This is a genomic window from Halopseudomonas aestusnigri (assembly GCF_002197985.1).
GTDB classification, from domain to species: Bacteria; Pseudomonadota; Gammaproteobacteria; order Pseudomonadales; family Pseudomonadaceae; genus Halopseudomonas; species Halopseudomonas aestusnigri.
The window spans coordinates 308,365-423,285 of record NZ_NBYK01000001.1 but is presented as its reverse complement, the minus strand read 5'-3'; the positions used below and the strand labels follow the sequence as shown (position 1 = coordinate 423,285).

The 114,921-nt window shown below is 61.5% G+C and carries 108 protein-coding genes, 2 tRNA genes and 1 riboswitch (2 of these 111 cut by a window edge); of the genes, 56 read left to right on the top strand and 54 right to left on the bottom strand.

The genetic code is table 11. The features are described 5' to 3' along the window. A protein-coding gene (locus tag B7O88_RS02025; protein WP_200818400.1) for an ArsA family ATPase crosses the window boundary here: on the top strand, positions 1-373 show its 3' portion. 719 nt of this gene lie to the left of the window's left edge; 373 of the gene's 1,092 nt are visible here — the last part of the coding sequence; its start codon lies beyond the left edge, outside the window; the stop codon is at positions 371-373. A 7-nt stretch (positions 374-380) separates the two neighbouring features. Here the strand turns inward: B7O88_RS02025 and B7O88_RS02020 are convergent, their stop codons facing one another. Further along, a complete protein-coding gene (locus B7O88_RS02020; protein ID WP_412779049.1) occupies positions 381-1,643 on the bottom strand; it encodes an ABC transporter substrate-binding protein in 1,263 nt (420 codons plus the stop codon). Positions 1,644-1,813: 170 nt separating this feature from the next. Between B7O88_RS02020 and B7O88_RS02015 the strand changes: the two genes are divergently transcribed. Together B7O88_RS02015 and B7O88_RS02010 are read left to right on the top strand one after the other, a co-directional pair. Next, complete coding sequence (locus B7O88_RS02015) at positions 1,814-3,157, top strand: beta/alpha barrel domain-containing protein (protein ID WP_088273514.1); 1,344 nt, start codon at positions 1,814-1,816, stop codon at positions 3,155-3,157. Positions 3,158-3,207: 50 nt separating this feature from the next. Next, positions 3,208-4,149 (top strand): GGDEF domain-containing protein, encoded by a 942-nt coding sequence (locus tag B7O88_RS02010; RefSeq protein ID WP_088273513.1) that lies wholly within the window; start codon positions 3,208-3,210, stop codon positions 4,147-4,149. Position 4,150: 1 nt separating this feature from the next. Here B7O88_RS02010 and B7O88_RS02005 read toward each other — a convergent pair whose 3' ends face one another. From B7O88_RS02005 to hrpB, 3 genes are all read right to left on the bottom strand, one after another. Then, entirely contained in the window at positions 4,151-4,738 is a 588-nt protein-coding gene (locus tag B7O88_RS02005) for a TMEM165/GDT1 family protein (RefSeq protein ID WP_088273512.1), read from the bottom strand. A gap of 25 nt (positions 4,739-4,763) precedes the next feature. Next, a riboswitch (yybP-ykoY riboswitch) is annotated at positions 4,764-4,948 on the bottom strand. A 26-nt stretch (positions 4,949-4,974) separates the two neighbouring features. Next, a complete protein-coding gene (locus tag B7O88_RS02000) occupies positions 4,975-5,994 on the bottom strand; it encodes a class I SAM-dependent methyltransferase (protein WP_160003123.1) in 1,020 nt (339 codons plus the stop codon). A 64-nt stretch (positions 5,995-6,058) separates the two neighbouring features. Further along, on the bottom strand, positions 6,059-8,596 hold the full coding sequence (hrpB, locus tag B7O88_RS01995) for an ATP-dependent helicase HrpB (RefSeq protein WP_088273510.1): 2,538 nt from the start codon (positions 8,594-8,596) through the stop codon (positions 6,059-6,061). A gap of 115 nt (positions 8,597-8,711) precedes the next feature. On the opposite strand from hrpB, the gene B7O88_RS01990 reads away from it, so the two are divergent. The 9 genes from B7O88_RS01990 to B7O88_RS01950 all read left to right on the top strand — a co-directional run bounded on the left by B7O88_RS01990 (position 8,712) and on the right by B7O88_RS01950 (position 16,182). Further along, positions 8,712-9,128 carry a polyribonucleotide nucleotidyltransferase gene (locus B7O88_RS01990; RefSeq protein ID WP_088273919.1) on the top strand — a complete coding sequence of 139 codons (417 nt, stop codon included), beginning with the start codon at positions 8,712-8,714 and terminating at the stop codon, positions 9,126-9,128. Continuing rightward, positions 9,128-10,009, top strand: coding sequence for a cation diffusion facilitator family transporter (locus B7O88_RS01985; RefSeq protein ID WP_235005703.1), 882 nt, complete (start codon positions 9,128-9,130; stop codon positions 10,007-10,009). The genes B7O88_RS01990 and B7O88_RS01985 overlap by 1 nt, the downstream gene beginning before the upstream one ends. A 403-nt stretch (positions 10,010-10,412) precedes the next feature. Further along, positions 10,413-10,901 (top strand): Lrp/AsnC family transcriptional regulator, encoded by a 489-nt coding sequence (locus tag B7O88_RS01980; RefSeq protein WP_088273509.1) that lies wholly within the window; start codon positions 10,413-10,415, stop codon positions 10,899-10,901. 103 nt (positions 10,902-11,004) lie between these two features. Next, entirely contained in the window at positions 11,005-11,175 is a 171-nt protein-coding gene (locus tag B7O88_RS01975; protein WP_088273917.1) for a DUF2788 domain-containing protein, read from the top strand. A gap of 94 nt (positions 11,176-11,269) precedes the next feature. Next, positions 11,270-11,908: a TetR/AcrR family transcriptional regulator gene (locus B7O88_RS01970; protein ID WP_088273508.1), complete on the top strand. Its 639-nt coding sequence runs from the start codon at positions 11,270-11,272 to the stop codon at positions 11,906-11,908. Then, positions 11,905-13,557 (top strand): acyl-CoA dehydrogenase family protein, encoded by a 1,653-nt coding sequence (locus B7O88_RS01965; protein WP_088273507.1) that lies wholly within the window; start codon positions 11,905-11,907, stop codon positions 13,555-13,557. Before B7O88_RS01970 ends, B7O88_RS01965 begins: the two co-directional genes overlap by 4 nt. Before the next feature lie 10 nt (positions 13,558-13,567). Next, the gene (locus B7O88_RS01960) at positions 13,568-14,014 is read left to right on the top strand and encodes a PaaI family thioesterase (RefSeq protein WP_088273506.1); all 447 of its coding nucleotides are present in this window, start codon (positions 13,568-13,570) and stop codon (positions 14,012-14,014) included. 21 nt (positions 14,015-14,035) lie between these two features. Next, positions 14,036-14,659, top strand: a complete 624-nt coding sequence (locus B7O88_RS01955; protein ID WP_088273505.1) for a pseudouridine synthase — start codon at positions 14,036-14,038, stop codon at positions 14,657-14,659. A 53-nt stretch (positions 14,660-14,712) separates the two neighbouring features. Further along, positions 14,713-16,182, top strand: a complete 1,470-nt coding sequence (locus B7O88_RS01950) for a class I adenylate-forming enzyme family protein (protein WP_088273504.1) — start codon at positions 14,713-14,715, stop codon at positions 16,180-16,182. 345 nt (positions 16,183-16,527) lie between these two features. Here the strand turns inward: B7O88_RS01950 and B7O88_RS01945 are convergent, their stop codons facing one another. Next, complete coding sequence (locus B7O88_RS01945) at positions 16,528-16,950, bottom strand: Mpo1 family 2-hydroxy fatty acid dioxygenase (protein WP_088273503.1); 423 nt, start codon at positions 16,948-16,950, stop codon at positions 16,528-16,530. 296 nt (positions 16,951-17,246) lie between these two features. On the opposite strand from B7O88_RS01945, the gene B7O88_RS01940 reads away from it, so the two are divergent. The 5 genes from B7O88_RS01940 to B7O88_RS01920 are packed head-to-tail and all read left to right on the top strand — an operon-like array spanning position 17,247 to position 21,228. Continuing rightward, a complete protein-coding gene (locus B7O88_RS01940; RefSeq protein ID WP_088273502.1) occupies positions 17,247-18,047 on the top strand; it encodes a hydroxymethylpyrimidine/phosphomethylpyrimidine kinase in 801 nt (266 codons plus the stop codon). Further along, positions 18,044-18,673, top strand: coding sequence for a thiamine phosphate synthase (thiE, locus tag B7O88_RS01935; protein WP_088273501.1), 630 nt, complete (start codon positions 18,044-18,046; stop codon positions 18,671-18,673). Before B7O88_RS01940 ends, thiE begins: the two co-directional genes overlap by 4 nt. An 11-nt stretch (positions 18,674-18,684) precedes the next feature. Further along, the gene (gene hemL / locus B7O88_RS01930; protein WP_088273500.1) at positions 18,685-19,965 is read left to right on the top strand and encodes a glutamate-1-semialdehyde 2,1-aminomutase; all 1,281 of its coding nucleotides are present in this window, start codon (positions 18,685-18,687) and stop codon (positions 19,963-19,965) included. Beyond that, entirely contained in the window at positions 19,962-20,612 is a 651-nt protein-coding gene (locus B7O88_RS01925; protein WP_088273499.1) for a hypothetical protein, read from the top strand. The genes hemL and B7O88_RS01925 overlap by 4 nt, the downstream gene beginning before the upstream one ends. 7 nt (positions 20,613-20,619) lie before the next feature. After that, positions 20,620-21,228, top strand: a complete 609-nt coding sequence (locus B7O88_RS01920) for a tetratricopeptide repeat protein (protein ID WP_088273498.1) — start codon at positions 20,620-20,622, stop codon at positions 21,226-21,228. An 18-nt stretch (positions 21,229-21,246) separates the two neighbouring features. Here B7O88_RS01920 and B7O88_RS01915 read toward each other — a convergent pair whose 3' ends face one another. Beyond that, entirely contained in the window at positions 21,247-21,576 is a 330-nt protein-coding gene (locus B7O88_RS01915; protein WP_088273497.1) for a DUF1820 family protein, read from the bottom strand. Positions 21,577-21,719: 143 nt separating this feature from the next. Here B7O88_RS01915 and miaB point away from each other — a divergent pair, with 143 nt between their 5' ends. The 5 genes from miaB to lnt all read left to right on the top strand — a co-directional run bounded on the left by miaB (position 21,720) and on the right by lnt (position 27,042). After that, complete coding sequence (gene miaB / locus B7O88_RS01910; protein WP_088273496.1) at positions 21,720-23,045, top strand: tRNA (N6-isopentenyl adenosine(37)-C2)-methylthiotransferase MiaB; 1,326 nt, start codon at positions 21,720-21,722, stop codon at positions 23,043-23,045. A gap of 145 nt (positions 23,046-23,190) precedes the next feature. Then, positions 23,191-24,204, top strand: coding sequence for a PhoH family protein (locus B7O88_RS01905; protein WP_088273495.1), 1,014 nt, complete (start codon positions 23,191-23,193; stop codon positions 24,202-24,204). Then, the gene (gene ybeY, locus B7O88_RS01900) at positions 24,194-24,652 is read left to right on the top strand and encodes an rRNA maturation RNase YbeY (RefSeq protein WP_088273494.1); all 459 of its coding nucleotides are present in this window, start codon (positions 24,194-24,196) and stop codon (positions 24,650-24,652) included. The genes B7O88_RS01905 and ybeY overlap by 11 nt, the downstream gene beginning before the upstream one ends. A gap of 6 nt (positions 24,653-24,658) precedes the next feature. Beyond that, a complete protein-coding gene (locus B7O88_RS01895) occupies positions 24,659-25,498 on the top strand; it encodes an HlyC/CorC family transporter (protein WP_088273493.1) in 840 nt (279 codons plus the stop codon). A 23-nt stretch (positions 25,499-25,521) separates the two neighbouring features. Then, the gene (gene lnt, locus B7O88_RS01890) at positions 25,522-27,042 is read left to right on the top strand and encodes an apolipoprotein N-acyltransferase (protein WP_088273492.1); all 1,521 of its coding nucleotides are present in this window, start codon (positions 25,522-25,524) and stop codon (positions 27,040-27,042) included. Here lnt and B7O88_RS01885 read toward each other — a convergent pair. Further along, on the bottom strand, positions 26,995-27,261 hold the full coding sequence (locus tag B7O88_RS01885) for a hypothetical protein (protein ID WP_088273491.1): 267 nt from the start codon (positions 27,259-27,261) through the stop codon (positions 26,995-26,997). The two genes, lnt and B7O88_RS01885, sit on opposite strands and share 48 nt — an antisense overlap. A 186-nt stretch (positions 27,262-27,447) precedes the next feature. Between B7O88_RS01885 and leuS the strand changes: the two genes are divergently transcribed. The 3 genes from leuS to holA are packed head-to-tail and all read left to right on the top strand — an operon-like array spanning position 27,448 to position 31,656. Next, a complete protein-coding gene (leuS, locus tag B7O88_RS01880; protein WP_088273490.1) occupies positions 27,448-30,054 on the top strand; it encodes a leucine--tRNA ligase in 2,607 nt (868 codons plus the stop codon). Positions 30,055-30,074: 20 nt separating this feature from the next. After that, positions 30,075-30,620: an LPS-assembly lipoprotein LptE gene (locus tag B7O88_RS01875; RefSeq protein ID WP_088273489.1), complete on the top strand. Its 546-nt coding sequence runs from the start codon at positions 30,075-30,077 to the stop codon at positions 30,618-30,620. A gap of 7 nt (positions 30,621-30,627) precedes the next feature. After that, entirely contained in the window at positions 30,628-31,656 is a 1,029-nt protein-coding gene (gene holA / locus B7O88_RS01870) for a DNA polymerase III subunit delta (RefSeq protein ID WP_088273488.1), read from the top strand. A gap of 11 nt (positions 31,657-31,667) precedes the next feature. Here holA and B7O88_RS01865 read toward each other — a convergent pair whose 3' ends face one another. Together B7O88_RS01865 and B7O88_RS01860 are read right to left on the bottom strand one after the other, a co-directional pair. Beyond that, a complete protein-coding gene (locus B7O88_RS01865; RefSeq protein ID WP_088273487.1) occupies positions 31,668-32,528 on the bottom strand; it encodes a universal stress protein in 861 nt (286 codons plus the stop codon). Positions 32,529-32,545: 17 nt separating this feature from the next. Next, a complete protein-coding gene (locus B7O88_RS01860; RefSeq protein WP_088273486.1) occupies positions 32,546-34,039 on the bottom strand; it encodes a SulP family inorganic anion transporter in 1,494 nt (497 codons plus the stop codon). 360 nt (positions 34,040-34,399) lie between these two features. Between B7O88_RS01860 and B7O88_RS01855 the strand changes: the two genes are divergently transcribed. Further along, entirely contained in the window at positions 34,400-35,701 is a 1,302-nt protein-coding gene (locus B7O88_RS01855; protein WP_088273485.1) for a lytic murein transglycosylase, read from the top strand. 123 nt (positions 35,702-35,824) lie between these two features. After that, entirely contained in the window at positions 35,825-36,874 is a 1,050-nt protein-coding gene (gene lipA / locus B7O88_RS01850) for a lipoyl synthase (RefSeq protein WP_088273484.1), read from the top strand. Positions 36,875-36,907: 33 nt separating this feature from the next. Here lipA and lipB read toward each other — a convergent pair whose 3' ends face one another. Genes lipB through B7O88_RS01795 form a run of 11 tightly spaced genes read right to left on the bottom strand, consistent with a single transcriptional unit; the run spans position 36,908 to position 46,799 of the window. Further along, positions 36,908-37,540: a lipoyl(octanoyl) transferase LipB gene (lipB, locus tag B7O88_RS01845; RefSeq protein ID WP_088273483.1), complete on the bottom strand. Its 633-nt coding sequence runs from the start codon at positions 37,538-37,540 to the stop codon at positions 36,908-36,910. Beyond that, complete coding sequence (locus B7O88_RS01840) at positions 37,540-37,818, bottom strand: HP0495 family protein (protein WP_088273482.1); 279 nt, start codon at positions 37,816-37,818, stop codon at positions 37,540-37,542. Before B7O88_RS01840 ends, lipB begins: the two co-directional genes overlap by 1 nt. Before the next feature lie 11 nt (positions 37,819-37,829). Further along, positions 37,830-39,029: a D-alanyl-D-alanine carboxypeptidase family protein gene (locus tag B7O88_RS01835; RefSeq protein ID WP_088273916.1), complete on the bottom strand. Its 1,200-nt coding sequence runs from the start codon at positions 39,027-39,029 to the stop codon at positions 37,830-37,832. A gap of 45 nt (positions 39,030-39,074) precedes the next feature. Further along, positions 39,075-39,995 (bottom strand): septal ring lytic transglycosylase RlpA family protein, encoded by a 921-nt coding sequence (locus B7O88_RS01830; RefSeq protein ID WP_088273481.1) that lies wholly within the window; start codon positions 39,993-39,995, stop codon positions 39,075-39,077. After that, the gene (mltB, locus tag B7O88_RS01825; protein ID WP_200818399.1) at positions 39,992-40,999 is read right to left on the bottom strand and encodes a lytic murein transglycosylase B; all 1,008 of its coding nucleotides are present in this window, start codon (positions 40,997-40,999) and stop codon (positions 39,992-39,994) included. Before mltB ends, B7O88_RS01830 begins: the two co-directional genes overlap by 4 nt. A gap of 29 nt (positions 41,000-41,028) precedes the next feature. Next, the gene (rodA, locus tag B7O88_RS01820) at positions 41,029-42,162 is read right to left on the bottom strand and encodes a rod shape-determining protein RodA (protein ID WP_088273479.1); all 1,134 of its coding nucleotides are present in this window, start codon (positions 42,160-42,162) and stop codon (positions 41,029-41,031) included. After that, complete coding sequence (gene mrdA / locus B7O88_RS01815) at positions 42,159-44,042, bottom strand: penicillin-binding protein 2 (protein ID WP_088273478.1); 1,884 nt, start codon at positions 44,040-44,042, stop codon at positions 42,159-42,161. Before mrdA ends, rodA begins: the two co-directional genes overlap by 4 nt. A gap of 3 nt (positions 44,043-44,045) precedes the next feature. After that, positions 44,046-44,513, bottom strand: a complete 468-nt coding sequence (rlmH, locus tag B7O88_RS01810; protein ID WP_088273477.1) for a 23S rRNA (pseudouridine(1915)-N(3))-methyltransferase RlmH — start codon at positions 44,511-44,513, stop codon at positions 44,046-44,048. A 6-nt stretch (positions 44,514-44,519) separates the two neighbouring features. Next, positions 44,520-44,876 carry a ribosome silencing factor gene (gene rsfS / locus B7O88_RS01805; protein WP_088273476.1) on the bottom strand — a complete coding sequence of 119 codons (357 nt, stop codon included), beginning with the start codon at positions 44,874-44,876 and terminating at the stop codon, positions 44,520-44,522. Positions 44,877-44,884: 8 nt separating this feature from the next. Next, complete coding sequence (gene nadD / locus B7O88_RS01800; RefSeq protein WP_088273475.1) at positions 44,885-45,523, bottom strand: nicotinate-nucleotide adenylyltransferase; 639 nt, start codon at positions 45,521-45,523, stop codon at positions 44,885-44,887. Positions 45,524-45,533: 10 nt separating this feature from the next. After that, entirely contained in the window at positions 45,534-46,799 is a 1,266-nt protein-coding gene (locus B7O88_RS01795; RefSeq protein ID WP_228245241.1) for a glutamate-5-semialdehyde dehydrogenase, read from the bottom strand. A gap of 92 nt (positions 46,800-46,891) precedes the next feature. On the opposite strand from B7O88_RS01795, the gene B7O88_RS01790 reads away from it, so the two are divergent. Both B7O88_RS01790 and B7O88_RS01785 read left to right on the top strand, forming a co-directional pair. Then, complete coding sequence (locus tag B7O88_RS01790; RefSeq protein ID WP_412779048.1) at positions 46,892-47,656, top strand: DNA-3-methyladenine glycosylase; 765 nt, start codon at positions 46,892-46,894, stop codon at positions 47,654-47,656. After that, entirely contained in the window at positions 47,650-48,861 is a 1,212-nt protein-coding gene (locus tag B7O88_RS01785) for a DedA family protein (RefSeq protein ID WP_088273473.1), read from the top strand. Before B7O88_RS01790 ends, B7O88_RS01785 begins: the two co-directional genes overlap by 7 nt. Positions 48,862-48,864: 3 nt before the next feature. Here B7O88_RS01785 and B7O88_RS01780 read toward each other — a convergent pair whose 3' ends face one another. Next, positions 48,865-49,449 carry an LON peptidase substrate-binding domain-containing protein gene (locus B7O88_RS01780; RefSeq protein ID WP_268806943.1) on the bottom strand — a complete coding sequence of 195 codons (585 nt, stop codon included), beginning with the start codon at positions 49,447-49,449 and terminating at the stop codon, positions 48,865-48,867. A 204-nt stretch (positions 49,450-49,653) separates the two neighbouring features. Here B7O88_RS01780 and B7O88_RS01775 point away from each other — a divergent pair, with 204 nt between their 5' ends. Then, entirely contained in the window at positions 49,654-50,109 is a 456-nt protein-coding gene (locus B7O88_RS01775) for a MaoC family dehydratase (protein WP_088273471.1), read from the top strand. 54 nt (positions 50,110-50,163) lie between these two features. Here B7O88_RS01775 and B7O88_RS01770 read toward each other — a convergent pair whose 3' ends face one another. After that, positions 50,164-50,766, bottom strand: a complete 603-nt coding sequence (locus B7O88_RS01770; protein ID WP_088273470.1) for a flavin prenyltransferase UbiX — start codon at positions 50,764-50,766, stop codon at positions 50,164-50,166. Next, positions 50,759-52,120, bottom strand: coding sequence for a UDP-N-acetylmuramate:L-alanyl-gamma-D-glutamyl-meso-diaminopimelate ligase (gene mpl / locus B7O88_RS01765; protein WP_088273469.1), 1,362 nt, complete (start codon positions 52,118-52,120; stop codon positions 50,759-50,761). The genes B7O88_RS01770 and mpl overlap by 8 nt, the downstream gene beginning before the upstream one ends. Positions 52,121-52,457: 337 nt before the next feature. Between mpl and B7O88_RS01760 the strand changes: the two genes are divergently transcribed. The 3 genes from B7O88_RS01760 (at position 52,458) to B7O88_RS01750 (ending at position 54,470) form a co-directional block, all read left to right on the top strand. After that, the gene (locus B7O88_RS01760; protein ID WP_088273468.1) at positions 52,458-52,904 is read left to right on the top strand and encodes a GNAT family N-acetyltransferase; all 447 of its coding nucleotides are present in this window, start codon (positions 52,458-52,460) and stop codon (positions 52,902-52,904) included. 184 nt (positions 52,905-53,088) lie between these two features. After that, positions 53,089-53,616 (top strand): inorganic diphosphatase, encoded by a 528-nt coding sequence (ppa, locus tag B7O88_RS01755; protein ID WP_088273467.1) that lies wholly within the window; start codon positions 53,089-53,091, stop codon positions 53,614-53,616. A 68-nt stretch (positions 53,617-53,684) separates the two neighbouring features. Beyond that, a complete protein-coding gene (locus B7O88_RS01750) occupies positions 53,685-54,470 on the top strand; it encodes a methyltransferase domain-containing protein (protein ID WP_088273466.1) in 786 nt (261 codons plus the stop codon). Here B7O88_RS01750 and B7O88_RS01745 read toward each other — a convergent pair. The 5 genes from B7O88_RS01745 to B7O88_RS01725 are packed head-to-tail and all read right to left on the bottom strand — an operon-like array spanning position 54,467 to position 58,770. Then, positions 54,467-55,501, bottom strand: coding sequence for a GGDEF domain-containing protein (locus tag B7O88_RS01745; protein ID WP_160003122.1), 1,035 nt, complete (start codon positions 55,499-55,501; stop codon positions 54,467-54,469). The genes B7O88_RS01750 and B7O88_RS01745 overlap by 4 nt on opposite strands. Positions 55,502-55,542: 41 nt before the next feature. Then, positions 55,543-56,895 (bottom strand): MATE family efflux transporter, encoded by a 1,353-nt coding sequence (locus B7O88_RS01740; protein ID WP_235005702.1) that lies wholly within the window; start codon positions 56,893-56,895, stop codon positions 55,543-55,545. Between the two features lie 4 nt (positions 56,896-56,899). Continuing rightward, positions 56,900-57,265, bottom strand: a complete 366-nt coding sequence (locus tag B7O88_RS01735) for a translation initiation factor Sui1 (protein ID WP_088273464.1) — start codon at positions 57,263-57,265, stop codon at positions 56,900-56,902. Beyond that, positions 57,262-57,807, bottom strand: coding sequence for an NUDIX hydrolase (locus B7O88_RS01730; protein ID WP_088273463.1), 546 nt, complete (start codon positions 57,805-57,807; stop codon positions 57,262-57,264). Before B7O88_RS01730 ends, B7O88_RS01735 begins: the two co-directional genes overlap by 4 nt. A gap of 3 nt (positions 57,808-57,810) precedes the next feature. Next, on the bottom strand, positions 57,811-58,770 hold the full coding sequence (locus B7O88_RS01725; RefSeq protein ID WP_088273913.1) for a DUF2333 family protein: 960 nt from the start codon (positions 58,768-58,770) through the stop codon (positions 57,811-57,813). Between the two features lie 174 nt (positions 58,771-58,944). On the opposite strand from B7O88_RS01725, the gene B7O88_RS01720 reads away from it, so the two are divergent. The 12 genes from B7O88_RS01720 to B7O88_RS01665 all read left to right on the top strand — a co-directional run bounded on the left by B7O88_RS01720 (position 58,945) and on the right by B7O88_RS01665 (position 75,060). Next, positions 58,945-60,912 carry a methyl-accepting chemotaxis protein gene (locus tag B7O88_RS01720; RefSeq protein WP_160003121.1) on the top strand — a complete coding sequence of 656 codons (1,968 nt, stop codon included), beginning with the start codon at positions 58,945-58,947 and terminating at the stop codon, positions 60,910-60,912. Positions 60,913-61,021: 109 nt separating this feature from the next. Beyond that, on the top strand, positions 61,022-62,827 hold the full coding sequence (dsbD, locus tag B7O88_RS01715) for a protein-disulfide reductase DsbD (RefSeq protein WP_088273912.1): 1,806 nt from the start codon (positions 61,022-61,024) through the stop codon (positions 62,825-62,827). Between the two features lie 137 nt (positions 62,828-62,964). Continuing rightward, on the top strand, positions 62,965-63,408 hold the full coding sequence (gene aroQ / locus B7O88_RS01710; RefSeq protein WP_088273461.1) for a type II 3-dehydroquinate dehydratase: 444 nt from the start codon (positions 62,965-62,967) through the stop codon (positions 63,406-63,408). 31 nt (positions 63,409-63,439) lie between these two features. After that, positions 63,440-63,895 carry an acetyl-CoA carboxylase biotin carboxyl carrier protein gene (accB, locus tag B7O88_RS01705; protein WP_088273460.1) on the top strand — a complete coding sequence of 152 codons (456 nt, stop codon included), beginning with the start codon at positions 63,440-63,442 and terminating at the stop codon, positions 63,893-63,895. 19 nt (positions 63,896-63,914) lie between these two features. Beyond that, positions 63,915-65,255, top strand: coding sequence for an acetyl-CoA carboxylase biotin carboxylase subunit (gene accC / locus B7O88_RS01700; protein ID WP_088273459.1), 1,341 nt, complete (start codon positions 63,915-63,917; stop codon positions 65,253-65,255). A 126-nt stretch (positions 65,256-65,381) separates the two neighbouring features. Next, positions 65,382-66,260, top strand: a complete 879-nt coding sequence (prmA, locus tag B7O88_RS01695) for a 50S ribosomal protein L11 methyltransferase (protein ID WP_088273458.1) — start codon at positions 65,382-65,384, stop codon at positions 66,258-66,260. A 71-nt stretch (positions 66,261-66,331) separates the two neighbouring features. After that, complete coding sequence (locus tag B7O88_RS01690) at positions 66,332-67,543, top strand: DUF3426 domain-containing protein (RefSeq protein WP_088273457.1); 1,212 nt, start codon at positions 66,332-66,334, stop codon at positions 67,541-67,543. A 221-nt stretch (positions 67,544-67,764) separates the two neighbouring features. After that, positions 67,765-68,751 (top strand): tRNA dihydrouridine synthase DusB, encoded by a 987-nt coding sequence (gene dusB, locus B7O88_RS01685; protein ID WP_160003120.1) that lies wholly within the window; start codon positions 67,765-67,767, stop codon positions 68,749-68,751. After that, on the top strand, positions 68,748-69,071 hold the full coding sequence (gene fis / locus B7O88_RS01680; RefSeq protein ID WP_088273456.1) for a DNA-binding transcriptional regulator Fis: 324 nt from the start codon (positions 68,748-68,750) through the stop codon (positions 69,069-69,071). Before dusB ends, fis begins: the two co-directional genes overlap by 4 nt. Positions 69,072-69,153: 82 nt before the next feature. Then, complete coding sequence (gene purH / locus B7O88_RS01675; RefSeq protein WP_088273455.1) at positions 69,154-70,761, top strand: bifunctional phosphoribosylaminoimidazolecarboxamide formyltransferase/IMP cyclohydrolase; 1,608 nt, start codon at positions 69,154-69,156, stop codon at positions 70,759-70,761. A 157-nt stretch (positions 70,762-70,918) separates the two neighbouring features. Further along, positions 70,919-72,199 (top strand): phosphoribosylamine--glycine ligase, encoded by a 1,281-nt coding sequence (gene purD, locus B7O88_RS01670; protein WP_088273454.1) that lies wholly within the window; start codon positions 70,919-70,921, stop codon positions 72,197-72,199. A gap of 119 nt (positions 72,200-72,318) precedes the next feature. Beyond that, positions 72,319-75,060, top strand: coding sequence for a response regulator (locus tag B7O88_RS01665; protein WP_160003119.1), 2,742 nt, complete (start codon positions 72,319-72,321; stop codon positions 75,058-75,060). Between the two features lie 189 nt (positions 75,061-75,249). On the opposite strand, the gene B7O88_RS01660 is transcribed toward B7O88_RS01665, so the two are convergent. The 8 genes from B7O88_RS01660 to rnr all read right to left on the bottom strand — a co-directional run bounded on the left by B7O88_RS01660 (position 75,250) and on the right by rnr (position 84,693). After that, on the bottom strand, positions 75,250-77,490 hold the full coding sequence (locus B7O88_RS01660) for a YgiQ family radical SAM protein (RefSeq protein ID WP_088273452.1): 2,241 nt from the start codon (positions 77,488-77,490) through the stop codon (positions 75,250-75,252). A 2-nt stretch (positions 77,491-77,492) separates the two neighbouring features. Beyond that, a complete protein-coding gene (gene dnaB / locus B7O88_RS01655) occupies positions 77,493-78,896 on the bottom strand; it encodes a replicative DNA helicase (RefSeq protein ID WP_088273910.1) in 1,404 nt (467 codons plus the stop codon). A 135-nt stretch (positions 78,897-79,031) separates the two neighbouring features. Then, the gene (rplI, locus tag B7O88_RS01650) at positions 79,032-79,478 is read right to left on the bottom strand and encodes a 50S ribosomal protein L9 (RefSeq protein ID WP_088273451.1); all 447 of its coding nucleotides are present in this window, start codon (positions 79,476-79,478) and stop codon (positions 79,032-79,034) included. 18 nt (positions 79,479-79,496) lie between these two features. Then, the gene (locus B7O88_RS01645) at positions 79,497-80,396 is read right to left on the bottom strand and encodes a YybS family protein (RefSeq protein ID WP_088273450.1); all 900 of its coding nucleotides are present in this window, start codon (positions 80,394-80,396) and stop codon (positions 79,497-79,499) included. A 39-nt stretch (positions 80,397-80,435) separates the two neighbouring features. After that, on the bottom strand, positions 80,436-80,666 hold the full coding sequence (gene rpsR / locus B7O88_RS01640) for a 30S ribosomal protein S18 (RefSeq protein WP_083723771.1): 231 nt from the start codon (positions 80,664-80,666) through the stop codon (positions 80,436-80,438). A gap of 40 nt (positions 80,667-80,706) precedes the next feature. After that, complete coding sequence (gene rpsF, locus B7O88_RS01635) at positions 80,707-81,132, bottom strand: 30S ribosomal protein S6 (RefSeq protein ID WP_088273449.1); 426 nt, start codon at positions 81,130-81,132, stop codon at positions 80,707-80,709. Between the two features lie 276 nt (positions 81,133-81,408). Continuing rightward, the gene (gene rlmB / locus B7O88_RS01630; protein ID WP_088273448.1) at positions 81,409-82,155 is read right to left on the bottom strand and encodes a 23S rRNA (guanosine(2251)-2'-O)-methyltransferase RlmB; all 747 of its coding nucleotides are present in this window, start codon (positions 82,153-82,155) and stop codon (positions 81,409-81,411) included. Positions 82,156-82,170: 15 nt separating this feature from the next. After that, positions 82,171-84,693: a ribonuclease R gene (gene rnr, locus B7O88_RS01625; protein WP_235005701.1), complete on the bottom strand. Its 2,523-nt coding sequence runs from the start codon at positions 84,691-84,693 to the stop codon at positions 82,171-82,173. A gap of 238 nt (positions 84,694-84,931) precedes the next feature. Between rnr and B7O88_RS01620 the strand changes: the two genes are divergently transcribed. Together B7O88_RS01620 and B7O88_RS01615 are read left to right on the top strand one after the other, a co-directional pair. Further along, positions 84,932-85,018 (top strand) — tRNA-Leu (locus tag B7O88_RS01620). Between the two features lie 48 nt (positions 85,019-85,066). Next, positions 85,067-85,153 (top strand) — tRNA-Leu (locus B7O88_RS01615). A 166-nt stretch (positions 85,154-85,319) separates the two neighbouring features. Here the strand turns inward: B7O88_RS01615 and B7O88_RS01610 are convergent. From B7O88_RS01610 to B7O88_RS01555, 12 genes are all read right to left on the bottom strand, one after another. After that, a complete protein-coding gene (locus B7O88_RS01610) occupies positions 85,320-86,609 on the bottom strand; it encodes an adenylosuccinate synthase (protein ID WP_088273446.1) in 1,290 nt (429 codons plus the stop codon). Between the two features lie 48 nt (positions 86,610-86,657). Then, entirely contained in the window at positions 86,658-87,848 is a 1,191-nt protein-coding gene (locus B7O88_RS01605) for an ATP phosphoribosyltransferase regulatory subunit (protein ID WP_088273445.1), read from the bottom strand. A 54-nt stretch (positions 87,849-87,902) separates the two neighbouring features. Continuing rightward, on the bottom strand, positions 87,903-88,097 hold the full coding sequence (locus B7O88_RS01600) for a DUF2065 domain-containing protein (protein WP_088273909.1): 195 nt from the start codon (positions 88,095-88,097) through the stop codon (positions 87,903-87,905). Positions 88,098-88,288: 191 nt separating this feature from the next. Next, positions 88,289-89,164 (bottom strand): protease modulator HflC, encoded by an 876-nt coding sequence (gene hflC / locus B7O88_RS01595; protein WP_088273444.1) that lies wholly within the window; start codon positions 89,162-89,164, stop codon positions 88,289-88,291. After that, positions 89,164-90,363, bottom strand: coding sequence for an FtsH protease activity modulator HflK (hflK, locus tag B7O88_RS01590; RefSeq protein WP_088273443.1), 1,200 nt, complete (start codon positions 90,361-90,363; stop codon positions 89,164-89,166). Before hflK ends, hflC begins: the two co-directional genes overlap by 1 nt. Positions 90,364-90,468: 105 nt before the next feature. After that, positions 90,469-91,770, bottom strand: coding sequence for a ribosome rescue GTPase HflX (gene hflX, locus B7O88_RS01585; RefSeq protein WP_088273442.1), 1,302 nt, complete (start codon positions 91,768-91,770; stop codon positions 90,469-90,471). A 17-nt stretch (positions 91,771-91,787) separates the two neighbouring features. After that, positions 91,788-92,042, bottom strand: coding sequence for an RNA chaperone Hfq (gene hfq, locus B7O88_RS01580; RefSeq protein WP_088273441.1), 255 nt, complete (start codon positions 92,040-92,042; stop codon positions 91,788-91,790). Between the two features lie 133 nt (positions 92,043-92,175). Beyond that, entirely contained in the window at positions 92,176-93,168 is a 993-nt protein-coding gene (miaA, locus tag B7O88_RS01575) for a tRNA (adenosine(37)-N6)-dimethylallyltransferase MiaA (protein ID WP_088273440.1), read from the bottom strand. A gap of 2 nt (positions 93,169-93,170) precedes the next feature. Then, positions 93,171-95,042 carry a DNA mismatch repair endonuclease MutL gene (mutL, locus tag B7O88_RS01570; RefSeq protein WP_088273439.1) on the bottom strand — a complete coding sequence of 624 codons (1,872 nt, stop codon included), beginning with the start codon at positions 95,040-95,042 and terminating at the stop codon, positions 93,171-93,173. A 1-nt stretch (position 95,043) separates the two neighbouring features. Continuing rightward, positions 95,044-96,456: an N-acetylmuramoyl-L-alanine amidase gene (locus tag B7O88_RS01565; RefSeq protein WP_088273908.1), complete on the bottom strand. Its 1,413-nt coding sequence runs from the start codon at positions 96,454-96,456 to the stop codon at positions 95,044-95,046. Between the two features lie 10 nt (positions 96,457-96,466). Further along, a complete protein-coding gene (gene tsaE / locus B7O88_RS01560; RefSeq protein ID WP_088273438.1) occupies positions 96,467-96,940 on the bottom strand; it encodes a tRNA (adenosine(37)-N6)-threonylcarbamoyltransferase complex ATPase subunit type 1 TsaE in 474 nt (157 codons plus the stop codon). Further along, entirely contained in the window at positions 96,937-98,439 is a 1,503-nt protein-coding gene (locus B7O88_RS01555) for an NAD(P)H-hydrate dehydratase (protein WP_088273437.1), read from the bottom strand. The genes tsaE and B7O88_RS01555 overlap by 4 nt, the downstream gene beginning before the upstream one ends. A 69-nt stretch (positions 98,440-98,508) precedes the next feature. Here B7O88_RS01555 and queG point away from each other — a divergent pair, with 69 nt between their 5' ends. Beyond that, on the top strand, positions 98,509-99,570 hold the full coding sequence (gene queG, locus B7O88_RS01550; protein ID WP_088273436.1) for a tRNA epoxyqueuosine(34) reductase QueG: 1,062 nt from the start codon (positions 98,509-98,511) through the stop codon (positions 99,568-99,570). A gap of 3 nt (positions 99,571-99,573) precedes the next feature. On the opposite strand, the gene orn is transcribed toward queG, so the two are convergent. Continuing rightward, complete coding sequence (gene orn / locus B7O88_RS01545) at positions 99,574-100,116, bottom strand: oligoribonuclease (protein WP_088273435.1); 543 nt, start codon at positions 100,114-100,116, stop codon at positions 99,574-99,576. 99 nt (positions 100,117-100,215) lie between these two features. On the opposite strand from orn, the gene rsgA reads away from it, so the two are divergent. Beyond that, on the top strand, positions 100,216-101,238 hold the full coding sequence (rsgA, locus tag B7O88_RS01540; RefSeq protein ID WP_088273434.1) for a small ribosomal subunit biogenesis GTPase RsgA: 1,023 nt from the start codon (positions 100,216-100,218) through the stop codon (positions 101,236-101,238). Positions 101,239-101,244: 6 nt separating this feature from the next. Here the strand turns inward: rsgA and motB are convergent, their stop codons facing one another. Next, positions 101,245-102,297: a flagellar motor protein MotB gene (gene motB, locus B7O88_RS01535; protein ID WP_088273433.1), complete on the bottom strand. Its 1,053-nt coding sequence runs from the start codon at positions 102,295-102,297 to the stop codon at positions 101,245-101,247. Positions 102,298-102,300: 3 nt separating this feature from the next. Further along, a complete protein-coding gene (motA, locus tag B7O88_RS01530) occupies positions 102,301-103,155 on the bottom strand; it encodes a flagellar motor stator protein MotA (protein WP_088273432.1) in 855 nt (284 codons plus the stop codon). Positions 103,156-103,263: 108 nt separating this feature from the next. Between motA and B7O88_RS01525 the strand changes: the two genes are divergently transcribed. The 3 genes from B7O88_RS01525 to asd are packed head-to-tail and all read left to right on the top strand — an operon-like array spanning position 103,264 to position 106,562. Next, entirely contained in the window at positions 103,264-104,838 is a 1,575-nt protein-coding gene (locus tag B7O88_RS01525; RefSeq protein ID WP_088273431.1) for an ACT domain-containing protein, read from the top strand. A gap of 56 nt (positions 104,839-104,894) precedes the next feature. After that, positions 104,895-105,704, top strand: coding sequence for a rhodanese-like domain-containing protein (locus B7O88_RS18035; RefSeq protein WP_200818392.1), 810 nt, complete (start codon positions 104,895-104,897; stop codon positions 105,702-105,704). A gap of 9 nt (positions 105,705-105,713) precedes the next feature. Beyond that, positions 105,714-106,562, top strand: a complete 849-nt coding sequence (gene asd, locus B7O88_RS18030; protein WP_200818391.1) for an archaetidylserine decarboxylase — start codon at positions 105,714-105,716, stop codon at positions 106,560-106,562. A gap of 3 nt (positions 106,563-106,565) precedes the next feature. Here asd and epmA read toward each other — a convergent pair whose 3' ends face one another. Both epmA and efp read right to left on the bottom strand, forming a co-directional pair. Further along, positions 106,566-107,528, bottom strand: a complete 963-nt coding sequence (gene epmA / locus B7O88_RS01515) for an EF-P lysine aminoacylase EpmA (protein WP_088273430.1) — start codon at positions 107,526-107,528, stop codon at positions 106,566-106,568. Positions 107,529-107,597: 69 nt separating this feature from the next. Continuing rightward, entirely contained in the window at positions 107,598-108,164 is a 567-nt protein-coding gene (efp, locus tag B7O88_RS01510; RefSeq protein ID WP_088273429.1) for an elongation factor P, read from the bottom strand. Positions 108,165-108,270: 106 nt separating this feature from the next. Between efp and epmB the strand changes: the two genes are divergently transcribed. From epmB to B7O88_RS01495, 3 genes are all read left to right on the top strand, one after another. Further along, positions 108,271-109,320, top strand: coding sequence for an EF-P beta-lysylation protein EpmB (gene epmB / locus B7O88_RS01505; protein ID WP_088273428.1), 1,050 nt, complete (start codon positions 108,271-108,273; stop codon positions 109,318-109,320). A gap of 164 nt (positions 109,321-109,484) precedes the next feature. Beyond that, positions 109,485-111,269: a molecular chaperone gene (locus B7O88_RS01500; RefSeq protein WP_088273427.1), complete on the top strand. Its 1,785-nt coding sequence runs from the start codon at positions 109,485-109,487 to the stop codon at positions 111,267-111,269. A gap of 60 nt (positions 111,270-111,329) precedes the next feature. Further along, positions 111,330-113,399: a GGDEF/EAL domain-containing response regulator gene (locus B7O88_RS01495; RefSeq protein WP_088273426.1), complete on the top strand. Its 2,070-nt coding sequence runs from the start codon at positions 111,330-111,332 to the stop codon at positions 113,397-113,399. A 42-nt stretch (positions 113,400-113,441) separates the two neighbouring features. On the opposite strand, the gene serB is transcribed toward B7O88_RS01495, so the two are convergent. After that, complete coding sequence (gene serB, locus B7O88_RS01490; RefSeq protein ID WP_088273425.1) at positions 113,442-114,653, bottom strand: phosphoserine phosphatase SerB; 1,212 nt, start codon at positions 114,651-114,653, stop codon at positions 113,442-113,444. A gap of 162 nt (positions 114,654-114,815) precedes the next feature. Between serB and B7O88_RS17905 the strand changes: the two genes are divergently transcribed. Beyond that, positions 114,816-114,921, top strand: partial view of an AhpA/YtjB family protein gene (locus B7O88_RS17905; RefSeq protein WP_088273424.1) — the start only. The gene runs 1,442 nt beyond the window's last position; only the first 106 of its 1,548 coding nucleotides appear in the window; the start codon lies at positions 114,816-114,818; the stop codon falls past the right edge of the window.

The following is a 114,921-nucleotide window of genomic DNA, read 5'->3' as shown; positions in this document are numbered from 1 at the left end:
TGCCGAAGCCCTGCGCAACCGCAGGCGGCTGTTTCACCAGGCCCGCCGCCAGTTGGAGGATCCAGCAACCAGCGGTTTTCTGTTTGTGCTGACAGCCGAGCGGCTACCGATTCTGGAGACGGTACGGGCAGTAGAGAGTCTGCAGCAGGCGCAGATTCCGGTCGCTGCGGCGCTGGTCAACCGGGTCATACCCGACAACGCCGACGGCCACTTCCTGCAACAACGTCGGCTGCAGGAAGCCAGCTACCTGCAGCGCATTGATGGCGAGCTTGGCCACCTGCCGCGTCCGCAACTGCCCTGGCTTGAAACCGACGTGCAGGGCATCGGGATTCTCCAGCAGCTGGCGACACTGCTGGAGCAACAGGGGTTTTGAGCGTCGCTTAGCGCAAGCGCAGGGGCTGACCGGCCGCCTTGCGCTCGGCCTGCCACTGCTCCAGCGTCTGCGCCGCCTCTTCAGCGGAGAGTTGCCCGATGATCTGGAAGTAATCCTGGCGCAGCGGATCAGCCATCACCTCGGAACGGGGCTTGATACGGACCGCGTAGACGGTCTGCAGGTTCTGATGGTCGAATGCACGCCAGGTCTGGGTATCCTTCAGCAGTTGATAGCTGTGCCCTTCCAGCGCACGAATCAGCCCTTCGCTATCAAGCGACCCGCTGCGCGCAACCGCATCAGCCCACTGGTAGACAATGCTGTAAGCCGATGCGGCCGAGCTGGAAGGATAAGTCTGATAGCGCTCGGCAAAGGTACTGACAAATTGCTCACCCCGTTCAAAGCCGAACTCGCGCGGTACATTCCAGGTCCATGGCACCGCACCCAGCACGCCGGCCATGACTGACGGCCCGGCCTGCTCGACCATGCTCAGGGTCAGATTGGGTACCACCACCTGCACGTTCTCGAAGCCGAGCTGACGAACCAGGCCCATCGCCTTGACCATCTGATCACCAAAGAGCACCAGCACCAGCACCTCGGGCTCGGCAGCACGGGCCTGCTGCAGCGCCTCGCGCAGTTCACGCAGCGACGCATTCGGGAACGGTATCCGCACAGCTCCGTGCACCGCCAAATCATCCGTGCCGGTAAAGTGGCGCATCGACTCCTCGGTACTGTGGCCCCAGGTGTAGTCCGCGGTCACGTAGTAGTAGCGCTTGCCGGCGTACTGATCCTGCAATTGTGCCGCCAGTACCCGCGCTGCCATCCAGGCGTTGTAGCTCTCGCGGAACATGTATCGCTGGCCATCGCGCCCAGTGGTGTCGTTGGAATAGGTCAGTGTGCCGAAATACAGCAGGCCACGATCGCGGGCGCGCTTGCCTGCGGCAATGGCCACGGCGCTGCTGGCACCGCCAAACAGCATGCGCGCACCGGCATCGGCCAGTTCGTCAACATTGCGCACAGCCCGCTCGGGATTGGACGCACTGTCGCGCTCCAGCAGCTCCAGTGGACGTCCCAGTACCCCGCCGGCCTGATTAATCTCGTCCAGCGCGAGCATTGCGCCGCGCATCTGCATCAAGCCCTCCTGGGCATACTGGCCGGTGCGTGGCAGATTAAGGCCAATGGCAATCGGCTCGGCCGCGCCGGCAAGGCCGACCCAGAGCATGGCAAGACCAGCCAGGCAGCAACGTACGGGTGAAATAAGATAAGTGGTCATGAGAGGCGTCCTTGAATCAGCGAGAAACTCCGCAAAACGCCGCATCATTCCACAGCAAGATGACATCCCGGCAGTGTCCTTTGGTCGCACCTGTATACATCTGAACACTGGCTGACCAGGCAGCACAATGCTATACAGAGTGTTTTTTGACCAGCATGGAAGGTCACACCATGATGTCAGACAATCAGCTGCTTGCCGACGCCCGCGCCATTTTGGCTGGTGCGCAGAACAAGATTGACCGCTTGTGCTCTATTGATCCGTTCTTTATCGACCTGTCGCTGCGCGAGAATCCGGTTGGCGCCCGGGTTGGTCAGACGCTGCAGGACAAGCTGGCGATCCTGCCAAAGCTGCGCGAATTCGGTTTTCGCAACATTCTGCTGGGCACCCTCGACTACGCCATGCCCGACGAGCTGGAAGTCGACGACGACTTTATGATCTACCTGCGCGACCATCAGGTCGACATGACCGGCTGCTACGCCTTTACCGATCTCGGGCTGGTAAACGACATCGGTGAATTCATGCCCTCGCCGTCGATGCTCAAGTTGCGCGACTACCGCGTGCCCAATACGCTGCACGAGATCTACCTGAGCCGGGACGGCATGGCCGGCCAATACGACTTTGCTACCCTGCGCCGCAGCATTCCCGCCAGCATCGCCTGGCTGCGGCAGAACATCAGTGGCGATGACGGCGGCGCCCCCAGGATCATGATCAACGTCGTCGATGGCTGCGATGCCTTCATCCAGAATCCGGAGGAAACCATCGAGATACTGCAGTTGCTGGCACAGCAGCCGATCTTCGGGCTGAGCATGGAAGATGATCGAGGCACCTACCTGCCGTTCCAGGTTGGCGCCTTTGTCGCCGTCGCTCGCCGCTGTCTGCCTGCGCCACTCAAGTTGCTGGTGCATATTCATGCCGGCGCAGGCGTCGAGAACGCCTCCGTCATCGAGGCCCTGCTCAACGGGGCAGACGGCGCCTGGGGCGGGCTACCCAAACGTGCAGCCATTATCGGCCATGCGTCTCTGGGGGAACTGATTGCGAATCTGGTTCGGGTCGGCAATCGGCACATGGCATCTACCTACCGGCTCGACCGGCTGCTGCCGCTGGCGACCCGCCTGCAGGTACTGGACGAAGAGGAAGCGATACCTGACGACCTGCCAATTCTCGGCAATAACGCCTACCGGCTGCCGCTTAGCTTCTTCCGCCAACGTCCAGACCGCTTCATGGATCTGGTTCCCCAGGCCATCGGTGGCAGCTATGGTTACCGCATCTGCCCGGTTGTCAGCGATGCACCCGTGATTGCCGGGCGCCTGGCAGAGGTCACCGGACAGCCTGCCGACAGCTTCGCCCAGCCTGTTCTGGAGCAAATGATCCGGCTGATGCGCCGCGACTTGCGCTCCGGCCAGCGCATCGTATATGACCAGCCGGCCAAGCTGCTGACGCTGTATCAGCGCGCACGGCAGACTGCAGGCAATACGTCATCAGGGGTAACGCCAAGTGATGGCCAACTGGCATGAAGCATGCTTACATTCAGCACTGAACAAAAAAACGTCAACAGGATACGGGTATGAGCGACATCGCCACCGAGATAGCCCACGACAGCGCGGTCTATAAGACGCTGCTCGAATCAACCAAGGCCATTCCCTGGAAGATCGACTGGAAGACCATGACCTTCGCCTACATCGGCCCGCAGATAGAACACCTGCTGGGCTGGACACAGGACAGCTGGATCAGCGCCGACGACTGGGCCAACCGCATGCATCCGGAGGACCGCGAGTGGGTAGTGAACTTCTGCATCTCCCAGTCCCAGGCCGGAACCGATCACGAAGCCGACTACCGTGCACTCACTGCCGACGGTGAGTACGTGTGGATTCGCGACGTGGTTCATGTAGTACGTGACGAGGATGGCGAGGTTGAGGCCCTCATCGGCTTCATGTTCGACATCAGCGAGCGCAAGAAAACCGAAGAACGCCTGAAAACCCTGCAAAAGGAACTGGAGGAGCTGTCTTTCAAGGATGGCCTGACCGGCGCCGCCAATCGTCGCATGTTCGACTCCATTCTGCAGCTGGAATGGACCAATGCCCGGCGCAACGGCCAGCCGCTGTCGGTCATTCTGCTCGATATCGACTACTTCAAGCAGTACAACGACCACTACGGTCATATCAGCGGCGACGACTGCCTTAAACGGGTTGCCCAGGCATTGAGTGGCGCCGCAGCACGTTCGCGCGATTTCTTTGCCCGCTACGGCGGTGAAGAGTTCGTACTGGTACTGCCGGAGACCGACGCCAAGGCTGCCGAGCGCGTGGCAGAGCGTTGCCGCTCGCTGATTTTCAAGGAGCAGATTCCCCACGCCAACTCGGAGGCGGGCCAGATTCTGACTGTCAGTATGGGCATTGGCACCATTCTGCCTGGTCAGCATGACGACCCACGGGCCTTCCTCGACGCCGTGGATCGCAGCCTGTATCAGGCCAAGCAGCAGGGCCGCAACCGTATCGTCAACGGCGCCTGACTCAGCCCGCCGTTGTCAGCATCGGCTGCACCAGCAGCCACGCCGAGTACAACCCCAGCAGCAGGAAGGCCAGGGCGGTAATGCGGCGGATCAGGGTCAGCGGCAGGCGCTCTGCCGCGACATTACCCAAAATCACCACCGGTACGTTGGCCAGCAGCATGCCAACGGTCGTGCCCAGAACTACCCAGACGTAGGCATCGAATTGCGCAGCCAGCACCACCGTTGCGATCTGGGTCTTGTCACCCATCTCCGCGAGGAAGAAAGCAATGACGGTCGCAACAAACGCGCCATAACGCCCAACCGGTGGCGCGTCGTCTTCATCCAGTTTGTCGGGAATCAACGTCCAGGCGGCAACCGCCAGAAACGACACAGCAAGAATCGCGTGCTGCCAGGTGTCGTTCAGGTAGTCGGCAACCAGTTGGCCGATGGCACCGGCCATCGCGTGATTGGCCACAGTCGCCACCAGAATGCCCCAGATGATTGGCCACGGCCGGCGAAAACGCGCCGCCAGCAGCAGTGCCAGCAGTTGGGTCTTGTCGCCGATCTCAGCCAGCGTGACGATCCCGCTCGATACGAAAAAAGCTTCCACGGAGTTTCCAAAGGAGGGCGGGATTACGGTTCCATTGACACACGACTACCCCCGCCCTCGGCTGGTGGTCGCGTGTCAAAGGTCTCGTCAAACCCGATACCGCATTGAGCGGTGGAGGGTCGCAAACGCCATGATCTGCGGATCAATTATGTTGACGTTTGCCGGTGCAAGCAGGCGCTTGCGCAGAGGCTACTCCCCTAAGACGGGCGCAAATATAACGGCAAAGGCCGGCTGAATCAACCCGGCGCGACCGCCGAGTAGACCTTGAACCGGTTGTTCTCACGCAACACCTGACAGGGCCCAATGTGCTCCTCGATCAGCGGCGGGTAACGCAAAAAGCCGTTGGCAACGATGCGCAACTCTCCTCCCGGCTGCAGGTTACGGGTCACCTGCTCGAAGAAGCGTTCGGCGATGCTGGTGTCCTGACGGATACCGGTATGAAACGGCGGGTTGCTGATAACCGCGGAAAAGCGGCCGTGCACGTCACTCAGCCCGTCAGAGGCATGCACCTCGGCCTCGACACCGTTGAGCGCCAGCGACTGCCGCGCGCAGTAAATGGCTAGCGCATCGATATCGACCAGTTCAAACCGGCAACCCGGGTTACGCCGCGCCATGACCAGCGACAGCACGCCGGAGCCACAGCCAAAATCCAGCACCCGGCCGGCCGGCAGCGGCCGCTGCTCGGCCAGCAACAGCTCGCTGCCCTCGTCCAGCCGGCCATGACTGAACACACCCGGCAGGCTGACCAGTTGCAGCGGCTGATCGTCAAACCTCAACTCGTACTGCTGCCGCCAGTCTTCCAGCAGGAATGGCGCAACCGGCTGATCGACGATCACCCGCCAGAGCTGACAATGCCGCGCCGAATCAAGTTTCTCCGGATGCGCTCCATAGCGGCCCAGCAGTTTTTCCGCCCGGGTAATGCCGCCCTTCTTTTCGCCAACCAGATAGACCGGCTTGCCCTGCGCCAGCAACGGCACCATCTGCGCCAGCGCATACTCGGCGCGCTCGATCGCCTTGGGCATGACCAGAATCGCAGCATCCAGATCATCGACCTGCGGACACAGGTGAGAGAACACCAGCCGCTCTTCCGGCAGCGCGCCAGCCAATCCGCGGCTGCTGGCGTAGTCCCAGCACCAGAGTGTCCAGTCGGCCGACAGGCTGCGGGTCAGGCCGTCCGCCGGCGGATTGACCAGCAGCAGGCGCTGACCGCTGAACAGCTCGGCGCTGCGCTCAAGTATCTGGCTGGTATTGTCCATCGGGCTCTCCGCTGACTGGTGCAAAGGGGCGCATTGTAAGGGATGTGCTGATTTAGTGCGCGGCTCAAGTACCGCGCGGCTTGGCCCGGCGGGTTGGCTCGGCCTGTAACGGGTCATCCGGCCAGTAGTGCTTGGGGTAGCGGCCCTTCATGTCTTTCTTCACCTCGGCATAACTGCCCTGCCAGAAGCCGGCCAGATCCTGGGTCACCTGCACCGGGCGTTGGGCCGGCGACAGCAGATGCAATTTGAGCGCCTGCCGACCGCCGGCGATACGCGGAGTATCGGCACTGCCGAACATCTCCTGCAGACGCACCGCAAGCACCGGCGGCGTCTCGCTGTAGTCGATACGCATCCGTGAGCCGGTCGGCACCGTCCAGTGGGTCGGCGCCTGCTCGTCCAGTTCCTTTGGCAATGGCCAGGGCAGCAGCCCGGCGAGAATATTGCCCAGCTCCAGGTTGGCGAAATGCGCGAGCCGGTTGACCTTGTCCAGATAAGGCGCCAGCCAGTCTTCCAGGGTAGCGAGCAAGGCCTCATCCGACAGGTCCGGCCAGCGGCTATCATTGCCCTTCGCCAGATCCAGCTCACGCAGCAACTGCACCCGCGCCTGCCATTGCCGCTGCTCCGGCTTCCACGGCAGCAGATTGATACCCTGGCGCCGTACCACATCACAGAGTGCGCGCTGGCGTAGTTCCGGTGCCACCTGCGGCAGCGCCTTGCGCTGCCAGATCAGCTCGCCAATGCGCTGCTGCCGCTCGGCCAGCAGGGTTTCACTGCGGCTATCCCACTCCAGGGTGTCGCGCTCACTCAGCAGCGCCGGTTCAACCGCCAGCAGGCGCTCCATATTAAGCTCGGCAGCCACAAAAATCCGCGCCTGACGCTGACCGCCCTGCCCGCCCAAAGCCGCCACCGCCAACCACGCCGATTGCTGCAGTCGGTCGACCTCGGCAAACCCGGCTGAACGGCCATTGGCCAGACGATAGTCGGAGCCGGCCGCGCCACGTCGCTGAGCGATGCGATCCGGGTAGGCCAGCGCCAGCAGCACGCCGTGCCAGTCATCATGCTGCGGGTCGCTGACCCGGTCGCTGGCCGGCAGCCGATTCGACAGTCGCGTCCATTGGTCAACCAGCCGCTTGGCGCGTTGCAGCGCCGCGCGATCAACATCGGCACCCCGCGGATCATCGAACAGTGCCAGCCGCGCACTGAGATCGGCGTTGTCGGCGCGGCGCAGCAGGTCGCGCTCATCAATCACCGCAGCAATACGCGCTGCCAGCTCAGCCAGGCCAAGCCGCCGCCCTTCAACCAGCATATGCGCTAGCCGTGGATGCATCGGCAAGCCAGCCAGCACCCGCCCGTGGTCAGTCAACTGCCAGTTGGCACCGTCGCGCTGCAAGGCACCGAGCCGTTCCAGCAGCTCACGCCCCTGCTCCAGTGCAGCAGCCGGGGGCGGATCCAGCCAGACCAGTTCATCAGGCTGTTGTACGCCCCACTGCGCCAGCTGCAGCGCCAGTGGGGCGAGATCCGCCTGCAGCATCTCGGCATCACGCTGCGCCGCCAGCTGCTCGTGCTGCTGGGCAGACCACAGCCGGTAGCAGACACCGGGTTCCAGACGGCCGGCACGGCCGGCGCGCTGCTCGGCAGCGGCGCGCGATACTCGACGGGTCTGCAATGCGCTCATGCCCGACAGCGGATCAAACGCCGCCTCACGGGACAGGCCGGCATCCACCACCACGCTAATGCCCTCGATGGTCAGACTGGTCTCGGCGATGGCGGTCGCCAGCACGATTTTGCGCTTGCCCGCAGGAGCCGGCGCAATCGCGCGGCGCTGGGCCGCCAGATCCAGATCGCCAAACAGCGGAGTAAGCAGCACGTTCGTCTGGCCGCCCAGCACCTCCTCCAGCCGCGCCAGCACCCGGCGGATCTCGGCCATGCCCGGCAGAAACACCAGCACGCTGCCGCGCTCGTCGTCCAGCGCGCGCAGCACGGTCTGTACCACCTCGGCATCATTCGAGCGTCCCAGGGTTGCCGGTGCGCCGTAACGAATGTCCACCGGATACTGACGGCCCTGACTGGTGATGATCGGCGCGTCGTCCAACAGGCGGCTGACGCCCTCGGCGTCGAGCGTCGCCGACATGACCAGCAGGCGCAGCGGCGGATCGTCGCGCAGGTATTGCTGGGTCTGCACACAGAGAGCCAACCCCAGATCGGCATCCAGGCTGCGCTCGTGGAACTCGTCGAAGATCACCACGCCAACGCCTGGCAGCTCCGGATCGTCCTGCAACATCCGCTGCAGAATCCCTTCGGTGACCACCTCTAAGCGTGTCGCCGCGCTGACCTTGCTTTCCAGCCGGATGCGATAGCCTACCGTCTGCCCCACCGGCTCACCCAGCAGCTCGGCCAGTCGCTCGGCAGCCGCTCTGGCCGCCAGCCGACGCGGCTCCAGCATGATGATCTTCTGCCCGGCCAGCCAGCCGCACTCAAGCAGCGCCAGCGGCACCAGTGAGGTCTTACCGGCACCGGGCGGCGCCTGCAGGACGACCGAATGCTGGCCGGCAAGGGCCTGTTTGAGTTCGGGCAAAATCCGGGAGACGGGCAGATCGTTCATGGCGCCTGAGCTGATTGAGATGAGCCGGCATTATAGCGAGCTCGGGCTTTCCGTCACTCCGGGCGACCGCTATGCTAGTGCGGCTGGTTCAACCCTCTATCGTGAGTCCTGCTCCGTGAATAGCCGTCTCAAATCGCTGTCTGCCGCCATCCTCTGCGGCGCACTGATCACACAACTCAGTGCCTGCGGCACCATCTTCTACCCCGAGCGCCGAGGCCAGATAAGCGGCCAGATTGACCCAGGCGTGGCCATTCTCAATGGTATTGGCCTGCTGATTTTTATCATCCCGGGGCTTATCGCCTTCGGCATCGACTTCACCACCGGCGCCATTTATCTGCCGGGCGGCAAATACAGCGTGGCACCAGAGACATTGCAGCAGGCAGTCGATGCTGATGGCCGGGTCGATACCGCCGCGCTGCAGCACATTCTCAAGCAAGAGCTGGGGAAGGACTTGCCGCTGGCACAGGCCCGCCAGATCAAGGCCGACTCAACCACTCAGTTGGCAAAGTTGCAACTGACGGGGCGTGGCTGATGAGCAAACCGCACGCAATGGGAGAAGAGCGCGCCCGGCTGCTGCGACTGGCTACCCGCGCCTCGGTCGGCGTGGCGCTGGTGCTGATCGCGCTGAAGGCTACCGTTTGGCTGACCACCGGCTCAGTCAGCCTGCTGGCCGGCCTGATCGACTCACTGATGGACGCCGCGGCGTCGACCATCAACCTGTTTGCGGTGGCCTATGCGCTCAAACCCGCCGACAAGGAACACCGTTTCGGCCACGGCAAGGCCGAGGCGCTGGCGGGCCTGGCACAGTCGGCCTTCATCACCGGCTCGGCCGTGCTGGTGTTGCTGCAGGGCATCAACCGCCTGCTTCACCCCGAACCGCTGGAAGCCGCCTGGGCCGGCATTGCCGTCATGGTCTTTTCGATCATCGCAACCCTTGCACTGCTCGCGATCCAGAAGCACGTTATCGCCCGCACCAACTCCACCGCCGTTGGTGCCGACTCACTGCACTACAAGTCTGACCTGCTGCTGAATCTGAGCATCATCGTTGCGCTGCTGCTGGCCCAGTTCGGCATTCAGCGGGCCGACGCGCTATTTGGTCTGGGCATTGCGCTCTTCATTGGCTACGGCGCGGTACGTATCGGACTGGATGCGATTCAGATTCTGATGGACCACGAGCTGCCGGACGAAGTGCGCGCCGAGGCCCTGCGCATTGCCCGAGCGGTGCCGGACGTCATCGACGTACACGAGCTGCGCACCCGCGAGTCCGGCCAGCACTGGTTCATGCAGCTGCATCTTGAGTTACCCGCTACTCTGACTCTGGCCGACGCCCACGCGCGTGGCGAGCAGGTTCGGCTGGCAATTGTCGAGCGCTTCCCGCAGGCCGACGTGCTGGTTCACAAGGATCCGGCGTAGACCACCAGCTGGAAGCTGGAAGCTGGAAGCTGGAAGCTGGAAGCCATAAGTTTGAGCAAGCGGCTGATCTATGGACAAGCCCGCAGCCTTCAGACTGCAAACAAAAAAAGGCGAGCTGCCTGCAGGGCAGCTCGCCTTTTTACGTCCTCCTCCATCCTCTTGGGATGATGCCTTTGCTCCCGTGCCTCGTGGGCTGGGTAACCGACTGGCCTCACACCTTCTGGATGCTGTGGCCCCGTTTCGCCTTGTGGACGAAGCGGTCTGGACGATCGGCTTCGGCTGAATCTGGTGAAAATAATATCCCTATCTTCGGGAAATAAATTACCTGTTTTTGCACATAATCTTGCGACATCAGCAATAATTAACTAAAAATACATAAAAACGCGCAATTGAGAAAATCGCCATGAATAATCTCGACCTGGATCGCTATGATCTGAAGATTCTCGCCGCCCTGCAGCACGATGCCCGCATCAGCAACCAGGAGCTGGCAGAACGGATTGGCCTGTCGCCTTCGCCCTGTTCGCGCCGGGTGAAAGCGCTGGAAGAAAGCGGACTGATTCGGCGCCAGGTAGCGCTGCTGGATCCGGCCAAGCTCGACCTCAAGCTGACAGCCTTCGTGATGATTGGCATGGACCGCCACACCCCGGAGCGCTTCGCCGGTTTCGAGAAAGTCATCAGCCAGTGCCCTGAAGTGCTGGACTGTTGCCTGGTGACCGGAATGGACGCCGACTACCACCTGCGCGTCGTCGTCCCGGACATGGAGCACTACCAGCAACTGCTGCTGGGTACGCTGACCCGTATCGAGGGGGTTTCCAGCGTCCGCTCCAGCTTTGTACTGAATCAGATCATCGCCAGCACCGAACTGCCGCTGAAACATCTGGGTCTGAACTAGCCAGAACCCGACGGGCAGGCAGATCGACTAGCCGGTATACTGCGGCCCCACCTTTTTCTCAACGGAGCCGCTCGTGACCTACGAACAGTTCGAAACCATTGCCATGCCGCTGATGATATTTGGCCTGGTTGCCTTCATGGGTTTTATCGTCTGGGATCTGGCCAAGGAGTCCAAAGCCGGACGCTACGGCACCGCAGTGCTGTTCTTCGCTCTCGGCCTGGGCGTGTTTGCCTTTATCGTCAAGGAAGTGATGATCATGGTGCTGGAGCACTGACCGATTCAGCCGCTCATCTGACCATTATCCCCGCTGCCCCAACATCTGAATCCTGATTCACTACGCAAACAAGAAGTGAATAAGGATTCAGAGTATGGCCTACCGCACCACCGCCAGCCGCATCGAGCGCGATCAGGTACTGCGCGAACATATTCTTGATTGTGCCGTACAGCAGGTCGCCGATGGAGGCTTCTCGTCACTGACAATGAGTACGCTGGCACGCAGCGCAGGCGTCGCCACCGGCAGCCTATACCGCCACTTCGCCGGCAAAGGCGATATGGCTGCCAGCGTCTTTGTCAAGGCAACTCGCCTGGAACTCGACACCCTCAAGCAACAATTCCAGGCCCCCGGTCGCGCCGTTGATCGCCTGCGCAATGGCCTCACCCAGTTTGCCGCCCGCGCCTGGCACAGCCGCCAACTCGCCTACGCACTGATCGCCGAACCTGCTGAAGAAGAGGTCGAAACCCAGCGCCTTTACTACCGTCAGGCCTACGCTAACCTGTACAGCGAACTGATTGCCGAAGGCATAGCCGATGGCAGTTTTCAGGTCGAGAACATCCCCCTCACATCCGCCTGCGTGGTTGGCGCAGTTGCCGAATCACTGGTCGGCCCGTTGTCGCCCCAGGCCCGAGCAGACCGCGAAAGCGGCCTGCCCAGCGAGACGCTGGAAGCCGTCACCCTCGCCATTGTTCGTTTCTGTCTGCGCGCCATCAACGCCAAGGAGGTCCCATGAGTCAGTTGCATCAGTATGCCGAAACCCATGAAGTCACCAATCAAGTGCCACCGCTGGAAGGCCTCAACCTGTACCGCAGCGACCTGCCGCTGCAGGAATGGGTGCGCCGCTACGACGGCGGCTGGGCAGACGAGCAGCTCAGCACCTACGGCCAGCTGGCCGGTGGCGCCTTGATGGAAGCGGGCTTCCTCGCCAACGAGAACAAGCCGGTATTCAGGAGCCACGACCGCTACGGCCACCGCGTGGACATGGTCGACTTTCATCCTGCCTATCACGAACTGATGGCCGCCGGCATCAAGGCCGGGATTACCAGCGCACCCTGGAATGACCCGCGCCCCGGCGCCCAGGTCGCCCGCGCCGCGACCATGTACCTGCACAACCAGGCCGAAGCCGGTACCAGCTGCCCAATGACCATGAGCTTTGCCTGCGTGCCTGCGCTGCGCCTGCAGCCGGACGTCGCCGAGGTCTGGCTGCCGAAGATCCTGTCCGGCCAGTACGACCCGCGCAACCTGCCGATTGCACAGAAGACCGGCGCCACCATCGGCATGGCCATGACCGAGAAACAGGGCGGTACCGATGTGCGCGCCAACACCACCCGCGCCTACCCGGTCGGCGTCGGCGGCCCGGGCCAGGCCTACGAACTGGTAGGCCACAAGTGGTTCTGCTCGGCGCCGATGTGCGACGCCTTCCTCACTCTGGCCTATACCGACAAGGGCCTGAGCTGCTTCCTGCTGCCGCGCCACCGCCCGGACGGCAGTCGCAACGAATTTTACGTGCAGCGCCTGAAGAACAAGCTCGGCAACTGGGCCAACGCCTCCAGTGAAGTCGAATATCGCGGTGCATTGGCCTGGATGATTGGCCCGGAAGGCCGCGGCGTACCGACCATCATCGAGATGGTCTCGCTGACCCGCTTCGACTGCATGATCGGCTCCAGCTCGCTGATGCGTCAGGCGCTGACCCAGGCCGCGCACCACTGTGCCCATCGCACGGTAGGCACCCGGGTGCTGAACGAGCAGCCGCTGATGCAGAACGTGCTGGCCGATCTGGCGCTGGAAAGCGAGGCCGCGCTGGCCCTCACCATGCGCATGGGCAAAGCCATCGACAACGCCCACGATGCGCAGGAGGACAAGTTCGCCCGCCTGGTCACCGCCATCGGCAAATACTGGATCTGCAAACGCGCGCCGGGAATGATCAACGAAGCGCAGGAATGCCTGGGCGGCGCCGGTTACGTTGAAGAAACCATTCTGCCGCGCCTGTACCGCGAAGCGCCGGTCAACTCGATCTGGGAAGGTTCGGGCAACGTGCAGTGTCTGGACGTACTGCGCGCGCTGTCGAAGGAGCCGGGTGTGCTCGATGCGCTGTTCGCCGAACTGGGTGACGGTCACGGCTCCAGCGCGCTCAGGCTGCGCATCGAGCGGATCAAGCAGCAGTTTGCCGATACCGACGACATTCAGTACCGCGCCCGCCAGCTGACCGAAGACGTCGCCATTGCGCTGCAGGCCAAACTGTTGCTCGAAGCAGGCAACAGCACCGTATCCGACGCCTTTATCGCCAGCCGTCTGGGTGAGCATGGCCAAGCCTACGGCACGCTGCCACGCGGCATCGATGTTGAGGCGCTGGTTGCCCGGTCAACCCCATCCGGCCTGTGAGGAATCGACCATGCCAATCGACCAGAGTATTATCCAGGCGCGGGTAGATGCCGGCTTCAAACGGGCCAACTTCATCGCTGATCTCGGTATTCGCCCCACCGCCTGTGGCCCGGGCTGGGTAGAAGCAGAGCTGCCGATTCTGCCAAGGCACTTCCAGCAGGGCGGTTTTGTTCACGCCGGGGTGCAAAGTACCCTGGCCGACCACACCGCCGGTGCTGCGGCGGCAACGCTGCTGGAAGATAACTTCAGCCTGCTGACCATCGAGTTCAAGGTCAACCTGCTGCGTCCGGCGCAATGCGAAACGCTGCTGTGCCGCGCCGAGATACTGAAACCGGGCAAGCAGATCTGTGTCGCAGAGGCCGAGGTGTTTGCCTTGCAGAACGGGGAAAAGCGGCTGTTCAGCAAAACGACTGTCACCCTTGCGGTGCTGCCGGTTGCCGCTACACTGCCGCGCTGACCCAGCCCAGGATAGCCGCAGATGAACCAACGCCCACGTCCATCGAACCGCCCGCGACCACCCGGCAAGCCGCGCCGCAGGCCGGCGGCGCGGCCGGCCAACCCAAAATTGATCGCGTTGAACAAGCCGTTCGATGTGCTGACCCAGTTCACCGACGGTGACGATCGGGCGACACTGGCCGACTTCATCAAGACTCCCGGCGTCTATCCTGCCGGGCGGCTGGACCGCGACAGCGAAGGCCTGCTGCTGCTGACCAACGACGGCCGCCTGCAGGCACGCATCACCGATCCGAAGCACAAGCTGCCGAAGACCTACTGGGTACAGGTGGAAGGCGAACCCAGCGAGGAGCAGTTGGCGCAGCTGCGCGCCGGACCTGAGCTGAACGACGGCCCCACTCGCCCGGCCGAGGTGGAGCAGATTGATGAACCCGCCCTGTGGCCGCGCAACCCTCCGGTACGCTTTCGCAAGAGCGTGCCAACCAGCTGGCTGGCGATCACCATCCGCGAAGGCCGCAACCGCCAGGTCCGGCGCATGACCGCAGCGGTCGGGCTACCCACGCTGCGCCTGGTGCGCGTGCGCATCGGTGACTGGACCCTCGGCGATCTGCAGCCGGGGCAGTGGCGTGAACTGCCAAGCACCGGCTGAAACCCGAACAGCAAGACCCCATCACCTAACGACAACAACAGGATGGATACCCCATGAACATTCCCAAACTGCTCGCGGTCAACGCCCGCAAGTTTCCCGAGGGCGAAGCCCTGATCACCGCAGACTGCCGCCTGAGCTGGTCCGAACTGCATGACCAGAGCCTGCGTCTGGCTGCCCATCTGCACGAGCAGTACCAGATCGGCAGCGGCGACCGCGTCGCACTGTACATGCCCAACAGCTACAGCTGGGTGCTGGGCTACTTTGCCGTTATTAACCTCGGTGCGATTGTCGTTCCGGTCAATGCGCGCCTGACTACTGCCGAGCTGGAATACATCCTCGGCGACTGCGACGCACGTCTGGTCATCGCTCAGGGCGACCACGCCGAGCGCGCCAGCACTCTGGCTCCCTGCCTGCGTCTGGATCAGCCGGGCGCCCAGGTACTGGACATGCAGAGCCGCTGGGACGTCGCCGAGATTCCGGCCGACCAGCCTTGCACCCTGCTCTACACCTCCGGTACCACGGGCAAGCCCAAGGGCGTGCTGTTCCACCACCACGCGCTGCTGACCGTCGCCAACGCCTCGGCGCTGGAAATGAACATGCGCCCGCACAGCCGCATGCTGCACATGATGCCGCTGACCCACTCGGCGCCGCTTAACGTCTTCCTGCTCGGCGGCACCTACGTCGGCGCAGCCCACGTGGTACTGCCCGATTTCCACCCCACGCTGCTGCTGGATACCGTCGAGAAGGAGCGCACCACGCACTTCTTCGGCGCTCCGGTCGCCTTCATGATGACCGCGCAGCAGCCGGATATTGCCGAGCGCGACATCAGCTCCATGCAGTACTGGATCTACGGCGGCGGGCCACTGTCAACCGAGCAGCTGCAACTGATCGCCCAACGGATGAACACCGACCGTCTGTACTGCGTCTACGGCCTCACAGAGGCCGGGCCGAGCGGCACCATCATGCTGCCGGAGGAGCACCCCGGCAAAGCCGGCTCGATCGGCCGCCGCGGCGCGTTGCACACCGAGCTGCGGATGGTCGATGAACAGGGTAACGAGCTTGCTGGCGAATGCACCGGCCAGATCCAGATTCGTACCGAAGGCATGATGCTTGGCTACTGGAACAAGCCGGAAGCGACCGCCGAATGCCTGCACAGCGACGGCTGGCTGGACTCTGGCGATCTCGCCCGCCGCGACGCCGAGGGCTATTACTGGGTGCTTGGGCGCGCCAAGGAGCTGATCATCTCCGGTGGCGTAAACGTCTACCCGCGAGAGATCGAAGTGGCGCTGGAAGCCCACCCGAATATCGTCGAAGTCGCGGTATTTGGCGTACCGCATCCGCAGTGGGGCGAAACCGTCAAGGCGGTCGTCGTGCTGCGCGAGCCGCTCGCCGACCTGCACGCCGAGCTGAGCGCCTATCTGGAACCGCTGCTGGCCGACTACAAGCGCCCACGCCTGTACGGCCAGGCTTCAGCGCTGCCGCGCAATGCCAACGGCAAGGTGATGAAACACCAGCTGTCGTAAACCAAAAAGGGCGCCAATGACGTAATGCTGTCCACTTAAGCTGAGAAATCCAAGGCCCTCGGATTACTCGCTACCGCGCGCTGTAGCAGGGACCTTACGGACACGGCATGCCGTGTCCCTACTACGGAGTTGTGGTTATGGCGTTCGTAGGGACGCGACACGTCGCGTCCACAAGGCTCGGGGAGATGCAACATGCCCAAGCCTGTCCCTGCAGCGGTAGTGTTCGCACCAGCACGACATGCCGTATCCGTCCAGCAAAACGCCTCCCTCAAGGCCGGTACAGCTCATGAAAAAGTCTAACTGAACAGCATTACGCCAATGGCGCCCTTTGATCGGCAGCAACAATCAATAGCGCACGCCAAACAAGCGGAATACAAAGCCCAGCAACCAGGCCGGGCCAATCAGCAGAAACTGCACATCCTTGAAGAACGACGGTTTCTTGCCCTCCACATGATGCCCTATGAACTGACCAATCCAGGCCAGCACAAAGATCCCCAACGACCACCAGAACACGTGAGTCATCAGGCTTAGTCCCAGCAGCATCAGTAAGCTGACCACCAGCATCGCCAGTGCAATCTGCCAGGACAGCAGCACATAGAATACCAATGCTGCAGCTACGGCCCCCATCGCTACCCACGGATGAATAGCCCACAGCATACCGAGCACACTGAACGTAATCAGCGGCACACAGATCCAGTGCGTCAGCTTGTTGAACGGGTTGCGGTGGCTTTCACCGTACTCGTCAAACCATTGGTCAATGGCTTTCATAGGTCACCTTCATTATTGTGCGGTTTTCGTTTATCAAGGCTGCCTTCAAGTGTAGCTATCCATGCTCTCAGCGGCAGTGTCAAAGCGCGCCAGAGTAGCCTTGGCTGGGAACGGAGCGCGGCCACCGGTCGAAGATCTGGTCTCGGCTGCGCGCCTGCAGTGCGAACACCCGCCTAGAGGCGAGACGCCTGCTCACCCCGCCACGCGGGCAAGATGGTATGCTAGCGCGCTGTCATGCCAGCTCGGGGCGCACACCGCGCTGGTCAAACGCCTGTCAGCACGCGGAACAACTTGCCATGACCCAACCCAACCCGTTCAAGCCCGTCGTTCTATGCCTTTCCGGCCATGATCCGAGCGGCGGCGCAGGCCTGCAGGCCGACATTGAGGCACTGATTGCGCAGGGCTGCCACGCGGCGCCAACAGTGACCGCGCTTACCGTGCAGGACACGGTTGATGTCAGCGACTTCCGTGTGCTCGACCGCGAGTGGGTGCTGGCCCAGGCCAACAAGGTCATCAGCGACATGCCGGTTTCGGCGGTGAAACTGGGCATGCTCGGCTCGGTCGAAATGGCCGACACCGTACTGGAATTGATGTTGCGTCTGCCCAATGTGCCGCTGGTCTGCGACCCGGTGCTGCGTGCCGGAGGTGGCGGTTCGCTGGGCAAGGATGATGTTGGGTTTGCCATTCGCGAGCGCCTGTTCCCGGTCGCCGCCATTGCTACCCCGAACCTGCCCGAGGCGCGCATTCTGGCGGAGCTGCCGGACGGCAGCGCCGATGAGTGCGCGGCCAAGCTGCTGCCCCATATTCGCCACCTGCTGATCACCGGCGGTCATGGCGACGAGGCCGAAATCCACAATCGCCTGTACTGCGCCGATGGCAGCCAGCACGACTTCACCTGCCCGCGTCTGCCCGGCAGTTATCACGGTTCCGGCTGCACGCTGGCAAGTACGCTGGCAGGCCGTCTGGCGCTCGGCGAAGAGCTGGTCAGCGCGGTGCGCTCGTCACTCGACTACACCTGGCGCACCCTGCGCGACGCCGAACAGCCTGGCCATGGCCAGTACGTGCCGCGCCGCCTGCCGCTGGACTTCTGCTCGTGAGCGAGCGCGGCCTTTACGCCATTACTGACAGCGCCCTGCTGACAGACGGCAAGCTGCTGCCCTATGTCGAAGCCGCGCTGATCGGCGGCGCCCGCTGGCTGCAGTACCGCGACAAGTCCGGTGATGCCGACAAGCGGCTGGCCGAAGCAAGCCAGCTTGCCGAGCTATGCCGTGCGCATGATTGCCAACTGCTGATCAACGATGATCTGGCGCTGGCCGACCAGCTGGGCGTGGGCCTGCATCTGGGCCAGGAAGACGGCTCCCTGAGTGAGGCACGCCAGCAGCTCGGCCCGCAAGCGCTGATCGGCGGCACCTGCCACGCCAGCCTGCAACTGGCCGAACGCGCGCTGATTGACGGCGCCAGCTATATCGCCTTTGGCCGCTTTTTCAACTCCATGACCAAACCGGGCGCACCGGCAGCAACGCCCGCGCTGCTGCGCGAAGCCCGCCAGCGATTTTCCGTACCCATTGTCGCCATTGGCGGCATCACCCTGGACAACGCGTCGCCCCTGCTTGACGCCGGCGCCGATTATCTGGCCGTGATCAACGGTCTGTTCGGCGCTCCCGACGCTGAGACGGTGCAGCAACGCGCCCGTCAGTTCAGCCAACTCATTCACGCATCCTGAGAGACCTGATCATGTCCCGTTCCGAATCCCTGTTTGCCAGCGCCCAGAAACACATCCCGGGAGGCGTCAATTCACCGGTCCGCGCCTTCAAGAGCGTCGGTGGCACCCCGCTGTTCTTCAAGCACGCCGAGGGCGCCTACGTCATTGATGAAGACGACAAGCGCTATGTCGACTACGTCGGCTCCTGGGGTCCGATGATCCTCGGCCACAGCCACCCAGAGGTGCTGGACGCAGTGCGCAATCAACTGCAGCACGGCCTGTCCTACGGCGCGCCGACTGCGCTGGAGACAGAGATGGCCGAACTGGTCTGCTCGCTGGTACCGTCGATGGATATGGTGCGCATGGTCAGCTCCGGCACCGAAGCGACCATGAGTGCCATCCGCCTGGCCCGTGGCTACACCGGCCGCGACAGCATCATCAAGTTCGAGGGCTGCTACCACGGTCACTCCGACAGCCTGCTGGTCAAGGCCGGTTCCGGCCTGCTGACCCAGGGCGTGCCCAGCTCCGCCGGCGTGCCAGCCGATTTTGCCAAGCACACCCTGACCCTGCCGTTCAACGACATCGAAGCCGTACGCAAGACCCTGGCCGACGTCGGCCAGCAAGTCGCCTGCATCATCGTCGAGCCGGTTGCCGGCAACATGAACTGCGTGCCGCCAGCGCCCGGCTTCCTGCAGGGGCTGCGTGAGGCCTGCGACGAGCACGGCGTGGTGCTGATTTTCGACGAGGTGATGACCGGTTTCCGCGTGGCTCTCGGCGGCGCCCAGGCGCACTACGGCGTCACCCCGGATCTGACCACCTTCGGCAAGATCATCGGCGGCGGCATGCCGGTCGGCTGCTTCGGCGGCAAGCGCGCAGTGATGGAATGCATCGCCCCGCTCGGCCCGGTCTACCAGGCCGGCACCCTGTCCGGTAATCCGCTGGCGATGGCAGCCGGCCTGACCACCCTGCGCCTGATCAAGCGTCCCGGCTTCCATGACGAGGTAAGCGCCTACACCAGCCGCATGCTGGCTGGCCTGCAGGAGCGCGCCGATGCCGCGGGTGTGCCCTTCGTGACCACTCAGGCGGGCGCGATGTTCGGCCTGTACTTCTCCGGCGCCGATGACATCGTCACCTTTGAAGATGTTATGGCCAGCGACGTAGAGCGCTTCAAGAAGTTCTTCCACCTGATGCTCGATGGCGGCGTCTATCTGGCACCCAGTGCCTTCGAGGCCGGCTTTACCTCGATCGCCCACGGCGAAACCGAGCTGAAGCTGACTCTGGATGCGGCCGAGAAGGCCTTCGCCGCGCTATGAGCCAGCTCGCCTACGGCCTGCTGACCCTGCTGCTGATCGCCGCCAGCTTCTGGCTGTGGCGACAGCGCAGGCCGCTGTCTGCCGCGGCTCGAGGGGCCATGACAGCCGCTTTGCTGGGGCTGGGTCTGGCTGCCGCAGCCAGCCTGCTGCTGAGCCTTGGCTCACTCGCAAAGGAGCTGGAACATACCCAGCGCATACTCGGGCTGGCGGCGCAGAACCTCAGCCTGCCGTTACTGGGTCTGGCCGCGTTCTACCTTGGCCGCGGCCTGCAATGGCAGCCGGCAGCCTGGGGCCGCATCCTGCTCGGCCTGATGGCCGCCTTTGAACTGCTGCGCCGGATGGACCAGCTGTTCGGCTACCAGTGGGTGATCAACAGCGCCGCGTTGCTGGTGATGCTCGCTGGTTGCCTTCTGGTCGCACGGCAAGACCGACGACCACTGCCCTTCGTGGCCCTCTGCGCCGTCGGCACGCTGACACCGTTGCTGCAACCGGGCGCAGCTCCCCTGGCTGACCTGTTTGTTCCGGGCGACACACTGCTTCTGCTATTCCCTGCCCTGCTGGGAGCGGCAGTGACAGTTGGCCTGTTGAGTGAACAGGCGCACAATAGATCACAACCTGAACCCGACGATCACCAGCCGAGGCCCTGATCCCGTCATGCAACGCCTGCTTACGCCCGCTGTCCTTACCGGCCTGCTTATGCTGCCGGCGTCCACCCTGCTGGCAGAGTCGGATAACCCGCTACTGATCAGTGCCGACGACCGCTGCGCCTTTGAACGGGTTGACGATGAAAGCCTGCCGCTGGCGCTGGACGCATGCCAGCGCGCGGCCGACGGCGGCGACATGCAGGCACAATTCGAATTGGGCCAGCTGTACTACAAGGGTGAGCGCGTAGAGCGGAACTATGCGACCTCGCTGCAGTGGCTGGAAAAGGCATCAATCCAGGGAGAGCCCAGAGCCCAGTACCTTCTGGGTATGATGCACTTCAACGGCGAAGGCATCCCGCGCAACCTGCCGCAGGCCTACATCATCCTCAAGATGGCTGCCGTCAACGGCAACGATGACGCCATGGATGCTGCTGACCTGGTCGCACAAGAGATGGACGCACAGGAAGTTCAGGTGGCCAACCACGTGCTCGGCACCCTGTTCCGGGACTATCTGGCGCAGATTCGCGAGGAACAGCTCAGTGGCACGATGGCGCCGGGCGTTCCCGACGAGCTGCCCGGCGATACCGGCCAGGCGGATCAGGAACTCCAGCAGCCTTGAGGCTGCTGCATGAGTCTGTCAGCTGTCGTTACGCGGCGGCATCGGGAAATGCATGATGTTGCTGCCGCCCTGGGCGTCAGTGATTTTTGGCGTGCCGACGCGTTCAACTTCGTCAATACGAATGATCGAGTGCACGGGAATGAAGCTGCGCTTGACCCCTTCAAACTGATTCTTCAGTTTCTCTTCGGCCGGATCGACCAGCATCTGTGACCGCTCGCCGAAGATCAGCTCTTCAATTTCCATGAACCCCCACAGCTCGCTCTGAAAGATCTGCTGGGCGTAAAGCTCGAACACCTGTCCCTGGTTCTGGAAGATGACCCGGAAAACCGGTTGCTTTTCTTTGCTCATGACGGGTTGATCAACACCTTGAAAAACGTGGAAGGACACCGTGGCATCAGCCGCTCGGCGGGCGCGCATCATAGCACAGGGGGCGGCAGAAGCAGATGTGTGTATAATCGCCCCTTTTCCCAGCTAGCCCCCAGCACAATCCCATGGCCAAGAAACTCTTTATTCAGACCCACGGTTGCCAGATGAACGAGTATGACAGCTCGCGCATGGCAGACCTGCTCGGCGAACATCAGGCAATGGAGCTGACCGACAACCCCGATGAGGCGGATGTCATCCTGCTCAACACCTGCTCGATCCGTGAAAAAGCTCAGGAAAAGGTTTTCTCCGAGCTGGGCCGCTGGCGCCCGCTTAAAGAGAAGAACCCGGAGCTGATCATCGGCGTTGGCGGCTGCGTCGCCAGCCAGGAAGGTACCGCCATCCGCGATCGCGCCTCCTACGTTGACGTCGTCTTCGGCCCGCAGACTCTGCACCGCCTGCCTGAGATGATCAACGCCGCGCGCACCACCCAGCAGCCGCAGGTGGATGTCAGCTTCCCCGAGATCGAGAAGTTCGACGCCCTGCCCGAGCCGCGCGTAGACGGCCCGACGGCCTTCGTATCGATCATGGAAGGCTGCAGCAAGTACTGCAGCTTCTGCGTGGTGCCCTACACCCGTGGCGAGGAAGTCAGCCGCCCACTGGCCGACGTGCTGGCCGAGATCGTTCACCTGGCCGAGAACGGCGTCAAGGAAGTCACCCTGCTGGGTCAGAACGTCAATGGCTACCGTTTTGACGGTACCGACTTTGCCGACCTGCTGCACGCCGTGGCGGCGATCGACGGGATTGAGCGCATTCGCTACACCACCAGCCACCCGCTGGAATTTTCCGACGCCATCATTCAGGCCCACGCCGAGATTCCGAAACTGGTGAAGTACCTGCATCTGCCGGTGCAATCGGGTTCCGACCGGGTACTGGCGGCGATGAAGCGCAACCACACCGCGCTGGAATACAAGTCGCGCATCCGCAAGCTGAAAGCCGCGGTGCCGGATATTATCCTCAGCTCGGACTTCATTATCGGCTTCCCGGGTGAAACCGACCGTGATTTCGAGCAGACCATGAAACTGGTTGAGGACGTCGGCTTCGATTTCTCCTACTCGTTCATCTATAGCGCCCGTCCCGGCACGCCGGCGGCCGATCTGAATGATGACACGCCAATGGAGACCAAGAAGCAGCGCCTGCAGATTCTTCAGGCACGCCTGAACCAGCAGGGCTTCGAGAACAGCCGCCGCATGGTCGGCACTACCCAGCGCATTCTGGTCAGCGACTTCTCGAAGAAGGACCCGGGCATGCTGCAGGGCCGCACCGAGCACAACCGGGTGGTCAATTTCCGCTGCGACAACCCCGGCCTGATCGGCCAGTTCGTCGACGTCCGGATCGAAGAAGCGCTGCCGCACTCACTGCGCGGGACCCTGATCAGCAACACGGCACACTGAGCAGGTGTGCCCCGCCCCCGCTGCAAAACCGCCACCGTTGTGCTGATAACCCAGTGACAGGTATGGATAGGCGGGTCTTTGCAGCGGGATATTTGCGCGCTATCCTGTGCGCTTCTCAGTGCCATATGGCGACCAACGGACCATTTTGAACGCGCCCCAGCATATCCATCGCTTCAGTATCGAACCTGTCGACCCCCGCCGCTTCGCCAGCCTTTGCGGCCAGTTCGATGAAAATCTCCGCCTGATCGAACAACGCCTCGGCATCGAAGTCCGCAACCGCGGCAACCACTTCGAGCTGATTGGCGACGATTCCCTGACCCGCTCTGCCGAAGCCGTGCTGCGTCAGCTGTATCGCGAAACCCGCAATACCGATGACCTGAGCCCGGATACCGTGCACCTGTATCTGCAGGAATCGGGACTGGAAAGCCTGGGCGAAAGCCTCAGCAATGGTGAAGACCACAAGCCGGTAATCCTGCGCACGCGCAAGATGAGCATCCAGCCGCGCGGCCCGAATCAGCAGAAGTACGTGCGCTCGATTCTGGAGCATGACATCAACTTCGGCATCGGCCCGGCCGGCACCGGCAAGACCTATCTGGCGGTGGCCTGCGCGGTCGATGCACTGGAGCGCGAGCAGATTCGGCGCATCCTGCTGGTACGTCCGGCGGTAGAAGCCGGCGAGAAGCTGGGTTTTTTGCCCGGTGACCTGGCGCAGAAAATCGACCCCTACCTGCGCCCGCTCTACGACGCCCTGTACGAGATGCTCGGGTTTGAGCAGGTTGCCAAGCTGATCGAAAAGCAGGTGATCGAGATCGCGCCGCTGGCGTACATGCGTGGCCGTACCCTGAACAACAGCTTCATCATTCTCGACGAGTCGCAGAACACCACACTGGAACAGATGAAGATGTTCCTGACCCGTATCGGCTTCGGCTCGACCGCGGTGATCACCGGCGACATTACCCAGGTCGACCTGCCCCGCGGCACCCGCTCGGGCCTGGCCCACGTCACCGAAGTGCTGAAAGATGTCAAGGGCATTGGCTTCACCCACTTCGAGTCCAAGGACGTGGTGCGCCACCCGCTGGTCCAGCGTATCGTCGAGGCCTACGACCGCTTCGACGCGCTGCAGGAAGCAGCCCGCAAGGAGCGCCGCAATGAGCATTGAGCTCGACATTCAGCGCGCCTCCAGCGCACCCGATCAGCCCGACGACGACAGCTTCATACGCTGGGTCGGGCTGGCCCTGGGTACCGGCACCGACCGAGAACTGACCATCCGTCTGGTGGACGCCGATGAGGGCCGCCAGCTGAACAGCACCTATCGCGGCAAGGACTACGCCACCAACGTATTGTCCTTTCCTGCCGACCTGCCCCCCGAACTTGACCTGCCGTTGCTTGGCGACCTGGTGATCTGCGCCCCCGTAGTCGCCCGTGAAGCTGACGAGCAGGGCAAACCCCTGCTCGCGCACTGGGCGCACATGGTCATCCACGGCTGCCTGCACCTGCTCGGCTACGATCACATCGAAGACGCCGATGCAGAAGAGATGGAAGCCCTGGAACGGGAATTGCTGGCAGAACTCGGCATAGCCGACCCCTACCTTGAAGATGATGAGTAAGGACCAATGAGCGAAGATCGATCGACCAACGGGCATAAGTCGTGGCTGGATAAACTGGTCCAGGCTTTTGTCCATGAACCCAAGAACCGCCAGGAACTGCTCGAGCTGCTGCGCGAGGCGCACAGTAACGAGGTTCTGGATATCGAGGCCCTGTCGATCATCGAAGGTGCGCTCCAGGTGTCGGACATGCAGGTCCGCGACATTATGGTGCCGCGCTCGCAGATGACTACCATCAAGGCAAGCCACAGTCCGCGCGAATTTCTGCCCGCAGTGATCGAAGCCGCCCACTCGCGCTTTCCGGTCATCGGCGAGAACGTCGATGATGTGCTCGGCATTCTGCTCGCCAAGGACCTGCTGCCGCTGCTGCTGGAAGAGAACACCGAGCGCTTCAACATCAAGGACATCCTGCGTTCCGCGACCTTTGTACCGGAATCCAAGCGTCTCAACGTGCTGCTCAAGGAGTTCCGTGCCACCCGCAATCACATGGCCATTGTCATCGATGAATACGGCGGCGTATCCGGCCTGGTAACCATCGAAGACGTGCTGGAGCAGATCGTCGGCGACATCGAAGACGAGCATGATGTTGACGAGGACAGCCAGATCAAACCGCTGCCCAGTGGTGATTATCTGGTCAAGGGCCTGACCCCCATCGAGGAGTTCAACGAACACTTCGAAACCGAGTTCTCCGACGAAGAGTTCGATACCGTTGGCGGGCTGGTCATGAACGCCTTCGGCCATCTGCCCAAACGCAATGAAGTGGTCGAGCTGGACGGTTTCCGGGTTCGCGTGCTGAACGCCGACAGCCGCCGGGTTCATCTGCTGCGCGTCACCCTGGTCAACCGCTAGCCGGCACCGATAAGGACATCTCCATGCATGCCCTGCTCAGCCGCCTGCGCGGCCCCGGCCTTGTCGGCCACCTGATCGCGCTGGTCGCCGGCGCGCTCAGCACCCTCTCCTTTGCCCCCTACAACATCTGGCCGCTGGGCATGCTCTCGGTGGCCCTGCTGTATCAGGGGTTGAAGGACGTCACGCCAAAGCAGGCCGCCCTGCGCGGTGGCGCCTGGGGGCTGGGGCTGTTCGTCTCCGGCGTTTCCTGGATCTATATCAGCATCCACGTCCACGGCAATGCCTCACCGCCGCTGGCCGCCTTGCTGACCGGCGGACTGGAACTGGGACTGGCTTGCTTCTTTGCACTGATGGCCTGGCTGTGGGTGCGTTTTCTGCGCCCGCAGGGCCCGTGGCTCGCCAGCCTGTGTTTCGCCCTGCTGTGGTTTGCCCAGGAAATGTTCCGCAGCTGGTTCCTCACAGGCTTCCCCTGGCTCTATCACGGCTATGCGCACACCCACAGCGCGCTGGCCGGCTGGGCGCCGATTGGCGGCGTCTGGCTGCTCGGCGTGATATCAGTGCTGAGCGCCTGCCTGTTGACCGAGTGGCGTCTGCTGCGACGCCCGCTGCAGGCGGCGGCCGTTGCTGCCCTGGTCGGCTTGTTCTGGGGCGGCGGCCTGCTGCTGCAATACGTCGACTGGACCCGGCCAGTCGGCAAGCGCCTGAGCGTCAATCTGGTGCAGGCCAACATCGAGCAGGCCAACAAGTGGGACCCGGCCTACATTACCCACACACTGGAACTGTACCGTGACCTGACCTACGCCCAACCGCCAACCGATCTGGTGGTCTGGCCGGAAACCGCGGTACCGGTCCTGCAGAGCCAATCGCTGTACTTCGTCGATGGCATCGCCGCCAATCTGGCGCAACAAGGCCGCACCCTCATCACCGGCATCCCGGTCGATACCCACGATGAGCATGGCATGCGCATCTACAATGGCATCATGGTTGGTGGCAGCGAGCCCCGCAGCCAGTACCTGAAACAGAAGCTGGTACCCTTTGGCGAGTACGTGCCACTGGAAAGCCTGCTGCGCGGCCTGATCGACTTTTTCAACCTGCCGATGTCCAGCTTCAGTCGCGGCCCGGCCGATCAGCCGCCGCTGCAGGCCGCCGGTTACCAACTGGCTCCACTGATCTGCTACGAAGCGGTCTACCCCGATTTTGCCGCCAAGCTCGCCGCCCGGAGCGACCTGTTGATCACTATCAGCAACGACAGCTGGTTCGGCTCTTCCATCGGCCCGCTCCAGCACCTGCAGATGGCGCAGATGCGCGCTATCGAAAGCCAGCGCTGGATGATCCGTGCGACCAATAATGGCGTGACCGCGCTGATCGATCCGCGCGGCATCATTCGCCAGCGGATTGCGCAGTTTCAGCAGGAGGTATTGATCGGCGAGGTGCAGCCCATGCAAGGGCAAACGCCCTATCTGCGCTGGCGCAGTTGGCCGCTGATCGTTATGGCACTAGCAATACTGCTGCCCGTTGCCTGGCGCCGGCGTCACGCCCGGTAGCGGCGTGCGAGTGGAGATGGCGACCAGAATCTGCTGCAGCAGCGCCATCTCCTCGGGGCTCAGCCCCTGCAGCTCGAGTTCACTCGGCAATTCCGGATAGCCACTGAGCCATTGCCGGGTGTGCGCCATATCCAGCGCCTGGTCCAGCCGTCTCAACAGACGACCATAGGCACTGTCCTGTGGCTGTCGAGCCACCACCGAAGGCAATCCGCCACACATCTCGCACCCTCCCGCAGTAGCCTGGAGCAAGCCCCGGTGACCTGCCTTCCCACCTAGAGAATAGACCCACCGACCGGGTGTCTACCGAGCCGGCGACGAATGGCATGTGACTACCTGATGAGCGCCGGGTGGTGTATCCTGCCCCATTACTTTTTCACGTCACCACGAGTCACCAGACCCCACGCCATGCAAGAACAGTATTTACCGAGTGAGATTGAAGCCGCTGCCCAGACCGACTGGGACAATGCCAACGCATTCAAGGTCAGCGAAACCCCCGACCAGGCCACCTACTACTGCCTGTCGATGTTTCCCTACCCGAGCGGCAAGCTACACATGGGGCATGTGCGCAACTACACCATCGGTGACGTGATCGCCCGCTACCAGCGCATGCAGGGCAAGAACGTACTGCAGCCCATGGGCTGGGACGCCTTCGGCATGCCGGCGGAAAACGCAGCGATGAACAATAAAGTCGCTCCGGCTGCCTGGACCTACTCCAACATCGATTACATGCGTACCCAACTGAAAAGCCTGGGCCTGGCAATCGACTGGTCGCGCGAGATTGCCACCTGCAAGCCGGATTACTACCGCTGGGAGCAATGGCTGTTCACCCGCCTGTTCGAGAAGGGCATCATCTACCGCAAGAACGGTACCGTGAACTGGGACCCGGTCGACCAGACTGTTCTGGCCAACGAGCAGGTAATCGACGGCAAGGGCTGGCGCAGCGGCGCCGTGATCGAGAAGCGCGAGATCCCGATGTACTACTTCGCGATCACCAACTACGCGGAGGAGCTGCTGAGCTCACTCGATGAGCTGACCGGCTGGCCCGAACAGGTCAAGACCATGCAGCGCAACTGGATCGGTAAGTCGGTCGGCATGGAAGTCCAGTTCCCGTACGACACCGCCAGCATCGGCCACGACGGCACCCTGAAGGTCTTTACCACACGCCCGGACACCCTGATGGGCGCGACCTACGTTGCTGTTGCCGCCGAGCACCCGCTGGCCACCCAGGCCGCGCAGAACAACCCCGAACTGCAAGCGTTCATCGACGAGTGCAAGCGTGGCGGTGTGGCCGAGGCCGACATCGCTACCCAGGAAAAGAAAGGCCTGCCGACCCCGCTGTACGTACTGCACCCGCTGACCGGCGAGAAGCTGCCGGTATGGGTCGCTAATTACGTGCTCATGGGGTATGGCGAAGGCGCGGTCATGGCCGTACCGGCGCATGATGAGCGCGACTTTGCCTTTGCCAGCAAATATCGCCTGCCGATCAAGCCGGTGATCCGCACTTCGGCCGGCGACGAAACACCCGAGCCGTGGCAGGACGCCTACGCCGAGAAGGGCGAGCTGATCAACTCAGAAGAATTCGACGGCCTGGACTACGACAGCGCCTTTACCGCCATTGGTGAAGTACTGAAGCAGAAAGACCTGGGCGAGCCACGCACCCAGTTCCGCCTGCGCGACTGGGGTATCAGCCGTCAGCGCTACTGGGGCTGCCCGATTCCGATTATTCACTGCGACAGCTGTGGTGACGTACCGGTACCGGATGACCAGTTGCCGGTCGTACTGCCCGAAGACGTGATCCCCGATGGCGCCGGCAGCCCGCTGGCCAAGATGCCCGAATTTTATGAGTGCAGCTGTCCGAAGTGTGGCGCCGCCGCCAAGCGCGAAACAGACACCATGGATACCTTCGTCGAAAGCTCCTGGTACTACGCCCGCTACGCCAGCCCGCAATATGACAAGGGCATGGTCGACCCGGCTGCGGCCAATCACTGGCTGCCGGTGGACCAGTACATCGGCGGGATCGAACACGCCATTTTGCACCTGCTCTACGCGCGTTTCTTCCACAAGCTGATGCGCGACGAGGGCCTGGTCAACAGCAACGAGCCGTTCAAGAACCTGCTGACCCAGGGCATGGTCCTGGCCGACACCTACTACCGCCTTGAAACCAACGGCAGCAAGACCTGGTACAACCCGGCCGATGTGGATGTCGAGCGCGACGCCAAGGGCAAGATTGTTGCTGCCACCCTGCGCAGCGACGGCCAGCCGGTCGAGATCGGCGGCACCGAGAAGATGTCCAAGTCGAAGAACAACGGCGTTGACCCGCAGGCCATGATCGACCAGTACGGAGCCGACACCTGCCGCCTGTTCATGATGTTCGCCTCACCGCCGGACATGAGCCTGGAGTGGTCCGACTCCGGCGTTGAAGGCGCCCAGCGCTTCCTGCGCCGCGTCTGGCGCCTGAGCCAGCAGCACCATGCCAGGGGCCCGGCCGCAAACGCCGACCTCGGCAGCCTGAGCGACGAGCAGAAAGCCGTGCGCCGCGCCATCCATCTGGCCATCAAGCAGGCCAGCCAGGATATCGGCCAGCACCACAAGTTCAATACCGCCATCGCCGCCGTGATGACCCTGATGAACGTGCTGGAAAAGGCACCGCAGGACGCCGAGCAGGACCGCGCCCTGATGCAGGAGGGCCTGGAAACCGTCGCCCTGCTACTGGCGCCCATCGCCCCGCACATCTGCCACAGTCTCTGGCAGGCATTGGGTCACAGCGACGCGATCATCGACGCGCGCTGGCCGAGCGTCGACGAGAGCGCGTTGGTACAGGACAGCCTGCAACTGGTTATTCAGGTCAACGGCAAGCTGCGCGGTCACATTGAAGTCGCCGCCGACGCCAGCCGCGAGCTGATTGAAGCCACCGCGCGGGAAAACGAGAATGTGCTGCGCTTTACCGAGGGCCTGACCATCCGCAAGGTGATCGTCGTCCCGGGCAAGCTGGTCAACATTGTCGCCAACTGATTTTGCAACGGAGAGCCAAGATGTCACTGACCACCCCCCGCCTGCTGCTCAGCTGCGCCGTTCTCGGCGCCACCCTGCTCGCCTCCGGCTGCGGGTTTCACCTGCGCGGCACCGGTGTCGACAGCGTCGAGCTGACCCAACTCGATGTAACGGCGCAAAACCGCTACGGCCGAACCTATCAGCAAGTGCTTGAGGCACTGGAAGTGGACGGGGTCCAGGTCACGCCGACCGCAGCCTACCGGCTGCAACTGCTGAACGAAGGTCAGGAGCGCAGAGCAGTAAGCTATACCAGCAGCTCGACTCCGGCAGAATACGAGCTGACCAGCAACCTGACCTTCCAGATCGCCGACCGTCAGGGTCGCCCGCTGATCGGTCCGGAAACCCTGGCCACACGCCGTATTTACGTCAACGACAAGGACAACATCATCGGTACCACCGAGGAAGAGGAGCTGCTGCGCCGGGAAATGCGTCAGGACCTCACTCGCCAATTGCTGTTCCGTCTCTCCAGTATCAGCGAAGGCGACCTTTCCAGCCGCGAATCGCGTCTCGACCAGCAGGGCAACTGAGCAGGTAATGAAGCTCAACGCCCCCCAGCTGGGCAAGCAGCTCAGGGACGAGCTGGGCGCCGTCTACGTTGTCAGCGGTGATGATCCGCTGCTCTGTGGCGAGGCCTGCGACCTGATTCGCCAGGCCTGCCGCAACGCCGGCAGCGAGGAGCGCCAGGTTTTTGATGTGGACCGCAGCTTCGACTGGTCCCAGCTGTACGAAGCCAGCCACAGCCTCTCGCTGTTTGCCCAGAAGCGCTTGCTCGAACTGCGCATTCCCTCGGGCAAACCGGGTGACGCCGGAGCAAAGGCGTTACTGGCCTATCTGGAACAACCGGCCGAAGACACTACCCTGCTGATCAGTCTGCCCAAGCTCGATGGCACGACCCAGCGCAGCAAGTGGGCAAAAACCCTGATCGAACACGCTGACAGCCGGTTCGTCCAGATCTGGCCGATTGAGCCTGCCCAATTACCCAACTGGATTCGCGAGCGCCTGCTTGCCGCCGGCCTGCAGGCTGGCCCCGAGGCGATCGACCTGCTCTGCGCGCGGGTGGAAGGCAATCTGCTGGCGGCAGCGCAGGAAATCGAGAAGCTGAAACTCTACTGCCCGCAGGGCCAGCTGACCCTGGAGACGGTGCAGCAGGTTGTTGCCGACAGCGCCCGCTTCGACGTTTTCAACCTCAGCGACGCCATGCTGCAGGGGCAGCCGGAACATGCCCTGCGCATGCTTCATGGCCTGCGCGGCGAAGGGGTCGAGGCTCCGGTGATTCTCTGGGCTGTGAGCCGTGAACTGCGGGCCCTGGCCGATATGGCACAGCAGCACAGCCGCGGTATTCCGCTGGACAAGGTATTCGCCAGCCAGCGTCCGCCGGTCTGGGATAAGCGCAAACCCTTGCTCCGCGCGGCACTGCAACGCCATCCGGCGATGGCCTGGGAACGCTGGCTGGGTGATGCCCAAACCGTGGACGAGCAGATCAAGGGCCAGGCACCGGGTTCGCCTTGGGATGGCCTGGCACGGATTCTGGTCGAGGCCTCGGGCGCGCGTCTGGCGCTCTGAGTCAGGGGCGGTCAGCGCAGCAGCAGCAACGGGCACTCGGCATGGCGGAGCATGGACGTGGTCGTGCTGCCGACCAGAAACCGGCGAATGGGCGAATGGCCGTAGGCCCCCATGACGATCAGATCCATTGCCTGCTCGCGCTGACAGGCCAAAAGTATCGAGTCCACCTCTGCGCCAGCGCGGATCTCGGCCGTTGCCGTGACGCCTGCCTGCTGCAGCTGCAAGCGGGCGGACTCAAGAGCCTCCCGCGCGTCAGCAGTATCGGCACCGACCATCAGCAGGTGCATCGCCAGACCGGCCAACAAGGGACTCTGCAACAGCAGGTCCAGTCCCTTGCGAACACTTGGGCTGTTATCGAAGGCCACCAGCACGCGCTGCGGCGAGCGGAATACGCCGGTAGAGACCAGTACCGGCCGATGCATGGTGCGAATTACGCTTTCCAGCTGACTGCCAACCTGGCTCGCTGCCGAGCCGCCGGCTTCACCCTGTCGCCCAACCACCAGCAACCGGATATAGCTTTCCAGCTCCTGCAGGGTGTCGACCAGGCGCCCGCGGCGCTGCCGCAGAGTGGGTTCTGCCACTCCGTCTGCGCGCACCCGGGCTGTCGCAGCATCGAGCATCAGCTTGCCCTGTTCGCGCAGCAGGCGTGCTCGTCGTTCGTCCAGCTCCGCCAGCTCGCTCAGCAGATGCTCGCGACTACCCAGTCCGATGCTGCCGGACAGGTCGGCAGGCGATGCGCCGACGCTGGGCTCCAATACATGCAGCAAGGTCAGCGGCGCGGACAGGCGCAAGCTGGCCCAGGCGGCATAATCGCAGACCGCCTCGCTGGATGCGGAGCCATCGATGCAGGCCAGTACCTGTGGTTCGTTCATCATGCTCTCCGTTGCTTTCAGTGACCGCCGATGTGGTCTACCGCATCAGGTTTGTCATGCACGCCAAACCGATCCACAATCGTGGCGCTGGCCTCATTCAGGCCGATGACCTCAACCGCTGTACCCTCCCGGCGGAACTTGATGACGACCTTGTCCAGTGCACCCACGGCGGTGATATCCCAGAAGTGGGCGCGACTCAGGTCAATCACCACCCTATCAAGCGCTTCCCTGAAATCAAAGCCCGCAGCAAACTTGTCCGCAGAACTGAAAAACACCTGGCCCACCACCTCGTAGCGACGCTCTTCGCCATCGGCGCTCAGCACGCTGCCGATATGCAGGTAATGACCAATCTTGTTGGCGAAAAACATAGCCGCCAGCAGCACGCCGACAAACACGCCATAGGCCAGGTTATGGGTCGCCACCACCACTGATACGGTGGCCAGCATGACCAGGTTGGTCGACAACGGGTGGTGACGCAGGTTGCGGATCGAGTCCCAGCTGAAGGTACCGATCGACACCATGATCATCACCGCCACCAGCGCCGCCATGGGAATCTGACCAACCCAGTCGCTGGCGAACACCACCAGCACCAGCAGCACGATGCCTGCAACCAAACAGGACAGTCGAGTACGACCACCGGACTTCACATTGATCACCGACTGACCGATCATGGCGCATCCCGCCATGCCGCCAAGCAGGCCCGATGCGATATTCGCTACCCCCTGGCCCTTGCACTCACGGTTCTTGTCGCTACTGGTATCGGTCAGATCGTCGACAATCGTGGCAGTCATCATCGACTCAAGCAGCCCAACCACCGCCATCGCGGCAGAGTACGGCAGAATGATCATCAGCGTATCGAGGTTGAGTGGCACGTCCGGCCAGAGGAAGACCGGCAGGGTATCGGGCAGCTCGCCCATATCGCTGACAGTGCGAATATCCAGCCCGAGATAGATCGATACCGCAGTCAGCAACAAAATGCAAACCAGCGGCGAGGGAATCACCTTGCCGACGCGCGGCAGCAGCGGGAACAGGTAGATAACCCCGAGGCCCGCAGCGGTCATGGCATAGACGTGCCAGGTACCCCCCGTCAGTTCCGGCAACTGAGCCATGAAAATCAGAATGGCCAGCGCGTTGACGAAACCGGTGACCACCGAGCGCGACACAAACCGCATCAGCGACCCGAGCCGCAGATAGCCGGCGCCGATCTGCAACACCCCGCACAGCAACGAAGCCGCCAGCAGATACTCAAGGCCGTGATCCTTGACCAGTGTCACCATCAGCAGAGCCATCGCGCCGGTAGCTGCCGAAATCATGCCCGGACGACCACCGGTGAACGCAATAACCACCGCAATGCAGAACGAGGCGTACAAGCCAACCTTGGGGTCGACACCAGCGATGATGGAAAAAGCGATGGCCTCTGGAATCAGCGCCAATGCAACAACCAACCCGGACAGCAGATCGCCGCGCACATTGGAGAACCACTCATTGCGGACGGTTTCTATTAGATTCATAGGAATTACTTGCCTGTCAAAAACAGCGAAAACACGACATGACCACAAGACAGCCATGCAAGAAAAGGTGCGCGAGCGCGCACAAGGTCAGCAGCGCGGAGGCTGGCCGGGGAGCAAAACTATGGTGGCGTAACGCCGTTACGTAGCAACATGAGCATATCGGGGCGGATTCCATTCAAGGCCGCGAACTTTACCACACCCTGCCGAACGAAGTCATTTTCAGCCCTTGCCGAGTAACGCGGCACCTGTCATTGTCAGGCTCTGCAGCCGGAACCTTTCCCCGGAGACAACCTCCAAAGCCTCAAGAACGGGGCTCCAGCGGCACCCGTAAGCTCCAAAATAAGACCCTAGGGAACCTGCATGCCCACACCCCTCAGCCGCAAGGCCCGCCTCCATCTGATCACCTCGTGCAGCCTTATCTGGCTCACCGCCTGCGCAGACGCACCCAGCGCCGCGCTCGCGCAAGCGGCACCGACCCAGCCGCCCGCCGCAGCCGTTGCGCCGGCAGCGGTGCCGGCACAAGCGCCCAAACCGCAGACCTTCGCCCAATGGCGAGACAGCTTTCGCCAGGAGGCACTGGACAAGGGTATCGACGCCGAACTCTTTGACCGCGCCTTTGCAGGCGTCACCCCGGATGAAGATGTCATCAGGGCGGACCGCAGCCAGCCCGAGTTCTCCCGGCCAGTGTGGGCCTATCTCGACAGCGCCATGTCCAGCCAGCGGGTATCGACCGGCCGCAGTCGCCTGGCCGCCGAACGCGAGACGCTGAATGCCATCGAACAGCGCTACGGGGTAGACCGGCACATTCTGGCCGCCATCTGGGGGCTGGAGAGCAACTACGGCCAGAACATGGGCAACCGCCCGGTTATTCGCTCGTTGGCCACCCTGGCCCACGAGGGCCGACGCCCGCGCTTTGCCCACGATCAGTTACTGGCAGCTCTGGATATCCTGCAGCACCGCGACATCGAACCGGCAGGCATGCTTGGGTCATGGGCAGGTGCCATGGGGCAGACCCAGTTTATTCCCACCACATACAACCAGTACGCTGTGGATTTCGATGGCAATGGCAAACGTGATATCTGGAACTCACCAGCCGACGCCTTGGCCTCGGCTGCGCATTACCTGCAGCAATCCGGCTGGCGCACCGGCCACTCTTGGGGCCAGGAAGTGTTGCTGCCAGCCAACTTCGATTATGCCCAGGCCGACCCGGCGGTGAAGAAGACCGTTGCAGAATGGCAAGCGCTGGGCGTCACCGCCCCCGGAGGCCAGCGCCTTGCCGATAATCTGGCCGACCAGCGCGCCGCGCTGCTGCTGCCCGCAGGTCATCGTGGCCCCGCCTTCCTGCTGCTGCATAACTTCAGCACCATCATGCGCTACAACAACTCGTCGAGTTATGCGCTGGCCATCGGCCTGCTGTCCGAGCGGTTTCAGGGTGGCGGACGGATCGTCGCCGACTGGCCGACCGATGACCGCCCACTGTCACGCACTGAGCGCATCGAACTGCAGACCCTGCTGACCGAGAAAAGCCTGGAGCCGGGCGGCATAGACGGCATTATCGGCGCCAATACCCGGCGCGCCATTCGCAGCTTCCAGCAGCAACAGGGCTGGCCGGCAGACGGTTACGCCTCGGTCGAGCTGCTCGAGGCGCTGCGCCGGCCATGATCATCAGCGCGCAGCTCAGCGCTGCGCGCGCTTGCGCCACTGTGGTAGAATTTGCGACGGCCACAAGCCGACCCGTGCCTCCTTCAGCACCCTACGGAGCCTCTACCAGGAGCCCTGCCGATCATGTCCGACACCCCGCAGAAGTCCGTTGCCAGCGGCGAAAAGTTTCGCAACGCCCAGGGCATTGCCGCCATCAAGGATGGCCAGAAACGTCGCGCCAACGCCGAACCCCAGGTGTTTTCGCCAAAGCCCAAGTGGCTGCGGGTCAAGGCACCCGGCGGTGACCGTTTTGAGGCAGTCAAACGTAATGTCAGCGAACATCGCCTGAGCACGGTCTGCCAGGAATCCCATTGCCCCAATATGGGCGAATGCTGGTCCAACGGCACCGCCACCATCATGCTCATGGGATCGGTCTGCACCCGCGCCTGCCGTTTCTGCGCGGTGGACACCGGCAACCCGAACGGCTGGCTGGACAAGGAAGAGCCGGAGAACACCGCGAAATCCGTCGAGCTAATGGCCCTGCGCTATATCGTGCTGACCTCGGTCGACCGGGACGATCTGGACGACGGCGGCGCTGCCCATTACGCCGCCTGCGTCCGCGCGATCAAGGCACGTACGCCCCAGGTGGTCGTCGAGGCCCTTACGCCTGACTTTGACGGCGAGCTGAGCGCGATTGAAGCGGTCGTTGATTCAGGTCTGGAAGTCTTCGCCCAGAACGTGGAAACCGTCGAACGCCTGACCCACGAGGTACGCGACCCGCGCGCCGGATACCGCAAGACGCTGAACGTACTGGCCCACGCCAAGAAGCACCGGCCGCAGGTGTTGACCAAAACCAGCCTGATGGTTGGACTGGGTGAGACCGACGACGAAATCCTGCAAACCTTCAGGGATCTGCGCGAAATCGGCGTGGATATCGTTACCCTTGGCCAGTACCTGCAGCCGACCCGCAATCACTTGGCGGTACAACGCTGGGTCAGCCCTGAAGAGTTCAACCGCTATCGCGAGATCGGTCTGGAGATGGGCTTCATGGAAGTGGCCGCCGGCCCGCTGGTGCGCTCCAGCTACCGAGCCGACCGGGTATTCGAGAAAAACAACCTGGGCCTGGCAGCGCCCGCTCCGGTACCGGGCCAGGCAGTCGATGCCAGCCTGATTCCGACCCTGAATCTGAGCTGAAACCGAGTCGGGCGCAGACGCGCCCGAACAACTCTACTCTGCGATGTATCCAAGGCGCTTGCGCAGCGCGGCTGCCAGTTGCTCCTCGACCAGAAGCATATCTACCGGCCCCTCGACGTGCTCAGCCAGCTGGGTCATGCGCAGACCGGCGTAGCCGCACGGGTTGATCCGCCGAAACGGCTCGAGATCCATATCCAGATTCAGTGCCAACCCGTGGAACGAACAGCCGCGGCGTACCCGCAGCCCCAGCGAGGCAATCTTGTCCGCACCAACATAAACACCCGGCGCATCAGCACGCGGCGCCGCTTCGACGCCATGCAGGGCCAGCACATCGACCAGGCTCTGCTCCATAGCAGTCACAAGGTCACGCACGCCCAGATTCTTGCGGCGCAGATCCAGCATCAGATAGGCCACCAGCTGCCCCGGGCCATGATAGGTCACCTGACCACCACGCTCTACCTTGATGACCGGGATATCACCGGGCGCCAGGACGTGTTCAGCCTTGCCCGCCTGCCCCTGGGTAAATACCCGGGGGTGCTGCAGCAGCCAGATTTCGTCGGGAGTATCGGCGCCACGCTCCTCGGTAAGCCGGCGCATGGCTTCAAGGGTGGGCTGGTAGTCCACCAGCCCGAGGCGGCGAATGACCAGCCCGGAGGGACCTGCCATCAAAGCACCATATGCACGCGACCGGTGGCCTTGAGGTCACGATGCAATGCTTCGAGCTGCTCCTGACCAGTGGCTGTGATGACCACCCGCAGTGACAGAAAACGACCGTTCTTGCTGTCCTTGATCTCGACCGTGGTGGTATCGATGCCGGGGGCGTGTTTCTCCACCACTTCGCAGATCACCTCGGCAAAGTCGTCACCAGCAGTCCCGATCACCTTGATCGGGTACTGACAGGGAAATTCGATTTTTGGAGCCTGAGGCTCAGTTACATCGGCCATATGCGGCCTCCTCAATCAAACAGGCCGTAGAAGAACAGACGAATACTGTCCCACAGACGACCAAACAAACCGCCCTCTTCAACCGCGGTGAGTGCAACCAGAGGCGCCTTGTGGACAACCTCTTCGCCGAGCTTCACCTCGACTTCACCCAACACGTCTCCCACCTGAATGGGGGCAATGAGCGGCTTATTCAAGCTCAGGCTGGCCTCCAGCTTGTCTGACTGGCCCTTCGGCAGCGTCAGCATCAGACCGTCCTGCAGCCCCAGCTGCACGGAGCTCTGCGCGCCTTTCCAGACCCGTTCATCGGCCAGAACCTGACCCGGCTGATAGAAGGTTTTGGTTTCAAAGAAGCGGAAGCCCCAGGTAAGCAACTTTTGTGTTTCTGCGGCCCGGGCAGCTTCACTGGTGGTGCCCATGACCACCGAGATCAGACGCATGTCATCGCGCTTGGCCGACGCCACCAGGCAGAAACCCGCCTCGTCGGTGTGACCGGTCTTCAGGCCATCTACCGTGCTGTCGCGCCAGAGCATCAGGTTACGGTTGGGCTGACGGATATCGTTCCAGACGAACTCCTTCTCACCATAGATCGCATAGTGGGATTTCGGATCATCCCGAATGATCGCCTGCGCAAGAATCGCGAGGTCCCGGGCCGAGGCATAGTGATCCTCGGCCGGCCAGCCGGTCGCGTTGACGAAGTGCGTGTTGGTCATGCCAAGCCGCTGCGCCTGCGCATTCATCAGGTCGGCAAAGGCATCCTCGCTGCCGGCAACGTGCTCGGCCAGAGCGATACTGGCATCATTACCGGACTGGATAATGACGCCGCGCAGCAGGTCGATCACCGATACCTCGGTACCGACGCGGATGAACATTTTGGACCCACCCATGCGCCAGGCCTTCTCGCTGACCAGCACCGGATCATTCTCGCCGATCTGGCCACGCTTGATTTCCTGACTGACGATATAGCTGGTCATCATCTTGGTCAGGCTGGCCGGCGGCAGGGGGTTATCGGCATTATGCTCCACCAGCACGGCGCCACTGTTGGCATCAATCAGCAGATAGCTTGTCGCCGCCAGCTCCGGCGCAGTCGGCACGATCGGCGCAGCCGCCGACGGCGCATTCAGGGTCGGGCGGGCCGGCGTCTGTGCCTGAGCGGTCAGCGTCAGAGCCGCGACGGAGGTAATCAGCAGGGTCGAAATCAGTTTTTTCAACATGGTGCTCACAATCAATGGTGGGTTGCGTTTACGCGGGTACTAAAATCAGTTGGAAGTGACCAATGCGGGCGTACCCAGGTTGGCTACGCGCAGGGTTTCCATCATCCGTCGAGCCTCGTCCTGAGTATTCAGCGGCCCCACCCTGACACGATGCAGGGTACGGGAATCAATCTGTACCGGGCTGACCCGGACATTGTTGCCAACCAGACCCATCACGCGCTGACGCAGCGCCTGTGCGGCCTGATCGGATGAAAATGCACCGACCTGAAGATAATAACCCCCGGCCTGCACGTTCTCGACCGGCTCTGGCGGCAACGCGGCCATGACCGGTGCCGCGGCAACGGCCTCTCGGGTCACCAGATAGTCAGGGTTGTTCTGTTGCCGCCAGGCCACCGGATCAATGCCTTCGACCCGCACCCTGGCCGTACCCTGATCAGCGAACCCCAGTTTTTTTGCTGCGGCGAAGGAAAGGTCGATAATCCGGTCCGAATAGAAGGGCCCACGGTCATTGACCCGGACAATCACCTTGCGCTGATTATCAAGGTTGGTGACCTGAACGTAGGTCGGCAATGGCAAGGTCTTGTGTGCGGCAGACATCCCATACAAGTCGTATACCTCGCCATTGGCGGTGTGCTGACCGTGGAACTTGGTGCCGTACCAGGACGCCGTGCCCTCCTCCCGATAGCTGCGGCCGTCCTGCATCGGATGGTAACGCTGGCCAAGGACCGTGTAGGGCGACGCCTTGAATGCCCCGGTGTGCGGCGTCGGCACCGCATCCGGAATCAGCGATACATCCTGCATATAGCTGGGCGGCCCGTCACGCAGCGGCCGGCTGTCGGCCGGCGCGCCCGCAGCGGCGCCAGGGCTGGTCGAGGGTCCGCTTTGCGGATTGGATGAGCAGGCAGCGAGCGCGACCAGACCGCCGAGCAGCACATAACGCATGGATGACAGGACATTCAGCATCATTCGGGCCTGGCCTCACGTAACAGGTCTGCGAGTTGATGTACCACCATGGCATACATGACGCTGCGATTGTAGCGGGTGATGACGTACAGGTTGTTCAGACCCACCCAGTACTGCATTCGTTCCCCGGCGTCGAACTCGAAAGCCATGACCTGCTCATCGTCTGCCAGGGTGGCCTGCGGTGTCCAGCCCAGCGCCTTGAGTTCGCCAACACTCTGCCGTGCTTCCAGGCCCTTGGGCTCGGTCAACCCGTCCCGGTAGCGGTCTCCGCTGACCTGTGCCTCGATGGCGACCCGGGCACCGTGAGTCCAGCCGTGCTGGTGGAAATAGTTGGCAACACTGCCGATCGCATCAACCGGGTTGTTCCAGATATCAACCTTGCCGTCGCCATCAAAGTCGACGGCATAGGCCTGGTAGCTGGACGGAATGAACTGGCCGAAGCCCATCGCACCCGCGTACGACCCCTTGAGGGTCAGCGGGTCGATCTGCTGTTCGCGGGTCAGCACCATATAGCTCATCAACTGCTTGCGGAAAAAGTCGGCACGCGGCGGGTAGTCGAACCCCAGGGTCGCGAGCGCATCGAGGACGCGATACGAGCCCATGTTGCGGCCGTAGAAGGTCTCGACGCCGATGATAGCCAGAATCACCTCCGGCTCTACACCGTACTCCCGCTCGGCCCGCGCGAGCGTATCGGCATGTTCTGCCCAGAACGCCAGCCCGCGCTCGATGCGCTGATCGGTAATGAAGATCGCGCGGTACTCATGCCAGGGTTTGACCCGCTCGGCCGGACGCGAGATTGCCTTGATGATGTTGTCCTGGTGCACCGCCTGATCCAGCAGCGCCTGCACGTGCTCGGCACTGAAGCCGTGCTCACTCTGCATCTGCCGCACAAAATCCGGTACACCCGGATGATCAGGGCCATAGTCCCCCGCCTGCACAGCAACAGCGCCAGTGGCAAGCAGCGCGGCAGCCAGCGCCGTGGAGCAGGTACGCAACGCCGCGCCCATACGGGCACGCCGGAAAAACGAAGATACGATCAATTTTGTGCCATCCATTTCTTGTGCGTCTGGATCGACATGAGGATTCCGAATCCGAGTAACAGGGTCACCAGCGAGGTTCCCCCGTAGCTGATAAACGGCAGCGGCACCCCCACCACCGGCAGCAGGCCGCTGACCATGCCGATGTTGACGAAGACATATACGAAAAAGGTCAACGTAATACTGCCCGCCAGCAGTTTGCAGAAAGCATCCTGGGCTTGCAACGTGATCACCATGCCACGGGCGATAACCAGCAGATACACCCCCAGCAGCAGGCAGACACCCACCATGCCGAACTCCTCGGCCAGCACCGCAATGATGAAGTCGGTATGCCCTTCTGGCAGAAAATCGAGATGAGACTGGGTGCCCTGCAGCCAGCCTTTGCCGAACACCCCGCCCGAGCCAATGGCCGCCTTGGACTGGATGATGTTCCAGCCGGAACCCAGCGGATCACTCTCCGGGTTAAGGAAGGTCAGCACGCGCTGCTTCTGGTAGCCGTGCATGACGAAGTACCACATACCGGCCGCCGCCGGAGCCAGCGCCAGCAGGGCGCCGATGATGTAGCGCCAGCGCAGGCCGGCCAGCAACAGCGCAAAAATGCCGGATGCGGCGATGAGCAAAGAGGTACCGAGATCAGGCTGTTTGAGAATCAGCAAGGTCGGCACAAAGATGATCGTCAGGGTGACCACCACCTGCTTGAAGCTCGGCGGCAGATTACGCCGTCCGAGGTACCAGGCGACGCTCATCGGCATGACCAGCTTCATGATTTCCGACGGTTGGAAACGTGTCACCCCGGGAATCGTCAACCAGCGCTGCGCGCCCTTTGCCTCGGTACCCACCAGCAGTACGGCCAGCAACAGCAGCGCACCGCCAATGTAGGCAACCGGCACCCAGCGCTGCATAAAACGCGGCTGAAACTGCGCCACTACGATCATCGCCGAGATACCTACTGCGAAGTACGCCATCTGTCGCACTACCATCGGCATGCTCTTGCCACTGGCGGAATAGAGAACAAAGGCATCCACCGTTGCCAGCGCAAGAATAAGCAGCAACAGCCAGGGATCGACGTGAATACGCATCCAGATCGACTCGCGCCGCCGAAGACCGTGACTGGAAACCGGAATCGACTTCATTGTCCATTCTCCCGAGATTCGGCGTGCCCTTGCTGCTGCTCGGCCTCAAGGCGCGGCACTACCCAGGCGTCAAACACAGCCCTCACCACAGGACCGGCAACCCGGCCGCCACCCTCACCATTCTCGACCAGGGCAGCCACCGCGATCATGGGATTTTCGGTCGGTGCAAAACCGACAAACAGGGCATGGTCGCGATGTCGCTCACGCAGCGCCGCGGAGTCGTACCGCTCACCCTGGGCAATCGCAACCACCTGCGCAGTACCGCTCTTGCCTGCCATGTTGTAGGTCGCGCCTGCGGCTGCAGCCCTCGCAGTTCCATGGGGCGACTGCATGACATCCTGCATGGCCTGGGTAATGAAATCCCAGTCTGCGGGGTTGCGCAGCTGAATATTCGGCGGGGTCTCGGATTCGTCCGGCAGCACGCCTTCGGCGTTCTTCAACAGCCGCGGGCGGTGCCAGACACCGCGACTGGCAATCAATGCAGTGGACTGGGCCAGCTGCAGCGGAGTAGCCAGCATGTACCCTTGGCCAATGCCGGCAATCAGGGTTTCCCCCGGATACCAGGGCTGGCGGTACTTGGTGCGCTTCCAGCTACTGGACGGCATGAGCCCGGCAGCCTCTTCGTACATGTCGATCGATACACGCTGACCGATCCCGAACTGACTCATGAAATCGTGCATCCGATCAATGCCCAGCTTGTTGGCCAGATCGTAAAAGTAGGTATCGTTGGAACGGGCAATGGCATAGGACATATCAACCCAGCCGTCCCCTGAGCGATTCCAGTTGCGGTATTTGTGGCTGACATTGGGCAGTTGATAAAAGCCAGGGTCATAGACCCGGCTGGTACGGGTTACCACGCCCGCATCCAGACCCGCCAGCGCAACAATCGGCTTGATCGTCGAGCCCGGCGGATACTGGCCCCGCAGCACCCGGTTAAACAGCGGCTGGTCGAGCGAATCACGCAAGGCGCCGTAATCGGCATAGCTGATGCCGGTCACGAACAGATTGGGGTCAAAACCGGGCTTGCTGACAAAGGCCAGCACCCCGCCGGTGGCAGGGTCGATAGCCACTACCGCGCCACGCCGATCACCCAGCGCCTCCTCTGCCACCTGCTGAAGCTTGACGTCCAGCTCCAGGGTCAGATCGCGGCCGGGAATCGGATCGGTACGATTGAGCACCCGCAGCACGCGGCCGCGGGCATTGGTTTCCACTTCCTCATAGCCGACGGTGCCGTGCAGCAGCTGCTCGTAATACCGTTCGATACCGGTTTTGCCGATGTAGTGGGTGCCGGCATAGGCGACCGGATCAATTGACTTGAGCTCCTGCTCGTTGATACGCCCAACATAACCCAGAGCATGGGCAAAGTGATCGGCGAAGGGGTAATAACGCACGAAGCTCGCCTGAACGTCGACACCGGGCAGGCGGAACTGGTTGATCGCAATACGCGCAATCTGTTCCTGGGTCAGCTCGAACATCACCGGCACCGACTCGAACGGGCGACGTGCCTGAGATAGCCGGCGTTCTGCCTGCGCGGCGTCCTCCTCGCTGAGTTCGAGCAGGGACTTGAGCAGCTCGAAGGTGGCCGGCAGATCCTCAACCCGGTCACGGGTAATGGTCAGACTGAAGCTGGGCCGATTCTCCGCCAGCACCACGCCGTTACGGTCGTAGATACGACCGCGAGTCGGCGGAATGGGCTGAACATGGACCCGGTTGTTCTCGGACAGCGTCGAGTGATACTCGTACTGGGTCACCTGCAGGTAATACATCCGCGCAACCAGCGCGCCAACCAGCCCCAGAATGAACACCGCAGCCAGAATCAGGCGACGCTGGACGATACGGGCATCATGGTTATGGTCTTTCAGGTGAATCGGCTTGGCCATGAATCACTTGTGATAGGGATGACGATTGAGAATGGTCCAGGCCCGGTACAGCTGCTCCGCCAGCAGGATACGCACCAACGGATGCGGCAACGTCAGCGGCGACAGCGACCAGCGCTGATCGCTGCGCACCGCGACCTCCTCGGCCAGCCCTTCGGGGCCACCTACCATGAGGTTCACGTTGCGCGCGTCCAGCCGCCAGCTTTCCAACTGCTCGGCCAGCGTTTCGGTAGACCAGGCGCGACCATTGACCTCCAGAGTCACGATCCGTTCCCCCGGTTGCACTGCAGCCAGCATCTGCTCGCCCTCACGGCGCATCAGGCGCGCCACGTCGGCATTCTTGCCGCGGGTCGTCAACGGGATCTCGACCAGCTCCAGAGGCAAGTCAGGCGGCATGCGCTTGGCGTACTCCTGATAGCCGTCCTCGACCCAGCGCGGCATGCGTGAGGCCACGCTGATCAGGCGAAGGCGCAAGGTCGCTTACTCCGTCGGCTGGTGCTGTGCCCGACGCGATTCAGCGCTCTGCCACAGGCGCTCAAGGTCATAGAACTCGCGGGTAGCCGGCTGCATGATGTGCACGACCACATCGGCCAGATCGACCAGCACCCACTCGCCAGACTCCTTGCCCTCCACGCCCATCGGTTGACGGCCGGCATCCTTGGCCTTCTCCACGACGTTGTCTGCCAGCGCCTTGACCTGACGGTTGGAGCTGCCGCTGGCGATAATCATGTAGTCGGTAACGCTGGTGTGTTCGCGCACATCGATCTTGACGATGTCCTTGGCCTTCAGCTCTTCGAGCGCGTCGACCACCAACTGAACCAGTTCTTCAATCTGCATGTAGATTTTCAATCCTTAGTAGAGGGCCGATACAGCCCTTCGTTTTCAATATAGTCAAGCACCGCATCCGGCAACAGAAAACGCGGCGACGCGCCGCTGCCTACCAACGTGCGAATATGGGTTGCCGAGATTGCCAGCGGCGTCTGCGACAGGCAGATGATCTGCCCGTGGCTGCGCTCGGGCTGGTCTGAGCTGCGCGCAGCCAGCAAATCCTTGAGCACCTCCGGCACTTCGAGGTCGTAATCAGGGCGCTGCAGCACAACCAGATTGGCCAACTCCAGCAGCGACTCCCAGCGGTGCCAACTCGGCAGCCCGCAGAAGGCATCCCAGCCCAGCACCATGAACAGAGCCACGTCCGATCCCAGTTCCTGGCGCAGCGATTCCAGTGTTTCTACCGTATAGGACGGGCGTTCACGCTGCAGCTCCCGATCATCCACCTGCAGGCCGCCACCCTGCCCCAGCGCCAGCTCCACCATCCGCAATCGCTGTGCAGCTGTGGCTCCCGGCATTCCGCGGTGCGGTGGACGCGCACTTGGGATCAGCCTCAGCTCATCCAGCTGCAGCTGCTCGCACACTTCAACCGCACTGCGCAAATGCCCGAAATGCACCGGATCAAAGGTGCCGCCAAGCAGGCCGACACGGCGCATCAATAACGGCTCACTGACGGATATGGCCGTCACCGAACACCACGTACTTCTCGCTGGTCAACCCTTCCAGGCCAACCGGACCGCGAGCGTGAATCTTGTCGGTGGAAATACCGATCTCCGCACCCAGACCATACTCGAAGCCGTCGGCAAAGCGGGTCGAGGCGTTGATCATCACCGAACTGGAATCCACTTCGGCAATGAACCGACGGGCACGGGTGTAATCTTCCGAGACCATCGCATCGGTGTGCTGCGAACTGTAGATGTTGATGTGCTCAATCGCGGCGTCCATGTCGGCAACGATGCGGATCGACAGAATCGGCGCCAGATACTCGGTCGACCAGTCCTCCTCGGTCGCTGCGACCACCTCCGGCAGCAACGCACAGGTCGCCGCACAGCCGCGCAGCTCAACGCCCTTGGCGGCATAGAGCGGGGCAACACGCTTGAGGAACGGCTCGGCGACGGCTTGGTTAACCAGCAGCGTCTCCATCGCGTTACAAACGCCATAGCGGTGGGTCTTGGCATTGATGACGATAGCCTCGGCCTTGTCGAAATCGGCGCGGTCATCGACATAGACGTGGCAGATGCCGTCCAGGTGCTTGATCACCGGCACACGCGCGTCCTTGCTGATGCGCTCGATCAGGCCCTTGCCGCCGCGCGGCACGATCACGTCAACGTATTCGGGCATGGTGATCAACGCACCCACGGCGGCGCGATCGGTGGTTTCCACCACCTGCACGACCTCGTTGGGCAGACCCGCTGCCGCCAGCCCTTCACGCAGGCACTCGGCGATCGCTCGGTTGGAATGGATGGACTCGGAACCACCACGCAGAATGCAGGCATTGCCGGACTTGAGGCACAGACTGGCAGCCTCGACGGTCACGTTCGGACGCGACTCATAGATGATGCCGATCACACCGAGCGGCACGCGCATCTTGCCAACCTGGATGCCCGAAGGCAGAAACTTCATGTCGCGAATGGCGCCCACCGGGTCGGGAAGTGCCGCCACCTGGCGCAAGCCTTCGACCATAGCGGCCAGACGGGCCGGCGTGAGCGCCAGACGGTCGAGCATCGCCTCATCAAGGCCGTTGTCGCGGCCGGCCTGCAGGTCCAGCTCATTGGCTGCAACCAGACGCTCGGCGGCCGCTTCAATCGCCTCGGCGGTAGCCAGCAGGGCAGCATTCTTGACGGCGGTCGGGGTGCGGGCAATCACGCGCGAGGCCTTGCGGGCCTTCTGCCCCAGCTCGGTCATGTATACCGCTACCTGTTCAACGCTCATGCTGTCACCTGCCCCTGTCTGGCCAAATGCGGCATTATAGCGGGCTCGCCATTGGCTTGACAGCGCCGCCTGCGGTCGCTGTGCAATTCAATGTGTCATCCAACCCCTGCTACCATGACCCCATGCCCGATACCCGCACCAGCACAGCCTCCCCGACCCCGTTGCCAGAGCGTTTCTTTCAGCGAGACGCCCGCGAGCTGGCGGTTGCGCTACTGGGCAAAGTGATTCGCCGGCGGCTCGGCGACCAGTGGCTGGCCGCCCGCATCATCGAGACCGAGGCGTACCTGCTGGAAGAGCGTGGCAGCCACGCGTCGCTGGGGTTCACCCAGGCCCGGCGCGCCCTGTTCATGGACCCTGGCACCATTTACATGTACTACGCCCGTGGCGGCGACTCGATGAATTGCAGCGCGCTGGGCGAAGGCTGCGGCGTACTGCTCAAATCAGCGCATCCGGTCGTCGACGCCATCAGCCCGCCAAGCAGCCTCACGCGCATGCAACAACTCAACCCACAGCGCAACGGCCAGCCACGCCAGCCCGAGCGCCTGTGCGCCGGACAGACGCTGCTGTGTCGCTCGCTGGCCATTCGGGTACCGGAATGGAACGCCCGCAGGTTCGATGCAGACTGGCTGCTGATTGAGGATGACGGCTACCGCCCCGAGCAGGTGATTCAGGCTCCTCGCCTCGGCATTCCGAGCGGCCGCGATGAACATCTGCCGTATCGCTGGGTAGACGCTGCCTATGCCCCGCACTGCACTCGCAACCCGCTGGGGCGCAGCCGACTGCCCGGCCGCGACTATCGGATGCTGGATCATGCACAGGCTCAGGCCAGCGCCAGCAAAGGGGATGTGACATGCTGAGTTCCCTCACAGACTGGCTGTCAAACCACCAGCAGTGGCTCGGCATTGCCATTTTCCTGGTCTCGCTCACCGAATCGCTGGCGGTAGCCGGACTGGTGGTGCCGGGCGTCTTCCTGCTGTTCGCCATTTCCGCACTGGCAGCGGGCGCCGGCGTATCACTGACCGAGGCCGTCATCTGGGCCTTTGCCGGAGCCGTGCTGGGCGACTTGCTCAGCTTTGCCCTGGGCCGCTGGTTTCATCAGGACATTCGCCGCCTCCCGCTGTTCCGGCGCAATCCGCAGTGGATTGACCAGGGGGAGCGCTTTTTCCGCCGCTACGGCTGGCTGAGCGTGGTACTTGGCCGCTTTATCGGCCCGCTGCGCCCGATCATCCCGATGATCGCCGGCATGTTCGACATGCCTGCCTGGCGCTTTATCGCCATCAACGTTCTTTCGGCTCTGGCTTGGGCGCCTGCTTACCTTATTCCCGGCTACACCGCAGGGCAGGCAGCAAGCTGGGCCGTCCCCCCACTGTTCTGGGGCCAGGCGCTGAACCTGGCCGCCGGCGCCGCGATTGTGCTGGGCGGTAGCCTTTACCTGTTGCGCTGGCAGCGCCGCTGGAGCCCGCTGGCAGCTGCCGGCCTGTGCCTGCTGGCACTGCTGGTGCTGATCCTGCAGCAGCACACACTGGATGTATTCAGCGCCACTCTGGTTGCCAGCCGGGAGCACCTGCAGCTGCCTGGCCTGCCAGCGCTTGCCCGGCCACAGCCGGAGGTGCTACTGCTGGCCCTGCCGATCCCTCTGAGCCTGCTGCTGGCCCGGCAATGGGGCGCGTGCTGGCTGCTTCTGCTCGCCCTGACGCTGACCCTTGCTCTGAGCTGGCTGGCGGAGCTGTCTGCGGCCAGCAGCATTGCCGCCCTGATCACGGCCATGCTGGGAGTCAGCATCGTGCTTTGCAACCGGGGGCAGGGATTCTGGACCCGGGTCAGCTGGTTACTCTATCCGTTGCCACTGCTGGCGCTACTCGACAGCAACCTGCTGCTGCAACAGGTTGCCGATCCGATGGCGCTGCTGAGCAGCCTGCTGTGCGCCAGCAGTGCAGTGCTGCTGTCCAGCTGGCTGGTCCAGCGCGCCAGCCCGCTGGCACCAATGCCGCCCCTGGCAAGACTGCTGGTCGCATCCTGGCCTTATCTGGTCGCATGCTGGTTGCTGCTGACGGCGCCGTAGCCTTTATGCCTGCATCTGCGCCAGCCAGTCACCAATCTGATCAAGCCGCTCCAATGGCGGCGCCATTGCCAGCAACGAGGTCTTCTGCTCCATGCTGAGCGGCAGCAGATAGCCCAGCTGCCAGGCGAGCGCCTGCTGACTCTCGGCAACCGCCGGCATCTGCAGATTGCTGATCAGCGGGTGTTCCAGCAAAGCCGCGTGCAACGCCAGCAACTCGTCGTGCTCGGCCTCCAGCGGCGCATCGAGGGCCTCCGGCAACCACTGTGCTTCAGCACATACCAAGCCATCGGCGGCCACCTCGACCTGCGCAAGCCGAGCCCGGCGGTGCCCCTCGACACGAATCCCCAACAGGCCGTTGTCGCGCTGCTGCCAGTCAATAATCCGCGCCTCGCAGCCAATGGCGCTGAAACGCAGGTTGCTCGAACCCACCTCAGAACCTTCCTCAAGCCCGACCACAACGAAACCCTGCTGCTGACGAAAGCAGCGGCTGACCATATCGAGATAGCGCGCTTCAAATATCTGCAAATCCAGATAACAGCCCGGCATCAACACGGTCTTGAGCGGAAAAAGCGCGACCTGCTCGCTCACAACATCCCCCTTGCCATCAACTGCGACACGACATAGCCTGCCGACAGGTGGTCGAATCATTCAGCAAACCTATGGAAGCCCGGCTTGCATTGACCGCCGCCCGCCCCACTTGCAACCATGCCTGCGAACATTATTTTCCTGCGGCAGGGTAGCAACAATGCCGCGGGCACGCACACCCTCACAATAAGAGTCACGGAGAGCACGATGAAAGCCATTCCCGTTTCTGAACTTACGTCCCTGATCGGCAAGGATATGGGCCATTCTGACTGGCTGCAGATCGACCAGGAGCGCGTCAACCAGTTCGCCGAGTGCACTGGCGACCACCAGTTCATCCACATTGACGAAGAAAAGGCCAAGCAGACCCCGTTTGGCGGCACCATCGCCCACGGCTTCCTGTCGCTGTCGCTGCTGCCGGCCCTGTCAGCCGGCCTGATGCCGCGCCCGGAAGGCCTGAAAATGGCCGTCAACTACGGTATGGACAGCCTGCGCTTCATCCAGCCGGTGCGCGTGGGTTCGCGCGTTCGTCTGCACACCACCATCCTCGACGTGACTGAGAAGAACCCGGGACAGTGGCTGATGAAAGCCCGCAACACGCTGGAAATTGAAGGCGTCGACAAGCCCGCGTTCATCTCCGAAGGCCTGTCGCTGTACTTCGTCTGATTTAGAGAAGTGCTGCAACCCGCGACCCACGACAGCTGGGTCGCGGGTCGCGGGCTACTCTCCCCAGCGCGGGATAAGTGCCTGCTCCATCCCCAACTGCCCCAGAATCCGCGCCACCACAAAATCGATCAGATCATCAATCGACTGCGGCTTGTGATAAAAGCCGGGACTGGCCGGCATGATGACCGCCCCCATCTGACTGAGCTTGAGCATGTTTTCCAGATGAATGCTGGAAAACGGCGTCTCGCGTGGTACCAGAATCAGTTTGCGCCGCTCCTTCAGCGCCACATCCGCCGCCCGCTCGATCAGGTTGTTGCTGGCTCCGGTTGCAATCGCCGACAGCGTGCCGGTCGAACAGGGACACACCACCATCGCCGCTGGCGCGCCGCTGCCCGAAGCCACCGGCGCCATCCAGTCCTGCTTGCCATACACCCGGATCTGCCCTTCGGCCGCCCTGAACTGCGCGGCCAGGTATTGCTCCAGCGCCTGCGGCTTGGGCGGCAACCGCCACTCGGTTTCCGTTGCCGCGACCAGCTGCGCTGCCTGCGAAATCAGAAACGACACCTCTACCCCTGACTCGACCAGACAGCCAAGCAGCCGCATCGCATACTGCACGCCCGAAGCACCTGTCACCGCCAGCGTAACTCGCTCAACCATGGCGCGCCTCCAGGGCCTGAATCAGGCGCTGATGAATACCACCAAAGCCACCGTTACTCATCACCACCACCCGTGTTTGCGGGGTCGCCGCAGCGACCACCCGCTCGACAATGGCATCCAGATCACTGGCCACCTGCGCCGGTACAGGGCTGTCTGCAACCACGCTCTCAAGCGACCAGTCCAGCCCTGCCGGCTGATACCAGAACACCTGCGAGGCATCACGAACGCTGGCCGGCAAAGCAGCCATGTGACTGCCCAGACGCATGGTATTGGAGCGCGGTTCAATTACCGCAATCAACGGCGCGTCACCGATCTGCGCCCGAATACCGGCCAGCGTGGTCGCAATCGCCGTTGGGTGATGGGCAAAGTCATCGTAGACGCTGATGCCATTGATCTCGGCCAGTTTTTCCATGCGCCGCTTGGCATTGCGGAACCCGCCAAGCGAAGCGATACCCTGCGCTGGCGTCACGCCAACGTGACGCGCGGCCGCAAGCGCCGACAGCGCGTTGGCAACGCTATGCTGGCCGGTCTGCTGCCATTCGGCGACGCCCTGCAGCTCCCCATCGAGCCAGACTTCAAAGCGCGAGCCGTCGTCACTCAGCAGCCGTGCCTGCCAGTTGCCACCCTCGCCGGTAGTCTGGCACGGCGTCCAGCAGCCCATTCCGATGACGCGCTGCAGCGCCTCGTCCTGCTGCGGATGAATGATCAATCCCGAGGCCGGTACTGTCCGCACAAGGTGATGAAACTGCCGCTCGATGGCAGCCAGATCCGGGAAAATATCGGCATGGTCAAATTCAAGATTGTTCAGCACCGCCGTGCGTGGACGGTAGTGCACGAACTTGGAGCGTTTGTCGAAGAAGGCGCTGTCGTATTCATCCGCCTCGACGACGAAGAACGGCGTGCCCCCCAGGCGTGCGGAAATTCCGAAGTTCTGCGGCACCCCACCGATGAGAAAGCCGGGCGACATGCCGGCGTCTTCCAGCAGCCAGGCCAGCAGACTGGAGGTCGAGGTTTTGCCATGGGTGCCGGCTACCGCCAGTACCCAGCGATCCTGCAACACATGCCGCGCCAGCCATTCGGGGCCGGACATGTAAGGCATGCCCTGATCCAGCATGTACTCCACCGCCGGGTTGCCGCGGGCCATGGCGTTGCCGACGATGACCATGTCCGGGGCCGGCTGCAGATGCTCGGGACGGTACCCCTCCTGCAAGGCAATACCCTGTTCGCTGAGCTGGGTACTCATCGGCGGATAGACGTTGGCATCCGAGCCGCTGACCTGATGGCCCAGTTCGCGTGCCAGCAACGCCAGCGACCCCATGAACGTACCGCAGATGCCGAGAATGTGGAGATGCATGAAATGTCCTTGTCACAATCGAATGGCTACAGCTTACGCTGAAAGCTGAAAGCTGAAAGCTGAAAGCTGAAAGCTGAAAGCTGAAAGCTGAAAGCTGAAAGCGCAACAGCATGGCGACGGCCGGCAGTATGTCAAGCATCGGAACCACCTGAACGCCTGCCGCCGCGCGACAGCGCTCCAAAAGCCGGCCGGCACAACGCGTCTGTTTGCCCGCAAGCACCGCATCCCGGCTTTTTTAGGGGCCTGCGATTGCAGATTCAAAAGTACTGATGCACGATGCTGTTAATGACCACCCAAAACCTGCCAGCCACTTAATGACCATAATTGGAGCACTCGTATGCGCATAGTCCAGGCTGATATCGATCGACTCGACGAGGTGACGCCGCTCTTTATCAAGTACCGCGAGTTCTACGGCCAGCCGCCGCTGCCCGAGGCATCGCGCCGCTTCCTCGAAGCGCGGCTGGTACACGAACAGGCCATCATTCTGATCGCCGAGGATGAAGACAGCGGCAAGGCCCTCGGCTTTTGCCAGTTCATTCCCAGTTTCTCGGCCCTGACGCTTGCGGCCAGCTGGGTACTCAAAGGCATCTACGTCACCGAGGAGGCGCGTCGTCAACTGGTTGCCGACAAGCTGATCAATCACGCCAAGAACATGGCGCGCGAGGCCGGGGTCAAGCGAATGACCGTGATGACCGGCGAGGAAAACGTGGCTGCACAAAGTCTGTATCGCTCGCTGGGCTTCTCCAACGACCACGATTTCATGTACTTCGCACTGAAACTCTGACGCCCTGCGCCGCCGCGCCGATGCACGCGTGGCGGCGCTTGTGCGCCCATTTCCCGACAGCCGTGGCCGACACTCTCGGCCAGAGCACATCTACGACCAAGGTTCACCCCGTTTTTGCTTGGTATCGGCCGGCGATGCGCCTATAATGCCGGCCAGTTTTCAACTATGGCCCCTCAGGTAACCCATGAGCTACGACAAGATCCCCGCCGGCAAAGACATTCCCAACGACATCTACGTCGCTATCGAAATCCCAGCCAACCATGCGCCGATCAAGTACGAGATCGACAAGGACAGCAGCACCCTGTTCGTTGATCGCTTCATGGCCACCCCGATGTTCTACCCGGCCAACTACGGCTACATCCCGAACACCCTGGCTGACGACGGCGATCCGCTGGACGTGCTGGTCGTTACCCCGCATCCGGTCGCTCCCGGCGCAGTCATCCGTGCACGCCCGGTTGGCGTTCTGCACATGACCGACGATGGCGGCGGAGATGCCAAACTGATCGCCGTCCCGCACGACAAGCTGAGCGTGCTGTACCGCGATATCAAGGAATACACCGACCTGCCGGAACTGCTGATCCAGCAAATCCAGCACTTCTTCGAGAACTACAAGGATCTCGAACCCGGCAAGTGGGTCAAGATTGACCGCTGGGGCGGCGCTGATGAAGCCCGCGCGGAAATCGTCAAGGCTGTAAACGCTTACCAAAAATAAGCGTTTCGCCCCGCTAAAAAGCCGGCCACAAGCTGGCTTTTTTTATGCCTGCACGGCAGAGTCTCGCCATGACCGACCGCTACTTTGACCACCTGGGCGCCCGTTTCGCCCAGCGCATCTATGACAGCCCCAAGGGTGCCATTCGTCTGGCCGTGTTGCAGCGCGACCTGCAGCAATGGCTGCCGGCATTGCTGCAGGCAGAATCGCCGCTGCGCATTCTCGACATTGGCGCCGGACTTGGCCAGATCAGCAGCTGGCTGGCCGGCCTCGGCCATCAGCTCACCGTTGCAGAACCTTCAGAAGCGATGCTTGATGCGGCCCGTGAGCGCATCAACGCCAGCAACCCCGCCCTGCCCGTACGCTTCATGCAGGCGCCGCTGCAAGATCTCGCCGCGCAGGGTGAACGGTATGACTTGGTAATCTGTCATGCGGTACTGGAATGGCTGGCCGACCCGGCGCAGGCGCTGCAGCAACTGGCCGCCCTCGTGCAGCCCGCCGGCGCGCTATCCCTCGCGTTCTACAACCGCGACGCACTGATCTACAAGAATCTGGTCAAGGGTCAGTTCAAAAAGCTGCGCAAGAAGCCGTTGTCCGGCCAGGGCACGAGCGGGCTGACACCGCAGCAGCCGATTGACCCGCGTGACGCCATGCACTGGATCGCCGCGGCGAGCCTTAACTGCCTGGCCACCAGCGGCGTACGGGTGTTCTATGACTACATGCCGGAGCCCTTCTGCAGTAACAGCAGCCTCGAAGATCTGATTGAATACGAGCTGCGCTACAGCCAGCATCCTGCCTACCAGCATCTGGGGCGCTACCTGCACTGGTGGCTGCGCCCGGCTACTACGCTCGACTAACCGCGAACCACACGGTTACGCCCCTCACGCTTTGCCCGGTAAAGTGCAGCATCAGCACGGGCGATGAGATTCTGAGCAGCGCCATCCACATCCTGCGCTGCGGCCAATGCGGTCCCAAGGCTGATGGTGACCTCCAGCGGACCATCTTCCAGCTCGAAGGCGTGGCGACAAAAACTCTCGCGCAAACGCTCTGCAACGGTATCCAGCTCATCCTGACCCTGTACCAGCGCTAATACCGCCAGCTCCTCGCCGCCCAGCCGCAATGCCAGGTCGTGCGGACGAATCGTCGCCACCATGCGCTGGCCGGCCTGAATCAGCACTTGGTCACCACCAGCGTGCCCACGCTCATCATTGATCCGCTTGAAATGATCCAGATCGCCATACACAAAACCGACCAGCAACCCCTCGCGCTCGGCACGACTGATGATCGCAGGCAACATGGTGCGCAACCCCTGACGGTTCCACAACTGGGTCAATGGATCAATCAGCGCCCGCCGCTCGGCCGCACCCAGCGCCTCCTGCAGCCAGGCCGCATCCATGCGCAACTGATGCGCAACAAACAGGGCCTCCAGCAACTGTTGAAAGTCGCCCATCGCCTCACGTTCGCTGTCGGTCAGCTCACGCGGCGCGGTATCGTGCACGCAGAACGAGCCGATCCTGCTGCCATCGGGCGCATGCAGAGCAATGCCCGCATAAAAACGCACAAACGGATAGCCGGTTACGGCCGGATTATCGAAAAAGCGCTCATCGGCGTGCGCATCCTGCACGTAGAGAATATCGTCGGACAGAATGGTGTGACCGCAGAACGAAACGTTGCGCGGCCCTTCAAGATTCGTCGCTCCGATGCGCCCCTTGAACCACTGGCGATCAGTGTCAATCAGGCTCACCAGCGCGCTACCTACGCCAAACAGCCGCTGGGCGATGCGCAGCAACGCATCAATATGCGGATCAGGTGGTGTATCCAGCAGTTGCATGGCGCGGAGCGCGGCCAGACGCTGCTGTTCATCTGCCGGTATGGACGCCTCTATCATTGCTCTTCTCCCATTACTGCCCAGCCCTTTCAGCATCACTTCTAATCTAGCTGCATCCAGCGGTCCGTGCGCCAGAGCCAGGCAAACCAGCCCCCCAGAAGCAGCGAGCGCAACGCCATAAACGTCAAAAAGCCAAACCAGACAAGATGATTACCTTGGCCCTGCAAGGCCCACGCCAGCGGCAGGTAGCACACCAGCGCGAGCAGCATGGCATTGCGCATGGCCAACGCGCGGGACGCGCCGATGAACAAGCCGTCAAGCAGATAACTCCAGACGGTCACCAGCGGCATGATCGTAACCCAGACCAGATACTGCCGGGCCAGCGCCCTCACCTCCGGCAAATCCGTAAGCAAACGAATGAGCAGATCACCGCCCAGAGCAAACGCCGCAACAAAAGCCAGGCTCAGCACCAGCGACCAGCCGGTCGTAATCACCAGCACCTGGACCAGCCCACGCTTGTCCCGCTTGCCCAGGGCGTGACCGCCAAGCGCTTCGAGCGCATGTGCCAGACCATCAAGCGCATGGGAGGTAATCAGCAGAAAGTTGAGCAGCACCGCGTTGGCCGCGACCACCTCATCTCCGAGCCTGGCACCCTGCACCACCAGCAGATAGAACACCGACTGCAGCGCCAGGGTACGAATGAGAATATCCCGATTGACCCGCAGCAGCGGCGCCGCGCCTTTGAGCCTGAGACCTCGCACCCAGTCAAACGCCCCGGGGTATTGCCGCAGGGTAGACCGCACAAGCGCGAGCCCGAGCAGCAAGCCGAGCACATCACCGCAGACGCTGGCCCAGGCCGCACCCTGCACGCCCAGATCCAGCCCAACCACCAGCAGCACATCCAGCAGCATATTGGTCAGGTTGACGGTCAGCAGCATCGCGAACGGCACGCGGCTGTTCTGGGCGCCGATAAACCAGCCGATCAGCACAAAGTTGGCCAGTGCCGCCGGCAGACTGATCAGGCGAATCTGAAAGTAGGCGCGGGCCTGCTCGAGCAGCGCCTCACTGCTCTGCAGATAGTGCAGTCCCAGATTCAGCAGCGGCGTGCGAAATAGCCAGACCAGTGCACTGATCAACACCGCCAGCCAGATTGCCTGCAGCAGGATACGTCGTAGCTGGTCGCCATCTGCACTGCCACAGGCCTGCGCCGCGAACCCGGTGGTGCCCATGCGCAGAAAGCCCGTTGCCCAGAGCACGAAGGTAAACAGCGTGCTGCCAACAGCCACAGCACCGAGATGATGGGCCCCGTCCATATGCCCGATAACCGCGGTATCGACCAACCCGACCAGCGGCACACTGATATTGGAGAGAATCAGCGGCAGCGCGATATGCCAAACCCGGCGCTGCGCCAGCGGGTCGCGCCAGGCGCTCAGCAGTTGCCGCCGAAGGATCACCCGCTCAGCCTCCGGCGCGCTTGACCTTGAACCCTTCCGCCACCAGCAGCTCGCAGACCTGATCGGCCTTGTCGCCCTGAATCTCGATAATGCCGTCCTTGACCGCGCCGCCACAGCCGCAGCGATTCTTCAGCCGCTTGGCCAGCGCCTTGAGGTCATCGGCGTTCAGCAGTACACCGGTCACGGTGGTTACCGTCTTGCCACCGCGGCCTTTGGTTTCCCGGCGCACCCGGGCGATGCCGTCACCCTCGGGGATAGCCTGGTCAGCACAGCGACATTGCGCCACCGGCTGTTCACAGCCCGGGCACAGACGCCCGGCATCGGTCGAATACACCAGGCCACCCAGGGCCTGCAAACCGGTTTTTTTCATGCATGAAGTTCCAATGACGAGTGTTGCAGCAGACGCGCCAGCGCTTCCAGGGAGTCGGGAGCATATTGCTCCCCCGCACGCTGCCAGTCGCTGCGCGGGTCCACCCAGCGCACCGCTTGCACCTCCTCCGGTTGCAGCGTCAGCGGACCATCCCAGCAGCAACTGAATACCCCGCCCCACAGCTGGCTCTCGGCCGAGTTGAAGAAAAACCGGAAGTGCTCGGTCAACGGCACGCCGGATACGCCCAACTCCTCGGCCAGCTCCCGCTCAGCGCCCTGCAGATAACTCTCACCGGCCGCCACCACACCGCCTGCTGCCACATCCCAGAAGGAAGGATAAAGACGCTTGTGCGGCGTGCGCTGATGCACACACAGCTCACCGAGGGAGTTGAATACGAAAATAAAGGTACAACGGGTAATCAGACCACGCGACTGAGCGTCGGCACGCGACACGACACCCAGTTCACGATCCTGCTCATCGACATGAATCACCCGCTCGCTGCCGGAAGCCTGAAGATAGGCCGCGATGTGTTGCTGATCCACAAATCAGCCCTGTTCCAGCAAGCGGCGCAGCTCAATCATGCCGGCGTTGGCACGGGACAGATAGTTGGCCATGACCAGCGAATGGTTGGCCAGCATGCCGAAGCCGTCACCATTCAGCACCATCGGACTCCACAGCGTCTGCTGGGTGGCTTCCAGTTCACGGATGATCTGCTGCAGGCTTACCAGCGCGTTCTTCTTCTCAAGCACATCGGCGAAGTCATGCTCAACCGCACGCAGCAGTTGCACCAGGGCCCAGGAAGTACCGCGAGCCTCGTAGAACACGTCGTCGATTTCCAGCCAGGGCGTTGTCTCGCCAAGCTTTCCGCCGGTCGTCAACGGCGCGCGCCCCACACTGGCAGACAGGCGTTGCGACATGGAGCCAAGACGGGTGCTGACATCCCCCACCCAGCTGGAGAGGTTGTCTGCACGGGAGTAGAAGTCCGCCTCACCGCGTTGCAGGCGTTCGATATAGCTGTCGAGTGAGCGAATACCGTCGCGGTATTCGCTTTCGCTGGCCGGCATGGCCCAGCTGTTGTTGTCAAAATGCAGCCGCGGCTCCGCTTTGGCCAGATCGCGGTCCTCGGTAGACTGCGACTGCGAACGCGCCATATCGCGGCGCAGCGCACGGGTCATGTCACGCACCTGAACCAGCACGCCATACTCCCAGCGCGGCATGTTATCCAGCCACAGACCGGGCGGCATGATGTCGTTGCTCAGGTAGCCACCCGGCTTCTCAAGCAGGGTCTGCACCACAGCTCGCAGGGTGCGGGCGGTGTATTCGCCATTGACCATCTCGGGTTGCGGGGCACCGGCAACCGGCTCCAGATCAGGCTCGCTGCTCCAGTACCAGCCCACCAGCAGGCAGATAAAGAGCCAGACCACAACCAGTGCGAGCACTGCGCTGCTTACCAGTGAGCCATGACCGTCGCCGCCCGTAGCTGCGTTGCGCTTGCCAAATTTCATATTCCGACTCCTGTGGCTGTTCTGCGGACCAGCATATCACGGCTATTTGAATGTGCTGCGCAGATCAGCGCAAACGCACTGCCGGGGCGCGCCATCATACGGCCAGCGCGTTCATCAAGCTGTCACACAACTGACATTATTATTCCGGCAGTCCGATTCTACCGGGGTACTGCCATGCGCCTGAAATCTCTCACCCTGATCAATACCGTGCTGCTCGCTGCTGCCGGCTTAGCACTGGGTGCCAGCCTGTGGTGGTCACAACAAGCGTTGAAGGCTCCCTATGCGCTGATGGACGCCTACCTCAACATGGTCGGACAGACCCAATCCCTGCAACAGGACACCGAGGCCTACCGCCAGCACGGTGATGCCCTGCGCCTGCAACAGGCCCAGAATACGGCTGCCGCGTTGCAGCAAAACCTGCAGCAGTTCCCGGAAACCATCCGCCAGCCATTCGACGCACCTCTGGCAGAGTTTGTCGAGTTTATGCAGACCGATCTGCTGGCGATCGGCAAGCTGGCCGGTGATCCGCAGGCATTACTGATTCAGGCCGAGCGCGAAGTGCTGGCCGAACTTTCCCATCTGGCTGCCTACAGCCGCGACGGGCAACGCCAGGGCGCTGAGGCGGCGGCAGATTATGTGCGCCTGATTGACGAATTGCAGGCCAACCTGGTGCGGATCAGCCTGGCAAGAGCCCGCCTGTTCAGCCAGAACGATCCTGCCTTGATTGAAAACCTGCGGCGCCTGCTTGCCACCACACGCCAGAACGCCGACGAGCTCGACCGGCTGCCGCTGCACGGCGTGGTCGAGGCGCAGCAGAAAAGCAACGACCCCTTCGCCTCATTGCTGGGTGTCGATACGGGCAGCAAGGCAAGCGCCAGCGATCCTGGCAGCGACTACAAGCGCGCCCTGCAATCGCTGCTCAACCGCTACCCGGCAGAACTGGAACGAACCAGCGCATTGATCAGCGAGCGCGCCAGACTGCAACAGATCACCGGCGAGCGGATCGCCAGCCTGCTGCAAGGGGCCGAGCAAATGCGGCCGGCACTGACCGCTGCCCGCGACCGTGTCACCGCCCAGGTGCGCAACGTTCAGTTGGGCATCATCGCCATGCTGATTCTGATCGCGATTCTGATCGAGCGCATGCAGCGCTCCCTGGCCAACGGCATCAGCCAGTTCGCGCCGGTCCTGTCGACCTACGCCGGCGGTGACTTCACCAAGCCCGTTGCTACCCGCAGTCGGGTACAGGAACTGAAACAGCTCGAGCATTCGGCCAACCAGTTGCGCCAGTATCTGATCGAACTGGTGACCACCATCAATCAGCAGGCCGAGGCACTGAGCGGCACCAGCGACGACCTGGAAAGACTGTCTGCCGACACCCATGACCGGGCAGCCCAGCAACAGCGCGACACCCAGTCAATCAACCAGGATATCGGCGGCATGGACGAAGCCATCCGTCTGGTGGCCACCAACGCCGGCGAAAGCGCCGAGCTGGCACGGATCGCCAACCGCGAGGTGCGCGATGGCCAGCAGGTGATTGGCGGCACCATCGCCCAGATGCAGCAACTGGTGGTCGAGGTACAGAACAGCGCCCGTACCATCGACCGCATGGTGGCCGAATCAGACACCATTGGCAGCGTGCTGGAGGTTATTCAGGGCATTGCCGAGCAAACCAACCTGCTTGCCCTGAACGCCGCCATTGAGGCGGCCCGGGCTGGTGAGGCCGGGCGCGGTTTTGCCGTGGTCGCCGATGAAGTGCGGGGACTGGCCCAGCGCACTGCCGGCTCGACCCAGGAAATCCGTCAGCTTATCGAACGGCTCCAACAGGTGGCTCGCCAGTCCGCCGGTCAGATGGAAGAGCAGGTCAAGCACGCACGCAATACCGCCGAGCAAGGCCAACTGGCGGACGCGGCACTGGGCCGCATCGTCAACGCCATCGAGCGCATCAATGAATTGGCCGAGCATATCGCCACCCACACCGACGCCCAGTCTGATCGGGTGCGCACCATCCGAGAAAACAGCCAGCAGATTCACCATCTGAGCGAGGCCAACCTCGGCATGGTGGTGCATACCCGCCAGCATACCCAGCAGATCAGCCAGCGCAGCCGCGCCCTGCTGTCGGCGGTCTCGGCCTTCCGAATCTGACCGGCAGAGCCATTCAGCAACAATTGCGGCACTGCGCCTCATGGTCAGTGCCTTTCACCTGCCTGCGTCAGCCTTTATGATGACCGTCCACTTTTCGGTCGGTTATCCCATGCGCGCGTTTCGTTTTTGCCTGATGCTGCTGCTGTTGCTAAGCGCCAGCGTCCACGCTCAACTCTCCGGCAATGGCTCTCTTACCGGGCTGATCCAGAGCGGCAGCAGCCAAAACACCTTTCTGCCGGTTCATCAGGCTTTTCGCCCGGATATCCTTGACGCCAGCGCGCAACAGGTCACCGTCATCTTTGAAATGGCGCCTGGTTACTACCTGTATCGCCACCGCCTGCACCTGAGCAACCCGCAAAGCCCGGACCAAGACCTGCAGATCAGCCTGCCGGAAGGCAAACACAAGACAGACGAGTATTTCGGCGACGTAGAGGTCTACTACGACCAATTGCAGATTCAGCTCGACGCCAGCCAATTGACCGCAGGTCAGACCCAGCTGCGGGTCGGCTTCCAGGGCTGCGCCGACGCGGGTCTTTGTTACCCGCCAGAAACCGTCATGCTGGATCTGCCGGCACCGGCTGCCGGCGGCACCACAGCAAGCAGCGCCGCCTCTGCCACAGAGCCGGCAACGGCAACAGCCCCCGACGATCAGGAGCATGATCGCCTGATGACCTGGCTGCTGTTTATGCTGGCCGGCATCGGCCTGACCTTTACCCCGTGCGTACTGCCCATGCTGCCGATTCTCTCCAGCATGGTGTTGGGCCGCAGCCATATCAGCCGTGGCCGCGCGCTGTCGCTTTCGCTTGGCTACGTGCTTGGCATGGCAGTGACGCTGGCCATTGTCGGCGCCCTGATCGGCAGCTTCGGCGCTGCCCTCAACCTGCAGGCGCGGCTGCAATCACCCTGGATCCTGGGCACCTTCGCGGTGTTCTTCGTGCTGTTCGCACTGGCCATGTTCGGCCTGTTCGATCTGCGCTTGCCCGAGTTCCTGCGCGAACCACTGGAACGCCTGAATCGCCGAGCCCACGGCGGCTCGCTGCCCGGCGCCACGGCCATGGGTGCGCTGTCGACACTGGTGGTATCGCCCTGCATCTCTGCACCGCTGGCCGGCGCGCTGGTCTACATCAGCAGCACCGGGGACACCATAGGCGGCGGCCTAAACCTGTTCGCCCTGGGTCTGGGCATGGGGGTGCCGCTGATTCTGGTAACCCTGTTCGGCAAGAGCCTGCTGCCCGGTTCCGGCCCGTGGATGGAAACGGTCAAGCATCTGTTCGGCTTTGGCTTGCTGGCAGTCGCCATCTGGCTGCTTGAACGTGTCCTGCCGGGCCCGATAAGCCTCGCCCTGTGGGCTGCATTGGCCGCAGGTCTCGCCGTGCGGCTCGGGCTGATGCAAGGCGGCAACTACCTTCGTCAGACCATAGCCCTGCTGTTTGCGCTGTATGCCGCAGCCGCGCTGTTCGGCGCACTGGCTGGCGGCGAAGACCCGCTCAGGCCGCTGCAGCCACTGGCTGGCGGCAGCGCGACTCAGCCGGCCACTGCGGGTTTCACGCTGATCAGGGAACCAGTCGAACTCGAACGCCAGCTGGCTTTGGCTGCCGAGCGCGGCCAGCCCGCGATCGTCGATGTTTATGCCGACTGGTGCATCAGCTGCAAGATCATGGAGCGCACCATCCTCAGCCAACCAGAGGTACAGGCACTGCTGGCCAACCATCTGCGCATCAAGCTTGATCTGACCGACAACAGCCCGGAACAACGAGCCTGGCTGACCCGCCACCAGTTGTTCGGCCCACCCGCCTACCTGTTTTTTGCCACCAACGGACAGGAACGCCGTGACCTGCGCATTCAGGGCGAAGTCTCACTGGAAGAATTCAGCAGCCTCGCCAGCCAGTCCGCGCAGGAAAAGATTGCGCCATAATGCAGCCATCATGCTGACATCTGATGTCAACAGTCCACTTCTGGACAGGCCGACCTGATTACGGCAAACTGCCGGAAAAATCTTGACTGACGGGTCACTGCCGCAGCGCACCCGTCCTGCAATGGAATACACGCACAATGGCCAGCATCCTGGTCCTCCACGGACCCAACCTGAACCGCCTCGGCAGCCGTGAACCCGGCGTCTACGGCGCGACGACACTAGATCAGATCAACCAGCACCTGCGCGAACTGGCCAGCCAGCAGGAGCATCATCTGCTCAGCCTGCAAAGCAACGCCGAGCATGAATTGATCGAACGCATTCATGCCGCGGGTGACGAAGCCATCGACTTCATCATCATCAATCCGGCTGCTTTTACCCACACCAGCGTCGCAATACGTGACGCATTGCTCGCAGTGAGCATCCCATTCATCGAAGTTCACTTATCCAACGTGTATAAGCGCGAACCCTTCCGTCATCACTCCTACTTTTCGGACGTAGCCGAGGGAGTGATCTGCGGTCTGGGAGCCAAGGGCTACGAGCTGGCCCTGCAAGCCGCGATACACAAGATCGACCAAAACTGATTACGCAACCTGCTCTGGAGTGCATGCATCAATGGATATTCGCAAAGTCAAAAAACTCATCGAACTTCTGGAAGAGTCCGGCATCGACGAACTGGAAATACATGAGGGCGAGGAGTCGGTTCGCATCAGCCGTCACAGCCAGCACGCACCGGTACCGCAGTATCAGGTAGCCCCTGCTCCGGCCCCGGTTGCCGCCGCGCCTGCCCCGGCCGCCGCACCGGCCGCCGAACCAGTAGCTCCGGCCGAACCGAGTGGCCACCTGGTTCGCTCGCCGATGGTTGGTACCTTCTACCGCTCGCCGTCTCCGACTGCGGCCGTATTCGTTGAAGTAGGCCAGACCGTCAAGGCCGGCGACGTACTGTGCATCGTCGAAGCGATGAAGATGATGAACCACATCGAAGCCGACAAAAGCGGCGTGGTCCAGGCGATTCTGGTAGACAACGGCCAGCCGGTCGAATTCGATCAACCGCTGTTCAGCATCGCCTGAGCCCGGGCCGGAGGCTTAGATGCAAAAAGTACTAGTTGCCAACCGAGGTGAAATTGCCCTGCGTGTGATCCGCGCGTGCAAGGAACTCGGTCTGAAAACCGTGGCAGTGCACTCCACTGCCGACCGCGAGCTGATGCACCTGGCCATGGCAGACGAAACCGTCTGCATCGGCCCGGCACCGGCGACCGACTCCTACCTGAATATTCCGGCGATCATCAGCGCTGCAGAGGTCACCGGCGCTGACGGTATCCACCCCGGCTACGGCTTCCTCGCCGAGCGTGCGGACTTTGCCGAGCAGGTTGAAAACTCCGGCTTTACCTTCATCGGCCCGAGCGCCAGCGTTATCCGCCTGATGGGTGACAAGGTCTCCGCGATTGCCGCCATGAAGGAAACCGGCGTACCCACCGTACCCGGCTCAGATGGTCCGCTGCCGGAAGACGAAGCCGAGTGCCTTAAGATTGCCCAGCGCGTCGGCTACCCGGTCATCATCAAGGCCGCGGGTGGCGGTGGCGGACGCGGCATGCGCGTTGTGCATGAAGAATCCGAGCTGATCAAGTCGATCAAGCTGACCCAGGTTGAAGCGGGCGCAGCCTTCGGCAACCCGATGGTTTACCTCGAGAAGTTCCTGACCAATCCGCGCCACGTGGAAGTGCAGGTACTGTCGGACGGTCAGGGCAATGCCGTTCATCTGGGCGACCGCGACTGCTCGCTGCAGCGCCGCCACCAGAAGATCATCGAAGAAGCGCCAGCACCAGGTATTGACGAGAAGGCGCGCGCCGAAGTTCAGGCTCGCTGCGTTCAGGCCTGTATCGATCTGGGCTATCGCGGCGCAGGCACCTTCGAGTTCCTGTATGAAAACGGCGAGTTCTATTTCATCGAAATGAATACCCGCGTACAGGTTGAGCATCCGGTTTCGGAAATGGTCACCGGCATCGACATCGTCAAGGAACAGATCCTTGTCGCATCGGGTCAGCCGCTGAGCATTCGCCAGGAAGATGTTGTCATTCGTGGCCACGCGATCGAGTGCCGCATCAACGCTGAAGATCCGAAGACCTTTATGCCCAGCCCGGGCACGGTCACTTTCTTCCACGCTCCAGGCGGCAACGGCATCCGTGTCGACTCACACCTGTACAGTGGCTACAAGGTTCCGCCGAACTACGACTCGCTGATCGGCAAGCTGATCGCCTACGGCGCGACCCGCGATGAAGCGCTTGCACGTATGCGCAATGCCATCGACGAGCTGGTAGTAGACGGCATCAAGACCAATACCGCACTGCATCGTGAACTGGTACGCGACCCCGGCTTCTGCAAGGGCGGCGTCAACATTCACTATCTGGAGCACAAGCTGGCAGGGAAGTAACTGCAAGCTGCAGGCTCACAGCGTATTATCTGCACCATTCGGGGGAGCGAATTATCGCTCCCCTTCTTTTTCTGCTGATCTTGCAGCTTGAAGCTTGCCGCTTACAGCTGCTCCAAAGGAGCCCCCATGTCCTGGCTGCAACTGCGTCTTGCCATCACCCCCGAACAGGCCCCCACGCTGGAAGATCAGCTACTGGAACTCGGCGCTGTGTCGGTCACCTTTATGGATGCCGAAGACCAGCCCATCTTCGAGCCGGACCTGGGCACCACCCCGCTGTGGTCAAACACCCACCTGCTCGCGCTGTTCGAAGCAGACACCGACCCGGAAGCACTGCTGCAGCATCTGCGCCTGCTGTGGCAGGCCGAGCTGCCGCCGCACGAGCTGGAAAAAATCGAGGATCAGGACTGGGAGCGCAGCTGGATGGACAATTTCCACCCCATGCGTTTCGGTGAGCGTCTGTGGATCGTCCCCAGCTGGCATGCAGCGCCAGAGCCCGACGCGGTCAACCTGTTGCTGGACCCCGGTCTGGCGTTCGGTACCGGTACCCACCCGACGACATCACTGTGCCTGCAATGGCTGGACGCTCAGCAGCTGCAAGGCAAGACGCTGATCGACTTCGGCTGCGGCTCAGGTATCCTGGCCATCGCCGGCCTGTTGCTCGGCGCAGAGCACGCCGTCGGTACCGATATCGACATTCAGGCACTCGAGGCCTCGCGCGACAACGCCCAGCGCAACCAGATTGCCGATGACCGCTTTGATCTCTATCTGCCCGAGCAGATGCCGGATACACCGGCTGATGTGCTGGTGGCCAATATCCTCGCCGGCCCGCTGGTCAGCCTGGCGCCGCGTCTGGCCAGCCTGGTAAAACCCGGGGGCCTGCTGGCCCTGTCCGGTATCCTCGCGGAACAGATCGACGAGATTCTGCAGGCTTACCGCGACGACTTCGAGCTGGACCCGGTCGCCAACCAGGAAGGCTGGATTCGGGTCAGCGGCCGTCGCCGGTGACAGCCCGCCCCTGATCCGGGCAGAATACCGACTCGAACAGCAAACCTCCGCAACAGGACAGCCGGCCATCCATGAGTGAACTGCAGGTCACCCAGTGCCCCTTCTGCAAGACGCACTTTCGTCTGACTCATGAGCAACTGCATGCCGCCGCAGGGCATGTCCGTTGCGGCGCCTGCCTCAAGGTGTTCAACGCCTTGCCTCAGAGCCCGATGGCAGACCTGCCGGCAGCGCCCGAACGGCCCGCGAGCTCCCATCGGGAGGAATTTCTGATCCATGACGACCTGGAACTGGACGACCTGGATCTGGAAGCCCTGGGTCTAGACGAGTCCATTCTCGACGAGATCAATCCATCTGCAGCGGGCAACCCACCTCCGGCAACCGACGACGTCGACCCTGCAGATGACGTGACGCCGGCCCTCGGTGCAACCGACGCCAGGATCGGAGCCAGCCTTGACGCACTGATTGAAGATGAGCCGGATCTCGACGAATCCTTTCTGGCGACGCCACCGGCGCGTGATATCGGCCCGTTAAGCGCCAGTCGCTCGACCGCCGACGATACCGCCTCAGCGCCGGCACAGGCGGTGCCGTTCACACCCCTCATGCCCGACGACCGCATCGTGTCGCAACCGGACGACACCGACGAGCCGACACGCCGTGATCGCAGGGAGCCCGCGTTCTCAGTGGTGCCCGATACGGAGACGGACAGCGTACCGGCAGAGAGAGAGCCGGCCTTTGGCGATCTGCTGCATCTGCCGGAGCTGGAAGATGAGCCCTTGCCGTTCGAAGCACCACTTAGCCGACGTCGCGCACGCCACAACTGGCTGTGGGGCATCCTGTGTCTGCTCGCAATAGCGGCTCTGGTCACCCAGGCTGCGCTGTACAACCTCGATGCGTGGGCACGCAATGCGCAACTGCGTCCCGCACTGGAGAATATCTGCCTGATTGCCGGCTGCCGCCTGCCTGCGCGCGTCGACATCAGCCAGATTCGCAGCAGCAACCTGCTGGTCCGCCCGCACCCGGAGTTTCCAAACACGCTGGACATCAATCTCATCATCTACAACCGGGCCGATTTCGACCAGCCATTCCCGGTCATCCGCATGGCATTCAGCGATAGCCGCGGCCGCGTCACAACGACCCGCGACTTTCGTCCTACCGAGTACCTGGCCGGCGAGCTGGCGGGGCGCACCCTGATGCCGTCGCAGACGCCGATACATATCGCCTTGAGCATGGTCGCCCCTAGCCAGCAGGCAACCAGCTACCAGTTGGACTTCGTCACGCCCTGAGCCTTTCGTCGGCGCGCACCGCTGGCTGTCGCGCGGTGCCGCCAATTGGCCTAAACTCGCTGGTCAGCTGTACAAAAAACACCCAGAACAGTCTTTAACCGGTCATGCTTTGCGGGTATCATGTGCGCCCTTTTCGCCCATCTTCGCCCTGAGCCAGAGCGGACGGGATACAGCGACCCGCCAGCCGCACTGAAAACCGACAGTACAGGGATGGACCAGCAGTGATCAGTATCGGACCCTATCAACTCGCCAATCGTGTGATTCTGGCCCCGATGGCCGGCGTTACCGATCAGCCCTTCCGGCAGCTGTGCCGGCGACTGGGTGCAGGGCTGGTTGTGTCCGAAATGGTGACCAGTGATACCCGGCTGTGGAACAGCCGCAAATCACGTCTGCGTCTGGTGCATGAGGGTGAGCCCGAACCACGCTCGGTGCAGATTGCCGGTGGCGATCCCGAGATGATGGCACAGGCGGCGCGGATGAACGCCGAGCTGGGCGCACAGATTATCGACATCAATATGGGCTGCCCGGCAAAGAAGGTTTGCAACAAGGCCGCCGGCTCCGCACTGCTGCGTGACGAGCCGCTGGTTGCAGCCATCTGCGAGGCCGTGGTTCAGGCCGTTGATATTCCCGTCACCCTGAAAATCAGGACCGGCTGGGATCCGGAGAATCGCAACGCCCTGCGGGTAGCCCGGATTGCCGAAGACAGTGGCATTCAGGCGCTTGCCGTGCATGGCCGCACCCGCTCCGAGCTATACACCGGTCACGCCGAGTACGACACCATTGCCGCAGTCAAGCAAAGTATCCGTATCCCGGTATTCGCCAACGGCGATATCACCAGCCCGGACAAGGCCCGCCAGGTCCTGCAGCACACTGGAGCCGACGCCGTGATGATTGGCCGTGCCGCCCAGGGCCGCCCGTGGATCTTCCGCGAGATTGACCACTTTCTGCGTACAGGCCAATACCTTCCGCCCGCGTCACTTGATGAGCAGCAGCAGATTCTGACCAGCCATCTGAGCGCACTGCATGCCTTTTACGGCGACGAGCACGGCGCCCGTATAGCCCGCAAGCACGTCAGCTGGTATCTGCAAACCCTGCCCGGCGCCGCCGAGTTTCGCAGGGAGTTCAACCGTATTACCGATGCGCACCAGCAACACGTCGCCATCGCGCATTACTTCGCCCGGCTGCTGGAAGGAGATCTGGCAGCATGATTTACGACACCACCCTACCTGATGGAAGCCACACCGTGAGTGACAGCAGTCAATCCATCATCCCGGCAACCGGGATTGATGACATCCGCACCCCGAGAACGCTGCGCGACAGTGTCGAAGAGGCCCTGCACAACTATTTCCAGCATCTCGAAGGCCAGGACGTTACCGACGTCTACAACATGGTGCTGTCCGAGGTCGAAGCACCGCTGCTTGAGAGCGTGATGAATTACGTCAAGGGCAACCAGACGCGAGCCTCGGAAGTGCTGGGCCTGAACCGCGGAACGCTGCGCAAGAAGCTGAAACAGTACGGACTGCTCTGAAGCTGCCAGCCAGAATCGTCTCCACTTGAAGCTTGAGGCTTGTAGCTTGAAGCTGATTTTTTGAACCTAGCCTGGATCCAAGATGACCGATCAAACTACCCGCCTGCCGGTACGCCGCGCACTGATCAGCGTTTCCGACAAGACTGGCATCGTCGACTTTGCCCGCGAGCTGACCGCCCAGGGCGTTGAAATCCTCTCCACCGGTGGCACCTACAAGCTCCTGTGCGAACAGGGCATCAAGGCTGTTGAAGTAGCCGACTACACCGGCTTTCCGGAAATGATGGACGGCCGGGTCAAGACCCTGCATCCGAAGATCCACGGTGGTATCCTCGGTCGTCGCGACCTCGATGGCGAGATCATGGCCCAACACGGCATTCAGCCCATCGACATGGTAGTGGTAAACCTCTATCCGTTCGCCGCCACCGTCGCCAAGCCCGATTGCACCCTGCCCGACGCCATCGAGAACATCGACATTGGTGGCCCGACCATGGTTCGCAGCGCAGCGAAGAACCACAAGGACGTCGCCATCGTCGTCAACGCCAGCGATTACGACAGCATCGTGGAAGCCCTGAAGAGCGGCGGCCTGACCTACGCCCAGCGCTTTGACCTGGCCCTGAAGGCGTTTGAGCACACCGCTGCCTACGACGGCATGATCGCCAACTACCTCGGCACCATTGAGCAGACCCGCGACACCCTGAGCACCGAAGACCGCGCCACCTTCCCGCGCACCTTCAACAGCCAGTTCATCAAGGTGCAGGACATGCGCTACGGCGAGAACCCGCACCAGGCCGCAGCCTTCTATAAGGAAGCTGCCCCAGCCGAAGCCAGCATCGCCACCGCGACCCAGCTGCAGGGCAAGGAACTGTCCTACAACAACGTGGCCGATACCGACGCCGCGCTGGAATGCGTCAAGAGCTTCACCAAACCGGCCTGCGTCATCGTCAAGCACGCCAACCCCTGCGGCGTGGCGGTGGTCCCGGAAGACGAAGGCGGCATCCGCAAAGCCTACGATCTGGCCTGGGCAACCGACAGCGAATCCGCCTTTGGCGGCATCATTGCCTTCAACCGTGAGCTGGACGGTGCCACCGCCGCCGCCATCGTTGAGCGTCAGTTCGTTGAAGTCATCATCGCCCCGCGCATCAGCGCCGAAGCCCGTGCTGCGGTCGCCGCCAAGGCCAACGTGCGCCTGCTGGAATGCGGCGAATGGGGCACCGAGCGCCAGGCAGACTGGGACTACAAGCGCGTCAACGGCGGCCTGCTGGTGCAGAGCCGAGATATCGGCATGATCACCGCAGACGACCTGAAGGTGGTTACCAAACGCGCGCCGACCGAACAGGAAATCCACGACCTGGTGTTCGCCTGGAAAGTCGCCAAGTTCGTCAAATCCAATGCCATCGTCTACGCCAAAGGCCGCCAGACCATCGGTGTCGGCGCCGGCCAGATGAGCCGCGTCAACTCCGCCCGCATCGCCGCCATCAAGGCCGAGCACGCAGGCCTGCAGGTCGCCGGCGCGGTCATGGCATCCGATGCGTTCTTCCCGTTCCGCGACGGTATCGACAACGCCGCCAAGGTGGGCATCAGCGCCGTTATCCAGCCCGGCGGCTCCATGCGCGATCAGGAAGTGATTGACGCAGCCGACGAAGCAGGCATGGCCATGGTCTTCACCGGCATGCGCCACTTTAGGCATTAATAGCCGCTGAAAGCTGGAGGCTAAAGGCTGGAAGGCCAACCACGCGCATCAGTACCGGAGCGGAGCACAAACCTCCGCCTCTAGCACGCAACCAGACCTTCCAGCCTCAAGCCTTCAGCGTTCAGCCTGAAGACCTCTCAACAGAGCAGAATGCACAATGAATATATTGATTATCGGCAGCGGCGGACGTGAGCACGCGCTGGCGTGGAAGGTGGCGCAGGACGAGCGCGTCGAGAAGGTATTTGTCGCTCCGGGTAACGCCGGCACCGCGATTGAGGCCAAGTGCGAAAACGTCGCCATCGACGTGCTGGAACTGGACAAGCTGGTTGCCTTTGCCAAGGACAACGTCAGCCTGACCATCGTCGGCCCGGAGGCCCCGCTGGTCGCCGGCGTCGTTGACCGCTTCCGCGAGCACGGCCTGCCCTGCTTTGGCCCGACTGCCGGGGCTGCGCAACTGGAAGGCTCCAAGGCCTTCACCAAGGACTTTTTGGCCCGTCACCAGATTCCAACTGCCGAGTACCAGAACTTCACCGAGATCGAGCCCGCGCTGGCCTACCTGCGCGAGAAAGGCGCACCGATCGTCATCAAGGCCGATGGCCTGGCTGCTGGCAAGGGCGTGATCGTTGCCATGACGTTGCAGGAAGCCGAGGATGCCGTGCGCGACATGCTGGCCGGCAACGCCTTCGGCGAAGCAGGCTCACGCGTGGTCATTGAGGAGTTTCTCGACGGCGAAGAGGCCAGCTTCATCGTCATGGTCGACGGCGAACACGTGCTGCCGATGGCGACAAGCCAGGACCACAAGCGCGTTGGCGACGGCGATACCGGCCCCAATACCGGCGGCATGGGCGCCTACTCCCCTGCCCCGGTGGTGACCAACGAGGTCCACCAGCGGGTCATGGAACAGATCATCTGGCCGACCGTGCGCGGCATGGCTGCCGAAGGCAACGTCTATACCGGCTTCCTCTACGCCGGTCTGATGATCGACGCCGACGGCAAGCCCAAGGTCATCGAGTTCAACTGCCGTTTTGGCGACCCGGAAACCCAGCCGATCATGCTGCGCCTGCAATCAAGCCTCGTCACCCTGGTTGAAGCAGCCAATGCGGGTACCCTGGATCAGGTCAGCGCCCAATGGGATCCGCGTTGCAGTCTCGGCGTTGTGCTGGCTGCCGGCGGCTACCCCGCCGACTACGCCAAGGGCGACGTCATCAGCGGACTGGACGAGGCCGTCAGCGACAATGGCAAGGTGTTCCATGCCGGCACTGCGCTGAAGGATGGCCAGGTCGTTACCAGCGGCGGTCGGGTCCTCTGCGCCACCGCGCTTGGCGAGACCGTCAAGGCCGCCCAGCAGGGCGCCTACGAGCTGGCCCGACAGATAAGCTGGAAAGGGAGCTTCTACCGCAGCGATATCGGCTACCGCGCCATCGCCCGGGAGAGCTGAACAAGGCACGGCCGGACAGGAGACTGTCCGGCCGTTGCATTTCTGCAGGCAGATGGCTGCGCTATACTGGCCGACGCATTGTATCAACCGGACACCAGAACCAAGGACAGGACTCAATCGTGAAGCAGATCAGCTCGTTGATACTCGCCCTGACTCTGGGTATCGCCTTCACGTTCACTACCTGGATCGACAAGGTACAAAGCGGCACGCCCGCTTATCGAACCTATGTCGACGCCAGCGGCGAGCTGCTGCTGCAGGACATCCTGTCCAACCGCTACGCCAACCGCTTCGTACCCGCACCTTCCGCGCCTCTTAGCCTGCCCGGCAATGAGGGTGCGCTGTGGGTCGAAGTCCGTCTCGACAACGTCGAGAACCGATTACTGATCCTCGAAAACCCCAGCATCGCGCTGATCGAGGTCTATCGATTGCAAAACGGCGAGGCCAGCCACCTCTATCGCACGGGCAGCCGGATGCCTGCCGATACCCGGCCATTGCCATTTTATGGCTTTGCTTTCCCGCTTGATGCCAGTACCAGCGCTGGCGACACCCTGATTCTGCGTCTGCAGAACGATTACCCGCTGAGCACCCGAATCGAGCTACTGGACGTCAAGGAAGCCTCGGCACGCCACAGCATGCAGCAGACGCTCCAGGGCATTCTGGTCGGTCTGATGCTGGCCCTGGTGCTGCACTGTCTGTTGCACGGCGTGCTGGGACGCGACCCGTTCCACCTGCTACTGGGCGGTGCAAGCCTGCTGATATCGATCAGCAGCCTGAGTGGTTTGAGCTGGATTGCCGAGGCTATGCCGCGACTGTACGGTCATCCCGGCGAAATCGTGCATCTCAGCGCCTATCCGCTGCTGGCCCTGCTGACGTGCTCGCTGCTGGGTAACGACAGCCGTCGCAATCGACGTCATGCCATTTACGCAGCGGCGGTCGTCACGGCACTGCTGACAGCCGGCTGCGCAGTGTTCCCGTCGCTCTCGCGTCTGCTCATCCATACCGTTCACATCGGCCTGCCTGCGGCCCTGCTGTTGCTTGCGTATTGGGTAAGCATCCGCGAGCAACGTCTGGACGTCCCCTTCACCAGTGCAACCTGCCTGCTCCTGGGTAACGGCCTGATGGAGGCCATGGCTGGCCAGCAACAGCCTGAGGCCTATCTGGCCGAGCTGCTGCTCTGGAGTGCGCTGGTGGGTTACAGCTGGAGCCTTTATCGCCGCCTGCAGGGGATCATCAGTCGCCGCGCCCGCGACCGCCAGGACAGCGCAACCGCACGTGCCGAGCAACGCGCCAAGGCCGAGTTTCTGGCACGTATCAGCCACGAAATCCGGACGCCGATGAACGGTGTTCTGGGCATGAGTGAACTGCTGCTTGATACCGCACTGTCCGCCAAACAGCGTGATTACGTGCAGACCATCCATGGCTCCGGCAACGACCTGCTCAACCTGATCAACGAAATTCTCGACATGTCGCGGCTGGAGTCCGGTCAGTTGACCCTCGAGCGGGTGCAGTTCGATCTGCATGCGCTGGTCAACGATTGCCTCGATATCTACCGCGCCCGCGCCGAAGGACAGGGCATTGAACTAATCGGCTTCGTCCACCCAGAGGTACCTCGCACCCTTCAGGGCGACCCAACACGCCTGCGCCAGATCCTGATGAACCTCCTTGCCAACGCTCTGCACTATACGGAACAGGGTGAGGTGCTGCTGGTGGTCGGAATGGAACAGAAAGATGGCGCCCCTCAGCTGCGCTTTGCAATTCAGGACACCGGCGCCGGCATGCCGGAAGATGCGTGCAACAGTCTGCTCAACAGCGATTTCAAGGTCACCCGCTTCCTCGATCAGTCCGATACTGACGGCAAGTTGCCACTGGTGATCACCCGCCAGTTGATCGGCATGATGAAGGGCCAACTCGGCATCAAGTATGCCAACGACCAGGGCACCACCGTCTGGTTTACCCTGCCGGCAAGCAGCATCGATGCAGGGCTTGACGCAGACACGGATGGCAGCAGCCTGACTGACCGCAATGTGCTGATCGTTGACGACAACGCCACCTGCCGCAAGGTCCTGCAACAGCAGACCGCGGCCTGGGGAATGCGCGCGCAATGCGCATCCAACGGTCGCGAGGCACTGGCCCTGCTGCGCAGCCAGGCCAACCTGGGCAATCCGTTCGAAATCATTCTGCTCGATCAGTCGATGCCCGGCATGAGCGGCGTTGAACTGGCCGCCCGTATCAAGGACGACCCGACTATAAACAGCGATCTGCTCATCATCATGCTGACCGGAATCAATCAGGTACCCAGTCGGGTCATTGCCCGCAATGCCGGTATTCGCCGGATTCTCAGCAAACCGGTTGCCGGCTATACCCTGCGCACCACTCTGATAGACGAGTGGGCACAGCGCCGTACCCCGGCCCAGGACAGCAGTGACCGCGACCAGCCGGTCGCGACCCGGGAGGAAAACCACTTCAGGGTTCTGGTCGCCGAAGATAACGCGATTTCAACCAAGGTCATTCTCGGCATGCTGGCAAAGCTGCAGGTGTCTGCCACAGCGGTGGATAACGGCGCCAGAGCGCTGGAGGCAGTGCAACAGCAGCCCTTTGACCTGGTACTGATGGACTGCGAAATGCCCGAAATGGATGGTTTCACCGCTGCCGAACGCATACGCCAGTGGGAGCAACGCACTGGCAGCCAGCCGATTCCAATCATCGCCCTGACCGCCCATATCCTTCCCGAGCACCGCGAGCGGGCACGCAAGGCCGGCATGAACGGCCATATGGCAAAACCGGTGGAGCTGAGCCAGTTACGCGAACAATTGCAACACTGGCGCGAACTCAAAGCCGAGAGCGACCTGTCCCTGCTCTGAAGTTCCCACCTCTAACAGGCCGACGCGGCGGCATAGTCGGCCCACCAGCGCATCCAGATTTCGTTCAGCATGACGGAGCCCTCCGTGAATTGCAGTGGCGCCTGACGACGCCACCTGATAATCACTGTAGGCAGAGAATGCGCTCACGGCCATTCGAAAACGGCTATCAGCACAATAGCCCCGTTGCTTCTAGCCGCGACGGGCCGGCTTGCGCTTGCCGCCTGACGGCTTGCCGACCCCCTTCCCTGCGCCCTTGCCCGCGCCAGTCTCGCGCGGCGGCAGGCCGGTATGCTGGGTGAGCACGCGCCCGGCCTTCTTGCTGCCGGCGGGTGTCGAGTTCTTGCGGCGGGCGCTCTGGTATCCGGCCACTGCGGGCTGGAATGCCGGAATCAGCTGATGCTTGCCGTTGCCAATCAGATCAGCGCGACCCATATTGGTCAGCGCCTCGCGCAGCATCGGCCAGTTGTTCGGATCGTGATAGCGCAAAAAAGCCTTATGCAGGCGCCGCTGGCGCTCGCCCTTGACGATATTCACGCCGTCGCTCTTGTAGGTGACCTTGCGCAGCGGGTTCTTGCCCGAGTGATACATGGCCGTCGCAGTCGCCATCGGTGATGGGTAGAACGCCTGCACCTGATCAGCGCGGAAGCCGTTGCGCTTGAGCCAGAGCGCCAGGTTCATCATGTCCTCATCGGTAGTGCCCGGATGCGCGGCGATGAAGTACGGGATCAGGTACTGCTCCTTGCCCGCCTCTTTCGAGAACTTCTCGAACATCTGTTTGAAGCGATCGTAGGAGCCGATGCCCGGCTTCATCATCTTGGTCAGCGGCCCTTCTTCGGTGTGCTCCGGTGCAATCTTCAGGTAACCGCCCACGTGGTGGGTGACCAGCTCCTTGACGTACTCCGGCGACTCCACCGCCAGGTCGTAACGCAGCCCGGAGGCAATCAGAATCTTCTTCACCCCCGGCAGATCACGAGCCTTGCGATACAGCGAGATCAATGACGAGTGATCGGTGTTGAGGTTCTCGCAAATACCGGGGAACACGCAGGATGGCTTGCGGCAGGCAGCCTCGATTTCCGGGCTTTTGCAGGCGATGCGATACATGTTGGCCGTTGGCCCGCCGAGATCGGAAATCACCCCGGTAAAGCCGGGAACCCGGTCGCGAATTTCTTCGATTTCGCGGATGATCGAGTCGTGCGACCGATTCTGTATGATCCGCCCCTCGTGCTCGGTGATCGAGCAGAAGGTACAGCCACCAAAGCAGCCACGCATGATGTTGACCGAGAAACGAATCATTTCGTAAGCCGGAATGCGCGCATCACCATAGGCCGGATGCGGAACACGGGCGTACGGCAGACCGAACACGTAGTCCATCTCTTCAGTCGACAACGGAATTGGCGGAGGGTTGAACCACACGTCGCGGTCACCATGGCGCTGCACCAGAGCCCGGGCGTTGCCCGGGTTGGTTTCCAGATGCAGCACGCGGTTGGCGTGAGCATAGAGAACCGGATCGCCTTTGACCTTATCGAACGCAGGAAGGCGGATCACCGTGCGGTCACGCTCCAGGCGCGGATGCGGCAGCAGCTCGACTACCTGAACATCATCGTCACTTTGCTGGTCCGGGCCCTTGGCCTGCTCTACAGCACAGGCTGCTGTGTCCTGAGTATTGACGTAGGGATTGATGATCTTGTCGATCTTGCCAGGGCGATCGATGCGGGTCGAATCCAGCTCGAACCAGCCCTCGGGGGTATCACGACGCACAAAGGCAGTGCCACGCACGTCGGTAATACTCTGGATCGGCTCGCCGCGGCTCAGTCGATGGGCCACCTCGACGATCGCCCGCTCGGCGTTGCCGTAGAGAAGAATATCGGCCTTGGCATCGATCAACAGCGAATGGCGAACCTTGTCCTGCCAGTAGTCATAGTGGGCGATGCGGCGCAGCGATGCCTCAATCCCGCCGAGCACAACCGGCACGTCCTTGAACGCCTCACGGCAGCGCTGGCTGTAGACCAGGCTGGCACGATCCGGGCGCTTGCCGCCACTGCCACCGGGCGTATAGGCGTCATCGGAGCGCACCTTGCGGTCAGCCGTATAGCGATTGATCATCGAGTCCATATTGCCGGCCGCCACACCAAAAAACAGGTTTGGCTTGCCCAACTTCATGAAGTCATCTTTGCTGTGCCAGTCTGGCTGGCTGATGATACCAACGCGGTAACCCTGCGCCTCGAGCAGCCGCCCGATAATGGCCATGCCGAACGACGGATGGTCGACATAGGCGTCGCCGGTAACAATGATCACGTCGCAGCTGTCCCAGCCGAGCAGGTCCATCTCCTCCCGACTCATCGGCAGGAAAGGCGCCGGGCCGAAGCACTCGGCCCAGTAACGCGGGTAGTCGAACAGTTGGTGCTTCGCGACCGGGATGCTGACCGCCATGCTTACTCCTCCCCGTAACCGGAATAGGAACCGGGTGCGAGGTTTTCAAAACGGGTGTATTTGCCCAGAAACGCCATCCGTGCCGTGCCGATGGGGCCGTTACGCTGCTTGCCGATGATCAGCTCGGCGATACCCTTGTCCTGGGTATCTGGGTGATAGACCTCATCACGGTAGACGAACATGATCACGTCCGCGTCCTGCTCGATCGCGCCGGATTCCCGCAGGTCAGAGTTGATCGGGCGCTTGTTCGGGCGCTGCTCCAGCGAGCGGTTAAGCTGCGACAGCGCAATAACCGGTACGTTGAACTCTTTGGCCAGCGCCTTGAGCGAGCGGGAAATTTCGGAAATCTCGTTGGTCCGGTTTTCCGAGCTGGCCCCACCAATGCGCATCAGCTGCAGGTAGTCGATCATGATCAGGCCAAGATCACCGTGCTCGCGCACGATACGACGCGCGCGGGTGCGCATCTCCATCGGGGACAGGCCAGCGGTGTCGTCAATGAACAGCTTGCGGTCATTCAGCATATTGACCGCCGAGGTCAGGCGCGGCCAATCCTCATCGTCCAGACGGCCGGAACGCACCTTGGTCTGATCAATACGCCCAAGCGATGAGAGCATACGCATGATCAGCGACTCTCCCGGCATCTCGAGGGAGAACACCAGTACAGCTTTATCGCTGCGCATCACTGCATTTTCGACCAGGTTCATCGCAAAGGTAGTTTTGCCCATCGACGGACGACCGGCGACAATAATCAGGTCAGCCGGCTGCAAGCCCGACGTCATGTTGTCCAGCTCGGTAAACCCGGTGGACAGGCCGGTAATCGAGCCTTCACTGTTGAACAGGGTATCGATTCGGTCAATGGCCTTGGTCAACAGGCTGTTGACGCCCTCTGGGCCACCGGTCTTGGGGCGGCTTTCAGCAATCGAGAAAATCTTGCGCTCGGCTTCATCGAGCACTTCGGTCGCCTGCATTCCCTTGGGATTGAAGGCGGTGTCGGCAATTTCGGTGCTGACACTGATCAGTTGCCGCAACGTTGAACGCTCACGAATAATCTGCGCGTAGGCGCTGATGTTGGCAACCGAAGGGGTATTTTTGGCCAGTTGACCGAGATAGGCGAGCCCGCCCACCTGATCAATCAGACCTTCCTTGTCGAGATCTTCCGCCAGCGTGACCACGTCGAATGGCTGGTTGCGCGAGGCCAGGCGCACCAGCGCCTTGAAGATCATTCGGTGATCGTGCCGATAGAAATCACTTTCGCTGAGCAGCTCTGAAACGCGCTCCCAGGCCATGTTGTCCAGCATGACCCCGCCCAGCACAGCCTGTTCGGCCTCAATGGAGTGCGGCGGCACCTTCAATGCTGCGGTCTGCAGATCGAGTTCCGGATGTTCGCTATACAGTGTGTCAGTCATGAAAGGGCGCTCAAAACGGCTGGTACAGAAATGCAACACGGCGCCTGTCCGGAGACAGGCGCCGTGTGACAAGTCTAACGAGAATGCACCGGCAAATCACCCGCCAAGGGCGAGCACTGCCAGTGCGACCCGTTATCAGCCGGCTACAACAACCAGCTTGACGGTGGTTTCAACGTCAGTGTGCAGCTGCACGACGACATCGAACTCACCTACGTTGCGCAGCGCGCCGTCGGGCAGACGAACTTCGCTCTTCTCAATGGCAACGCCAGCTGCGGTAACGGCATCGGCGATGTCGCGAGTACCGATGGAACCGAACAGTTTGCCCTCTTCGCCAGCGTTGGCGGCGATGGTAACAGTCAGTTCAGCCAGCTGAGCGGCACGGGCGTCAGCCTCGGCCTTCTTCTCTGCAGCCAGTTTTTCCAGTTCGGCACGGCGTGCTTCGAACGCAGCAACGTTTTCAGCGGTAGCCGGAGTAGCCTTGCCGAAAGGCAGCAGGAAATTGCGAGCGTAACCAGCCTTGACAGCGACTTTGTCGCCCAGGTTACCCAGGTTCGCGATCTTTTCGAGCAGGATAACTTCCATTGCGATGACCTCTTAAATTCAACCTTGACCGTTTGAGTCATCGTTTCCACTGGCGCCGGAAGCCGGCTGCAAGCGGGAACGGAAATCAAACAGACTATCAATAAACGCCAAAAACATGATCAGGGGGTACAGCACTTGCCAGACAAAAATCAGCGTCGCGTAAAGCACCACCAGCGGGCCGATACCCAGCCGCTTGATACCGACAACGCCATGCACCAGCGCCAGTCCGGCAAACAGCAGCGGCACTGTGGCAATCGGTGCAAGCATTGCCAGCCCATCAAACTGCGGGCCAACAAACACCAGCAAGGCCAAAACGATGCTCATCCACGGTGCCAAGCGCAAACGGTGAAACTCGTCGCGAAACCCGCCAGGGTTGAACAACCGGGCTTGCCAGCTGCGCGCGAGAATCAGGCACACCAGTGTCATGGCTGCGTGGGTAGCCCCCATCAAACCGGCCAGCAGGGGCACCATAAGTGCCTGCAGGCGGGCCAGTGCAGCCTCGTCGACTTCTGCGCTCAACTCGGTCAACATCTGCGGCAGCGCAGAGCGAATCTGATCTGCCACCTCTTGCAACGGGCCCTGCAGGGTAACCAGCAGTACCAGTGCAAAAACCAGCCCGAGCGGCGCAGTCGCCATCGTCACCAGCGACCACTCACTGCACTGGCGCAACAACAGCGCCAACGCCGAACAGCCCAACAACACCATCAGCGGGGTGGGATCACCCAACAGCGCCCAGGCAACTGCAGGCAAGGACGCCCAAACCAGCACCGGGAGGCCTTCCGACCACCCGCGGCGCAACAGCACCAACGCCATTGCCACCGCACCAAACCAGAACAGCATGGGTACTGCGACCGACAAACCCACCACCAGTGTGGCTTGTCTGCGACCGCGCATGATGAACTCAGCCAGCCCCTGCATGCCGATTCGGTTTCCTGATCAATTACTTTTGGCTACCAATTAACGACCGTGGCCGTCGGTGTAAGGCAGCAGAGCCAGGTAGCGGGCGCGCTTGATAGCAACGGCCAGCTGACGCTGGTACTTAGCCTTGGTACCGGTAATGCGGCTCGGGACAATCTTGCCGGTCTCGGTAACGTAGGCCTTCAGAGTGTTGAGATCCTTGTAATCGATCTCTTTAACGCCTTCAGCGGTGAAACGGCAGAACTTTCTGCGGCGGAAAAAACGTGCCATGGCAGCGTCTCCTTAATTCTGGAATGGGAACTGAAAAAACTTACTCGTCGTCACCGTTGTCATCGGTGTCATTGCTGTCAGCGTTATCGCCGGAGTCATTGTCGTCGTTGCGCTCGCGACGCTCGCGACGCTCACCACGACCACTCTCTTCAGCCTTGAGCATGTCGGACTGTTCGGTAACGGCTTCGTCACGACGGATGACCATGTTACGGATAACGGCATCGTTGTAACGGAAGTTTTCAGTCAGCTCTTCCAGTGCTTTGGCGCTGCACTCAACATTCATCATGATGTAGTGAGCTTTGTGAACCTTGTCGATCGGGTAAGCCAGTTGGCGGCGGCCCCAGTCTTCCAGACGGTGCAGTTTGCCGCCGTCTTCTTCGATCAGCTTGGTGTAACGCTCAACCATCGCGTTAACCTGCTCGCTCTGGTCCGGGTGAACCAGAAATACGATTTCGTAATGACGCATACAAGCTCCTTACGGGTTATAGCCAGCTGCCCAAACAGTCTGGCAAGGAGTGGAACATAGGGTTTGGGGCGCACATCATAGTGAACGGCCGCCTAGCTTGCAAGGGAAATGCCAGCAAGACGCAACTCTTGGCTGGAAGCTGGAAGCTGGAAGCTGGAAGCTGGAAGCTGGAAGCTGGAAGCTGGAAGCTGGAAGCCAATAGTGTGGGTGGGAGGCTAGCTACCCTGCAAGGGTTGAGTTACACCGACGGCGCCCTCGGCACCGTCGGCATCCAGATCAGCTCGATGCGCCGCGCTGGCGTACCGCTTCAAACAGGCAGATGCCAGTAGCGACCGAGACATTGAGACTGCTGACACTGCCGGCCATCGGCAGCTTGGCCAGATAATCGCAGTGCTCACGGGTCAGACGACGCATACCCGCGCCCTCCGCGCCCATAACAATCACCGACGGAACGGTGAAATCCACATCATAAATAAGTTGTTCCGCTTCGCCGGCAGTACCAACCACCCACAGCCCGCGCTGCTGCAACTGCTTCAGCGTACGACTGAGATTGGTTACAGCCACCAGCGGCACAGTCTCCGCTGCGCCGCAGGCCACCTTGCGTACCGTCGGATTCAGGGTCGCGGAGCGATCCTTGGGCACAATCACGGCGTGCGCTCCGGCGGCATCCGCACTGCGCAGGCAGGCGCCGAGATTATGCGGATCAGTCACACCATCCAGCACCAGCAGCAATGCCGGACCATCGAGCCTGTCCAGCAGATGCCCCAGCATCTCCTCGGACCACAGCTGACTGGGCGATACTTCTGCCAGAACGCCCTGATGAACGCCATCTGCCTGGGCATCCAGCTCATCGGCCGCCAACCGAACAACACTTAGTCCGGCCTGTTCCGCCTCGGACAAAAGCCGCTGCTGACGCTCATTCAGACGACCGGACTGAATTATCAGACGCTTTACGCGCTTGGGGTGACGCTCAATCAGCGCCTGCACGGCATGTACGCCGAACACCCGTTCAAGATCACTCATCAAACTGCACTCACCCTATCGCGACTTGCGCTTTCGCGGGCCGCGACTTGTCGGCGCCGCACTCTTGCCATCCGCCTTGCCATCCGACGGAGCCTTTGCGGGCCGAGCAGTCTTGCTCCGCGAACTCCCTCCCGGCTTACCGGAGCTGGCGTCGGAGCGCCCCTTGCGCGGGGCCTTGCCACGCGGCGCCACCTCTCCGGCGGCACGACGGGCATCAGCGAGCAGCTTTTCACGCATGGCGCGACTGGCCGTTACCTGACGTTCCACAGGGGCCTGTGGCGCATCTGCCGCCATCTCAAAGTCGATCTTGCGATCATCAAGATCAACCCTGGCCACCTGAACCCGTACCGAGTCGCCCAAACGGAAGCGGCGACCGGAACGCTCGCCGATCAGCGAGTGATGCACCGCATCAAATTCGTAGTAGTCGGCAGGCAATGCAGTAATGTGCAGCAACCCTTCCACATAAATATCTGTGAGCTCGACGAACAACCCGAAGCTGGTGACCGCAGTAACCAAACCATCAAAACTGTCACCGACGCGATCCTGCATGAACTCGCACTTGAGCCAGCTCACCACATCGCGAGTCGCCTCGTCGGCACGCCGCTCATTCTGGGAACACTGCTCGCCCAGCTCGACCAGACGCTGATGGTCATAGGGATAGATTTTCGCCTTCGGAATCACGCCGGCGCCGGCGCGACGCACCAGAGAGGTATTACGACGCGAGCGAATGACACTGCGAATGGCGCGATGCACCAGCAGGTCCGGATAGCGACGAATGGGCGAAGTGAAATGTGTGTAGGCCTCGTAGTTGAGACCAAAGTGCCCGGCATTGTCCGGGCTGTACACTGCCTGACTGAGCGAGCGCAGCATCACCGTTTGAATCAACTGGGCATCGGGACGACCCTGGACGCGCGCGAGCACTGCTGCATAGTCTTCCGGCGTCGGATCACCCTTCTTGCGGGTCAGACTCAGGCCGAGCGAGTTGAGAAACTCGCGCAAACGCTCGATTTTTTCCGCCTGCGGACTGTCATGCACACGATACAGCCCCGGCAGCTCAAGCTCCTGAAGGAAGCGCGCAGTCGCCACGTTGGCGCACAACATGCATTCCTCGACAATCTTGTGCGCATCATTGCGCGTTGTCGGCAAAATCTCGACGATCTTGCGATCATCTCCAAACACCATGCGCGTTTCGGTCGTTTCAAAATCGATCGCCCCGCGCCCCTGGCGCGCCTTGGCCAGGGCCTTGTAGAGCTCGTACAGGTTTTCCAGATGGGCAACTACCTCGGAATACTCGTCACGCAGCGCCTTGCCTTCACGACTGCGCGGATGTTCAAGCATGCTGGAGACCTTGTTGTAGGTCAGGCGCGCATGCGAGTGGATAACCGCCTCGTAGAACTCGAAGTCAGTCAGCTCGCCACTCTTCGACACGGTCATTTCGCAGACCATGGCAAGGCGATCAACATGCGGATTCAACGAGCACAGCCCGTTGGACAACTCCTCAGGCAGCATCGGAATGACCTGACTGGGGAAGTAGACCGAGGTACCTCGCAGCTCGGCCTCTTCATCCAGCGCCGAGCCCAGCGGCACGTAGTGCGAGACATCCGCAATGGCAACATAGAGCTTCCAGCCACCCGAGAACAGACGCCAGCCGCTGGCCTTATGCGGCTCACAGTAAATCGCATCGTCAAAGTCACGCGCATCTTCGCCGTCAATGGTGACCAGCGGCAGATGGCGCAGATCAACCCGCTTCTGCTTGTCCTTTTCGACCACATGATCTTTCAGCAGAGCGGCCTCTTTCAGCACCGCCTCGGGCCACTCGCTGGGGATATCGTAACTGCGCAGCGCAACTTCAATTTCCATCCCGGGCGCCATATAGTCGCCCACCACCTCAATGACCTCACCCTGGGCCTGACGACTCGGGGTCGGCCAGTGGGTAATGCGTACTTCGGCATATTGACCATGCTTTACACCGCCCTTGGCAGTGGGAGCGATCAGCACGTCCTGATTGATACGAGCGTTATCGGCGACGACATAGCCTATGCCGTCTTCCTCGTAGTACCGGCCAACCAAAATTTCGTGCGCGCGGGAGATCACTTCGACTACCGCACCTTCGTTGCGCCCGCGCCGGTCGACCCCAGTGATGCGCACCAACGCGCGATCACCGTCGAAGACCAGGCGCATTTGCGACGGGCCCAAGAAGATATCACCGCTACTGTCGTCGGGAATCAGGAAACCGAAGCCATCGCGATGCCCCTGGATACGTCCGGGAATCAGATCCAGCTTGTCGACTGGCGCATAAGCGCCGCGACGGGTATAGATTACCTGCCCGTCGCGCTCCATGGCGCGCAGACGGCGGCGCAGCGCCTCGACACTGTCTTCGTCGGACAGGCCGAACTCCTGCTGCAACTGCGCACGGGTCGCAGGCGCGCCACGGGACTCCAGCAGATGCAGGATCAGTTCGCGGCTCGGAATGGGGTTATCGTACTTTTCGGCTTCGCGCCGAGCTTCCGGGTCGAGATGACTCCAGTCCTTGGTCAAATCGAGATCGGGGGAAGCGTTTGAGGTGGTCGACCGAGAGGTCGAACCGGGGGATTTCGTCTTTTTCGTCATAGGGCCCTATTGAACCGAAAATGAAGCCTGCATGCACCTGTTTAAAAAAATAATTTTTCCGTGCCGGGGGTTTACAAGTGCGCCGGGACTATCTAAGATTCGCGCCGTCAGCAGGAAACAGCTACTGCAACGAACTTCGGTTCAGCATAGCAGGTCCGCATGACATGCCCAGGTGGTGAAATTGGTAGACACGCTAGCTTCAGGTGCTAGTGGCCTTACGGCCGTGGAAGTTCGAGTCTTCTCCTGGGCACCAATTTCGAAAATCGGATTATCTTCTCTCGATTTTCAACAGCAGTAAATCGCCCAGGTGGTGAAATTGGTAGACACGCTAGCTTCAGGTGCTAGTGGCCTCACGGCCGTGGAAGTTCGAGTCTTCTCCTGGGCACCAATTTCATAAAAGAACCGAGCCTTGCGCTCGGTTTTTTTGTGCCTGCAAATCCCCCTCCCCCGCAGACAACACGCAACACCGCCACCCTCTTGCGCAGACCGCCAGGCACCCCAAACAAAAAAGGCGCCCCGCAGGACGCCTTTTCAGCACCGAACCAATAACCGCGTCAGAATACCTGACGCAGAATCACTGTTTCGTTGCGATCAGGGCCGGTCGAAATAATATCGATCGGCGCACCAACCAACTCTTCGATGCGGGCGATATACGCACGCGCGGCAGCCGGCAGCCCCTCAATGGTCTTGATGCCCAGAGTAGACTCCTGCCAGCCCGGCATATCCTCGTAAACCGGCTCCAGACCAATGTAGCTGTCTGCATCGGTCGGAGCCTCAAGCACATCACCGGCCGCATTGCGATAGCCGACACAGATACGAATCACATCCAGACCGTCCAGCACGTCCAGCTTGGTCAGGCAGAGGCCACTGATACTGTTGATCTCGATGGCGCGGCGCAGGATGACTGCATCGAACCAGCCACATCGGCGAGCGCGACCGGTTGTCGAACCAAACTCGTGACCCCGCTCGGCAAGCCGGCTACCCACATCGTCAAACAGTTCGGTCGGGAACGGACCGGAGCCCACGCGCGTGGTGTAGGCCTTGGTGATACCCAGCACATAATCCAGATACAGCGGACCAAAACCGGAACCGGTCGCAGTACCACCAGCCGTGGTGTTGGAGCTGGTAACGAAGGGATACGTGCCGTGATCGATATCCAGCAGCGAACCCTGAGCACCCTCGAACATGATATTCGCACCTTCGCGACGCAGTTCGTGCAGGCGCGAGGTTACATCGGTCATCAGCGGCGCCAGCCACTCGGCATAGCCCATCGCCTCATCCAGCGTTTTCTGGAAATCGATCGGATCAACCTTGTAGTAATGCTGCAGCGCGAAGTTGTGATAGTCGAGCACCTCACCCAGCTTGGCAGCGAAACGCTCGCGGTGGAACAGATCCGCCACGCGCAGGCCGCGACGCGACACCTTGTCCTCGTAGGCCGGCCCGATACCGCGACCGGTAGTACCGATCTTGGCTTCGCCGCGAGCCTTCTCGCGCGCCTGATCCAGGGCTACGTGATAAGGCAGGATCAGCGGGCAGGCGGGGCTAATGCGCAAACGTTCGCGAACCGGCACACCCTTGGCCTCAAGCTCGGTCAGCTCCTTGAGCAGCGCTTCGGGCGACAGCACAACGCCGTTACCGATAAAGCACTGGACGTTGTCACGCAGAATCCCGGAAGGAATCAGGTGCAGTACGGTTTTCTCACCATCGATTACCAGCGTGTGACCGGCGTTATGCCCGCCCTGATAACGCACTACTGCAGACACCTGATCGGTCAGCAGGTCGACGATCTTGCCCTTGCCTTCATCGCCCCACTGGGTCCCCAGGATGACAACATTCTTACCCATGTTCAGCCCATGCCTCACTAGAAATAAAATGACCTTTCGGCCTTGTAATCACGAATTCAGTTCGACTACCTGCCAACCACCGCCCGAATAGGCAAGCCGCCGGTTACAGCCATGCTGCGCAGCCTCGGCATCCCCTTGCCCGGGCAGCGCCACTATTACGCGCTCACCCTGAGCCCGCAGCCCGGCAACCACATCCTGCAAATCCGCCTCAGCGCTGTGCGGCGCCCAAATTGAAGCAGGGACGCCGGCATCAGGCAGTTCGCCGCGCTGGACCAGAAAACGCAGATCAGTGGAGAAGCCGGTGGCCGGACGGGCACGACCGAAGTCGCGACCGATATCGTCGTAACGACCACCCTGAGCCACACTCTGACCGATACCTGGTACAAACGCTGCAAACACCACCCCGGTGTGGTAATGATAGCCACGCAACTCACCCAGGTCGAAATACAGCGGCACATCCGGATAACGACGCGTCAGTACCTGGGCAACCTCAGCCAGATCATCCAGCGCAGCCATGACCGACTCGGGAGCACCATCGAGCAACGCATGAGCCCGGTCAAGCACCTCGACCCCACCGGACAACTCAACCAGACTGCACAGCATGGCCCCGATAGACGCCTGCAGCAGACCTCCGACCAGAGCTGCCACCTCATCGGGCGCCTTGCGCTGCAGCGCATCAAACAGTGCCTGCTCGGTAGCCTCGTCCAGATTTGCAGCCTGCACCAGACCACGATAGATACCGACATGCCCGAGGTCCAGGTGAACACCCTTTACCCGACAGACCGCCATGGTCTCAAGCATCAGGGAAATGACTTCGATGTCACTGGCACTCGACGCGTCCCCGTACAATTCCGCACCCAGCTGAATCAGGCTGCGAGAGGTAGACAGCGGTCGTGGCAGGGTATGCAGTACGCTACCGCAGTAACAGAGACGGGAAGGCCCTTCCGCCCCCAGCGTGTGCGCATCGATGCGCGCTACCTGAGGGGTAATATCCGCCCGCAAGCCGAGCATGCGACCGGACATCTGGTCGATCATCTTGAACGTCTGCAGCTCAAGATCGTGACCGGCACCAGTCAGCAGGGATTCGAGGTATTCGATATGCGGGGTAATGACCAGGTCATAGCCCCAGCGGGAGAACAGATCCAGCAACTGCCGACGGGCTGACTCGATACGCACCGCCTCGCGGGGCAGCACCTCGTCGATGCCATCGGGCAGCAACCAGCGATCTACAGTAGGCATTTTCAGAACCTTTCATACAGGGTGACGAGGGGGAGGACTATAGCCCTGCCCACATCACGCCACCTGGCGAACCAGATACAGACACAGGGTACCGAGCACCATACTGGCAAGCGCTGCCAGTCGAACCTGACGCGGACTCAGGTCGCCGATACCACTCATCATTCGTTGCCAGCGCTCAGGCACCAGAAAGGGCAGGATACCCTCGAGTACCAGCACCAGGCACAGCGCGGTAAGAAAATCCTGCCACATGCGAGCCTCTTCCAGCGCCGACCCGCCAGCCATAGGCGTGGAGCGGTCACAAAAAAGCCGGGATTTCCCGGCTGCGCAAGTGTAACACGTTTTACGCAGCAGACACCCGGGCATTCAGCCAATTTAACGTTACGCCGACAGCAAAACGGGCCACCTGTCGGGTGACCCGTTTTATGGTTCTAATCAGCCTGTCAGGGATTGGCCTGATTGCCCTGCATGTATCTGAAGAACTCGCTTTCCGGATCCAGCACCAGCATGTCGGACCGCTCCGCGAAACTCTCACGATAGGCCTGCAGGCTACGCGTGAAGGAGTAAAACTCAGGATCCTTGTTATACGCCTCGGCGTAGATGGCTGCGGCCTTGGCATCACCATCACCACGAATCTTTTCGGACTCACGGAAGGCTTCAGCCAAAATTACGCGCTGCTGGCGATCCGCATCCGCACGAATACCCTCTGCCAGTTCCGCGCCCTTGGCTCGATGCTCGCGCGCCTCACGCTCACGCTCGGTACTCATGCGGTCAAAGACGCTGCGATTGACCTCCGCAGGCAGGTCAATCGCCTTGACCCGAACATCCACGACCTCGATACCCAGCTCGCGGCGAGCATTCTCGTCGAGGGTCGCAGAAATGTCGGCCATCAACTGGTCACGCTCGCCCGAAACCACTTCATGCAACGTGCGGCGAGCCACCTCGTTGCGCAGACCGGATTCGAGCTGACGCGACAAACGCTCCTCCGCGATGGCACGCAGGCCGGATGTAGCAGTGTAGAAACGCTGAACATCGGCAACGCGCCACTTGGCGTAGGAATCCACCATCAATGCCTTCTTCTCCAGCGTCAGGTAACGCTGGGTAGCAGTATCAAGGGTGAGCAGGCGACCATCAAAAATCTGGGCCTCCTGCACGAACGGCAGCTTGAAGTGGAGTCCAGGCGCTACATCACTCTGCACCACCTTACCAAACTGCAGCACGATGGCGCGCTCGGTCTGGTTGACCACGAAGAAGCTGTTCCAGCCAACGATCACTACCGCCAGCAGACCAATCAAACCCATCAGAGACTTGTTACTCATCAGCGAGACTCCCTGGAACGCAGATCGCGCTGCTGCGATGTAGTTGAGCGTGTCGAAGCGTCGCCCTGCGACATCGACGGCAGACTGGAAGCACCGGTAGCAGACGATGTCGAACCACCTTGGCCGATCATCTTGTCCAGCGGCAGGTAAAGCAGGTTGTTACTGCCCTCGCCACCCGCGATCAAGACCTTGCTGGTATTACTCAACACATCCTGCATGGCGTCCAGATAGAGGCGCTCGCGCAACACGCCCGGCGCAGCCTGATACTGCCCCAGCAACAGATCAAAGCGCTGAGCTTCACCCTCTGCCCTCGCGATCACCTCATCGTGGTAACCGCTGGCTTCCTCGAGCATGCGTTGGGCGCGACCACGGGCCTCCGGGATAACCCCATTGGCATAGGCTTCAGCCTGGTTGCGAGCACGCACCTCGTCTTCCTTGGCACGAATCACGTCGTCGAAAGCATCCTGCACCTCGGCCGGTGCCTGGGCATTCTCGATGTTTACCTGAGTGACGGTAATACCGGTGTTGTAGGCGTCAAGATAACGCTGAAGCCGCTCGGTCACCTCTACCGCCATCTGCTCACGACCTTCGGTCAACACCTGGTGCATCGGCGTGGAACCCACCACATGACGCACGGCACTCTCGGTAGCATGGCGCAGACTGGTTTCCGGATCTTCCACCTTGAGCACGAAATTTTCCAGATTGGAAATGCGGTACTGAATTGCGACCGGTACCTCAACGATGTTCTCGTCCTCGGTCAGCATCTGCCCCTTCTGGCGATAGGAACGCACCTGGGTGACATTGCGCTGAAACTTGCTTTCCACTGGCGGGAAATACAGGTGCAGACCAGGGCCGACGGTCCGGTGATACTCACCGAAGCGCAGAATCACGGCCTGCTCCTGCTCATTGACCATATACACAGCCTTGAACGCCCAGAAACCCAGCACCACAACCAGCGCCAGCCCCCAGATCCAGCCAGGAACACCGGCACCACTGCCGTTGCTGCGGTCAGACCCGCCATTACCGCTGCGCTTGCCCGAGCCAAACAGATTATTCAGGCTGTCCTGCAACTTGCGCAGCGCCTCGTCCAGATCCGGCGGACCTTGCTTGCCGCCGCGATTACCGCCGCGATTGCCGCCGCTACCCCAAGGGTCCTGGTCGTTTGAATTATTGCCGCCACCAGGCTCATTCCAGGCCATAGCGTTCTCCGTTGTCTGTAACGTTCAAGGTCAGGGAGTTGCCCCGTAACCGGGTAACATCCTACCGTAAAGGGCACGACGGACGCGAACCGCGCCCTCGCACTTTCATTGCAAAGTATGTTGCTGCAGAAACTGCTCGGGCAACCAGCCTTCACGCTTGAGCAGCCGGTTGAAATCACTGCGCTGCAGGCGCACATTCAACTGCTGGCGTCCGTCGTCGCCTACCTGCTCGCTCAGCACTGCCCCCACAGCATAGAACTGGGCACGCAGTCTCGCCTCGGCATGCTCAAGCACAATCTGTGCGTGCACCACCTCATCACCCACCCGCTCGGCGATTGCCTGCTGCAGCAGCTCCAGCCCAAGCCCTTTCTGCGCTGAGATCCAGACGCGTACCGCGACACCGTCCTCGTTACGCTGAATCTGCGGCTCGAAGTCATCCAGCAGGTCGATCTTGTTGTAGACCTCCAGCATTGGCAACTCGAGAGCACCGATCTCCCCCAACACCGCCAGCACCTGCTCCATGTTGGACTCGCGCTCCTCGTCCGCCGCATCAATCACATGCAGCAGCAGATCGGCCTGGCTTGACTCTTCAAGTGTCGCGCGGAAAGCCTCAACCAGCTTGTGCGGCAAATGGCGGATAAAACCCACCGTATCGGCGAGAATGACCGGCCCGACGTCGTCGAGCTCAATGCGTCGAAGTGTCGGATCCAGGGTAGCGAACAGCTGATCAGCCGCATAGACGGTAGCGGTAGTGAGGGCGTTGAACAGCGTTGACTTGCCGGCGTTGGTATAGCCCACCAGTGATACCACCGGAATCTCTGCACGCTGACGAGCTCGACGGGCCTGATCGCGCTGGCTGCGCACCTTCTCCAGGCGCTTGTTGATCTGCTTGATCCGCACACGCAGCAGGCGGCGGTCGGTTTCAAGCTGGGTTTCCCCCGGCCCGCGCAGACCAATACCGCCTTTCTGGCGCTCAAGGTGGGTCCAGCCGCGAACCAGGCGGGTACTCAGGTGATCAAGCTGGGCCAGCTCCACCTGCAGCTTACCCTCGTGGGTCCGGGCACGCTGAGCAAAGATATCGAGAATCAGGCCGGTACGGTCAAGCACACGACACTCAAGCTCACGCTCGAGGTTGCGCTCCTGACTCGGTGTCAGTGTGTGATTGAAGATCACCACTTCACCTTCACTGGCCTTGACCAGCGCCCGCAATTCCTGGACCTTGCCAGGTCCGATCAGGAATCGCGGCGTGGGCTTGTGACGCGTGATGGTAAGGAAGCCTGCATTTTCAGCCCCGGCCGAACGCACCAGCTCGATGAATTCATGCGGATCTTCACGACGCTGTTCATCAACGCCCTCAAGGTGAACGAGGATGGCACGTTCACCCCCTTCATGACGCTCAAAAAACAATCAGGCCTCCTGCATCATCAGGGATTGCCAACCTCAGCGTCGTCAGCACCGGGCTGGGTCGGCAGACGTACCGGACGACCCGGAACGACGGTAGAAATGGCGTGTTTGTAAACCATCTGACTGACAGTATTCTTCAGCAGAATGACAAACTGGTCGAAAGATTCGATCTGACCCTGCAGCTTGATGCCGTTAACCAGATAAATGGATACCGGAACACGTTCCTTGCGCAGAACGTTCAGGTAAGGGTCTTGTAGAGAATGCCCTTTTGACATTGCCTCACTCCTTTCATGGAAACCGTATAATTTTTACGCATCATAACAATGCAATTTGGCCGGCCTGTCCATTATCCAAAAGACGAGCAGGCATGTACTGCGAACAGACAGGGAACTGGCAGAAACGTCATGCCTATATTGCGACGGTATCCAGCACTTTCAAGGCCCGCTCAAACCTTTTCGGATCGAGACTGTCGAGCCACTCGATTGACGTATGCCAACCGCGCAACCAGGTAAACTGCCGCTTGGCCAATTGACGCGTCGCAATAATGCCGCGTTCACGCATCTGCTCGTAATCAAGCCGCCCTTCCAGATAATCCCAGACCTGCCGATAGCCAACCGCACGGATTGAGGGCATACCGACATCCAGATCCCCTCTCGCATGCAACGCTTCGACCTCGGAAAGCAGCCCTTGTTGCAACATCAGCGAAAAACGTTCGGCAATGCGTTGATGCAGCACCGAACGCTCCTGCGGTGCGACCGCCAGATAGCGCACAGTATAAGGTAAAACACCGCTCTCCGGCGCCTGCCCTGAGGCTTTTTCTGCATGCTGGCGACGGTGCCATTGACTCAGTGTAATACCACTGCTGAGAAATACCTCATACGCCCGCTGAATCCGCTGCGGATCGTTCGGATGAATGCGTGCTCCAGCTTCGGGATCGACCTCGGCCAGCGCAGCGTGCACCATCTCCCAGCCACCCTCCAGCGCCATTCGTTCGATCCTGGCCCGTATCACCGGATCGGCCGAAGGCATTGTGGCCAGGCCGTCGGTCAATGCCTTGAAATACAGCATGGTCCCGCCCACCAGCAGCGGCACCTTGCCCCGCGCCGTAATATCGCGCATCAACGCCAGCGCATCATCTCGAAAGCGCGCGGCAGAATAGGCCTCGGCCGGATCGAGAATATCGATCAGATGGTGCGGATAACGCTGTAGCGTCTCAGCATCAGGCTTGGCCGCACCGATATCCATCCCACGGTAGACCAGCACCGAGTCAACGCTGACCAGCTCGCACGGAAACCGGTCGTAAAGATGCATGGCAAGTTCGGTCTTGCCCGAGGCGGTTGGCCCCATCAGACAAATGACCGGCGGACGCTCGGCCGATGCGTCGCTGTCTGGCAGGCTCATACTCAGCGCCCCCGCAGGAACAGCTTGTCCAGCTCAGCCATGCTGAGCTGCGTCCAGGTCGGGCGTCCGTGGTTGCACTGCCCGCTGCGCTCGGTCTGCTCCATATCCCGCAGCAAGCCGTTCATTTCCGCCAGTGTAAGACGCCGGTTGGCGCGCACGGCACCATGGCAGGCCATGGTCGCCAGCAGCTCGTTGAGATGCGCCTGAATACGATCACTGGTGCCGTATTCCAGCAAATCACTCAGCACATCACGAACCAGCTGCTCGGCATCCGCCTGCCGAAGCAGAGCTGGCACCTCGCGGATGGCCAGCGATTCGGGCCCCATTCGCTGCAACGACATGCCCAGCCGCGCAAACCAGTCCGCATGTTCATCCGCGCAATCAGCTTCCCGCTGACTCACAGCCAGAGTTTCCGGCACCAGCAGCGGCTGACTGCGCAGCCCCTCCTGATCCATCGCCAGCTTCAGTCGCTCGTAGGTAATGCGTTCGTGGGCAGCATGCATATCCACGACAACCAGACCGGCCGCATTTTCGGAAAGGATGTACACCCCATGAAGTTGTGCAACCGCATAACCCAGCGGCGGAATGGCTTCGTCCTTGCCGCTATCGGGCACGCCAGCGTCAGCCGCTGGCGCCCCGTACAGACCGGCGTAGGCTGCGCCGGTAACGGCCGGCGGCCTTGACTGCACCTGCTGACCGGGCAACGGCATGGTTCCAGCGTCCCAGCGGGCGGGCGGTTCGTTCAGCGCCATTCGCTGCTGCCCTGAGAATACGCCAGCATCAATGCCACTGGCGGCAGGCTGCGCCTGCACCGGATTCAACGCCGGAGCACCGCCTCCCTCGCCATCCTCCCCTGCCGCCTGATCGCCGGGACGCTGATCAGCCAACGCCCGGTACAGGGTGCTGAACAGAAAATCATGCACCATCCGGCCGTCCCGGAAGCGAACCTCATGCTTGGTCGGATGCACATTTACATCGACCACAGCAGGGTCCAGCTCCATAAACAGCACAAAGGTTGGATGCCGCCCGTTGAACAGCACATCGCGGTAGGCTTGGCGTACCGCGTGCACCACCAGCTTGTCGCGAATCATTCTGCCATTAACAAAGAAATACTGCAGATCAGCCTGGCTGCGCGAGAACGTCGGCAAGCCCACCCATCCCCACAGCCGCAAGCCGCTGCGCTCATGATCGATGAAGCGCGACTGTTCAACGAACGCAGGACCACACACCGTGGCCACGCGGCGACGCGCCTCCTGTTCGGTACGTGCCGGCGGCAAGCTGAACACCGGACGGCCGTTATGCCGCAGATTGAAACCCACATCGAAACGCGACAACGCCAGTCGTTTGACCACCTCTTCCAGGTGAGCAAACTCGGTCTTTTCGGTACGCAGAAACTTGCGCCGGGCCGGCGTATTGAAAAACAGGTCTCGCACTTCGACGGTCGTACCCTGCGGGTGCGCGGCAGGTCGGATGTTCGGGGCCATGTCACGCCCCTCGGTTTCGACCTGCCAGGCCTGATCGCCGCCTTCGGGACAGGACGTCAGCGTCAGACGCGATACCGAGCTGACCGATGCCAGCGCCTCACCCCGAAAACCAAGCGTGGCGACTCTTTCCAGATCGTCCAGATCACGAATCTTGCTGGTTGCATGGCGAGACAGCGCCAGCGGTAAATCATCCTGCTCGATCCCGGAGCCATCATCACGCACACGAAGCAGCTTGACGCCAGCTTGTTCAACATCGATGTCGATGCGCTTTGCACCGGCATCCAGGCTGTTTTCAAGCAACTCCTTGATAACCGATGCCGGACGCTCAACGACCTCACCAGCCGCGATCTGGTTGGCCAGACGCGGGCTCAACAATTGAATTCGGGACATATCAGCGTTCGTTTTGGACCAGCATGCTGCTGGCAGGCACATTCAGCACCTGACCAACCCGGATCTGGTCGGTAGAAAGATCATTGGCCGCGCGCAGGCTTGCCAGCGAGACCTGATAGATGTTCGCGATCATCGACAGGCTGTCGCCACGGCGGACGGTATGCTGCCTTGGCCCTTGAGCCAGCTGCCCGCCCGCCTTCAGCGCGGCGATACGCGTACCCGGTGGAGGATTGCGATGGAAATAGCCTCTAACGCCGGTATAAATGGCCCGAGCCATGGCCTGCTGATGGCTGCGGGTAACCAGCTTGCGCGCCTCGCCGGGATTGGAGATAAAGCCCGTCTCCACCAGAATCGACGGAATATCCGGCGACTTGAGCACCATGAACCCGGCCTGCTCCACCCGAGGCTTGTGCAAACGATTGACCTGGCCAACCGAGGACAGCACCTGTTGCCCCACATCCAGGCTGGCAGACAGGGTCGCCGTCATCGACAGATCCAGCAGGACGCTGGCAAGCACCTGATCCTTGTTGTCGAGACTGACGCCACCCACGCCACCGATCAAGTCGGAGCGGTTCTCCCGGTCCGCCAGCAGACGCGCCGTTTCCGACGTCGCGCCCCGGTCAGACAAGGCAAATACGGAGGCGCCATTGGCACCGGCGCGAGTGAAGGCATCCGCGTGAATCGAAACGAACAGGTCAGCGTTATGCTGGCGAGCGATCTCCGTGCGTCGACGCAGCGGAATAAAGTAGTCTCCGGTACGCACCAGTTCCCCGCGGAACCCTGGTTCTGCATCAATCAGGCGCTTGAGATCGCGTGCAATAGCAAGCACGACCTCTTTCTCACGAGCCCCACCGTGCCCGATAGCTCCGGGATCTTCCCCCCCATGACCGGCATCAATTGCAATCACGATATCGCGATTGCCCGCTTCGGCCGCAGAGCGGGTCGGTGTCTGCGGCAGGGGGGATGCCGATGGCGCCGCCGGTTGCGGCAGGGAAGCAGACGGGCGACCGTTATCAAAGAGGTCAACAACCAGACGATCACCGTACTGCTGGTTGGGCGGCAGCACAAAACTCTTGGGATTGACTTGCTCGGACAGATCCAGCACCACACGCAGGCCGTCGCCATCCCGGGGTGCAGCGCGCAAGCCACGAAGCGGCGTATTCTCCAGCGCCAGCGCGCTGGTATCAGCCATCAGACGGGCATTACTGATATCGATGACAATCCGCTCGGGATTGGACAGGGTAAACAGGGTATGTTCAGCCGGTCCACTGAGATCAAATACCAGACGCGTATTATCGGGCGCGCGCCACAGGCGAACGCTCTTGATATCGGCAGCCTGGACAAACCCTGACAGCAGGCCAAGGAGCAACAGCACCCCACCCGCACCGAACAGGAAGCCTTTCCTTGCGTTCATGCGCACCACGCTAGCCTTCACTCCGCATCTGTTGAATCCGTCGACACGTCAGTTCACCGTGGGTGGTTTGCCCCGCCAGAGTCAGACGACGCCCCTCGCCCTCGGCGCCAATGGTAATCGTCAGGTCAGCTGTTGGCAAAACTCCCTGCCCCTTCGCAGGCCACTCGATCAGACACAGGTTGTTACCGTCAAAGTAGTCACGAACACCAAGGAACTCCAGCTCCTCCGGATTGGCCAGGCGATAAAGGTCGAAGTGATAGACGTTCACCTCACCCAGCTCGTAGGGTTCGACCAGCGTGTAGGTAGGACTCTTGACCGGCCCTTGCTGGCCCAGTGCCCGGATGATGCCGCGACTCAGCGTGGTCTTGCCCATCCCGAGGTCACCCTCCAGATAGACGATCCCCCGCCCTTCCAGCGCCCTGGCAATATCACCACCAAGCGACGTCATGGCGTCTTCCCCCACCGCATGCAGCTCCAGCTTCATTCAACGCCCCGCCGATTCAAAACCCTGCGCATGGCAGGCATCATTTCGCCAGCACGCATGCCGACTTCCCCCAACTCCCCCGCCAACAGATCGCCGGCCAGGGCATGAATCAGTACAGCATACCGTGCCGCCTGCCCCGCGGGAACGTGCTGCGCCAGCAGTGCACCCAACAAGCCGGACAGCACGTCACCCATGCCGCCTGCCGCCATCCCCGGATTACCCGCGGCACAGACCGCCGGCAACATTTCAAGGCGGGCGGGACTGCCGACCAGCGAACCGACTCCCTTTAGAACCGCATGACAGCCCAGAGGTTCGATCAACCGTTGCAGCGCGCCCAGACGGTCGTCCTGCACCTCGGCCGTTGAACACCCCAGTAGCCGGGCAGCCTCCGCCGGATGGGGGGTAATAACGGTATCGGCGCCAAGCTCAGGCATAATGGACTGGCAGGCCAGCAGGTTTAGCGCATCAGCATCCAGCACCTGCGGCAACGCTGAATCCAGGCACGCCGACATCATCTGTTCAGCCCAGGGACTGCGCCCGAGCCCCGGACCCAGCACCAGTGCATCGGCCGTTGCCAGCAAGGGCGCCAACGCCTCGGCATCAGCAACCGCGCGCACCATTACCTCAGGGCAGCGCACCAGCAAGGGCGCCACGTGCTCGGCAGAGGTCGCTACGCTGACCTTGCCGGCGCCGCTGCACAACGCGGCTTCTGCCGCCAGCATGATGGCCCCGCCCATTCCGGGCCCACCACCAACCAGCAGCAGGTGGCCGAAACGCCCCTTGTGGGCAGATTTCATGCGCGCAGGGAGACAGCGCTGCCAACGCGACAATTGCAGCAGCTCCAACGCGGCCGGCACCGTATCCGGCAGCGGATCAGCCAATGCCGCATACACCAGCTCGCCGCACAGGTCGGGCCCCTGTGAGGTCAGCAGACCGAGCTTTAAGGCAATAAAGGTAACCGTGACATCGGCGTTCACTGCCACACCCAGCGCAACGCCCCGATCGGCGTCGAGTCCGCTGGGTACATCCACAGACAATACCGGGCAGCGGGCGTCGTTAATCGCTGCGATGGCCTCGGCAAAGGGCGCGCGCACGCTGCCGGTCAGCCCGGTGCCCAGCAGCGCGTCAACCAGTACACCGTCCAGTGTCGCGCCGGAAGACCAGTCAGCTATCGGCACGCCGGCGTCCCGCGCCTGCTGCCAGGCAAGTGCAGCATCGCCAACCAACCGCTCCGGTGCCGACACAGCCCACACCTGCACCCGCCATCCCGCCAGCAACGCCAGACGGGCAACCAGATAACCATCACCAGCGTTATTGCCGGAGCCACACAACACCGTTAAACAGCCAACATCAGGCCAACGCCCCAGCACCGCCTGCCATGCTGCCATCGCAGCACGCTGCATAAGGTCGATTCCGGGAATGCCCGAGGCAATCAGAGCGGCATCAAGCTGGCGCGTCTGTTGTCGCGAATGCACCCAGACTGGCATCGGGTCGGACATTGATAGGCTCCTGCAGGGGTTGTCTGGCACAATTATACGAGATTCCAGACAGCCAGCCCTAACACCCTCATGCCCGAAGATCCAGACTACCAGGCACTCGCCAACCAGATTCGCGTCTTCGCACAGGATCTGGGGTTCCAGCAGCTGGGCATCAGCGCGCCTGATATTGGCGAGCACGAACAGTGGCTGCAACGCTGGCTTGATGCCGGATATCAGGGCGAGATGGACTGGATGGCCAGCCACGGCAGCAAACGCACGCGGCCGCCGGAGCTGGTGCCCGGCACGCAACGGGTCATCTCCGTGCGCATGGACTATCTGCCTGCTGACGCAGCCATGGCCAGGCGCCTGGCCAGTCCTGACACTGCCTACATTTCACGCTATGCACTGGGCCGCGACTACCACAAACTGATCCGGCGTCGCCTTCAGCAACTGGCCGACCGCATTCAGGAACTGATAGGCCCGTTTGGCTACCGGGCATTCGTCGACAGCGCCCCGGTGATGGAGCGCGCGCTGGCCAGTCGTTCAGGGCTCGGCTGGATCGGCAAGAACACCATGCTGATAAACCGCAAGGCCGGCAGCTACTTTTTCCTGGGCGAGCTGTATACCGATCTGCCGCTGCCGACTGACTCGCCCCAGCAAACCGAACACTGCGGCAAATGTACGGCCTGCCTGGAGCGCTGCCCGACCGATGCCTTCGTCGGCCCGCACGTGCTGGATGCCCGGCGCTGCATTTCGTATCTGACCATTGAACTCAAGGGCGCGATCCCTGAAAACCTGCGGAGAGCCATGGGCAATCGGGTATTTGGCTGCGACGACTGCCAGTTGGTGTGCCCATGGAACCGGTTTGCCAAGCCAACCGGGGAGCCCGACTTCAGCCCGCGCCACCAGCTCGATCAGGCGGACCTGGTCGAGCTGTTCAGTTGGGACGAGGCGACATTTCTGCAACGTACAGAGGGGTCGCCGATACGCCGTATCGGCTATGAACGCTGGCTGCGCAATCTGGCCGTAGGGCTGGGCAACGCCACTACCAGCATCCCGGTCGTCGAAGCCCTCAAACGACGGCGCGCGGATACCTCAGAGCTGGTTCGCGAGCATGTTCGCTGGGCGCTTGAGCAGCACGGCGCAAGCTGACAATCAAAACTTGATGAAGTGCTCGCGGTAGTGCTTCAGCTCGGCGATCGAATCACGAATGTCGTCCAGCGCCAGGTGACTGCTCTGCTTCTTGAAGCCGTTCTTCACCTCTGGCGCCCAGCGCGCCGCCAACTCTTTCAGGGTCGAGACATCCAGGTTGCGGTAGTGGAAGTACTTCTCCAGCTCTGGCATACCTCGATAGAGAAAGCGCCGGTCCTGGCAAATGCTGTTGCCGCACATCGGAGACTTGCTCGCCGGAACCCAGGCAGACAGAAAGTCGATTGTCTGCTGCTCCGCATCAGCCGGACTGATAGTGCTTTCACGCACCCGGCGGGTCAGCCCGGATTGACCATGCTGTCGGGTATTCCATTCATCCATACCATCGAGCAGTGCATCGGGCTGTTTGATCGCCAGCGACGGCCCTTCGGCCAGCACATTCAACTGCGGGTCAGTGACAATGGTCGCAATCTCGATGATGACGTCGTTGTCCGGATCAAGGCCGGTCATTTCAAGATCGATCCAGATCAGGTTGTCAGGGTGTTGCATGGGAGCTCCTGGCTAGGCGTAAAGGCGCGCTAAACGCGCAATGGCTGCAGTATAACTGCAGCGTGCTAAACTGCCGCCGATTATTCAGACGCAGAGCCCATGGCCAAACGAAATCTTACCCGCCGCCAGAACTGGCGCATCCAGAAAATCCAGGACGAGCGCGCTGCTCGCGCCGAACGTCGCGCCGAACGTGCGGAGGAAAGCCTGGTCGGTGGCGACCTTGGCCCCGAGCAGTCCGGCCTGGTGATTGCGCATTTTGGCGTTCAGGTTGACGTCGAAGCCACCAGCGGCGAGCTGGCCGGCCAGATTCGGCGCTGCTACCGACGCGCCAACCTGCCAGCGCTGGTCACTGGCGACCGTATTATCTGGCGGCCAGACAACCAGCAAGGCGGGGTTATCGTCGCACAGCAGGAGCGCCAGACCGAACTCTGCCGCCCAGATCAACGCGGCCAGCTGAAGCCGGTTGCCGCCAATGTCGACCGCCTGATTATCGTCTTCGCTCCCCTGCCGACGCCCTACACCAACCTGATCGACCGCTATCTGGTTGCCGCCGAGCAGGCCGGCATCGAGCCGCTGCTGGTAATGAACAAGTCGGATCTGCTGAAAACCCGCCCCGATCCCGAGCTGCTGCAATGGCTGGATGACTACAGTCAGCTGGGATATCGCACCCTGTTGCTGTCCGCCGACGAGGGGGATGGCCTGGACACGCTGCGCGCCGAGCTGAAAGACCACACCAGTGTCTTTGTCGGGCAATCGGGGGTCGGCAAGTCATCCCTGATCAACGCGCTGCTGCCGGGCCAGGATCTGCGCGTCGGTGCCCTTTCCGAAAGCACCGGTAAAGGCACTCATACCACCACAACAGCCCGGCTATTTCATTTCCCGGCGGGCGGCGACCTGATCGACTCGCCCGGTATTCGCGAATTCGGCCTGACGCATATTTCGCACGACGAGCTGCTGGAAGGCTTTATCGAGTTCCGCCCGTTTCTGGGCCACTGCCGCTTCCGCGACTGTCAGCATCTGCACGAACCTGGTTGCGCCCTGCTTCAGGCGGTTGAGGCCGGAGAGATATCGCCCATTCGCATGAGCAGCTATCGCCACATCCTCTCGACCCTTACCGGCTGAGCCACCTCACTGCTGCAGGCGCCTGATCGGCTCGGCGTTTTCGAACAGGTTGAGACGCCGTTCGCGAGCAGGCTCGGTTGAAGCCGGTTGTTCAACCGGCGCAGACTCTTGCGGCTCCTCAGGCTCAACCGGGAGTTCGACAGCCGGCTCTGCGGGCTCAGGCTCGGACTGCTCAGACTCAGGCACAACCGGCTCGTCCGGCGCCTGCGCCCCGGCCGCCTCGACACCCTCAAGCATCTGCTCCTCGGCATGCCGGTTAAGCACCACGATATCAATACGCCGATTGGTCGGACTCAGAGGATCATCACGGTCAAACAGCGCCGAATCCGCATAACCGACTACTCGTGCGACTTGCTGCTCCGGATAGCCCGCCGCGAGAAGGGTGCGGCGTGCCGCATTGGCGCGCTCGCTGGACAGCTCCCAGTTGCCGTAACCACGGCGACCGACAAAGGGCTGCGCATCCGTATGCCCACTGATACTGATCTTCTTGTTCACTTTGGCAATGGTATCGCTGAGCGAGAGCAGAATGTCCTCAAAATACGGCTGTAACTGGGCGCTGCCGCTGGAGAACATGGGCCGATTCTCGGCATCAACGATCTGTATGCGCAGACCATCCTGGGTAATCTCGATCAGAATCTGATCCTTGAAGCGCTGCAACACAGGTTCATTGTCGATCTGATTCTGCAACTCCTGCAGCAGCGCCTCCATATCCTGGCGCTCGACCTGATCGGCCAACTGCCGGGCAGAATCTTCGTCAATCAGTTGCTGATCCTCGGGATCTTCGGTCTTGTTAAGGGTCCGCTCCGGCGCCACCGCAGGGGAGCCGCCAAGATCAATGGCAAAAGGACTGCCGCCCTCGCTGAAGCCGACAGGATCGTTGAAGTAACCGGAAATATTGCGCAACTGCTCCGGAGTCGCGACGGTCACCAGCCACATGACAAGGAAAAACGCCATCATCGCTACGGCAAAGTCGGCGAAGGCGATCTTCCATGACCCGCCATGATGACCGGCTTCCTTGCGGGTCACCCGCTTGACGATAATGGGTTGATTGTTATCCACCGCTTAGCGTCCCTTCACCGAATCTTCCAGCTCAGTGAAACTGGGTCGATGCTCCGGCAGCAGCGACTTGCGCCCGAACTCGACAGCCAGGGCCGGCGGCAGGCCCTGGGCACTGGCAACCAGCGTCATTTTGATCGCCTCGTAGGTGTTGGCCTCTTCGTGGGCCGTATGCCCCATGGCCGTGGCGAAGGGGCCAACAAAACCATAGGCAGCCAGAATACCAAGGAAGGTACCCACCAGCGCGGTGGCCACTTTCTCGCCGATCTCGGCCTTGTCTGCATCCCCAAGGATGCTCATGGTGATAACGATACCGAGGACAGCAGCAACGATACCGAACCCGGGCAGGGCATCAGCCACACGGGTGACCGCATGCGACGGCTCCTGCAGTTCTTCAGAAATCGCGGAAATCTCCACATCAAACAGCGCTTCCAGCTCATGCGGGGCCATATTGCCGGTGGACATAATGCGCAGGTAGTCGCAGATGAACTCGGTCATCATCCGATCTTTGAGAACGGCTGGATACTTGCTGAAGATCGGGCTCTCCCCCGGCTCCTCGATATCCTGCTCAATGGCCATCATGCCCTCGCGCCGGCTCTTGTTCAGCACCTCGTAGAGCAGACCCAGCACATCCAAGTAAAACGGCTTGGAAAAGCGGTGCCCGAAAATGATGGCCGGCGCCGCGCCAAGGCACTTTTTCACCACCTCAATGCTGTTGGCTACCAGAAAGGCCCCCAATGCGGCGCCACCGATGATGAGGATTTCAAAGGGATGCCAGAGTGCGGCGATATGCCCGCCGGACAGCAGGAACCCCCCCAGCACACTGACGATGACGACAACGAAACCACCAATTTTCAACATATATTCGAGGTATCCAGAACAAGCCGGTGCGCATAACCGCGCAGAGCAGCAAACTGCTGCCATTCGAGTTATAGTCGTGCAGAAGACTAGTATAAAGCTGTGAAGCGCATGAGCACACACCCCAACAACGGTAGTAACGAGGTTATCGGCGAGCTGCGTCAGAAACTGAACGCATGCGTGCTGCCGATCAGCCTCGACCAGCAGACACATCTGGTAGCGCAACTGGAGGGTGACCTGCTCAGTATGAACGAACTGACCCAGGCGATCATGCGCGCCCCGGTAGCGGCGCTGCATATCTGCCGCGCCGCCGGTGCCGCAGCGCGCCACAGGGATGTGGACGTATTGACGCTGGAACAGGCCTGCTCATTACTCGGAACCCAGCGCATTGCAGACCTGCTCAAGGGCATTCCGGTGGTCGAACCCGATCAACTGCCCTGGGCCTACCGGCAGCTCCTGAGCATCAGCGAGCACGCTGTCAGTCAGGCCCAGGGGCTGTTTGCAAACCGCATTGCCCGGCTGTGGCACGAGATGTCACTGGCGACCCTGCTGTTTCTCTCCCCCCTGTGGACACTTGCCTACCTCAAGCCACATCTGTTCGAACAGTGGGAGCGACTGAATGACGGCGTTCTGCCTGATGGCGTCAGCCGGCGCCAGATTGCCGATACCACCGCAAACGGCTTTCATCTGGTTCAACTGGTAGCGCAGGACTGGTGGCTGCCGCCCTGGATCCTGCAGGGATACCGCTCGCTTAACGCCAATCGTCGTACCATGGTCAAGGCTCTTCGCGTAGCGCGGGACAGCGCTCATCCGCAGGACCAGCAAGCCCAGCTGGACGGTGACCGGGAGCTTTACCGCTGGCTGACCCAGCCCGCCAATAGCGCGCTGATCGCCAATGGCATGGCGCTGGGAACCCATCACAGCTGGTACAACCGACATACCTCCCGCTGGCAAAAATTGAGCGCCCTGTATCTCAATATTGAGGTCGCTGACGCCCAGCGCCTGACGCACGAGAACGCCGTCAATAGTGCGCATGACCAATTTACGCGCTGCAGCAGCGACATCTTTCTGCCTGCCAGCACGCTTCCGCAACCGCCCTCCGTGACTGGCAAGACGCCTGCAGCACGCACCGGGACGCCGCCCAAAGCACAACCCGAGCCGGCAAGACCAGAGCCGCGATCAGCCGACCCGGATCTCTGGCGCAGCCTGTGCCTGCGCCTGAGCAAACAACCCGACTCCTTCGGCAACCTGGCCCAACTGCTCGAATGCGCGCAAAACGCCCTGATCAAGGGGCTCGGCCTTACGACCTGCTGGATCGCCCTCTCCAGCGCTCGCAGCCATCAGCTGGTAATTGCCGTTGCCAGCGGCGTTGCCTCAGGGCAGCCGCTGTCCGGCACACCCGTGGGCAGCAGCCGCGAAGGTCACTGGCCCGCGTGGCTACGCAGCGCCAGCTGCCATGAGGTACAACCGCAGCAAGCGCCTGGCGCCATGCCCGAGAAGGTGCTCGAACTCGGCGCAGGAAGTGTCTTTTATCTGGCGCCCCTGACCCACAACGAGCAGCTGGTCGGTCTGATCTATGTCAGTAACGGCAGCTCCCAGCCCCTTGACAGCAAACGCCAGCAGGCCGTGGTTAAAACCGCCGAATGTCTGCATAAAGCCTTGCTTCACCTCAAGCAACGCGCCTAGCATCCACTCTTTTTTTGACGGAGCGCCAGTTTGCTCCACTGCAGGAGACCTTGTTCATGGCATCCCTTACGCTGCCACTACTGATTGACCCCGCTGAGCTGCCGCTGCCTCTGAACAGCGAACAGGTCCGCCTGGTTGATCTGTGCAGCACGGCCCAGTATCAGGCAGGGCATATTCCCGGCGCCGTGCATCTTGCGCCCGCACGTACCGCCTCACCCGCACCACGTCCGGGCCCGCTGCCCGGCCTGCCCGAGCTGCAGGCCATTTTTGCCGAGCTGGGTCACCAGGATGATATCCACTATGTCGTTTACGACGACGAGGGTGGAGGCTGGGCGGGGCGTTTTATCTGGATGCTCGACTGCATTGGTCACACCCGCTACAGCTATATTAACGGCGGCCTCAAGGCCTGGATCGAAGACGGGCTGCCGCTGGAAAGTGCACCGCAGCAGGCCACACCCACGACGCCAACAATTACACCGAACAACGACCACACCATCACCCTGACGGAGCTGATGGCAGACCTGCACAATCCAGACCGGGTCATCTGGGATGCTCGCTCGCCACAGGAGTACCGTGGTGAGAAGGTTGTCGCCAGCAAAGGCGGCCATATTCCCGGCGCAGTCAATTTTGAATGGACTGCCGGGATGGACCCCGAGCGCGGCCTGCGCATGCGCTCGGACATGGCCGAACAGCTGCTCAAGCTGGGCATCACACCGGACAAGGAAATCGTCACCCACTGCCAGACGCACCACCGTTCCGGCTTCACCTATCTGGCAGCCAAGCTGCTGGGCTACCCACGCGTCAGAGCCTACGCAGGCTCATGGTCCGAGTGGGGTAACCATCCAGACACCGCAGTAGAACTCTAAGGAAGCACCATGCCTGATCGTCTGTTTATCCTGTTTCAGTACCTGCTGCCGCACCACCTGCTCTCGCGTCTGGCCGGCTGCCTGGCCAATTGCACCTGGGGCTGGGTCAAAAACCCGTTCATTACCTGGTTTGTCAAACGCTACCAGGTCGACATGAGCGAGGCACAAGAAGAGAACCCAACCGCTTACAGCAGCTTCAACGACTTTTTCACCCGCGCACTCAAGCCCGATGCCCGCCCGCTGGATCAGACCCCCGGTGGCATCCTCTGCCCGGCCGACGGTGCCATCAGTCAGCTCGGCAAGATTGAACACGGCCGTATCTTTCAGGCCAAGGGGCACAGCTTCAGCGTGCAGGAGTTGCTCGGCGGCAATGCCGAGCTGGCGGCCGACTTCCAGGGCGGCGAGTTCGCGACTGTTTACCTCTCGCCCAAGGACTACCACCGCGTACACATGCCCTTTGGCGGCACCCTGAAGGAAATGATCTACGTTCCGGGCAAACTGTTCTCGGTCAACCAGACGACCGCCGAGAACGTACCGGAGTTGTTCGCCCGCAACGAGCGCGTGGTGTGCCTGTTCGATACCGAAGCCGGTCCAATGGCCGTCGTTCTGGTCGGCGCCATGATCGTTGCGTCGGTTGAGACGGTGTGGGCTGGCCTGGTTGCCCCGCCCAGCCGTACGCTGCGCAGCACCGCTTACGGCCAGGCCGCCCCGAAGCTGGAGAAAGGCAATGAGATGGGCCGCTTCAAACTCGGCTCAACCGCCATCGTGCTGTTCGGCCCAGAGGCAATACACTGGAGCGAAGCCCTCAAGGCCGGGGCTAGCGTGCAGATGGGGCAACTGATGGGCAGCGTTGCCTGATCCTCAGGCACGCTGCGTATCGAACGCGATAACCTCACCAATCGTGCTGGCGCCCAGCGCCAGCATCACCAGTCGATCCACCCCCAGCGCCACACCTGCGCACGAGGGCATGCCAGAGCGCAACGCGTCTACCAGTGGCATGTCGATCGGCAATGCAGTGAGGCCCAGCGCTTTACGCTGGGCCTGATCTGCCTCAAAGCGCCGCAACTGCTCATCGGCATCAGTGAGTTCGAAGTAGCCGTTGGCCAGTTCCATGCCCTTGACGAACATTTCGAAGCGCGCGGCGCTCGGCACCCGATCATCGCCCTCGACAACCCGCGCCAGTGCCGCCTGCGATGCGGGAAACGCGTACACCATGGTCGGCGCCTGCAACCGGGGCTCGACACATTCGGAAAACAGCAAATTCAGATAGCCGCCGCGCGACAACTCTCCCTGGAATCCGCAGCGCGCGGCGGCCAGGCTTTGCAGATCGGCGTCACTGCACTGATGAATATCCAGACCGGTATGCTCGGCAAACACGGCGGCATAAGTAATCCGCCGCGCCGACTCGCCGGCAAGCACAGCGCGCACCAGCGCATCAACTTCATCCATTAGCTGATGGTGATCAAACCCTGGGCGATACCACTCGAGCATGCTGAATTCAGGATTATGCCGCCTGCCGATCTCGCCGTTGCGATAGACCTTGCACAGCTGCCAGATCGCGCCACTGCCCGCCGCCAGCAAACGCTTCATCGGATATTCGGGTGAGGTATGCAGATACAGCGTTGCTGCCTGCCCACCGCCCTCGGGGATGTATTGGGCAGAAAAGGGGTGCAGGAACGGGTCGCTGACAGCCGCATGTGACAGGCTGGGCGTATCCACCTCCAGCACACCACGCTCGGCAAAGAACGCGCGAATACGATTGATAATGCCCGCGCGCTGACGCAGAGCGTCGATGGTTGCACTGGGTTGCCACAGTCGATTCATGCTGCCTACCTCAATTTACGGACACAAAAAACCGGGGACAGGCCCCGGTATCTTCAACCACCAAAACCGTTACGCGCGACCAACATACTCGCTGGAACGGGTATCAACCTTGAGCACGTCGCCGGTGTTGATAAACAGCGGCACCTTGACCACTGCACCGGTTACCAGCTTGGCCGGCTTGTTGCCGCCACCGGAGGTATCACCACGCACGCCCGGGTCGGTTTCAACGACTTCCAGCTCGACAAAGTTCGGCGGAGTCACCGCAATAGGCGCACCATTGAACAGGGTCACAGTGTAAACCACCTGCTCTTTCATCCAGTTCATGCAGTCGCCAACCGCCTTCTCGTCAGCGCCGTACTGCTCGAAGGAGCCGTCGGTCGCCATGAAGTGCCAGAACTCACCGTCGGAGTACAGGTACTCCATCTCGCGATCCATCACGTCGGCGCCTTCCAGGCTGTCGCCCGACTTGAAGGTGCGCTCGTTGACGCGACCGGTCTTCAGGTTACGGACCTTGACGCGGTTAAACGCCTGGCCTTTACCCGGTTTGACGTATTCGTTCTCCAGAATCGAGCACGGATCACCGTCCAGCATCACCTTAAGACCCGGTTTGAATTCGTTGGTAGAATAGTTGGCCATACAAGTTCCCACTTTAAATTGAATGGATGATCCGACTCGCGCCACACCAGCCAGTGTGCGAGGCCGTCAGTCGGACACCCTGACACCCATGCGCGGAAAAACGCCAATGATACATGGTTCTGCAGTTCGTGTTGAGTCCGCCAGCTGGCAAAATATTCTGGCCAACAGCATCACCAGCCCCGCCGAGCTTCTGCGCCGCCTGCATCTCGAAAGCACACTTCTGCCTGCGGCTCTGGCTGCAGCCGAGACATTTCCGCTGAGGGTCCCGGAGCCTTACCTCAGCCGTATGCGTCCGGGCGATATCAATGACCCTTTGCTGCGTCAGGTCCTGCCGATCGGCGAAGAGTTGGCAGAGCAGCCCGGGTATGTACTCGACCCCCTCGGAGAACAGCACACCAACGCCAGGCCCGGGATCATTCACAAGTACCATGGTCGCCTGCTGCTGGTCGTCAGCAGTGGTTGCGCTGTCAACTGCCGCTATTGCTTCCGTCGCCATTTCCCCTATGACGACAACAACCTCAGCACCAGCGAGTGGAACGACGCCCTCGAATATATCCGCAACGACAGCAGTATCAGCGAGGTCATCTACAGCGGCGGCGATCCGCTCGCAGCCAACGACCGACGCCTGGCCTGGCTGACCCGCGAGATTGCCGCCATCGCCCACGTACGACGCCTGCGCGTGCACACCCGACTGCCTGTCGTCATACCACAACGCATCACCCCCGAGCTGATCGACGCGCTGTGCGGTACGCGCCTGCCGGTCACCATGGTCTGGCATTGCAATCATGCAGCCGAACTGGACGCCCGAACCGCAGAAGCAGCAGCCCTTTTGCGCCAGGCCGGCGTCATACTGCTCAATCAGGCCGTCTTGCTGCGCGGCGTCAACGACAGCCTGACGGCGCAGCAAGCGCTGGGTGAGGCACTAGGCGATGCCGGTATATTGCCCTATTATCTCCATTTGCTTGACCGCGTCCGCGGCGCCAGCCACTTTATGGTCCCGGATGACGAGGCTCGCGCGCTGGTCGGCGCCATGCTCACCCGCATGCCGGGCTACCTGGTACCCAGGCTGGTGCGGGAAGTTGCCGGCGAGCCGGGCAAGGTGCCGGTCAGCGTAGAGCTGCAACAGGACGCGCCCCCAACGGGCAATCAGGCATAATCATCAGCCTTGGTGGCAACGGCAGGGAGCGGGCTTAGCCAGTTGTCAGCTAAGCTGCTAGAGTGTGTTTTCGGAAGGCTGTTTCCCCCCACAGAGCCACGGAAGACCGGCACACCCCGTGGGCCGGAATCAGGCCATAGACGCTTGTACTGGATACGACAGTTATGGATAGCACAACGCAAAAGCTGCATTTGCGGATACCCCAGCAGACACTCAGTAACCTGAGTTTTGCAGAAGGGTCCGAGAAAGGCATAGCCCAGTGGCTAGCCAACCTGCCAAAAGCCAATATCGGTGAAACGGCGCGCCAGCTCTATCAGGGACTGATTGAACTGAACCAGTACGACGTGCCTGCCGACAAGCGCCTGGCCATGCTGGAGCGCATTCGGCCCGAGGTGCACTATGTCTGCACCGCCCTATCGCGCTACTACCTGGGCCAATCGATTGTGCTCGAAGACAAGCCGCGCAAGGTTGCCAATCTGTCCCAGTCGCTGCAGAACCATCTGGCCAACGGCTACAAGATCATCGTTGCCCAGGAACGCAGTATCAAATCACGCGATCACGCCAACCTGATGACACTGGCCCTGCAGCGATCAATCCGCGGGTTGTGCGGGCCACTTCTGCGTGCTTTCCAGCTTTACTGCCCGGTAGCAGATGGGGTCTGGCTCGAGTTGCACCAACTGTACCAACTGGCGCGCAAACGCAACCTCCACCAGACACCGGTACCGGACAGCGAGAGCGCTGACCGCCAACCCCTGAGTATCGAACAATGCTATCTGGTCGCCCTGCTGATGGGCGCGAGCCGCCCCAATCAGATGCGCCAGAGCGCAATGGGTCGCCTGTTTGCCACGCTGGAAGACTGGAGCCGTTATGCCCGGCTGGTCTCCCCGGAAGATTCAAAGGCACTGTTCATCATTAACCCTGACATGGACTGCCCGCCACGCTACAAATCTTTGATTCGTGGCGAAAGCCTTGACCACAGCCTGGGACTCGATACCCGCAAGCTGGTCAATGGCATCAAGGAATTCATGACTACCGGCAATGACTACCGGGGCGAATTGCACATCCCAAGCGTGCTGGGCGTGGAATTGCTGCAGCACGTCAGCCAGTCCTGGGGAGACCTGGCCGAGCGCACCTTTAACCGAATCCCGAGCCAGGGGCACCTGCGTGTCAGCATTGGCATGAGCGCGACTCACTACCGGATTTCCGGCAAGAGCTTCGCACGCATGATCGACGCCAGCGATGCCGAGCTCAATCCGTTTTCGGATGCGGCGCAGCGGGCCCGTGAAGGCGGCTGGAGCAGCGCGTTTGATGGTGGTGACTCGGTAGAGTGGCATGCCGCCGGCGTCGAGCAAATCAACTACGGCACCAACTCGGAAGAAGCCGAAGAGGGTGACGACCAATATCCGATCCATAACCTGCCGATTGTCAACCACAGTCCCGGCGGCTTCTGCCTGACCTGGCCGAAAGAGGTTCCCAAACAACTGCAGGCGGGCGAACTATTGGGTATCCAGGAAGCCAACGAACAGGACTGGAGCCTGGCCGTCGTGCGCTGGATTCGTCAGGTCCGCGGCGGTGGCACGCAGATGGGCATTGAACTGATTGCACCGCACTGTACCCCCTGCGCAGCCAAGCTGATCCGCAAGACGGGCGAACCAAGCCAGTACCTGCGCGCACTGTTGCTGCCCGCCGTGACAGCTATCGACCGTCCGGCAACTATCATCACCCCGCGCCTGCCATTTCAGGTCAACAGCAAGATCAACATTCTGCAGGGCGGAAAGGTCGAAAGGGCCAATCTGAGCAATCGCGTCAGCGCGACCGGCAGCTTCAGTCAGTTCGAGTATCACCTGATCGAGCAGGAGACCGCTGGGACCAGTCAATCTGAGACAGGGCGCGCATCTCTGACCGCTGGCCCCGAGGATGACTTTGACTCACTATGGAAGTCTCTGTAGATTCAAATTCCTTGATCTGTAAGGGGCCATTCAAACCGGCCCTGCACCCCCCGGAAGACCATGGCCAACGACAACCAAGCCATCAAGCTGCTGATCCTCGACGACTCCCAGAACAATGCCGAGCGTATGGTCAGTCTGCTGCGTAATGCAGGCCACGCAACACGCGCCCACAGGGTTACCTCCATCGAAGATCTGCAGGAATGCCTGCAGCAGAACTGGGACATCTGCCTGGCCCAGACCGAAACCAGTTACATGACGGCGGAAGACGCCATCACCCTGATCAAACGCCAATCCAGAGACATCCCGTTCATCCTGCTCAAGCCCGAAATTGATCTGGAAATGCGCACCGAAGCACTGCGCAGCGGTATGACCGACGCAATCCCGCATGATGCCGACGTACTTCTGACCCTGATCGTCGACCGCGAGCTGGCCAATCTGAATGCGCGCCGCCAACGTCGCATCGTCGAACAGACCCTGCGCGAAGCCGAGAAGCGCTGCCAGCTGCTGCTGGACAGCTCCGTGGACGCCATCGCCTACGTGCATGACGGCATGCATATCTATACCAACCGCGCTTACGGCGAGCTGTTCGGCTATGAAGATCCGGATGACCTGGCAGCAGAACCGATGGTGGGGCTCATCGATGGCGATGATCAGGGCGCCTTCAAGGACTTCCTTCGCCACTACGCCAGCCAGGGTGGCCAGAACGAGATTCGCTGCAAGGCAGTGGACAGCAACGGCAAGCGCTTCCCGGTGGTCTTGAGCTTTTCTCCAGCCAGCTATGACGGCGAACCCTGCACCCAGGTCGTCATCCGGGCAGAAACGGCCAGCAGCGACTTCGAGGAAAAACTCAAGGCGATGGCCAGCCGTGATCTGGTAACCGGCATGTTCAATCGCGCCTACTTCCAGGAGCAACTGGATAGCGTGCGCGACCAGGCCGTTCGCCAGGGTCAGCCAAGTACCCTCGTCTACCTGAGCATAGATGGCTTCAGCAGCCTGCAAGCCGACATCGGCATCGGCGCTGCCGACCTGCTGCTGACCGATCTGGCGCAGATGCTCCGCGCCCATTTCAGTGAAGACACCCTGATGGCCCGCTTTGCCGATGACGCCTGCAGCATCCTCATTGAGGGCCAGGAGCCCGAGGCGGCCACAGAGCAACTCGAAGCCTTGCGAACCAAGATCGAGACCCATCTGTTTGAAACCAACGGCCGGACAGTTCGGATGACCGTCAGCATGGGTGTCGCATCTATCAGCGAAACCAACGCCGATCCGGTCGAAGCCATTGATCGCGCGCACCGCCTCGCCGAGCAACTGGGCAACAACGGCGGCAACGGCATCAAGGTATTCAACCCGCTGGAAGAGCTGGCATTGCAGGCCAACCGCGGCAACCTGATTGCCCTGATCAGGCACACCCTGGAAACCAATGGCTTCCGCCTGCTGTTCCAGCCGATTATCAGCCTGCGTGGTGACGAAGCGGAAAACTACGAGACCTTCCTGCGCCTGTTGAACCATGAAGGCGAGGAAGTACCAGCGGCCGACTTCCTGCCAGCGGCCCAGGAAGCCGGGCTTGCACTGGAGATTGATCGCTGGGTAATCACCCAGGCAGTCAAGCTTCTCAGCAATCATCGCGGACGCGGCGCAGACACCCACCTGCTTCTGAATCTGAGCGGGGCAAGCCTGCAGGAAGCGGACATGGTGGAATGGATTGCCGGCAAGCTGAAGGAAGCCAGGCTACCGGCCGACGCCATCATATTCCAGTTCCATGACGCCGATATAAACACCTACCTTAAGCAGGCCAAGGTGCATACCGAGGCACTGCACCGCATGCACTGCCGGGTCTCGATCAGCCATTTTGGCGGCGCACTAAACCCGTATGCGGCGCTGAAGCATGTGCACGCAGACTACATCAAAATCGACGGCTCATTCACCCGCGACCTGTCCGACCCGAAAGCCGTAGAGACCCTTAAGGGCATCATCAGCTCCCTGCACAGCCAGGGCAAGCTGACCATTGTGCCCTACGTCGATAGCGCAGCCATGATGCCAACCCTCTGGCAGGCAGGTGCCAATTACATTCAGGGCCACTACCTGCAGCCGCCCAGCGACAGCATGAATTACGACTTCTCCGCAGACTGACCCTGCACCGGGCACCGCCATCGAGACGGTGCCCGGACCACACTACATACCGTCGCGGTCGCGGAAACCCAGCAGGTACAAAATGCCGTCCAGACCCAGTGTCGAAATCGCCTGCTTGGCCGATTGTTTGACCAGCGGCTTGGCCCGAAAGGCGACACCCAGGCCGGCAATCGAAAGCATGGGCAGGTCGTTCGCGCCATCGCCAACGGCAATAGTCTGCTCCAGACTGATTCCCTCCCTGGCGGCCAGTTGACGAAGCAACTCGGCCTTGCGCTGACCATCGACAATCGGCTCCTGCACCTCGCCGGTAACCAGCCCGTCCTCTACCGGTAGCGCATTGGCATAGACATAGTCGATACCCAGACGCTGTTGCAGGCGCTCGGCAAAGTAGTTGAAGCCACCGGAGAGGATGGCCGTCTTGTAGCCCAACCGACGCAACTGGGAAATCAGCGTTTCGGCGCCCTCGGTCAGCCGCAGCGATTCGGCAATGCTGTCGAGGGTAGAAACCGGAAGCCCCTTGAGCAGAGCCATGCGCTCGCGAAAACTGGCGCGAAAGTCCAGCTCGCCACGCATCGCCCGTTCGGTAATCTCTGCTACCGCCTCGCCAACGCCTGCCGCCTTGGCCAGCTCGTCGATTACCTCTGCATCGATCAGCGTGGAGTCCATGTCGAAAACGACCAGACGACGGTTGCGACGAAAGATGCTGTCCTGCTGGAAGGCGATATCGACGTTCAGCTCCTGAGCGATGGCAAGAAATTCCGCACGCAGCGCTGCCGGATCGTCCGGCTCACCGCGCACCGAGAACTCTATGCAGCCCTTGCCCTGATCCTCGGGCAAGCCCTCCGGGATACGGCCGGACAAACGGTCAATATGGTCGATATTGAGGCCGTAGCGCGCAGTAATCTCACTGACCCGGGCAATGTGCTCGGCAGTTACCCGGCGAGCCAGCAAGGTTACGATATGACGCGCCTTGCCCTGCCCGGTGACCCAGCGACTGTACTCGTCCGCACTGACAGGGGTAAAACGTACCTGCTGATCCAACTCGTAGCCTCGGAACAACACTTCTTTCAGCACATCGGAACTACCGTGATCGGCTGGCATCTCGACCAGAATGCCGAAGGACAGCGTGTCATGGATGACCGCCTGACCAATATCGAGAATATTGACCTGCGCCCGGGCGAGCAGCCCGGTGATGGCCGCGGTAAGACCCGGGCGATCAGGACCGGTGATGTTGATCAGAACGATTTCCTTCAAGACGCTCGCTCCCAGTTAAAAGTGAGGCGCCTATTCTACCCGCATTTGCCCAACACCTCACAGATCAGCCTTTTGCCCCATATAGGGAATGGCTATACTCGCGAAACCGGCAATGTCCCGTCTCCCCCGAGATCCCTACCTGCGCAACCATAGAGTCCCGCTTTGAGCCACAAGACGCCATCCCACGACAATCTGTTCCTGCGCTGCTATGCCAACCTGCGCCGCCGCTCACCGACGCTGGCCGGCACGATGCCGCTGATGGTGGTCG

Excerpts from the sequence above, each read along its gene's own strand:
- B7O88_RS01855 (WP_088273485.1), top strand. The coding sequence starts at position 34,400 with ATGCCCACACCCCTCAGCCGCAAGGCCCGCCTCCATCTGATCACCTCG.
- B7O88_RS01600 (WP_088273909.1), bottom strand. The coding sequence starts at position 88,097 with ATGTGGCAGGATTTTCTTACCGCGCTGTGCCTGGTGCTGGTACTCGAG.
- lipB (WP_088273483.1), bottom strand. The coding sequence starts at position 37,540 with ATGGCAGGTCCCTCCGGGCTGGTCATTCGCCGCCTCGGGCTGGTGGAC.
- B7O88_RS01895 (WP_088273493.1), top strand. The coding sequence starts at position 24,659 with ATGAGCGAAGATCGATCGACCAACGGGCATAAGTCGTGGCTGGATAAA.
- B7O88_RS01750 (WP_088273466.1), top strand. The coding sequence starts at position 53,685 with ATGACCGACCGCTACTTTGACCACCTGGGCGCCCGTTTCGCCCAGCGC.
- dnaB (WP_088273910.1), bottom strand. The coding sequence starts at position 78,896 with ATGACTGACACACTGTATAGCGAACATCCGGAACTCGATCTGCAGACC.
- purD (WP_088273454.1), top strand. The coding sequence starts at position 70,919 with ATGAATATATTGATTATCGGCAGCGGCGGACGTGAGCACGCGCTGGCG.
- B7O88_RS02010 (WP_088273513.1), top strand. The coding sequence starts at position 3,208 with ATGAGCGACATCGCCACCGAGATAGCCCACGACAGCGCGGTCTATAAG.
- B7O88_RS01965 (WP_088273507.1), top strand. The coding sequence starts at position 11,905 with ATGAGTCAGTTGCATCAGTATGCCGAAACCCATGAAGTCACCAATCAA.
- rplI (WP_088273451.1), bottom strand. The coding sequence starts at position 79,478 with ATGGAAGTTATCCTGCTCGAAAAGATCGCGAACCTGGGTAACCTGGGC.
- hflC (WP_088273444.1), bottom strand. The coding sequence starts at position 89,164 with ATGAGTAACAAGTCTCTGATGGGTTTGATTGGTCTGCTGGCGGTAGTG.
- B7O88_RS01950 (WP_088273504.1), top strand. The coding sequence starts at position 14,713 with ATGAACATTCCCAAACTGCTCGCGGTCAACGCCCGCAAGTTTCCCGAG.
- hflK (WP_088273443.1), bottom strand. The coding sequence starts at position 90,363 with ATGGCCTGGAATGAGCCTGGTGGCGGCAATAATTCAAACGACCAGGAC.
- miaA (WP_088273440.1), bottom strand. The coding sequence starts at position 93,168 with ATGAGCCTGCCAGACAGCGACGCATCGGCCGAGCGTCCGCCGGTCATT.
- rlmB (WP_088273448.1), bottom strand. The coding sequence starts at position 82,155 with ATGAGTGATCTTGAACGGGTGTTCGGCGTACATGCCGTGCAGGCGCTG.
- B7O88_RS01955 (WP_088273505.1), top strand. The coding sequence starts at position 14,036 with ATGAACCAACGCCCACGTCCATCGAACCGCCCGCGACCACCCGGCAAG.
- nadD (WP_088273475.1), bottom strand. The coding sequence starts at position 45,523 with ATGCGCCGTGTCGGCCTGCTTGGCGGCACCTTTGATCCGGTGCATTTC.
- rpsR (WP_083723771.1), bottom strand. The coding sequence starts at position 80,666 with ATGGCACGTTTTTTCCGCCGCAGAAAGTTCTGCCGTTTCACCGCTGAA.
- B7O88_RS01885 (WP_088273491.1), bottom strand. The coding sequence starts at position 27,261 with ATGTGTGGCGGATTGCCTTCGGTGGTGGCTCGACAGCCACAGGACAGT.
- rsgA (WP_088273434.1), top strand. The coding sequence starts at position 100,216 with ATGGCCAAACGAAATCTTACCCGCCGCCAGAACTGGCGCATCCAGAAA.
- asd (WP_200818391.1), top strand. The coding sequence starts at position 105,714 with ATGCCTGATCGTCTGTTTATCCTGTTTCAGTACCTGCTGCCGCACCAC.
- B7O88_RS01495 (WP_088273426.1), top strand. The coding sequence starts at position 111,330 with ATGGCCAACGACAACCAAGCCATCAAGCTGCTGATCCTCGACGACTCC.
- B7O88_RS01725 (WP_088273913.1), bottom strand. The coding sequence starts at position 58,770 with ATGAAATTTGGCAAGCGCAACGCAGCTACGGGCGGCGACGGTCATGGC.
- holA (WP_088273488.1), top strand. The coding sequence starts at position 30,628 with ATGAAGCTCAACGCCCCCCAGCTGGGCAAGCAGCTCAGGGACGAGCTG.
- B7O88_RS01610 (WP_088273446.1), bottom strand. The coding sequence starts at position 86,609 with ATGGGTAAGAATGTTGTCATCCTGGGGACCCAGTGGGGCGATGAAGGC.
- ybeY (WP_088273494.1), top strand. The coding sequence starts at position 24,194 with ATGAGCATTGAGCTCGACATTCAGCGCGCCTCCAGCGCACCCGATCAG.
- B7O88_RS01980 (WP_088273509.1), top strand. The coding sequence starts at position 10,413 with ATGAATAATCTCGACCTGGATCGCTATGATCTGAAGATTCTCGCCGCC.
- B7O88_RS01960 (WP_088273506.1), top strand. The coding sequence starts at position 13,568 with ATGCCAATCGACCAGAGTATTATCCAGGCGCGGGTAGATGCCGGCTTC.
- B7O88_RS01760 (WP_088273468.1), top strand. The coding sequence starts at position 52,458 with ATGCGCATAGTCCAGGCTGATATCGATCGACTCGACGAGGTGACGCCG.
- B7O88_RS02015 (WP_088273514.1), top strand. The coding sequence starts at position 1,814 with ATGATGTCAGACAATCAGCTGCTTGCCGACGCCCGCGCCATTTTGGCT.
- B7O88_RS01745 (WP_160003122.1), bottom strand. The coding sequence starts at position 55,501 with ATGATAGAGGCGTCCATACCGGCAGATGAACAGCAGCGTCTGGCCGCG.
- tsaE (WP_088273438.1), bottom strand. The coding sequence starts at position 96,940 with ATGAAGCTGGAGCTGCATGCGGTGGGGGAAGACGCCATGACGTCGCTT.
- B7O88_RS01985 (WP_235005703.1), top strand. The coding sequence starts at position 9,128 with ATGAGCAAACCGCACGCAATGGGAGAAGAGCGCGCCCGGCTGCTGCGA.
- B7O88_RS01840 (WP_088273482.1), bottom strand. The coding sequence starts at position 37,818 with ATGGCCGATGTAACTGAGCCTCAGGCTCCAAAAATCGAATTTCCCTGT.
- B7O88_RS01660 (WP_088273452.1), bottom strand. The coding sequence starts at position 77,490 with ATGGCGGTCAGCATCCCGGTCGCGAAGCACCAACTGTTCGACTACCCG.
- purH (WP_088273455.1), top strand. The coding sequence starts at position 69,154 with ATGACCGATCAAACTACCCGCCTGCCGGTACGCCGCGCACTGATCAGC.
- mpl (WP_088273469.1), bottom strand. The coding sequence starts at position 52,120 with ATGCATCTCCACATTCTCGGCATCTGCGGTACGTTCATGGGGTCGCTG.
- B7O88_RS01565 (WP_088273908.1), bottom strand. The coding sequence starts at position 96,456 with ATGAACGCAAGGAAAGGCTTCCTGTTCGGTGCGGGTGGGGTGCTGTTG.
- accC (WP_088273459.1), top strand. The coding sequence starts at position 63,915 with ATGCAAAAAGTACTAGTTGCCAACCGAGGTGAAATTGCCCTGCGTGTG.
- B7O88_RS01720 (WP_160003121.1), top strand. The coding sequence starts at position 58,945 with ATGCGCCTGAAATCTCTCACCCTGATCAATACCGTGCTGCTCGCTGCT.
- B7O88_RS18035 (WP_200818392.1), top strand. The coding sequence starts at position 104,895 with ATGGCATCCCTTACGCTGCCACTACTGATTGACCCCGCTGAGCTGCCG.
- B7O88_RS02000 (WP_160003123.1), bottom strand. The coding sequence starts at position 5,994 with ATGGACAATACCAGCCAGATACTTGAGCGCAGCGCCGAGCTGTTCAGC.
- B7O88_RS01860 (WP_088273486.1), bottom strand. The coding sequence starts at position 34,039 with ATGAATCTAATAGAAACCGTCCGCAATGAGTGGTTCTCCAATGTGCGC.
- rpsF (WP_088273449.1), bottom strand. The coding sequence starts at position 81,132 with ATGCGTCATTACGAAATCGTATTTCTGGTTCACCCGGACCAGAGCGAG.
- B7O88_RS02020 (WP_412779049.1), bottom strand. The coding sequence starts at position 1,643 with ATGACCACTTATCTTATTTCACCCGTACGTTGCTGCCTGGCTGGTCTT.
- fis (WP_088273456.1), top strand. The coding sequence starts at position 68,748 with ATGATTTACGACACCACCCTACCTGATGGAAGCCACACCGTGAGTGAC.
- motA (WP_088273432.1), bottom strand. The coding sequence starts at position 103,155 with ATGTTGAAAATTGGTGGTTTCGTTGTCGTCATCGTCAGTGTGCTGGGG.
- mltB (WP_200818399.1), bottom strand. The coding sequence starts at position 40,999 with ATGGGCGCGGCGTTGCGTACCTGCTCCACGGCGCTGGCTGCCGCGCTG.
- B7O88_RS01970 (WP_088273508.1), top strand. The coding sequence starts at position 11,270 with ATGGCCTACCGCACCACCGCCAGCCGCATCGAGCGCGATCAGGTACTG.
- B7O88_RS01975 (WP_088273917.1), top strand. The coding sequence starts at position 11,005 with ATGCCGCTGATGATATTTGGCCTGGTTGCCTTCATGGGTTTTATCGTC.
- B7O88_RS01605 (WP_088273445.1), bottom strand. The coding sequence starts at position 87,848 with ATGCCTACTGTAGATCGCTGGTTGCTGCCCGATGGCATCGACGAGGTG.
- rodA (WP_088273479.1), bottom strand. The coding sequence starts at position 42,162 with ATGAAGTCGATTCCGGTTTCCAGTCACGGTCTTCGGCGGCGCGAGTCG.
- accB (WP_088273460.1), top strand. The coding sequence starts at position 63,440 with ATGGATATTCGCAAAGTCAAAAAACTCATCGAACTTCTGGAAGAGTCC.
- queG (WP_088273436.1), top strand. The coding sequence starts at position 98,509 with ATGCCCGAAGATCCAGACTACCAGGCACTCGCCAACCAGATTCGCGTC.
- prmA (WP_088273458.1), top strand. The coding sequence starts at position 65,382 with ATGTCCTGGCTGCAACTGCGTCTTGCCATCACCCCCGAACAGGCCCCC.
- B7O88_RS01795 (WP_228245241.1), bottom strand. The coding sequence starts at position 46,799 with ATGAGCGTTGAACAGGTAGCGGTATACATGACCGAGCTGGGGCAGAAG.
- B7O88_RS01915 (WP_088273497.1), bottom strand. The coding sequence starts at position 21,576 with ATGAGCAAAGAAAAGCAACCGGTTTTCCGGGTCATCTTCCAGAACCAG.
- B7O88_RS01775 (WP_088273471.1), top strand. The coding sequence starts at position 49,654 with ATGAAAGCCATTCCCGTTTCTGAACTTACGTCCCTGATCGGCAAGGAT.
- B7O88_RS01500 (WP_088273427.1), top strand. The coding sequence starts at position 109,485 with ATGGATAGCACAACGCAAAAGCTGCATTTGCGGATACCCCAGCAGACA.
- B7O88_RS01525 (WP_088273431.1), top strand. The coding sequence starts at position 103,264 with ATGAGCACACACCCCAACAACGGTAGTAACGAGGTTATCGGCGAGCTG.
- mutL (WP_088273439.1), bottom strand. The coding sequence starts at position 95,042 with ATGTCCCGAATTCAATTGTTGAGCCCGCGTCTGGCCAACCAGATCGCG.
- mrdA (WP_088273478.1), bottom strand. The coding sequence starts at position 44,042 with ATGGCCAAGCCGATTCACCTGAAAGACCATAACCATGATGCCCGTATC.
- B7O88_RS01645 (WP_088273450.1), bottom strand. The coding sequence starts at position 80,396 with ATGCAGGGGCTGGCTGAGTTCATCATGCGCGGTCGCAGACAAGCCACA.
- miaB (WP_088273496.1), top strand. The coding sequence starts at position 21,720 with ATGGCCAAGAAACTCTTTATTCAGACCCACGGTTGCCAGATGAACGAG.
- leuS (WP_088273490.1), top strand. The coding sequence starts at position 27,448 with ATGCAAGAACAGTATTTACCGAGTGAGATTGAAGCCGCTGCCCAGACC.
- epmB (WP_088273428.1), top strand. The coding sequence starts at position 108,271 with ATGATACATGGTTCTGCAGTTCGTGTTGAGTCCGCCAGCTGGCAAAAT.
- hfq (WP_088273441.1), bottom strand. The coding sequence starts at position 92,042 with ATGTCAAAAGGGCATTCTCTACAAGACCCTTACCTGAACGTTCTGCGC.
- B7O88_RS01830 (WP_088273481.1), bottom strand. The coding sequence starts at position 39,995 with ATGATGCTGAATGTCCTGTCATCCATGCGTTATGTGCTGCTCGGCGGT.
- B7O88_RS01690 (WP_088273457.1), top strand. The coding sequence starts at position 66,332 with ATGAGTGAACTGCAGGTCACCCAGTGCCCCTTCTGCAAGACGCACTTT.
- ppa (WP_088273467.1), top strand. The coding sequence starts at position 53,089 with ATGAGCTACGACAAGATCCCCGCCGGCAAAGACATTCCCAACGACATC.
- dsbD (WP_088273912.1), top strand. The coding sequence starts at position 61,022 with ATGCGCGCGTTTCGTTTTTGCCTGATGCTGCTGCTGTTGCTAAGCGCC.
- B7O88_RS01785 (WP_088273473.1), top strand. The coding sequence starts at position 47,650 with ATGCTGAGTTCCCTCACAGACTGGCTGTCAAACCACCAGCAGTGGCTC.
- aroQ (WP_088273461.1), top strand. The coding sequence starts at position 62,965 with ATGGCCAGCATCCTGGTCCTCCACGGACCCAACCTGAACCGCCTCGGC.
- efp (WP_088273429.1), bottom strand. The coding sequence starts at position 108,164 with ATGGCCAACTATTCTACCAACGAATTCAAACCGGGTCTTAAGGTGATG.
- lnt (WP_088273492.1), top strand. The coding sequence starts at position 25,522 with ATGCATGCCCTGCTCAGCCGCCTGCGCGGCCCCGGCCTTGTCGGCCAC.
- B7O88_RS01925 (WP_088273499.1), top strand. The coding sequence starts at position 19,962 with ATGAGCCAGCTCGCCTACGGCCTGCTGACCCTGCTGCTGATCGCCGCC.
- B7O88_RS01735 (WP_088273464.1), bottom strand. The coding sequence starts at position 57,265 with ATGAAAAAAACCGGTTTGCAGGCCCTGGGTGGCCTGGTGTATTCGACC.
- hemL (WP_088273500.1), top strand. The coding sequence starts at position 18,685 with ATGTCCCGTTCCGAATCCCTGTTTGCCAGCGCCCAGAAACACATCCCG.
- B7O88_RS01555 (WP_088273437.1), bottom strand. The coding sequence starts at position 98,439 with ATGTCCGACCCGATGCCAGTCTGGGTGCATTCGCGACAACAGACGCGC.
- B7O88_RS01875 (WP_088273489.1), top strand. The coding sequence starts at position 30,075 with ATGTCACTGACCACCCCCCGCCTGCTGCTCAGCTGCGCCGTTCTCGGC.
- B7O88_RS01940 (WP_088273502.1), top strand. The coding sequence starts at position 17,247 with ATGACCCAACCCAACCCGTTCAAGCCCGTCGTTCTATGCCTTTCCGGC.
- epmA (WP_088273430.1), bottom strand. The coding sequence starts at position 107,528 with ATGAATCGACTGTGGCAACCCAGTGCAACCATCGACGCTCTGCGTCAG.
- B7O88_RS01865 (WP_088273487.1), bottom strand. The coding sequence starts at position 32,528 with ATGAACGAACCACAGGTACTGGCCTGCATCGATGGCTCCGCATCCAGC.
- orn (WP_088273435.1), bottom strand. The coding sequence starts at position 100,116 with ATGCAACACCCTGACAACCTGATCTGGATCGATCTTGAAATGACCGGC.
- B7O88_RS01920 (WP_088273498.1), top strand. The coding sequence starts at position 20,620 with ATGCAACGCCTGCTTACGCCCGCTGTCCTTACCGGCCTGCTTATGCTG.
- B7O88_RS01770 (WP_088273470.1), bottom strand. The coding sequence starts at position 50,766 with ATGGTTGAGCGAGTTACGCTGGCGGTGACAGGTGCTTCGGGCGTGCAG.
- lipA (WP_088273484.1), top strand. The coding sequence starts at position 35,825 with ATGTCCGACACCCCGCAGAAGTCCGTTGCCAGCGGCGAAAAGTTTCGC.
- B7O88_RS01945 (WP_088273503.1), bottom strand. The coding sequence starts at position 16,950 with ATGAAAGCCATTGACCAATGGTTTGACGAGTACGGTGAAAGCCACCGC.
- B7O88_RS01835 (WP_088273916.1), bottom strand. The coding sequence starts at position 39,029 with ATGTTGAAAAAACTGATTTCGACCCTGCTGATTACCTCCGTCGCGGCT.
- hrpB (WP_088273510.1), bottom strand. The coding sequence starts at position 8,596 with ATGAACGATCTGCCCGTCTCCCGGATTTTGCCCGAACTCAAACAGGCC.
- rsfS (WP_088273476.1), bottom strand. The coding sequence starts at position 44,876 with ATGCAGATTGAAGAACTGGTTCAGTTGGTGGTCGACGCGCTCGAAGAG.